The sequence below is a fragment of the Burkholderia sp. ABCPW 14 genome, assembly GCF_001523835.1.
Lineage (GTDB): Bacteria > Pseudomonadota > Gammaproteobacteria > Burkholderiales > Burkholderiaceae > Burkholderia > Burkholderia mayonis.
The window spans coordinates 1-115,343 of sequence record NZ_LOVS01000196.1 but is presented as its reverse complement, the minus strand read 5'-3'; the positions used below and the strand labels follow the sequence as shown (position 1 = coordinate 115,343).

Genomic DNA, 115,343 nt, shown 5'->3' with positions numbered 1-115,343 from the left:
TCCGACGCCGCTCGTCGATCGGATCGGCGTGCAGCAAGGCATCCAGCAATTCATGCTCGCGTTCGTCGTGTCGGGCGGCAACCAGTGCGCGCCGTCGTGGGGCGGCGTGCAGCCGATCGGCAACGGCGCGACGGGCGATCTGCTCAACACGATCGCGACGTCGGTGTCGAACTATCGCGCGAAAGGCGGCGACGTCGCGGTGTCGTTCGGCGGCGCGGCCGGGCTGCCGCTGATGCAGGCGTGCTCGAGCGTGGCCGCGCTGAAGGGCGCGTATCAAACCGTGATCGATACGTACGGCCTGACGCATGTCGACTTCGACGTCGAAGGCGCGTCGCAGCAGGATTCGGCGGCCGTCACGCGCAACTTCCAGGCAGTCGCGCAACTGCAGGCCGATTACGCAGCGAAGGGCAAGCCGCTGCACGTGACGCTGACGCTGCCGGCCATGCCGACGGGTCTGGTTCAGGACGGCCTGAACGTGCTGAACGCGGCGCTCGCGAACAACGTGACGCTCGACGCGGTGAACATCATGACGATGGATTACGGCCCCGCCGGCATCGACATGGGCGCGGCCGCGATCAGCGCCGCGCAGGGACTCTATTCGCAGCTCGACACCGCGTACAAGTCGGTCGGCAAGCCGCAGACCGACGCGCAGCTCAAGCAGCTCGTCGGCGTCACGCCGATGATCGGCGTGAACGACGTGCAAGGCGAAACGTTCACGCTCGCGAACGCGCAGAGCGTGCAGACGACGGCCGCGAACAACGACTACGGCTTCGTCGGCATCTGGTCGATCACGCGCGACAAGGCGTGCGACGGCGGCTCGCAGTACGCATCGCCGATCTGCTCGGGCGTCGCGCAGCAGCCGTACGCGTTTTCGTCGATCTTCAAGCAGCTGGGCGGCCATTGGGGCTCGGGCGTGACGCAGGACCCGAACTACGGCGGCGGCTCGGACGGCGGCGGCAAGCCGCAGCCGGGCGCACCGTGGTCGGCGACGCAGGTCTACACGGCAGGCGCGACAGTCACGTACCAGGGCACGACCTATCAGGCGCAATGGTGGACGCAAGGCGACATTCCGGGCCAGTCGTCGGTGTGGAAGCCGGTCGGCGGCAATGCGCCGGCGTGGTCGTCGACGACCGCGTATCCGGCCGGCGCATGCGTGATGTACCAGGGCGCGAAGTACTGCGCGAAATGGTGGACGCAGGGCGACACGCCGAGCGCGGGCGGCGCGTGGGCGAAGTCGTGAAAGTCGTGATGTAGGCCGCGGCGCGCCGCGAGACGGCACGGGTCCGCGCGGGCGAACGCGCGGGCGCGGACCGCCGCCGGATCGCGGCGCTATCGAAGCGCCGCAGCATGGCGCCCGCCACCGTTTCGAGCGGATCGTGCGGGCGCCGCGACTCGCCGCTCGCGCTTCGCGGCCACGAAACGCAAACGCTCCGTTCCCGCGCTCCGTTCCGCATGCGCGGCGTCCATTGGCGACGAAGGTACGCGCGCCCCTTCTCCAACTCCGATGGCCGTCTCCGAATGTGCATCCGTTCCGGGTCTTCGAGCGTCCTGTCCGGAGCCGAATACCGCCCGACAATTCCCGCCGAATCAACTGAGTCCGCAACCATCGTCGCGGTAGCGCCGACGGTCCGACGGCCCGTCGCGCGTCGTTTCGGGCGCACAAACGCCGGCCGGCAAGCGAGCGGAATATGACGATCGGACGATGGGGCAAAGCCGCGCACGCGCAGTATCCTGTGCGCGTCGATCATTTCGGAGCCCGCCATGAAACGCTTGCTGTCGAGCCTTGCCGCGTTGTGCGTCGCGATGTCCGCCGCGCACGCCCAAACCCAAACCTACCATTTCAACGAGGGCGGCACGGCGCCGACGGGCGCGGCCGCGCAGCCTGCTCCCGCCGCGACTTCCGCTGCTGCGGCTCCCGCGCAGGCGCGCACGCACCACGCGAAGCCGCATCGGGCTCACTCGCATCGAACGCATCACCGGAAGCACCACCGCGCGCGCGGCTTGCGGAACGACAGCTTCTACTCGCACCCCTGATCCGGCGGCGACGGCGCGCGCGTTCTTTGTCGCGAGGTTTCGCCGATCTTTCGGCGACTCGCCGGCTCTCCGCGTCGCAAAGCGCGAGCCCCGGCGTGACGCGCCGCATCGCGGCGTGTCGCCGCCGCACGAAGGCGGCTCGATGTCGCTCGCGGGGCAATGCCGCCGGAACTGCCGGCTCGATTGGACAGAGCGCGCTGCCGGGCGCTCCGCTGCGCCCATCGAAGAGGACGGGCCCATTGAACCAAACTGCGACCATCGGATCATATGGACCGCATAAAAAACGCAAGGAGTTTCGATGCGGCCTTGGGCAATCTCGACTTCGCGAGGAAAGCATTCCGCCAGTCCTACGTCGTTCAATACGTCAATTTCTGGCCGTGCGAGTGGAATAACGACCATCAATACATGTCTCGCCTGTTTTCATTCGCCAGCCAGAATCGGATCGGCCTCGGCGGACCGGACATCGTGCCCTGGAAGAAAGGCCAAATGAAAAACGCATGCCCGTTTTTCAACCAGTACAAAGGTAAGCTCGCTTTGGTCGCCATGGCGGTCCAGGAACCGACGTTGACCTATACGAATCCTCGAACCCGTAAACCCTTCACGCGTGACGCGGTCATCGACTACGCGCAGGACTATCTCGGCGCCAATCTCATCTTCTGGAGCACGAAGTCGCCGTGGTTGAAAGAGAAGTGAGCGTCACACGCCGGAAAGACGCCTTGCCGGTCCGGTCATGACGCCGTGTCTCCCGGTCGGCTGCATTCGAGGACGCTTGCGCCAGCGATAAGATCGGCATCTCGCGCGACCGTTCAGTTGGAGACGTGGCGGGCTCTCGACGAATCCCGGCCGCCCTCGGCTCGATCGGATCAAGCCGCCCACGCGACTGACGTCCAGCCCCGACGAATCCGACGCCGCGCCGGTCTCGGCCGGACGGCAGTCGGTCAACCGTGTGGCGACGAAAAGTCCGGTCTTTCGCCTCTTCCGGACGATTCGGGCGAAGACCGCGGTGGCGGTCTCGTCGGACCTCTTCGATCCACACGCGAATCCGCGCCATGCGGAGCCCCTTCCGTTATGCGAGGCGCGCTGCCGCAAACCGCGCCTCCAGCCACCGGCGCAGCGCATCGACTTCCTCCCCGCAGACCGAATGCGGCATCGGATACGCACTCCAGTCGACGGCGCATCCTCGCGCGCGCGCGAAATCGCGGGCGGCCTCGCCGAGCCCGATCGGCAGGATGTCGTCATCGGTGCCGTGCGCGGCGAAAATCGGCGTGCCGCGATTCGCGTCGGCGTGCCGTTCGTCAATGAAGCGCGGCGACGGAATGTAGCCGGACAGCACGATCAGCCCGGCGAGCGCATCCGGATGCGTGAGGCCCGCCGAATAAGCCATCGCGCCGCCCTGGGAGAAGCCCGCGACAAAGATTCGCGACGTCGGAATGCCGCGCCGGTTCTGCTCGTCGATCAGGCGGCGCACGGTCGCGCACGAGGCGTCGATCCCCGCTTCGTCGACCTGCCGGTTCACGCCCTCGAACGACAGGATGTCGTACCACGCGCGCATCACGTAGCCGTTGTTCGCGGTGACCGCGATCTCGGGCGCGTTCGGGAACACGAAGCGCACCGCCGGGCCGCCCGCGATCCGCAGTTCCGGGACGAGCGGCACGAAGTCGTGCGCGTCGGCGCCGAGGCCGTGCATCAGGATCACCGCGAACGCGGGGTTGGGTCCGGTTTCGATTTCGATCGTCGGCTGGTCGTCGAGCATGCGGGTCGGCTCCGAGAGGTTGGATGGGGAAAACGTGTCGATGATCGCATATCGCGGAGACGGTCGATCGCTCGCTCGCCGAGGCGGTCGATCGCCCGCGCCCGGCATCGGGCGTTGCGTCGATGCCGAGCGGGCCGTCGGTCGACGATGCCACGACGGACATTTGACGTTGCGGAAACAACACGCGGTGCAGGATCGGCGTGCGTATGCGTTCCGCATGTTCCGCAGTCAGGCCAGGCCCTGTCGTGCCACACCATGGCCGCCGTTGCCGCTCGGCGTCGCTTGATATCGCTTGATATCGTTCGATGTCGCCAGCACGCCGCGGTTTCCGATCGTCCGCGAAGGCCGCACGTGCGCGCCATCGCCGAGCCGGCGCGCATCCGTCACGCGCGCGCGAGGTCGTCCGGCGCGACGCGCGCCGCGCCCCATGCATGCGCGAGACGCTCGCAGCGGCCGAGCCTGATGGGCGCATCGTCGAAATCGACGACGACGATTCGATCGACGTGCGCGGGCCGCGCCGGTGCCTCGTTCGTTCGCCCGTCCGACAGCACCCACAACCAGCGCTGCTGCCGCGGACGCCGACGCGCGGCGCGCGCGAGCAGCCGCGCCGCGGCGTCGATTCCCTGCGCGAGCGGCGTGCCGCCGCCTCCGCCGACGGGCGCGAGCCAGCGCTCGTTCCACCAGCGCGGCACGGCTGGACCGAAGCGCACGTCGGCCGAGCCGCCGCCGAAGCAGACGAGCGCCGCATCGGCGCGCTCGCGCGCGATGCGATCGAAGAGCGCGACGACGAGCCCCTTCGCGCGCGCGAGCCGCCCTGCCGTCAGCATCGACGCCGAGCAGTCGAGCACGAAGCAATGCAGCGCGCCGGGCGCACCGGTCTGCGGCCGGTAGCGCAGATGATCGGCGCGCAGTGCGCCGCCGCGCTTCGCCGCGAGCGTCGCGCGCCAAGCGACGCGCGTGCCGGGGCGGCCCCGCGCGTCGCTCGCGTCGTCCGTGCGCATGCCTGCTTCGAGCCATCGAAGTCCGCTGTCCGGCGCGTTCGCGGCGGCAGCGGCGGCATCGGTCCGATGGCTCAGCGTTTTTTTAGCGGCAGCGGAATCACGCCTTTGACGGGCGTCATGCCGGCAGGCTCGGGCGGCAGATAGCCCCAGTCGCTGTCGTCATCGGCCGATGGGCGTCGGATGCCGTCGTTCGGCGTGCTGCGGTTGCCGGCCGCACCGTTCGCACCGTTCGCACCGTCGGGCGACGCGGGCGATCGCGCGCGCGCGGGCCCGGCAGCGCCTGTGTGCCGCGTGTCGCCAGCCGCGGGCGGCGGCGCGTCCCGATGCGCCGGATCGGTCGCGGCATCGCCCGCGGAATTGTCCGTCGGCGCGCGTCGCTCGGGCCCGGCGTCCGCCGACGCCTCGGGCCGCGTGCGCCGATGGCGCAGCACGTCGGCGGCGACGCGCTCGACGTGCGCCGCATCGACGATCGTCGCCCCTTCGAGCGCCGCCAGCGCCCGCGCCGCGCGCAGCATCACGAGGTCGCCGCGCAAGCCGTCGACTTGCGCGTCGATGCAAAGCGCGGAGACGCGCGCGTGTGCGGCGTCGTCGAACGCGAGCGCCGGCAGCGCGGCGCGCGCCGCGCGAATTTGCGCGACGAGCGCCGCCTGCGCGTCGCGGTACTGCGCACGGAACGCATGCGGGTCGAGATCGAACGCGAGCCGCGCCTTGACGATCCGCTGCCGCGTCGCCGCGTCGTAGCAGTTTTCGAGCGCGACCATCAGCCCGAAGCGGTCGAGCAGTTGCGGCCGCAGTTCGCCCTCCTCCGGATTCATCGTGCCGACGAGCGCGAAGCGCGCCGCGTGACTGTGCGAGATGCCGTCGCGCTCGACGGTGTTGACGCCGCTTGCGGCCGCGTCGAGCAGCGCGTCGACGAGCGCGTCCGGCAGCAGGTTGATCTCGTCGACGTACAGCACGCCGAGATGCGCGCGCGCGATGAGGCCGGGCGAGAAGCGCACGGCGTTGTCGGCGAGCGCGCTCGCGAGATCGAGCGAGCCCGTCACCTGCTCGTCGGTCGCCGACAGCGGCAGCGTGACGAAGCGCCCTTCGGGCAGCAGTTCGGCGAGCGCGCGCGCGGCCGTCGACTTCGCGGTGCCGCGCGGGCCGCTGACGAGCACGCCGCCCAGGCCCGGATCGACGGCGATGAGCAGCAGCGCGCGTTGCAGCGCGTCCTGGCCGATCAGCGCGGCAAACGGATACGCGGCCGGCAGCGCGCGGGCGTCGGATGCGGCGCTGCTCGGCGTGTGCGCTTCGTTCGTTTTGTTCACGTGGCTTCCGGTGGGGGTGAAAGTGGCATCGCTTGCGTCATGTGCGGCGTTCGGTTCGGCTGCGCGGTTCGCGCCGCCTGTGCCGCCGGCGCCGTTCTCGCCCGACGGCGATTGCGCCGCGCCCGCGAACGTCGTGCCATTGGCGATGTCGATGTCGATGCCGTTCGGATCGTTCGGATCGTTCGGATCGTTCGGATCGTTCGGATCGTTCGGATCGTTCGGATCGTTCGGATCGTTCGGATCGTTCGGATCGTTCGGATCGTTCGGATCGTTCGGATCGTTCGGATCGTTCGAATCGTTCGAATCGTTCGAATCGTTCGAATCGTTCGAATCGTTCGGATCGTTCGGATCGTTCGGATCGTTCGGGTCCTTCCCGATGAGCGCCGATTGCGCCGCGCATCCGGTACCCTTCGAGCCGTCCGCGCCATTCAGGCCAGCGCCGCCGATCGTTTTTCGTTCGCTCATCGCCATCCTCCTGATGCGCACCCGACGGCCGCCGCATTCCGCCCGCGCGTCGCGCCATGCGCAACGCCTGCTTCGCCCGGACCGCGCATCGATTGCGTCGCGCTCGCGGCATCATGCAATCCGTCCATCCGGCGCGCGGCACGCGCTGCTTTCATCGCCCGATCGCTCATCGCCGCGCCCCTTCCAGATGCTGTTCGCTCGCGAGCAGATAGCCTTCGATCGCGTCGCGGTGCGCGCCCGGCTCCTGCCACAAGCCGCGCTGCATCGCCTCGACGAGCCGCTCGCAGATCCCGTGCAGCGCGTGCGGATTGTGCCGTTCGAGGAACGCGCGGGTGTCGGGGTCGTGCAGGTACGCGTCGGCGACGAGCGCATATTGGTGATCGGCGATCACGCGCGCGGTCGCGTCGTAGCCGTACAGATAGTCGACGGTCGCCGCGATCTCCGCCGCGCCCTTGTAGCCGTGCCGCTTCACGCCGTCGATCCATTTCGGATTGACGACCCGCGAGCGGATCACGCGCGCGATCTCCTCGCGCAGCGTGTTCATCCGCGGCGCGGCCGGGTTGCTGTGGTCGCCGTGATAGAGGCTCGGCTGCCGGCCCGACGCATGGCGGACCGCGGCCGCCATCCCGCCGTGGAACTGGTAGTAGTCGTTCGAATCGAGGATGTCGTGCTCGCGGTTGTCCTGGTTCTGCACGACGGCGTCGATCGTCGCGAGGCGTGCGCCGAACGCGTCGTGCGCGGCTTCGCCCGCGCTGTTCTGCGCGTACGCGTAGCCGCCCCAGGTCCGGTATGCATGCGCGAGATCGGCGTCGGTCTGCCACTGGCGGCCGTCGATCAGCGCCTGCAGCCCCGCGCCGTAGCCGCCCGGCCGTGCGCCGAACACGCGCCAGCCCGCGCGCCGGCGCGCTTCGCCGGCGGGCACGCCGCGCGCGACGAGCGCGTCCGTCTCGCGCCGCACGCGCGCGCGCACGGGGTTCAGGTGCTCGGGCTCGTCGAGCTCGGCGACCGCCTGCACCGCCGCGTCGAACAGATGCATCACGTTCGCGAACGCGTCGCGGAAGAAGCCCGACACGCGCAGCGTCACGTCGATCCGCGGCCGGTCGAAGATCTCGATCGGCAGGATCTCGAAATCGGTCACGCGGTGGCTGCCGGGCGCCCATTTCGGCCGCACGCCGAGGAGCGCGAGCGCTTGCGCGATGTCGTCGCCGCCCGTGCGCATCGTCGCCGTCCCCCAGACCGACAGGCCAATCGCGCGCGGGTAGTCGCCGTGCTCCTGCAGATGGCGCTCGATCAACTGCTGCGCCGATTTGAGGCCGATCGTCCACGCGGCCTGCGTCGGCACCGCGCGCGTGTCGACCGAATAGAAGTTGCGGCCCGTCGGCAGTACGTCCGGCCGGCCGCGCGACGGCGAGCCGCTCGGCCCCGGCGGCACGAAGCGGCCTTCGAGGCCGCGCCGCAGCTGGCGCAGCTCTTCGTCGCCGCTCGCGTCGAGGCGCGGCAGCACGTCGCGCGCGATGCGCTCGAGCACCGCGAGCGCGTGCGGCCAGTGGGCGGCGACGGATGCGGGATCGACGCAGTCCGATGCGTTCGGCCGCGACGCATCCTTTGGCGTCTCCGCCTCGCGTGCCGTGTCGCGTGGGACACACGCGGCACACGCGATGCTTCCGGTGAAACCGTCATGTGCCGCGTGTGCGGACGGCCACGGCTCGGCGCGCGATTCGACGCTTGTCGGCGCTTCGCCGTCCGCCGCCGTCGTGCGCGCCACCGCGTGATCGGGCAATGCGCCGTCGCCGCCCTCCCCGCACACCCGCTCGATCAACCGGCCCGCGAGCAGCTCGAGCCGCTCGCGCGTGTCGCCCGCATGCCGCCACGGCTCGTCGCTGACCGCGCAGAGCGCGTCGGGCCGTGGCCCCGTCCACGGCGCGGCCCAGTCGGACGCGAGCGGATCGAAATCGTCGCCGAGCGCGAGATCGCGCGCGAGCGCGCCGATCAGCCCCGCGTGCCCGCCGCGTCCGTCGCCCGCCGGAAAGCGCGCGAGCGCGACGAGCGTGTCGCGCCGCTGCCGGCCGCGCGGCGAGCTGCCGAACGTGTGCAGCCCGTCGCGGATCTGCGCCTCCTTCAGCTCGCAGAGCCACGCGTCGACGCGCGTGAGCAGCGCATCCTCGGCGTCGCGGCCGTCGGGCCGCGCGATGCTCAGCTCCTCGTGCAGCCGGTGCTCGACGATCGTCGCGAGGATCGTCTCGCGCAGCACCTTCGCACGCCGCGCGTCGACCATCAGCGCGTCGTAGTATTCGTCGACCTGCCGTTCGAGGTCCTGCAACGGCCCGTAATTCTCGGCGCGCGTGAGGGGCGGCATCAGGTGATCGACGATCACCGCCTGCGCACGCCGCTTCGCCTGGCTGCCCTCGCCCGGATCGTTGACGATGAACGGATACAGGTGCGGCATCGGCCCGAGGATCAGGTCCGGCCAGCACGCGTCCGACAGCGCGACGCTCTTGCCCGGCAGCCATTCGAGATTGCCGTGCTTGCCGACGTGGACGATCGCGTCGATGCCGAATGCGTCGCGCAGCCAGAAGTAGAACGCGAGATACGCGTGCGGCGGCACGAGATAGGCGTCGTGATAGTTCGCGTAGTCGTCGCCGCCGCGCGAGCGCGACGGCTGCACGCCGACGAACACGTGGCCCGCACGCCAGCCGGCGATCGTAAAGCGCCGCTGCCGCAGCGTCGGGTCCGCTTCGGGCGGCCCCCAGCGCTCGTTCAGCGCGCTGCGCACCGCGTCCGGCAATCGCGCGAAGCGGCGCAGATAATCGTCGAGCGGATAGCTCTGGAACGCCGGACGCAGCGCGCGCGTCGACGGATCGTTCGTCACGCCTTCGGTGATCCTCGCGAGCAGCGCGTCGCCGTCTTCGGGCAGCGTGGCCACGCGATAGCCTGCGTCGCGCAGCATCGCGAGCACCGCGAGCGCCGACGCCGGCGTATCGAGCCCGACGCCGTTGCCGATCCGCCCTTCGCTCGCCGGGTAGTTCGCGAGCACGAGCGCGACGCGCTTCTCGGCATTGTCGAGCGTGCGCAGCCGGCACCAGCGGCGGCTCAGCTCGGCGACGAATGCGATCCGCTCGTCGTCCGGCTGGTAGCGGACGACGTCGACCTCCGTGTGCGGGCAGCGGTACGCGAGCCCCTTGAAGCTCACCGCGCGCGTGACGATCCGGCCGTCGACTTCCGGCAGCGCGACGTGCATCGCGATGTCGCGCGCGTTGAGGCCGTGCGGATCGGCGAGCCAAGCGTCGCGGTTGCCGCCCGACAGGATCACCTGCAGCACCGGCGCGTCGCCCGCGAGCACCTCCGGCTCGGAAGCGCCCGGCGCGCCCGCGGCGAACGCAGTCGTGTTCAGCACGAGGGCGACATTCGCATCGGCGCACAGCGTGTCGACGACCGCGCGGCTCATCGCGTCCTTGAGCGACGTCACCGCGATCGGCAGCGCATTGAGCCCGACGCGCGCGAGCGCGTCGGCGAGCGCGTCGAACACCGCGGTGTTCGCGGCCTGCCAGTGCGCCTTGTAGAACAGGATCGCGACGACGCTCGCGTTCTCGCGCCAGCGGGCGCGCCAGTCGTCGAGACTCGGGCTCGCCTGCGCCGGATGATAGAGCGCGGCGGCGGGCAGCGGACGCGGCGGCTCGGGCTCGTCGCCGACGCCGAGCGCGTGATGCGCGATGCTGCGCAGCAGCCCCTCGGCGTTCGCGGGCCCGCCCTCGCGCAGATAGCGCCACCAAAGCCGGCACAGCTCGGGCGCGACGGTGCTCTTCGCGATCAGGTTCGGATCTTCCTGCAAGTCGCCCGAGAACATCGCGAGCCTTTGGCCCGCGCGATGCGCGAGCGCGATCGCCTGCTCGATCCCGTACGGCCAGTACGCCTCGCCGCCGAGATGGTCGATCACGACGACGCGCGCGTGGCGCAGCACGTCGTCGACGTAGAAATCGACCGACGCCGGCTGCCGCAGGAACGTCACGTTCGCGAGCCGCACGCTCGGGAAGCCGTCGCCCAACGTCGGCACGACGCTCGCGAGCAGCGACAGCGTCGTGTCGGCCGAACTCAGGATGACGATGTCGGCCGGACGCTGGTCGATGCGGACGACGCCCGCCGTATCGTCGACGAAGCCGCCCGGCGTCGTGCGCAACAGATGCATCGCTCTATGCCGCCTTTCGCAACGTCACGCGGCCTGCGCGCGGGCCGCGAGCGCCGCGTCGAACGCGCGCTGCAGCACGGCCGCGTCGAGGGCCTCGCCGATCAGCACGAAGCGGCTCACGTCCGCCTCGCCGTCGCGCCAGCGGCGGTCGAAATAGCTGTCGAAGCGCCGCCCGACGCCTTGGACGACGAGCCGCATCGGCGCGTCCGGCAGCGCGGCGAAGCCCTTCACGCGATAGATCGCGTGCGCCTCGACGAGCGCCGCGAGCGCGTCGAGCGCGGCCTCGCGCGAGCCCACGCGCGCCTCGACGACGACCGAATCGAACTCGTCGTGCTGATGATCGGGATCATCGGCCGAGCCGTGGTGATCGTGGCGCAGGTGGATCGTCTCCTCGGATGCGGCGTTCAGGCCGAGCAGCGCCGCGAGATCGAGCTCGCCGCGCCGCGCGCGCACGATCTTCACCTGCTGCGGAATCTCTTCGCGGATCGCCGTCTCGACGCGCGCGAGCGCGCCGTCGTCGAGCAGATCGGTCTTGTTGACGATCACGAGGTCGGCGGACGCGAGCTGATCGGCGAACAGCTCGTGCAGCGGCGATTCGTGATCGAGGTTCGGGTCAGCGCGGCGCTGCGCGTCGACGGCGACCGGATTCTCGGCGAACTGGCCGAGCGCCGTGGCCGGCCCGTCGACGACGGTCAGCACCGCATCGACCGTGAAGCTGTTCTTGATCGACGGCCAGTTGAACGCCTGCACGAGCGGCTTCGGCAGCGCGAGGCCGGACGTCTCGATCAGCACGTGGTCGATGTCCGCGCGCCGCTCGACGAGCTTTTCCATCACCGGATAGAACGCTTCCTGCACGGTGCAGCACAGGCACCCGTTCGCCAGCTCGTAGAGCTGGCCGTCGGCTTCGCGGCCCGCGTCGTCGCAGCCGATCCCGCAGCCCTTGAGGATCTCGCCGTCGATGCCGAGCTCGCCGAACTCGTTGACGATCACGACGATCCGGCGGCCGCCCGCGTTCTGGAGGATGTGGCGCAAGAGCGTCGTCTTGCCGCTGCCGAGGAAGCCCGTGACGATCGTCACGGGGATTTTGCGCATGTGCATGGATATTCCGTTGGTCGGTGTCGGGTCAATGGAGAAGCGCTCGCGGATGCGCGCGGCTCACGCGGAGATCGTCACGTCGATGTCGTCGTAGCGCTTGATCCGGTAGATGAGCGCCGACACGGCCCAGCTCGCGACGAACAGGCCGATCACGAAGTAGCCGAGGATGCCGAAATGCTCGGCCGCCATCGCGGCGAAGTCCCACAGGCCGCCCTTGAGCGCGAGCTTGTCGCCGATCAGCGCGAGCGCCTCGATTCCGCCGATCACGACGGCGACGAGCACCGACACGAACGTGATCGTCATGTTGTAGTAGATCTTGCGGATCGGCCGCACGAACGCCCAGCGGTACGCGCCCATCATCATGATGCCGTCCGTCGTGTCGACGAGCGTCATCCCCGCGGTGAAGAGGATCGGCAGCGCCATCACGGACCAGAACGACAGGCCGCCGTGCGCCTGCGTGGCCGAGATGCCGAACAGCGCGATCTCGGTCGCGGTGTCGAAGCCCAGGCCGAACAGGAAGCCGATCGGATACAGGTGCCAGCTGCGCGACACGATCGCGAACAGCGGCCGGAAGATCCGCGCGAAGAAGCCGCGCTGGTTGAGCAGGATGTCGAGATCCTGCTCGACGAGCGGCTCGCCGCGCCGCACCGCGCGGAACGTCCGGTATACGGAGATCAGGATCAGCAGGTTCGCGAACGCGAGCATGAGCAGGAAGAACGCCGACACGCTCGTGCCGATCACGCCGCCCCACGCCTTCATCCCCTCGAAGCGCGCGGCGAGCGTCGCCGCCGTCAGCGCGACCGCGACCGTCATCAGGATCACGACCGTCGAATGGCCGAGCGAGAAGAAGAGCCCCGCGCCGAGCGGATTCTTGCGCTCGTGCATCAGCTTGCGGGTGACGTTGTCGATCGCGGCGATGTGGTCGGCGTCGACCGCGTGGCGCAGCCCGAACGTGTACGCGAGCAGCGCGGTGCCGAGCAGCACCGGCTGGCCATGGAACGCGGCGAACGCCCAGATCCATGCGCCGACGTTGAATGCGATCAGCAGCGCGTAGATGCCGACGATCTTGCCGCGCAGCTCGGCGGGGCTATCGTTGAAGAGACGGAGAAACGATTTGAGCATGGCGCTCCCTTTGCGAACGGTCGACAAACAAGAAGAATGCCAACACGCGCGACATCGCGCGCGATGCTCAGGCTGCCCGCCCGGCCCGTCGTTCGCCCATGCGTGCGGCGCGCCGGCGCGCGCTCGCGACATGCGCGCGACGCGGGCCGAAGCACGCGGCATCGGACGGGGACGAGCCACGCAGCGGCGGCACGCGACGCGATGAAGCCGTGGACGACACGCCACATCCCCGCGGCGCTGAACCCCGGGGCCGCTCGCTGTCGCGCGGTGCATGCGCGCAATCGGCGAACAGACCCTGTGTCTCGGCCGGTATCCGGGCTGACGAAAACGCCGCTTCACCTTCCCGGACGCGATGCGTCCAGTGGTTGGCCCGCACATGCCGGCAGGCATGCGGAGAAGCCGGCGCCGCATCGCTCGCGCGATGCATTCGCTTACCGTTGCGGGGGCAGCGCAGGTTGGCGGGCCGCGACGCGGCGACGCTCCCTGCTTCCCGTTTAACTGCGTGCGACAGAACCCGCACGCGAGCACCAAAACGCGAGCGAGTGTAGGCGCGCGGGCGAAGCGCGTCAAGGCGGACAAAAGGCGGCGCGGCGCGCCTTCCGCACGCAGCGCCCGCGCCGCCGGCGCTGTGCTATCGTATGCGCGCGTTCGGTGCCCGAGCGCGCGATCGCGCGCTCAGTCAAACGGGAAACAGGAAGCGGCCAGCCCGCGCAGCCTGTGCTGTCCTCGCAACGGTACGCCGCCTGCGACGCGCACGCCGCGTTCGCGCATTCCGCCATCGCGCCACTGTCCTCGCCACGGACGGGAAGGCGGCGGGATGGCAAGCGGTCAGCCCGGATACCGGCCGACGCAGGGGGTGAGCCGCGCTCGCCGAACGCCCGGTCCCGCGAGGGACGGAACCGGGCGCGCAACGCATGGCGCACCGGCTGGCAAGCCGGCCGTCGACTGCCGAGACCACATGATTCCATCCGACTCACGCCGCCGGAACCCGCGCGCCTGCCCCTCGCGCGCGGCCGCCCGATGATGCGCGTCGCGCTCGGCATCGGCTGCCGCGCGGGGCGGCCCGCCGATGCGATCGAGGCCGCGATCCGCGCCGCGCTCGCGCATCTGCCGCATGCGTCGCTCGCCGACGTCGGCGTCGTTGCGACGCTCGACGCGAAAGCGCACGAGCCGGGCCTCGTCGAATGCTGCGCGCGCCACGGCTGGCCGCTCGCCGCGTTCTCGCGCGACGAGATCGCCGCGCGGATCGCGCGCACGGCACGCGCGACGCCGTTTGCGGCCGGCACGCCGCCTTCGGCCGCCGCGCGCGGGCGATTCGGCATCGACGGCGTCTGCGAGCCGTGCGCGCTCCTCGCCGCGCCGAACGGCGCGCTCGTCGTGCGCAAGCTCGCGCTCGACGGCGTGACGGCGGCGCTTGCCGGCCCGCTGTGACGCGCGCCGCGCCCCGTCTTCCGATCCACGATCCACGATCCACGATCCACGATCCACGATCCACGATCCACGATCCACGATCCACACGAACCACACGAGCCACACGAGCCACACGAGCCACACGAGCCACACGAACCACAGGACTCCAGTCGATGAAAACCGATTCCGAATCGCATCAACGCATGGCCGAGCGCCGCCGCGCGGGCCACGAGAAGAAACAGGCGGCCGCGACCGTCGAGAAAGGCTTGCTGATCGTCAACACCGGCAACGGCAAGGGCAAGAGCACGGCCGCGTTCGGGATGGCCGTGCGGATGCTCGGCCACGGGATGCGGGTCGGCGTCGTGCAGTTCATCAAGGGCGCGCTGCACACGTCCGAGCGCGATTTCCTCGGCGCGAACGCGCAATGCGACTTCGTTACGATGGGCGACGGCTACACGTGGAACACGCAGAACCGCGACGCCGACGTCGCGACCGCCCGCAAGGGCTGGGACGCGGCGCGCCGGATGATCGAAAGCGGCGACTACCAGATGGTGATTCTCGACGAGCTGAACACGGTGCTCAAATACGAATATCTGCCGCTCGACGAGGTGCTCGCGACGATCGCCGCGCGCGCGCCGATGCTGCACGTCGTCGTGACGGGCCGGCACGCGCCCGACGCGCTCGTCGACGCGGCCGACCTCGTCACCGAGATGCGGATCGTCAAGCATCCGTACAAGGAGCAAGGAGTGAAGGCGCAGCGCGGCGTGGAGTTCTGACGCGATGCCCGCCTGCCCCGCGCTCTTCGTCGCCGCCGCCGCGTCCGGCCAGGGCAAGACATCGGTGACGGCGGCGCTCGCGCGCCATCACCGGCGGCTCGGCCGGCGCGTGCGCGTGTTCAAGACCGGTCCGGATTTCCTGGACCCGATGCTGCTCGCGCGCGCGAGCGGCGCGAGCGTCTATTCGCTCGATCTCGGGATGGTCGGCGAACGCGGCTGCCGCGCGCTCCTCGCGCGCGCCGCGGCCGAAGCGGACGTGATCCTGATCGAAGGCGTGATGGGGCTCTTCGACGGCACGCCGTCGAGCGCCGATCTCGCGCAGGCGTTTCGCGTGCCGGTCGCCGCGGTGATCTCCGCGCAGTCGATGGCGCAAACCTTCGCCGCGCTCGCGTTCGGGCTCGCGCATTTTCGGCCCGGCGTGCCGTTTCACGGCGTGCTCGCGAACCGCGTCGGCTCCGATCGTCACGCGCAGTTGCTGCGCGGCGCGCTGCCCGAATCGATCCGCTGGCTAGGCCATCTGCCGCGCGACGCGCAGATCGCGCTGCCGGAGCGGCATCTCGGGCTCCATCAGCCGGACGACGTCGCCGATCTCGATGCGCGCGTCGACCGCGCGGCCGACGCGATCGCACGCACGGCGCTCGCCGAACTGCCGCCCGTCGTCGAGTTCGCGTTCGTTGACGCCGACGGCCACGGGATGGTTGCGACACCGCGCTCCATGGGCGACCGCCATGACGCGCCGGCGGCGACGAGCGTGGCCGAAGACGACGACGTGACCGCAACGTCGACCGCCGTCGATGGCGACCACGAGACGATTGTCTCTGCGGCTCCCGCCGGCGACCGCGGTCGCGCATCGGTCGCATCGGCTGAATCGGTCGCATCGGTCGCATCGGCTGCTGCGCCAAGCGTCGCCGGCAAGCGGATCGCGATCGCGCGCGACGCGGCGTTCTCGTTCATCTATCCGGCGAATCTCGATCAACTGGAAGCGCTCGGCGCCGAGCTCGCGTTCTTCTCGCCGCTCGCCGATGCGCCGCTGCCCGACGGCTGCGACGCGCTGTACCTGCCGGGCGGCTATCCGGAACTGCATGCGGCGAGGCTCGCGGCGAACGCGACGACGGCGCGCGCGATCGCCGCGCACGTCGCGGCGGGCAAGCCGGTGGTCGCCGAATGCGGCGGGATGCTGTATCTGGGCGATTCGCTGACCGACGTCGACGGCGTGAAGACGCCGATGCTCGGCCTCGTGCCCGGCGACGCGACGATGCAGCGCCGCTTCGCCGCGCTCGGGATGCAGTCGCTCGCGACGCGCTTCGGCGCGATGACGGGCCACACGTTCCACTATTCGCGATTCGCGACGCCGCTTGCGCCCGTCGCGGCCGCGACGCGGCCGGACGACGGCGCAGCGGGCGAAGCGCTCTACCGGCACGGGCCGATCGTCGCGACGTACTTCCACGCGTACTGGCCGTCGAATCCGCGCGCGGCGGCCGCGCTTTTCACGGGCGACGCGCCGTAGCCGTCGCGCGACGCCTGCGGCGCGCGATCACCGCGACGACGGCGGAAAACCCGGCGATCCGCCGCACTCGCGCGCTCAGTGCGTCTTGCGATCATCGCGAGACATCGACGGATCGACAGATGAAATGGACACGGGCGCGATCATCGCCGGCCGTTCGCGTCCCGGCCGGCCGCCGAGGCGGCCGAAGCGACGGCGACCGCGCCCGTGATCGCGCCGACGACGCGCCGCTCGCACTCGCACTCGCACTCGCACTCGCACTCGCACTCGCACTCGCACTCGCCGCACTCGCGCGCGCCGCGCGCCGCCCATCGTCCGCCCCGCCTGCTCATTCCACGCGCGCGTCGAGCCCCGCCATGATCGCAAGCCCTTCGTGCAGCGCCGGAAAGAGGCTGCGGTTGAAGTTGTTCCAGCGCAACTCGAGGATCGTGTCGTGCTCGCCGATCTCCGTGTTCAGCACGTCATGGATCACCTCGCCGGAATCGACGCCGTTGTCGACGTAATGGAACGACGCGCCCGTCATCCGGATCGGCTCGACGGGCACGGTCGCCCTCGTCGTCCAGTCGACGACCTTCTGCCCGCGCGCGCCGTATAGCGCGTCGAGCGTCGCGCATGCGCCGCGCCGCTCGTACGGCGACTCCGCGCGCGTGATGCCCGGATGGATGTTGACGATCCGCCGGCAATACGGCGCGCCCGGCCGTACGAGCTCGTCGAGGATCACGAGCAGCCCGTCGAGCACGACGAGATCGGCTTCGAGTTCGTCGAGCGCTTCGCGCAGGCGGTGCTCGAACACGTGCTTGCCCGCCGTCCGCGCGGGCGAATCGAACGGCTCGCGCCGGTACTCGGACGGAATCGCGAGCAGCAGATCGTTGACGAGCCGGCCCTGCACGCGCAGCTCGGGCGGATAGAACCAGCGCTTGCCGGGCTGGTACGCGAAGCCGTATTCGGCGAGCTTCTCGCGGTCGAGCGGCGAGCCCGCGTCGTCGTCGTAGATCACGCGCTCGAGCGAGTACGCGTCGCCGAGCTCGGTGCCGTTCAGCGCGTCGACAAGCGATTCGAGCACCGACTTCATGTAGCGCGTGCCGCCCTGATAATCGACCTGCTGCCCCGCCTTGTCGGCGGCGGCGTTTCTCAGCGACCAGATGTAGACGAGTTTCTTCTTTGCCATCGCAGTGTTGTCCTCTCGTTCGGGCGGCGCGGCGCGCCGCCGCGCCGCCCTTTGGGGTGATCAGGCGATGAGCCGCGCTCACCAGTTGTATTTCGCCGATGCGATCACGGTGCGCTCATTGCCGTACATGCACACCGCGTCCGACTGGCAGCCGCTCACGTAGCGCCGGTTGAACAGGTTCGTCGCGTTGATCGCGAAGCGCCAGTTGCGCAGCTCGTAGTGCAGCGCCGCGTCGAACAGCGTGTAGCTCGGCACCGTCAGCGAGTTGTCGGCCGCGCCCGCCGCCGCGCTCATGTAGCGCACGCCCGTGCCGACCCCGAAGCCCGTCAGCGGCCCCGTGCGCCACGTCCAGTCGGCCCACAGCGACGCGATCTGGCGCGGACGCGGCACGTCGACGGGCCACCTGCTCAGCGTGTTGTCGTTCGCCTCCACGTTCTTCACGTCCTGGTAGACGTAAGCGGCGATCACCGACAGCTCGCGCGACAGATTGCCGACCGCGCTCAGCTCGATCCCGCGCGAGCGCACCTCGCCCACCTGCACGGACGTGGTGCTCGTCGGGTCGTTCGGGTTGCTCATCGCGACGTTGGTCTGGTTGATCTGATACACCGCCGCATTCAGCATCAGGTTCTTGCCGGGCGGCTGCCAGCGCAGGCCCGCCTCGATCTGGCGCCCCTTGGTCGGCGTCGCGAGCCCGCCGCCCGTCAGCTTCAGGCCGATCTGCGGATTGAACGACGTCGAATAGCTGATGTACGGCGCCAACCCGTAGTCGCCGAGATAGGTGAGGCCGACGCGTCCGCTGAACGCGTGATCGCTCTGCTTGAAGCTCGCCGCGTTCGCGATGTCGTCCTGCGTCGTGTTCGTCCAGTCGTGCCGGCCGCCCAGCGTCAGCACCCAACGCTGCCATTTGATCTGATCCTGCACGTACACGCCGAACGCGTTCAGCGTCGTCTTCGTGTCGGTGCGCGGATACGCGGTGGGCCCGCTGAAGATGTCAGTCGTGATCGGCGCGTAGACCGGGCGGTACATGTTCAGGCTGGGCGCCTTCGCGAGCCACTCGCTGTCCGTCGTCGTCTGGCGGTTGTAGTCGAAGCCGAACAGCAGCGTGTGCGCGAGCGGGCCCGTCGTGAATTTCGCCTGCGCCTGGTTGTCGACGTCGAAACGGCTGTAGTTGAACTGGAACAGGCCCGCGTAGCGGGTCATCGTCGCCATCGACGGATCGGCGTCGTCGAGGCCGCCGCCGTAGACGGACGCGTCGTCGAGCGACAGGTGCATCCAGCGCACGTTCTGCCGGAACGTCCACACCGGGTTCAGCTTGTGCTCGAACTGATAGCCGAGCGACCATTGCTTCTTCCGGTAGTGGTCGAAGTTCGCGTCCGCGGTGTACAGGTCGTTCGAGATCGTGCCGTTCGGATTCGGCAGCACCGTCCCCTGCGCGGGCAGGAAGTTGGTCGACGTGCCGCTCCAGTCCTGCAGGTACGTCGCGGACAGCGTGAGCGACGTGTCCGCGCTCGGCTGCCACTTGACCGACGGCGCGAACGACACGCGCTGATCGGCGAGCGGCCCCGACTGCGAGTTGCCGTCGCGGCCGACGCCGACGATCCGGTACGACAGCGTGCCGTCCTTGTCGATCTTGTCGCCGATATCGAACATCAGCTGCTTGCGCGCGTAGTTGCCGACCTGCACGCCGACCTCGCGAATCCGCTCGCCGTTCGCGAGCTTGCTCTGCACGTCGACGATCGCGCCCGGATCGCCCTGCCCGTACAGCACCGACGTCGGCCCGCGCAGCACGGTGATGCTGTCGATCATGTACGGATCGACGCGCCAGCTCGACAGGTTCAGCGTGTTCGGCACCTGCAGCCCGTCGACGAACACCGTCGGCGTGAAGCCGCGCAGCGCCGCGTACCAGTCCGACCGGTTGTCCGACCCGTAGCTCGAGAAGCCCGGAATGTAGCGGAATGCCTGATTGATGTCGGTCGCGCCCGTCGCCTCGATCTGCTGCGCGGTCACGACGTTGATCGTCTGCGGAATCTCGACGATCGGCGTATCCGTCTTCGTGCCGGTCGTGCTGCGCCGCGCGACGAGACCGACGGTCGCGTCGCGCTCCGCATCCGCCGATACCGAAATCGCGGGCAACGTGCCGCCCGACGCGGTGTCCTGCTTCACCTGACTGCCCGGCGACGTCCCGTCCCCCGCCGGCTGCACCGCCTGTGCCTGCGCATGACTCGCCGCCGCCGCGTAAAACGCCACGCCTGCCGCAGCCGCGATCGCACGCATGCGCGTGCTGGTTGCCCACTCCATCTTCCGTTGCTCCAAGTTGCCAAGCGGCCGAGAGGCCGCACCTCATCAAAGAGCGAAGGCCAGCCGGCCGCCGCTCACCCCGTTGTCGTGTCGTGACCGTGCGCGGCCTTCGGGCCGGACGGTTTCTTCGTGTTCCGCCGCATGCCCGCGCTTGCCGAGCGATGCGGCGATTTCGTCGGCGCGCCGCGCGAGCACCGACAGCAGCGTGTCGGACAGCCCGTGGCTGTCCTCGCAGCAACCTTGCAAATAGATTCGCGGCTTGAAGTGCGCGGGCGTCGCGAGCCGGTAGTCGCGCGCGACGTCGCCCGCCGCGAGCGCGTCGCCGAGATGCGGCGCGAGCCCGTCGAGCAGCGCGAGATGCGTGTCGCGGCGGTAGCCCGTCGCGAGCACGAGCGCGTCGAAGCGCTCGGTGCGCGCATCGCCCGTCAGGCGGTCGCGCAGCGCGAGCTCGACCTGTCCGTTCGCCGTGCGCGCGGCCGATTCGATCGCGGTGTTCGCGAGCAGCCGATGGCCCGGCGTGCCGCCTGTTGCGCCCGATACGCGCTGCAGATAGAGCATTTCGTAGATCTGCTCGATGAGCGGGCGGTCGACGACCGCGTAGTTCGTGTCGCGAAAGCGCTCGATCAGCGTGCGCCGGCCGCTCGCCGGCTGCGCGTAGACGACGTCGGTGAACGCCGGATTGAAGATCTCGTTGACGAACGGGCTGTCGTCCGCGGGCTTCAGCGCGCCCGAGCGGATCACGAGACTCGCGTCGACTTGCGGGAAGCGGCGCGCGAGATCGACGAACACCTCGGCCGCGCTCTGTCCCGCGCCGATTACCGCGACGCGTTTTTTCGCACCGGCGTCGGGCGCGCCGACGATCCGGTCGATCGACGTCAGATAGTTCGACGAGTGGACGACGAGGTCCGGGCCGAGCGAGGCGAACGCATCGGGCACGCTCGGCGCGCCGCCGACGCCGACCGACAGCGCGCGGGCGACGCGCTGACGCTCGCGGCCTTCGCCGTCTTTCGACAACACGCGCAGCGCGTCGATCTCGCCGCTTCCGCCCGGCGCCGCGACGGGCTCGATCGCCGTCACTGTCTCGCCGTAGTGGACGCGCTCGTCGAACGCGTCCGCGACCCAGCTCAGGTAATCATGGAACTCGACGCGCGTCGGATAGAAGTTCTTCAGGTTGACGAATTCGCTCAAGCGCCCGTGCTCGTACAGGTAATTGACGAACGTGAAGCGGCTTTTCGGATCGCGCAGCGTGACGAGATCCTTCAGGAAGGAGATCTGCATCCGGCAATCGTCGAGCAGCATTCCGCGGTGCCAGCCGAACGCCGGCTGGCGCTCGACGTAGCAATGCGCGAACGCGGCCGCGTCGCCCGCTTCCGCGAGGCGCACGGCGAGCGCGAGGTTCGACGGTCCGAAACCGACGCCGATCAGGTCGAATACGGTATCTCTCTGCATGTCTCTGATTCCCTTAACGGTGTGACCGGCGCGCTGAAAGCGCCGGCTGGAGAAAAACGTGACGCGGATCGCGCGCATCGTGGATGCGGCCGATCCGGTCCATCTGTGGCCGATGCGCAAGGCGGCGCTCAATCGGCATCGCGCGCCTCCGTCGCCGGCTGGCCGGCCGCGTGCGCCAGGCGCGCGACGAGCGCGCCGAGCGCCGCGAAGCTCGGCGCGGCGAACACGTCGGCGATCGCGAGCGCGAAGCCGGCCGCCCGCGCCGCATCGACGAAGCGCACGACGTCGAACGACGTCGCGCCTGCTTCGAACAGATCGTCGTCCGACGCGGGCGCGGCGCGATCGAAGCACGCACGCCACACGCCGGCGAGCGCGTGCGCGCAGCGGCCGGCCGCGTGCGCGTGCGCGCGAGCGTTCGGTGCGCGCGACGGCGGCGACATCGCGGCGAGCGCATCGTGCGCGTCATGCGCATCGTGCGCGTCGAGCGGAAAGCGCACGGCGGATGCGCCGAGCGCACGCGCCGGCGCGTCGACGAAGCCGCGCACGACGTCGAGATAGTCAGCCGCGAGCGCGGCGACGAACGCGCCGTCGACGCGTTCCGTCGCATACGAGAACGCGCCCGTCACGCGGCCGTCCCGATGCTCGACGATATCGAGCTCCAGCTCGAACACGACGCGATGCCGGACATCGTTGAATTCGTCGACGGCGAGCCCCGCCCAGTCGCGCGCGGCGGCGCCCGCCGGCCGCAGGTAGTTGAACATCACCTGGAACAGCGGATTGCCGTTGACCGCGCGCGGCGCGCGCAACGCGGCGACGACGTCGGAAAACGGCGCGTCCGCGTGCGCATAGGCGGCGAGCGCCGCGTCGCGCACCGCGGCGACGAGCGTCGCCGGCGTATCGGCGCTCGCGAGCCGCGTGCGCACGACCACCGCGTTGATGAAGAGCCCGAGCGAGCGCTCGGCGGCGTCGCCCGTCAGCTCGCGCGTCGACGCGAGCACGCCGACCGGCTGGTCGGTCGCGCCCGTCGCGCGGTAGAACGCCGCGTTGAGCGCCGCGTGCAGCAGCATCGGCAGCGTCGCGTGCGCGTCGAGCGCCATCGCGCGCGCTCGGCGCACGAGCGCATCGTCGAGCTCGAACGCGAGACGGCCCGCGTCCCAGCGCGGCGCGACGGCGCGGCCCGCGCGCGGCGGCGGCAGCGCGTGCGACGGCGCGCCCGCGAGCGCTTCGCGCCAGAACGACAGGCGCGCGTGCGGCGCGGCGGCCGGCAGCACGAGCGCGTCGGCCGCCGGTGCTTGCGGTGCTTGCGGTGCTTGCGGTGCTTGCGTTGCTTGCGTTGCTTCAGTTGCTTCAGTTGCTTCGGTTGCTTCAGTTGCTTCAGTTGCTTCAGTTGCTTCAGTTGCTTCAGTTGCTTCAGTTGCTTCAGTTGCTTCGGTTGCTTCAGTTGCTTCTGACGGCTCGGCCGCGTGGCCGCCCGCCAGCCGCGCGACGTAGGCCTCGCGGACCGCGTCGAGCCACAGATCGATCGACTGGCCGTCCGACACGATGTGATGAACGACGAGCGACAGCACGTGATCGGTCGCGCCGAGCCGGATCACGCGCACGCGCCACAGCGGCGCGTCGGCGGCGAGATCGAACGGCGCGAGCGCGTCGGCGTCGGCCAGCGCCGCGGCGGCGGCGAGCCGCGCGGGCGCGTCGGCCAGCTCCGGCTTCGCGCCGAGATCGACAATCGGCAATCCGGCGTCCCGCGCCGGCGCGATCCGCTGGCCCGGCGCGCCGTCCGCCCGCGCGACGATCCGCGTGCGCAGCGCCGGATGACGGGCCGCCGCATGCGCGAGCGCGGCGGCGAGCGCGTCGACGTCGAGCGCGCCCCGAAGCCGCAGCGCGACCGGAATGTTGTACGCGGCGCTGTCCGGCTGGGCGCGCCACAGGAACCACAGGCCGCGCTGCGCGGCGGACAGCGGCAGCACGCCGTCGGCGTCCGGCGCGTACGATGTCGCAGGCGCGTCGCCCGCGCCGTGCGCCGCTTCCGCACGCGCGGCGGCGGCGACGCGCTGCGCGTAAGGCGCGAGAATCGGCGCTTCGAACAGCGCGCGCACCGGCACGTCGCGCGCGAGCCGCTCGGCGACGCGAGTCGCGACGCGCACCGCGGCGAGCGAATGGCCGCCCAGCTCGAAGAAATGATCGGCGCGGCCGACTCGCTCGACGCCGAGCACGTCGCGCCAGATGTCCACGAGCGCCGTTTCGACGTCGTCCACGGGCGCTTCGTACGCACGCGCGACGTGCGCGGGCTCGGGGAGCGCCGCGCGGTCGACCTTGCTGTTCGCGTTGCGCGGCAGCGCGTCGAGCACGACGATGTGCGCGGGCACCATGTAGTCGGGCAGCGTGCGGCGCAGGTGCGCGTCGAGCTCGGCCGCGTCGGCGCGCCGTGCGCGCTCGCGCGCATCGCCCGTCAGCTCGACGTACGCGACGAGCCGCGCCTCGCCGCCCTTGCCGAACACGACCGCGACCGCCTCGCGCACGTCGTCGTGCGCGGCGAGCTGCGCCTCGATCTCGCCCAGCTCGATGCGCAGCCCGCGCAGCTTCACCTGATGGTCGATGCGGCCGATGAAGTCGAACACGCCGTCCGCGCGGCGGCGCACGAGGTCGCCCGTGCGATAGAGCCGCGCGCCCGGCGCGCCGTACGGATCGGGCACGAAGCGCTCGGCCGTGAGCGCCGCGCGGCCCAGATAGCCGCGCGCGACGCCGATTCCCTCGCCGCCCAGGTACAGCTCGCCGATCACGCCGACGGGCAGCGGGTTGAGGCGCGCGTCGAGCACGTGCGCGGTGCGCGCGCCGACGAGCGTGCCGATCGGCAGATACGCGGCATCCGCGAGCTTCGCCGGATCGTCGCCCGGCTCGAACATCCACAGCATCGGCGTGATCACGGTCTCGGTCGGCCCGTAGCCATTGACGACGCGCGCATTCGGAAACGCGCGGCGCATCAGCGCGAACGCTTCGCGCGACGTCGCCTCGCCGCCGACCGTGATCGAGCGCAGCGTCGGCGGCGCGCCGTGCTCGAGCGCCCATTCGGCGAGCTGCGTCGCGCAGCCGGGCGGCACGTAGGTCATCGTCACGCCTTCGCGCGCGATCAGCGCGCAGGTCCGCGCGGGCGGCCATAGCGTGTCGGCCGTCACCGCGACCGCCGCGCCCGACAGGTATTGCGAGAACCAGCCTTCGTGCGCGCCGTCGAAATTGACCGACTGGAACAGCATGAACACGTCGCGCTCGGTCGCGCCGTAGCGCGCGGCGATCGCGTCGCAATGGCGCGCGAACGCCCCGTGATCGACGACGACGCCCTTCGGCTTGCCGGTCGAGCCCGACGTGTAGATCACGTACGCGGCCTGATGCGGCGATACGTCCGGCAGCGCGACGCCGTCGATCGCGGCGTCGGGAATCTCAGCGTCGACAAGCCAGGCGTGCGCGACGCCCGTCAGCGGCAGCGCGTCGACGCTGCCTCGCTCGGTGATCACGTGCGCGATCTGTGCGTCGTCGAGCATCTGCGCGAGGCGCTCGCGCGGATGGCTCGGATCGAGCGGCACGAACGCGCCGCCCGACTTGAGCGCGGCGATCAGGCCGACGAGCAGGTCGACGGACCGCGACAGCGCGACGCCGACGCGCATTTCCGCGCGCACGCCCGCCGCGACGAGCCGTTTCGCGAGCCGCGTCGCGCGCTGCTCGACCTCGCCGCGCGTGAGCGCCCGCTCGACGTCGGCGACGCCGCGCGCATCGGGACGGCGGCGCGCGTGCCCGGCGATCCGGTCGTGAACCGAGACGAACGGTTCGCCGAATGGCTTGCCGAACGGCTTGCCGAACGGCTTGCCGGAAAGTTCGCCGGAAAGTTCGCCGGAAAGTTCGCCGGAAAGTCCGCCGGAAAGTCCGCCGGAAAGTTCATCGACAGGCGATCGCCCCGAGAACGCCTCACCGCGCCCGCGATCCGCGAAGTCGTGCGTCTCGCCGTTCCACGCGGCGAGCTCGCGGCGCTCCGAATCCGGCAGCCATTGCAGGTCGCCGATCGCCGTGCCGGGCGCATCGACTGCGTGCGCGAGCAGCTCGACATAGCGTGCGGCAAGCCGCTCGATCGCATCGGCGTCGAAGATGTCGGTCGCATAGACGAAGCGCGCGTCGAGCCCGCCGTCGTCGCGCTCGTCGAAGCTCAGCGTCAGGTCGAATTTCGCGTACGGCATGCCCGACGGCAGCTCGGTCGCGCGCACATCGGCGAACGACGGCAGCGCACGGCGCGCGCCATACGCGGCCATCACCTGAAAGAGCGGATGGTGGCTCGCGCTGCGCGTGACGCCGAGCGCGTCGATCACCTGGTCGAACGGCACGTCCTGATGCGACTGCGCGTCGACGAGGCCGCGCTGCGTCGCGTCGACGAGCGCCTCGAACGCGCGCGTCGCGCCCGTTTGCGCCGCGAGCGTCAGCGTGTTCACGAAAAAGCCGATCAGCCCGACGGTCTCGCCGCGCTCGCGATTCGCCGACGGCACGCCGATCCGGATCTCCGGCTCGCCCGACGCGCGCGCGAGCAGCGTCGCGAGCGCGGCGAGCAGCACCGCGAAAGGCGTCGCCCGGCGCGTCTGCGCGAGCGCGCGCGTGCGCCGCGCGAGCGCGGCCGGCACGTCGAACGTGCGGCGCGCGCCGCTCGGGCTGCGCTGCGCGGGCCGCGTCGCCGCGCCGGGCAGCAGCAGCACGTCGCGGCTCGCATCGAGCGTCGCGCGCCAGTACGCGAGCTGACGCTCGCACTCGCCCGCGTCGAGCCAGCGGCGCTGCCAGAGCGCGTAGTCGGCGTACTGGATCGGCAGCGGCGCGAGCGACACCGCGTCGCCCGTCGCGAACGACCGATAGAACGACGACAGCTCCGCGAGCATCACGTCGGCCGACCAGCCGTCCGACACGATGTGATGCGTCGTCAGCACGAGCCAGTGAACCGACGCGTCGAGCCGGATCAGATGCGCGCGCAGCAGCGGGCCGTGCGCGAGATCGAACGGCTCGGCCTCGTCGCGTGCGGCGACGTCCGCCGCGCGCGCGTCGCGCTCCGAGGCGGGCACGCCGGCGAAATCCGTGAAGCGCCACGGGCAGCGCGTCGGCGCGTGCACCGTCTGCAGCACGCCGTCGGCGCCTTCGGCGAACGTCGTGCGCAGCGCTTCGTGGCGCGCGATCAGCGCGTCGCACGCCAGCCGCAGCGCGTTTGCGTCGAGCGCGCCGTCGAGGCGCAGCCGCTCGGTGATGTGGTAGGCGGCCGATTCGCCGAGCAAGCGCGCATGCAGCCAGAGACGCGTCTGCGCGAACGACGCCGGCACGCTCGCCGCGCGGTTCTCGCGCGGGGGGATCGGCAGCATCCGGAAATCGATCCCCGCGTCGCCGAGCTTGGCGAGGAACAGCTTGCGCTGCGTGTCGGGCAGCCGCGCGAAACGCGCGGCGAGCGACAGCAGATCGGGGGTGGCGGTCATGCGGACTCCTTACTGGGCTTCGAGCTCGCCGAGCAGCGCGTCGATCGCGCTCGCGGCGTCGTGGTCGCGGCCGGCGTCGTGTGCGCGGTCGATCGCCGCCGCGCAGCGCGCGAGCGTGCGTTCGTCGAAGATCGTGCGCAGCGGCAGCGTCAGCGCCCACTGCAGGTTCGCCTGCGCGTTCGCTTGCGCGGCGAGCAGCGAATGGCCGCCGAGCATGAAGAAATCGTCGTCGCGGCCGATTTCCGGCAGCTTCAGCACGCGCTGCCAGATCGCCGCGAGCGCGCGCTCGGTGTCGGTGCGCGGCGTGTCGACGATCCGCTCGTCGAAGGCGGGCGCGGGCAGCGCGCGGCGATCGCACTTGCCGTTCGGCGTGACGGGCAGCGCGTCGAGCGCGACGAGCTGCGCGGGCACCATGTATGCGGGCAGTTGCGCGCGCAGCCGTTCGATCTGCGCGGCGCCGTCGAACTCGGCGGCCGCCGCGCAGGCGACATAGCCGACGAGCCGCTCGTCACGCACGATCACGACGGCGTCATGGACGCCTTCGGCCGCGCGCAGCAGCGCCTCGATCTCGCCCAGCTCGATCCGCTGGCCGCGCAGCTTCACCTGCGTGTCGATCCGCCCGAGATAGTCGAGCGCCCCGTCCGCGCGCCGTCGCGCGAGGTCGCCCGTCCGGTAGAGCCGCGCGCCCGCCGCGAACGGGTCGGGCACGAAACGCTCGGCCGTCAGCGCCGCGCGGCCGATGTAGCCGCGCGCGAGCCCCGCGCCGCCCAGGTACAGCTCGCCCGTCGCGCCGGCCGGCACCGGATGCAGCGCCGCGTCGAGCACGTGCAGTTGCACGTTCGCGATCGGATGGCCGATCGGCACGGCGGCGCCGGCCGCGTCGCCGGCCGTGCAGGTCCAGTGCGACACGTCGATCGCCGCTTCGGTCGGCCCGTACAGGTTGTGGAGCGTCGCGCGCGGCAGCAGCGCGGCGACGCGCGCGACGAGCTCGGGCGCGAGCGCCTCGCCGCTCGCGACGATCGTTTTCACGCTCGCGCAGCGCGCGGCGGCGCCGAAATCGTCCAGATGCGCGACGAACGCGGCGAGCATCGACGGCACGAAATGCAGCGTCGTCACGCGATGCGCGTCGATCGCCGCGACGAGCCGCGCCGGATCGCGATGGTCGCCGGGCGCCGCGATCGCGAGCTTCGCGCCGACGGAAAGCGGCCACACGAACTCCCACACGGACACGTCGAAGCCGAACGGCGTCTTGTGCAGCACGACGTCGTCGGGCGTCAGGCGATACGCGTGCTGCATCCACGCGATCCGGTTCGCGAGCGCGCCGTGCGTGTTGCCCGCGCCCTTCGGCTTGCCGGTCGAGCCCGACGTGTAGATCAGGTACGCGAGCTGGTCGGGTGCCACGGCAGCGGCAGCGGCGGCGGCCGTCCCGGCGGGGAGCGCCGCCGGCGCGCGCTCGAGCAGTTCGTGGACCGTGACGACGACCGCGTCGGCGCCCGCGAGCGCCGCGTCGACGTGCGCACGCAGATGCGCTTGCGTGATCACGACGGGCGGCTTCGCGTCGCCGAGCAGATACGCGATCCGCTCGGCCGGATAGTCCGGATCGACGGGCAGATACGCGGCGCCCGCCTTCATCGCGCCGACGAGCGCGACGACCATGTCGAACGAGCGCTCGACGCACAGCGCGACGACCGAGTCGGGCCGCACGCCGGACGCGGCGAGCGCCGCCGCGACGCGGCCGGCCTTGTCGTCGAGCTCGGCGTAGCGCATCCGCTCGATCGCGCCGTTGCCGCTTGGGTCGGCGAATTCGAGCGCGATCGCGTCGGGCCGCGCGCGCGCGGCCGCCTCGAATTGCGCGACAAGCGGCGCGCGCTGCGCGTCGGGCCAGCTCGTGCCGGTCGCGTTGCAGCGTGCGATCAGCGCGAGATCGTCTGTACCGGCGCACGAGATCGCGCCGAGCGGCGCATCCGGATTCGCGCTCAGGCCGCCGATGCACGCGGCGAACGCGCGGTGCAGCGCTTCGACGCGCGCCTGTCCGATCCGCGCGGGATCGTAGCCGTAGTCGATCGACAGCGTCTCGCCCGCTTCGATCACGAGCGTCACCGCGAAGTCGGTCGCCTCGATGTTGCGCAGATCGCGCTTTTGCAGCGCGCGCGGATCGCGCCCCTGCCACGCTTCGTCGACCGGATAGTTTTCGAACACGACGAGCGTGTCGAAGAGCGCGCCGCCCGCGCCCGCCCATTGCTGGATCTCGTAGAGCGGCGTGTGCGCGTGCTCGAGCGCCGCCGCGTTGTCGCGTTGCAGGCTCGCGAGCCAGTCGCGCGCGGCGAGGCGGGGCTCGGGTGCGGTAATCACCGGCAGCGTGTTGATGAAGAGGCCGAGCACCGTGTCGACGTCGGGCAGCGCGTCCGGGCGACCGGCGACCGTCGCGCCGAACGCGACCGCCGCGTGGTGCGTCATGCGCTGCAGCGCGAGCGCCCATGCGCCCTGCACGATCGTGTTGACGGTCACCTTGAGACCGCGCGCGGCGTCGGCAATGCGCGCGGTGTCGGCGGCGGACAGCGCGGCGCGCCAGTTCGCGCGGCCGGTCGTCTCGTGAGCGGGCGCGCCATTGCCGGATGCGTCGTTCGCGCCGCGCTCGCGTTCGCGTTCGGCGATGTGCGTCGGCTCGTCGAGCCGCGCGAGCCGATCGAGCCAGAACGCGCGGTCGGCGTCGGCGTCGCGCCGCGCGAGCCACGCGATGAAATCGCGATAGCGCGTGCGCGCCGGTGCGGCGAACGGATTCGCGCGCGGCGGCTCGATGTAGTCGCGCAGCACGTCCGCGAAGAGGCGCGCGGTGCTCCAGCCGTCGAGCAGCAAGTGATGGCGGGTCCAGACGAGACGCCACGCGGTCTCGCCCGTCCGGATCAGCGTCACGCGCATCAGCGGCGGCGTCGCGAGATCGAAGCCGCGCGCGCGGTCGTCGGCGAGCCAAGCGTCGAGCGCCGCTTCGAGGTGCGCATCGTCCGGATGCACGCCGCGCCAGTCGACGGTCTCGACCGGCATCCGCGCATGACGATGGACGACCTGCATCGGCGCCGCTTCGTGCGCGGCGAAGCCGGTGCGCAGGATGTCGTGGCGCGGGACGGCCGCATCGAACGCGGCGCGCAGCCGCTCGACGTCCGGATCGACGAGCGTCGCGACGAGCTGGTTCACGTACGTCGCCCGCTCCGGCGCGAACAGCGAATGGAACAGGATGCCCTGCTGCATCGGCGACAGCGGATAGATGTCGTCGATCGCGCGCGCATCGAACGGCAGCCGATCGAGCGCCGCCTGCGTGAGCCCGGCTGCGCGCGCGAGCGGATAGTCGCCCGGCGTGGCGCCCGCGCCGCGCTCGGCGATGCGCGCCGCGCATGCCGCCGCGAGCGCGCGCAGCGCGGCGTCGAATTGCGCGGCGAGCGCGTCGATCGTCGCGCGGTCGAACTGCGTCGCGCCGTACACCCAGTGCACTTTCAGCGCGCGGCCGTCGTTCGCGTCGACGTACGCGTGGATCGCGAGCGCGTTGCCGATCGGCCCCGCCGGGTCGCGCTCGCGGCCCGCGCCGCCGAAACGCGGCACGAGCGCGGCGTCGCGCGGCGCGTCGAACTGGCCGAGGTAGTTGAACGTCACGCGCGGACGCGCGACCGCGGCGAGCGCGGCGCGCGTCGCGTCGTCGCCGTAATGACGCAGCACGCCGAAGCCGAGCCCCTTGTTCGGCACCGCGCGCAGCGCGTCCTTCACGCCGGCGAGCGTCGCGGCGGGCGTCGCCTCGACCGCGAACGCGACCGGATAGTGGCTCGTCAGCCAGCCGAGCGTGCGGCTCGCGTCGATGTCGTCGAACAGCGCCTCGCGGCCGTGCCCTTCGAGCTCGAGCCGGCACGACGCCGCGCCCGCATGACGGCCGAGCGCGGCGACGAGCGCCGCGATCAGCAGTTCGACCGCGTGGGTCCGGTACGCGGCGTTCGCCTCGGTCAGCACGTCGCGCGTGAGCGCCGCATCGAGCGTCTGGATCACGACGTCGGCGTCGGCGTTGGTCGCCGCGGCGTCCGGATGGTCGAGCCGCAGGTCGTCGTGCGGCGCGGCGAGCGTCGCCCAGTACGGCAGCTCGGCGGCGAACGGCCCGGCCGGATCGCGGGCCGCGCGTGCGAGCCGGGCCGCCCATTCGGGCGCGCTCGCGCCCGTCGGCCCGAGCCGCACCGCGCGGCGCTCGCATGCGGCGCGGTATGCGGAATCGAGATCGTCGAGCAGCACGCGCCACGACACGCCGTCGACGATCACGTGATGGATCGCCAGATACAGCTTCGTCGCGCCCGCCGCTGTCCCATTCGGCAGCGCCGCCGCGAACGCGCACGCGAGCGGGCCGCGCGTCACGTCGAGCGTGCTTTGCAGCGCGTCGAACTGTGCGAGCGCGTCCGCCGCGTCGCGCGCGGCGGCGGCCGCGAGCGGCAGCGCGTCGAATGCGCGCGGCGCGTCGGCGAGCCGCCACGCGCCGTTCGCGCCCGTCGGCGCGAAGCGCTGGCGGAACACCGGATGATGCGTCAGCCACGCGTCGAACGCGCGCGCGAACGCGTCGAAGTCGAACACGCCGGCGACGTCGAGCTCGATCGACTGGTTCCAGTGGCCGCGGCGCGGGATGTCGAGGTCGAAGAACCGAAGCTGCGCGGGCGTGAGCCACGTTTCGTCCGATCGCGCGGCGGACGACGGCTGCGCGGCGGCGGCGCTCGCGTTGGCCGCCGCGCCGTCCTTCGGCGCGACGGCTTCGATCGCAACCGCGACGCGCGCGAGTTCGGCGATCGTCGGGCCATCGAACAATTGCCTCGGCGTGAACTTGACGCCGCGCTTGCGCGAGCGCGCGATCACCTGCAGCACGAGGATCGAATCGCCGCCGAGCTCGAAGAAGTTGTCGTGGCGGCCGACGCGCGGCGCTTTCAGCACGTCGCGCCAAACGGTCGCGAGCGTCTCTTCGATCGGGCCTTGCGGCGCGTCCTCGTCGGCGGCCGGCGCGTTCGCGGGCGTCGCCGCGAGCGCGCGCAACGCCGCGCGGTCGATCTTGCCGTTCGCGGTCACGGGCAGGGCGTCGAGCACGACGAGCGCGGCGGGCACCATGTAGTCGGGCAGGCGCGCGGCGAGCGCGTCGCGCAGCGCATCGCCCGAAAGAGACGCGCCGGGATCGGGCGTCGCGAACGCGACGAGGCGCAGCCGGGCGTCCTGCTCGACCGCGAGCGTCTCGGCTTGCGCGACGCCGGACAGCGCGCGCAGCGCGGCGCTCACCTCGCCCGGCTCGACACGATAGCCACGGATCTTCACCTGGTCGTCGAGACGCCCGAGGAAGTCGAACCGGCCGTCCGCGCGCAGCCGCACGCGATCGCCCGTCCGGTAGACGCGCGCGCCCGCTTCGTGCGGATGCGGGACGAAACGCTCGGCGGTCGCGCCCGCGCGGCCCAGATAGCCGCGCGCGACGCCGGGGCCGCCGAGATACAGCTCGCCGATCGCGCCGACGGGCACGCTCGCGCCATGTGCGTCGAGCACGCACGCGTGCGCGTTCGGCAGCGGCCGGCCGAGCGGCACGCCGCGCGCGGCCGCGCCGGCCGCCGCCGCGCGCAGGTCCGCCTGAGCGGGCGCGGACGTGTCGCAGACGAGCGCGCCGACGCTCGCTTCGGTCGGCCCGTAGTGATTGATCACGCGGCAGCCGGGCTTGAGCGCGGCGATCCGCTCGACGAGCGCCCACGGCAGCGCCTCGCCGCCCGTCACCAGCGCGTGCGCGGGCAGCACGTCGGCCGCGCGCTGCGCGTCGAGCAGCGCGTGCAGGTGGCTCGGCACGATCTTCAGCACGCCGACGTCGCGCGCCGCCATCTCGTGCGCGAAGCCGTCCGGATCGAAGGCCGCGTGCGCGGGCAGCAGATGCAGCGTGCGGCCCGAGCACAGCGCGCCGAACAGCGTCGTATGCCCGAGGTCGGCCGCGACCGTCGACACCATCGCCATCGATGCGCCCGGCGCGAACGCGAGCTCGTCGAGCATCCCGGCGACGTAGTCGGCGAGCGCCCGATGCGAGACGACGACGCCCTTCGGCACCCCCGTCGAGCCGGACGTGAAGATCAGATACGCGGCCTGCCCGGGCAGCGGCGGCACGCGCGGCGCAGCGGCGTTCGCGAGCGACGCGTCGTGCGCGCACGCGTCGACGTCCTGCACGGCGACGCCGTCGAAGTCGCCGAGCGCGCCGAGATCGCCCACCGCGAGCATCCGGCGCGCGCCGCACGCGGCGAGCGCGGTCGCGATCCGCTCGCGCGGCGACGCCGGATCGAGCGGCACCGCGACCGCGCCGGACTTCAGCACGCCGACGAACGCGAGCGCGAAGCGCACCGAGCGCTCGACGCAGATCGCGACGGGCGTCTCCGCGCGCACGCCGTCACGGCGCAGCGCGAGCGCGACGCGGTTCGACGCGTCGTCGAGCTCGGCGAACGTGAGCTGCGTGTCCGTGTCCGCGAGCGCGATCCGGTGCGGATGCTCGGCCGCTTCGCGCGCGAACAGCGCGAGGACGTCGGACTCGGTCGCGAGCGGCCGGCCGGCGAGCAGCGCACGCGGCGCGGCGCCCTCCGCGACCGCCAGCTCGGCGATCGCGCGGTGCGGATGGCGCACCGCGTCTTCGACGAGCGCCGCGAAGCTGTCGAGCCACGCTTGCGCGGTCGCTTCGTCGAGCCCGTCGAGCACATATGCGGCGACGAATTCGATGCCGCGCGGGTCGTCGGTGAAATCGAGCGCGAAATCGAAGCGCGCGGCCGGATCGAGCCCCGGCGCCATCCGCACCGACGCGCCCGGCAGCGACGCGGACAATTCGAGATCGAACTGCTGGGCGAACTTGACCCGCAGCCACTCGTCGCCGCGGCGCACGGGCGGCTTCACCGCGTCGACCACCTTGTCGAACGGCACGTCCTGATGCGCGAACGCGCCGAACGCGGCGTCGCGCACCGATGCGACCAGCGATTCGAACGACTGCGCGGGCGACACGCGCGCGCGCAGCGCGAGCGTGTTGAGGAACAGGCCGACGAGCGGCGCGGTCTCCGGACGCGCGCGCTGCGCGATCGGCGCGGCGACGGCGAGGTCGCGCTCGCCCGTCAGCCGGAACAGCCACGCGTCGAACGCGGCGAGCAGCACGGTAAACGGCGACGCGTGCAGCCGGCGCGCGGCATCGCGCACCGCCCCGGACACGGCGGACGAAAGACGCCGCGCGAGCCGGCCGCCGCGATAGTCGCGTTCGGTCGCGCGCGGCCGGTCGAGCGGCAGCGCGAGCGGCGCGGGCGCGTCGGCGAGCGCGGCGCGCCAGTAGGCGAGCTGGCGCGCGGTTTCGCTCGCATCGAGCGCGTCGCGCTGCCATTGCGCGTAATCGGCGTACTGGATCGGCAGCGCCGGCAGCGCGGGCTCGCGGCCTTCGGCGAACGCCGCGTACGCGGTCGTCAGCTCGTCGAACGCGCAGCGCGAGCTCCAGCCGTCGCTGACCGCGTGGTGCGTCGTCAACAGGAAGCGCTGCGCGCCGTCGGCGAGCGTCACGAGCAGCGCGCGCACGAGCGGGCCGTCGGACAGATCGAACGGCGCGCTCGCGTGGCGCTCGGTCAATTCGGCCAGGCGCGCGGCGCGCGACGAATCGAACTCGCCGCGCAGATCGACGGCCGCGATCCGCACCGGCAGCGTCGCGTGGATCCGCTGCACGACGATCCCGTCGTCGTTCTCGACGAGCGTCGTGCGCCATGCCTCGTGACGCGCGATCAGCGCATCGAGCGCGCGCTGCAGCGTGTCGAGGTCGAGCCCGCCGTCGACGTCCCAGTGGAACGACACGTGATAGGCAGCGCCCGCGTCCTGCGTGCGCGCGAGCACCCAGAAGCGCTGCTGCGCGAACGACGCGGGACGCTCGATGGCGCCGCCGGCGGCGTCCGCATCGGCGCGCGCCGCCGCGGCGGCCACGACCGGCCGATCCGCTCCCGGCTGCGCGCCGTCGATCCGCGCGGCGAGCTCGGCAAGCGGCGCGTCGTCGAAAATCGCATCGAGCCGCAGATCGACGCGCCATTCGAGCCGGATCGCGGCCTGCAACTGCATGGCCGCGAGCGAATCGCCGCCGCGCACGAAGAAGCGGTCGACGCGGCCGATCGGCGCCCGATCGTTCAGCAGGCGCTGCCACAGCGCGGCGACGCGGCGCTCCGTGTCGGTGCGCGGCGCGTCGAAATCGGCGGCGGCCTCGACGGGCAGCGCCGCGACCGCGTCGCGCAGCGCGGCGCGGTCGAGCTTGCCGTTCAGCGTGTAAGGCAGCTTGTCGAGGCGCACGAACCGGTGCGGCAACCATGCGGCCGGCAGATGCGCGGCGACGTGGGCGCGCAGCGCATCGTCGTCCGGCTGTCGTTCGAACGCGGGATGATCGGCGAGCGTCCCGGTTCGCGGCTCGGCGAGCGCGACGCACGCGATCAGTTGCGTGCGCCCGCCCGCCGGCTCGGCGAGCACGCCCGCGTCGCGCACGCCGGGATGCGTGAGCAGGCACGCGGCGATCTCGCCCGGCTCGACGCGCACGCCGCGCACCTGGACCTGATCGTCGATCCGGCCCAGATAGTCGAACGAGCCGTCTGCGCGCGCGCGCGCGAGGTCCCCCGTCCGGTAGATCCGCGCGCCGGGCTCGCCCGTCGGGTCCGGCGCGAAGCGCTCGGCGGTCAGCGCCGGGCGGCCGTGATAGCCGCGCGCGAGACACGCGCCGCCGAGCAGCAATTCGCCCGCGTCGCCGTGCGCGACCGATCCGTGCGCCTGCTCCACGCGCGCGACGCGCCGGCCGATCGGCCAGCCGATCGGCAGCGACGCGTAGCCGTTGCCGCCGTCGAGCGCGGGCGTCGTGCCCGGATCGACCGGCCAGAGCATCGGCGAGATCACGGTCTCGGTCGGCCCGTAGCCATTGACGAGACGGATCGAGGGAAATACGCGGCGGATCTCGTCGAACGCGTCCTGCGACATCGCCTCGCCGCCGAACAGCAGCACGCGCAGCGACGGCGGCACGCCTTCGCGCGCGCACACCGCCGCGAACTCGCGCAGGTACGCGGGCGGCAGCGTCGTGTTCGTCACGCGCTCGCGCGCGATCAGCGCGTGCGCGGCGTCAGGCGGGAACGGCGGCGGATCGCTGACGACGACGCTGCCGCCGACCGCGAGCGGCACGAGCCACGCCTCGATCGCGACGTCGAAGTTCACCGACGCGAAATGCAGCACGCGATCGTCGGGCCCGATCGGCAGCGATTCGGCGAGCGCGTCGCCGTGCGCGGCGAGCGGGCCGTGCTCGACGACGACCGCCTTCGGCGTGCCCGTCGAGCCGGACGTATAGATCATGTAGGCGGCCGCGCGCGGATGCACCGCATCGCCCGCGTCGTCGCCGTGCACGCGCGGCGCGGCCGGGTCCGGCTGCGCGACGTTCGCGAGCTCGAAGCACTGCGCGAAGCGCGCGCGCATCGCGGCGTCGGCCGACGCGTCGACGATCCCGTGCGCGAGCCCCGCGTCCTGCGCGACCCAGTCGAGCCGCGCGGCCGGATGGCGCGGATCGAGCGCGACGAACACGCCGCCCGCCTTCATCACCGCGAGGAGCGCGACGAACAGGTCGCACGAGCGTGCGACGCACACGCCGACCCGCACTTCCGTCGTCACGCCCGCCGCGCGCAGTTGCGCGGCGAGGCGCGCCGCGCGGTCGTCGAGTTCGCCGCGCGACAGGCGCACGGTGTCGGGCGTGAACGACGCAAGCGCGGGCGCGTCGGGATCGCGTCGCGCGAGCGCGTGGATTCGTTGATGCAGCGCAGTCGGAAAGCTCGTCATAGGGCGTGAAGTCCGTTGGAACCGGCCGCTTCGGCCGTTTCGTTCATGTCGCCGGCCGCAAAAGGGCCGCTTCAACAATGAGACGAATCACGTCTGAAATTTTTTACCGCGCTGTTTACCCGGCGCGGCGGCGGGCGTGTGGCCGGCGCGCGCCGCGACGGCTCGGCAGGCGCGCCCGGACGCCATCGGCGCCGGCATCGGCACCCGCCAAAGCAAAGTCCGCGGGTAAAGATTCCGCCCGCCCGTTCGTCTAGCAGGCAGAGGGCGCGCACGCGCCTCGCCGTCCGCTTCGCCGCGTCGAAGCGCCGTCCCGATTTTCATTTGACTCGTAACCTGCCGATGACCGCTGCCACCGGGCGCCTCGACGCCCCGCCCCCGACCGATTCCGGACCCGCCGCGAAGTACGCGCGGCGCCTGATCCTCGCGCTTCTGAAGCGCTCACGCGGCGCGTTCGCGATCGCGCTCGCCGCGTGCGTGCTGAACGGGGCGTCGAGCGTGCTGCTCGTCGCGACGTTGAGCCGGGCGCTGTCGCAGCCCGGGGCGGCCGACGCCACGCTCGCGTGGCGCTTCGGGCTGTGCGCGGTGATCGCGCTCGTGACCCGGATCGTCACCGGCGTGCTGTTCGCCCGCCTGTCGCAGGACACGATGGCGCAACTGCGCGAGCACGTCGCGCGGCGCGTCGCGGCGGCCGAGCTGCAGGACGTCGAGCGGATCGGCGCGGCGCCCGTCCAGTCGGTGCTGACCGACGACGCGACCAACGTGTCGATGCTGTTCTTCGCGCTGCCGAACCTCGTGATGCACGGCTCGATCGTGTTCGGCTGCCTGGGCTATCTCGCGTGGCTGTCGTGGCCCGTGTGCCTGCTCGCGGTCGCGGCGATCCTCGTCGGCTCGGTCGGCTACCACGCGGGCGACAAGCGCGCGATCGCCTGGCTCGAGGATGCCGGTCGCTCGCAGGACAAGCTGTTCGGCTATCTCGGCGCGCTTTTTTCGGGCGCGAAGGAGCTGAAGCTGCATCAGGCGCGCTCGCGCCAGTTCGTCGACGGCCAGTTGGGCGCCGCGATCGCCGAAGTGCGCGACCATCGCCGCCGCGCGTTCAGCGCGTACGCGATCGGCGTCGGCTGGATCGTGTTCCTGTTCTATGTGTTCCTCGGCGTCGCGGCGTTCTGGCCCGCGCTCGGCGTGCGCGGCGACGGCCCCGCCGCATCCGGCTACGTGGTCGTGTTCCTGTTCATGCTGCTGCCGCTCGACGGCCTGCTGAACAACGTGCCGACGCTGAACGCGGCGCGCGTGTCGCTCGAGCGGATCGAAAAGCTGATGGCGCAGTTCGGCGCGCTGCGCACGGCGCCGCCGCCCGACGAGCGCGCATCGCACGTGCCGTTCGACACGCTCGCGCTGCGCGACGTCACGCATTCATACTTCCACGAGCGCGACGAGCGGATGTTCCGCGTCGGCCCGATCGACCTGACGCTGAAGCCGGGCGAGCTCGTGTTCATCGTCGGCGGCAACGGCAGCGGCAAGACGACGCTCGCGAAGGTGCTGACGGGCCTCTACGAGCCCGAGAGCGGCGCAATCGAGCTCGACGGCAAGCCGATCGGCCTCGCCGAGCGCGCCGCGTACCGCGAGCGCTTTTCGGCGGTGTTCAACGACTTCCACCTGTTCGACGCGCTGCTCGGCATCGTCGATCCGAGCGACGCGGCGCGCGCGCAGGCCGACGCGCGCGCGAACGCGCTCGTCGCGAAGCTCTCGCTCGATCACAAGGTGCAGGTCGTCGACGGCGCGTTCTCGACGCGCGCGCTGTCGACGGGGCAGCGCAAGCGGCTTGCGCTCGTCGTCGCGTATCTCGAGGATCGGCCGCTGTATCTGTTCGACGAGTGGGCGGCGGATCAGGACCCGGCGTTCAAGGCGGTGTTCTACGAGCAACTGCTGCCGGAGCTGCGCGCGCGCGGCAAGACGGTGATCGTGATCAGCCACGACGATCGGTACTTCCCGATCGCGGATCGGGTGCTCAAGCTCGATAACGGGAAGATCGTCAGCGAGACCTACGGGGCCGAGCGGGCAGTGTTGGCGAATGGGACGGCGGGCTGATTCGGAACGGAATCGTCGTGCGCGGGGCGGTCATGGACGGCCCCGCGGTCGCGTCCGCGCGGACGTGTCGCTCGAACGAGCGGGCGCGGGAGCGCGCGCACGCATTGCCGCTCGTGGGCTTTCTCTTCGCGATCTCGCGGGCATGCGGCTTCCCGACAATCAAGGCGAAACGCGGAATTGCGCCCAGCCGGCGTTAGCCCGCCGCGCTCCTGCAATCTGCCGTCTAGCGCCGAGATAGCGGCGAATGCTGTTTGGGTCCGGCGTCGCCCGGGTAGCCGCGGAGTGGATTCGAATACCATCCTTCTGCTGACGCCGCAGCCGCTTGACCAGCGAAAAACGGCACGACGACCATGACGCTAACGGGGCGTTCTGCGGACCACCCATCGGCGGTAACGCCGTGTCTGGCATGCGGCGGCGAGCTGCTGAAACACTAGGGCCTTGAGCGGCGAGACGTCCGGGTCGGCCGCGCGTCCCTCGCTGAGCCGCTTGAGCTGAAACTTGACGACCGCCATATTGGCCAGCGAGCCCAGCGCCTTGTTCCTCCAGGCAATCGGCCGCAGCGTCGGCGCGTTGTCCTTGCCCTCCTGCCAGTCGCGCGGCAGGTTCGGATCGATCGATAGCGCCGTTGCGATGCCAACCATCGCGATGCCGCTGTCGATCACCTCGTCGGCCACCGCGCGGCGGCGAATGCCGCCCGTGACCATCAAGGGCATGTGCGCAATCGCCACGATATCGCGCGCGAATTCAAGGAAGTACGCTTCGCGCGCAAGCGTGCGGCCATCGCGGGCTTGTCCTTGCATGGCCGGAACCTCATAGCTTCCCCCGGAAAGCTCCACGAGATCGACACCGAGCGGATTGAGCATCTCGACCACGCGCCTCGCATCGTCGGGACTAAAGCCGCCGCGCTGAAAATCCGCCGAATTCAGCTTGACGGCGACCACGAACCCGGGCGCGACCGCGCTTCGCACTGACCGGACGATTTCGACAAGCAGGCGTGCGCGATTCTCGATGCTGCCGCCCCACTGGTCCTGTCGCTTGTTCGTTATCGGAGAAAGGAACTGGCTCAGCAGATAGCCGTGCGCCGCGTGGATCTGTACACCTGTGAAGCCGCTTTGTTCCGCGAGCTGCGCGCTGCGCGTGAAGCGCCGCTGCACATCGGCGATGTCCTGCTCGGTCATTTCTTTCGGCACGGGAAACTGCCTGGACAAAGCGCCCAGCTCCAGCGCAACCGCGGACGGCGCGAGCGTGGCCTGGCCGAGCGCGGCCTGCATCTGACGGCCGGGGTGATTGATCTGCATCCAGACATGCGCGCCATGCGCGCGCGCGATCTGCGCCCAGCGGCGAAAGCGGTCGAGACGAGCGTCGTCCTCCAGGACCACGCCGTTCGGTCCGGTCATTGCACGGCTGTCCACCATGACGTTGCCGGTCAGGATCAGACCGGCCCCGCCCCCGGCCCAGGCATCGTACAGGCGCAAAAGCGCGTCGGACGGCGCATGGTCCGCATCCGCCATGTTCTCTTCCATGGCCGCCTTCGCCAAACGGTTCGAGATCGCGGCGCCATTGGGCAGCGTAAGGGGCGTGAACAGCTTCATCGGCGTATCCTCGATTGACGACAGATCGACGTTAACCTTAAAGTCAACTTCAATGTCAAGCGCCGGGAGACGGAGATGAAGATTGGCGAGCTGGCGAAACTGAGCGGCATTGCCGCCTCGCGAATCCGGTTCTATGAAGCGCACGGTCTGCTTCAGCCCGCGCAGCGGCAAGCCAACGGGTATCGTGAATATGGTCCGGAGACAGTGACCCGGCTGGAAATCATCCATCGTGCGCAGGGCGCGGGTTTTTCTCTGGAAGAAATCCGGGCGATCCTGCCGCCTGATCTGAATACGTGGCCTCACGAAGCGCTGCTTCAGGCATTTCGGCACAAGATCGATGAGATCGAATTGCTGGAGCGGCATTTGGCACAGAGCAAGCGCGACCTGCTCGCACTCATCGACGAGATCGCGAACAAGACAGCGGGCGAGGATTGCAAGGATGCGGCAAAGCGTGTGCTCGACAGGTTGCGTCGAGACGGGGTGGGCCAATCCCCGACGAACGGTCGCTCGCGTCCAGCAAGAACGCGAACGCGCGCTTGATTCACGCAGCCCGAGTGCCGAACGGCACCCGCCATGGCCGGCGCGCTATCTGAAACGTGCGACGGGCATCTATGGCGCAAACGCGAAAGTCCGGTCCAAGCGTCGGGTGACGGCCCGGCCAACTGAGTGGCCCTTGTCACCGCGCAAACAGTCTGGGCGACTGCGCGAATCGGAGTGGCTGAGTTGAAACGAGTCGGCCGCGGCGCGATCGCGTCGTGCGGATGCCGGCCGTTGCAGCCGTCGACCGGAGCCTGGAGCCTGGAGCCTGGAGCCTGGAGCCTGGAATCCGGAATCCGGAATCCGGAATCCGGAATCCGGAATCCGGAACCCGGAACCCGGAATCCGGAATTTGATCGTGGACATTCGAGCGTCGGTCGTACGCTGGCAGCGGACCGTCATGCGCCGATCGTCCACGCGGCCGCCCCACAAGCTGACAACGCCACGTGCGGCCCTCAATTCGCCGCCGAGCGCGAGTGAAGTCCTCGACGACCTAAGTTTGTCAGATGGATACGCGCGACTATACTTTTATCGTCTGATGAGATTGGCCCGATCCATGGGCGCAACCTGACCACGAAGCATGCGCAGCCCGACGCATGGGGCGATCCGGTAAGCCGACGTTGACGCATTGAACCCCAAGTCGCCGCCAGCGCGGAGCAACCCGAAACGTCCAACCCATGCAGCGCAATCGAATGTCTGCGGCCTGATCCGTCGCCGCGAAGTCTGCGAGCGACCGCATGCAGCCGATTGGTTCGGTACGGCTGCGATCGCGATGCGCGAGATCGATGCGCCCTCTTGACGTGTTCGGCGCCCGTTTTTTCCGGCGACGCGCCCAAGGGTCGGTTCGTTGCAGCGGCCACCGATAGCGGGATCGGGCTTGCGGGGAGAACCTGGCATGCGCTTTCAATCGAGGCTTCATCACGAACAGGGCTGGCCCGAGCCTTCCGCCGAACCGCACTGGCCGCCAAGGGGGACACGGCCCGCCAGACGCACGGCAACTGCCTCGGCCGGCGCGTGGCATTTGTCCAGAAACCACCAGGGAGCCGCTGAAAGGCATCGCGCGAGCGAACAGATCGGGACAGTCAATCGCCGTGTGCTGGTGATCGACGGCGATGACGCGACTCACCAGGATTTCCGCAAGATTCTCGTGGGCCGTGAAACCACGCCGGACACCACCCGGCCGCCCTTTGCCGGCGAGGCTCCAGCCGCTCGCGAAGCGTTTCAGGTCGATTCCGCATATCAGGGCCAGGAAGCGCTCGAACGGGTCGTGCGCGCGCTGACGGAAAACAGACCCTATGCGATGGCCTTTATCGACATGCATATGCGGCCCGGCCGGGACAGCCTTCGGACCATCGAACGACTCTGGCAAGTGGACCCGCAGTTGCAATTCGCGCTGTGCAGCTCGCAGTCCGATTACCCGCGGGGGACGTTGACGAGGCGCCTCGGCGCAGACCACCGCGTGCTGATCCTCAAGAAGCCGTTGGACAACATCGAGATCCGCCAGGCGGCGTGCGTGCTGACCACGAAGTGGCAGACGACCCAGGAAGCGGCCTTCAAGACGAGCGGCCAGGAAGAGGCTGTCGAGGAGAGAACCAAAGCGCTTGCCGAAGCCGACATCTTCGTCCGGAACAGTCCGGTCATCCTTTACCGTCTGCGTGGCGAGCCTTCGTTTCCGCTCGTCTACATATCGCATGACATCACCCGATTCGGCCACGACCGCGCCGCCTTGCTGGCCTCGCCGGCGTGGGCCCGCGAGCTCGTCGATCCGGACGATCAGGCTAAGATCGATGAGGCGCTCGCGCGCGTCATGGAAAAGGACGTCGACGGCGTCTCGATCGAGATCCGCTTGCGCACCGGCGACGGCGCTTGCCGTTGTGTCGAGAATCGCTACGTGCCGGTCCGCGACGAGAGTGGACGGCTGATCGAAGTCGAAGGGATCGTCATCGACATCACCGAGCGCAAGGCCGCGGAGGAAAAGATCGCGCAGTTCGCTCGCACCGACGCGCTCACGGGTTTGGCGAATCGGGCCAGCTTCGTCGCGCGGCTGTGGCAGGCTTTTGCCGCGGCCCAGCATGGCGGCACGCCGTTTGCGATTTTCCTCGTCGATCTCGACCGCTTCCAGCTGGTCAACGACAGACTGGGCTCCCCGATCGGCGACCTGCTGCTTCGAGAGGTGGCGGCGCGTCTCGGGAACTGCGCGCGCGCGAGCGGCCTGGTTGCCCGGCTGGGCGGCAACGCCTTCGCCGTGCTGCAAGGCGAGATGGACGAGCCGGCGAACGCCGGGGTACTGGCTGCGAAACTTCAAACGGCGCTGGCATCTCCCTATCGGCTCGACGGCAACGATGTGCGTATCACGGCGAGCATTGGCGTTCGTCCATACGTCGAAGGCGACGAGGGGGCGGACGCCATGCTGGCGCAGGCCGAATTGGCGCTCCTCCGCGCGAAGCACATGGGCGGCGGCCGGCATCGCTTTCATTCCGACGAGCTCGACCGGGCGGTACTCGAACGTGTCGCACTCGCCGAGGACTTGAGGGGGGCGATTGATCGCGGCGAGTTGGAGCTTCAATACCAGCCCGAGGTCGAGTTGTCCTCCGGAAATATTTTGGGAATGGAAGGCCTGGTTCGCTGGCATCATCCGACGCGGGGCCTCGTTTCCCCCGGTGTTTTCATTCCGATCGCCGAGCGGGACGGCACCATGGAGGCGCTCGGGCACTGGGTGCTAGACCAGGCGTGCCGGCAAATGAGGACATGGCGCGACGAGGGGGTGGCCCCGCTGATGATCGCGATCAATCTGTCTCTGTTCGAGCTCAAGAGCGCTCGGGCGTTCGTGCGCGATGTCGCTGAAACCGCCGCGAAATGGCGTCTCGCGCCCTCCGATCTGGAGTTCGACGTGACCGAGACGACGCTCGCCAGGCTCGCGTGGGCGCAGTCCGACGTGCTCGCGCGGCTACATGAACTCGGCGCGAAGATCGCCATCGACGATTTTGGCAGCGAATTCGCGTCGTTCGACTACGTCAAGGCATATCGCGTGAACCATCTCAAGATCGCGCAATCCCTGGTCCGACGGTCCACCATCGATCCCGAAAGTGCGGCGACGATCCGCGCCATCGTCACCTTGGCGCACGATATCGGGACCGGGGTCATTGCCCAGGGCGTGGAGACCGAGCAGCAGCGCGCGTTGCTGGCCGCGACGAATCGGGCGACGAACGCGCAAGGCTTCCGATTCAGCGAAGCGGTGGGGGCCGCTCGAGCCAGCGAACTCCTGCGCCAAGGGCACATCGCGCCATGCGCGGGGGCTTGTTCAGAGGAGTAGGCGCGCGATCTCGATCGTCGCGGCGGCCAGTTCCGCCCGCCCCATGGCGCCGCCTACGCGTTTCGGTGTGCGGTGGACGTCGAACCTGGCGAGCTCGGCCGGGACGAAGGGACGATTGGCCGACGGCCGCCGGCGCGTCCGAGGCTATCGGCGCAAGCGCGGCTCCGGCAGCGCCAGCAACCGCTCGGTCATCTCGTCGGCCAGCCGCAGCGCCGACATCGGCCCGCCGAACCCCCAGATATTGCGCTCGACAAGCGCGACCCGCCCTGCCCGTTGCGCCGGCACGAACCGCCAGATCTTCGAATCGAGCTTCGCGTCGAGCGGCACGCCCGGCTCCGTCGCGCTGACGAACAGCACCGCCACGTCAGGCTGCTTCAGCAGATCCTCCGACGTCACATACGCCGTGCCTTCGCGCGTCGGCTCGCCCGGCCACGGTTCGAGGCCGAGCGCGCGCGCGATGCCCGCCGACGCGCTGTTGCCCGTAAACGCCCAGTAGCGATCCGGCAACCCCAGCTCCTGCAGCCACGCGACGCGCTCGCCCGAGCGCCCCGCCGCCGCGATCCGCCGCGCGTCGCGCGCGAGCCCCGCGTCGACCCGCGCTTGAACCGCACGCGCCTGTTGCTCGCGCCCCGTCAGACAGCCGATCGTGCGCAGGATCGCCCGCGCCCAGTCGAACTGCGTGACCTGCCGCCCGTCCTGCACGTAGTTCGGGCTGTACTTGAACAGCACCGTCGGCGCGATCCGCGACAGCGCATCGAAGATCGGCGCATGCCGCAGCCCGACACCCAGAATCAGATCCGGTTTCGCGGCCGCGATCGCCTCGAGGCTCGGCTCCTGCCGCGTGCCGACGTCCGGCACGCGCGCGAGCCGCGCGTCGTCGTAGCCGATCCAGACCGGGTAGTACGCGGGATCGGCCATGCCGGCCGGCGTGATGCCGAGCGCGGCGAGATCTTCGGCGAACATGAATTCGAGCACGACGATCCGCACCGGTCGCGCGGGCAGCGTGCGGCTGAATTGGGACACGGTCGGATCGTCGGCGAGCGCACGGCAGGCGGCGGGCGGCTCGCCTGCGCGCGCCGGTTGCGCTGCGCACGCGATGCCGGCGACGAACGCCGCGGCTAGGGCGGCCGACGACCGTGCACGCCACGCAAGGCCCGGCGCGTGCGCCGACCGCGTCGCGCATGCGCCGACCGACAACCGCGGCCATCGCGCAAAGCGCGTCGTTCGCATCAACCGCATCCCGACCGTCTCGATCGGCGGCCGCAGGAACCTCGCGAACCACAACCAAGATATCGCTCTCGCCACTGCCGCGACGCCGGCATCGACCGGCATCGACATGAATCGCGGACGGCGCGACACGCGCGCCATCAATGCGCGGCGTCCTGCTTCGCAAGTTCGTCGTCGCACATCGTCAACAACAGCGGACAGCTTCCACACAGTTGGTCTTCCCCAGGAATTTCATTGCGCAGGCAGCACACGCGGCGCGCGCGGAACGGATCAGGCAGCCGTGCCGAGCACGGCTTCACGCGGCGCACCGGCAGCCGCAGCGGATTCGCGTCGCCGTGCGCGTCGACGGGACCGAACAGCCATGCGGCGTCGGCCGCCGCGCGCGGCATGTGCGCGCATTGCTCGAACAGATAGTCGAGCAGATTGCCCGCGTTGGCCCACAGCACGCGCGGCGACAGCTTCGCGAGCGCGGCGAGCGAATCGATCGTCGCGCGCAGATGATCGACGAGCGCCGCGTAACGCGGCGCGGGCTCGGATTGCGCGGGCCGCAGCGCATCGGGCTCGAAGATCAGCGCGATCGGCATCCCGGCGCGCAGCGCGACGCGCATCCGCGACGGCGTCATGTCGAGCGGCCGGCCGAGCAGCAGCGCGGTGGCGAAGCCCGCCGACGCGGCCAGGTTGAAGTAATACTTGCTCCATTGCGACAGCAGCGCGCGCGCATGCGCGCTGGCATCGCCGCCGTACAGCGCGGCCATCGCGCCGACGAGCGCATCGCGCCGGCTCGCGAGCGCCGCGGCCGGGATCACGTCCGGCGGCTCGCCGCCATCGACGGCGAGCGCAGGCTCGTCGTGCGCATCGGGCGCGCCGAGCCACACGTGCTCGAGGTAATGCGCGATCGATGCCGGCGCGAGCGTCGAAAAGCGCGTCGCGCGAACGCACGCCGTCACCGCCCGCCCCGCCGCTCGCGTCGCGCTTCGGCGATCAACAGCGCGAGCAGGTATGGCGCGCCGATCAATGCGGTCAGCACGCCCGCCGGAATCTCGCGCGGCGCGAGCAGCGTGCGCGCGGCGACGTCGGCGGCGGCGAGCACGAGCGCGCCGCACGCGGCGGCGACCCAGAGGCGCGTCGCATGCGTGCGCGCGCCGAGCATCGCCGCGAGATGCGGCGCCATCAGCCCGATGAAGCCGACCGGACCGACCGCCGCGACCGCCGCGCACGCGGCGAGCGTCGCGATCGTCAGCACGAGCGGGCGCAGCGCCGCGATCGGCAGGCCAAGCGCGGCCGCCTGATCGTCGCCGAGCGCGAGCAGATCGAGCGGCTTCGCGAGCAGCACGAGCGTCGGCAGCGCGAGCACGCACCACGGCAGCAGCGCGACGACCTCGCCCCAGCTGCGCCCATACGTGCCGCCGACGAGCCAGACGACGAAGCGCGCGGGCTGCACGCTCTCCTGCGTGATCAGCCATTGCGCGAGCGTCGTCCACAGCGTGCCGATCACGATGCCCGTCAGCGCGACCGCGAGCGGCGCGTAGCGATGCCGGCGATTGAGCAGGAGCGTCAGCGCGAGCGTCGCGCCGCCGCCCGCGAGCGATGCGGCGACGAGCGTCCCGTGCGCGGCGAGCGGCCATGCGACGAGCGTCGCAAGCGTCGCGAATCCCGCGCCTTGCGTGACGCCGAGCACTTCAGGCCCGGCGAGCGGATTGCGTACGATGCTCTGCATCAGCACGCCGGCGGCGCCGAGCAGCGCGCCCGCCAGCAGCGCGCACAGCAGCCGCGGCACGCGCAGATCGAGCACCATCCGCGCGAGGTCGTCGCGCTGCGCGAGCGCGGCGAGCCAGCGTCCGGGGCCGAGCCACGCCGGGCCGAACGATGCGCCGATCACGAGCACCGCGCCCCCCATCAAGAGCAGCAGCGACGCAACAGCCGGCCACGGCAGCGCGGCGAGCGCCCGGACGACGCGAGCGCCGCCGCGCGTGCTCGCCTGCGCATGCGTCGCCTGCTGCGCCGCGCCGGACCACGCGGCGCCGCGACGGATCATCGCGAGCATCAGCGGCGTGCCGACGAACGCGATCGCGACGCCCGTCGACAGCGTCGAATCGAGTCCGAGCGCGAGCACCGCGCTGTCGGTGACGAGCACGAGCGCGCCGCCCGCCAGCGCGGCGAGCGGCACGAGCGCGCCGAGCTTCGACGCTTTCGCGCCGCGCACCTGCCGCATCAGGTTCGGCGCGATCAGCCCGACGTACGACAGCGGCCCCGCGATGCTGAGCGCGACGCTCGCGAAGCCCACCGCGACCGTCGTCGCCGCGAGCCGCGTCGCGTCGACGCGCACGCCCGCCGCGGCCGCGGCATCGTCGCCGAGCGCGAGCGGATCGAGCGGCCGGATCACGAGCGGCAGCGCGACGAGCGGCGCGACGAGCCAAAGGAGCGCATCGCGCAACCCGGCCGCGCCCGGTTGATAGAGGCTGCCGCTCGCCCACAGCGACGCGCCGACGACCGTCTCTTCGAAGAACGCGAGCAGGAGCGTCGTGATCGCCGAGAACAGCAGCATGCAGACGCTGCCCGCGAGAATCAGCCGCAACGGCGTCGCGCGCCAGCCGCCCGCCGCGGCCGACACGCAGCCGGCGGCGGCGAGCCCGCAAACGAACAGGAGCGGCACCGACGCATGGCCGGCGAACGCCGGCACGAGCATCGCGGCGATCAGGCCGAGTTGCGCGCCGCCCGTGATGCCGAGCAGATCGGGCGCGGCGAGCGGATTGCGCGTGAGCGCCTGAAACAGCGCGCCCGCGACCGCGAGGCAGCCGCCCGCGACGAGCGCCGCGGCGACGCGCGGCGCGGCGAGGTCGAACAGCAAGATGTGCGCGAGCTGGGCGGCGTCGCTGCCCGCCGGCGCGGCGAGCCACGTGTGCAATTCGGGCGCGAGCCGCATCGCGGCGACGACGACGATCAGCGCGGCGAGCGCACCGGCGATCGTGCCGACGCGGCTCGTCGCAACCGAACGCGACGCTCCCGATGCGCCTGTGCCGCGACGCAGGCGCTTGCGGACGGCGAGCGTCGTCATGCGGCGAGATCCCGTTGCGCGCCAGCGCCAGCGCGACGCACGGCGGACTCGCCGGACTCGCCGGCTTCGCCACCCACGTCGCCCTCGGCGCCGCCCGCCGTCGATTCGGCATCGAGCACGCCCTCGTACGCGGGCACGCACATCGGCGCGCCGGTGAGCGGATGCGCGGTCTTCAGCATCGCGACGCCGAACGTCGCCCGCAAAGGATCCGGCTCGAGCATCGCGTCGGGTGTGCCCTGCGCGACGATCCGGCCCGCGCGCATCAGCACGATTTCGTCGCTGTACGCGGCCGCCTGGTTGAGGTCGTGCAGCACCCAGACGATCGTCAGGCCGCGCTCGCGGTTGAGCCGCCGCAGTTCGCGCAGGATGTCGAGCTGGTGATGGATGTCGAGATACGTGGTCGGCTCGTCGAGCAGCACGATGGGCGCCTGCTGCGCGAGCGCCATCGCGATCCACGCGCGCTGCCGCTCGCCGCCCGACAGCGCCGCGACGTCGCGCGCCGCGTCGTCGGCCAGGCCCGTCGTTGCAAGCGCTTCGTCGATCGCGTCGCGATCGGCGCGCGACAGCCCGCGCAGCCATCCGCCGTGCGCGTAGCGGCCGTACGCGACGAGCTCGCGCACCGTGAGCCCCGAGGGAATCTGGTTGAACTGCGCGAGCATCGTCAGCGTGCGCGCGAGCGCGCGCCGCCGGTACGAACCGAGCGGCACGCCGTCGATTTCGACGGCGCCCGACAGCGCGGGCTGCAGCCCGGCGAGCGTACGCAACAGCGTGCTCTTGCCGCAGCCGTTCGGACCGCACAGTGCGGTCCCCCGCCCCGCCGCGATCGACAGATCGAGGCCGTCGAGCACCCGATGATCCCGGTAGCCGACGCTCAACGCGCGCGCCGCGAGCGCCGCCACCGTTTCGTTCTTCATCGTTTCTTCATCCGCTAACTGCCCTTCTTTCCTTCTTTTTCGCGATGGCTCTGCGCCATCGCGACCACCACCTTGCGCGGCCCCTCGAACGGATCGCGCGCGTGCGCGGTCAGCATGTTGTCGAGCATCAGCACGTCGCCCGTCCGCCACGGGAACACGATTCGCTGCCGGTCGAGCACGCCGCGGATCTCCGCGAGCGCGTCGGCTTCGAGCGGCGCGCCGTCGCCGTAATAGGCGTTGCGCGGCACGTTCTCGATGCCGACCGCGTCGACGAGCGCTTCCTGCATGTCCGCGTCGAGCGCCGACAGATGAAAGAGATGCGCCTGGTTGAACCACACGAGCTCGCCCGTGCGCGGATGGCGCGCGACCGCCTGGCAGCGTTCGCGCGTACGCAGCAGCGGTTCGTCGTCGTCGCTTTCGCGCCATTCGCAGTCGATCCCGCGCGTCGCGCAGATCCGCTCGACTTCGCGCGGATCGTCGGTGCCGAACGCCTGCTGCCACGGCAGATCGAGTCCCTGCCCGAAGTTGCGCACATACAGCAGCTCGCGCTCGGCGAAGCGCGCGACGAGCGCCGGATCGAGCGCGCGATGGATCGCGCGGCTGTCGGCGATCGGCGTCGCGCCGCCCGTGCGCGCGGCGAGCGCGCAGTGGAACCAGATCCGCAGCGGCCACTCGCGCGTGTACGACTGCTCGTTGTGCAGCGGGATCGAGCGGTGCGGCGGGTACTCGGTCGACGTGTAGACCGCACCCTCGACCTGGCTGCGCGGCGTCGACGCGAACTCGTAGCCGATCAGCGGATCGCCGCAATCGGCCGCGAAGCGCTGGAACGTCTCGATCGACGCGACGTGAAAGCCGGTGAAAAGCACGCCGCCCGCGCGCTCGACGACGTCGTCGGCGATCTCGCGCAACAGCGGCGCGGCGGCGTCGAGCGCGATGTCCGCGCCCTCGCGCGGCGACACGACGCTCGGCAAACCAGGCTCGACGCGCAGGTCGTCGAGCGTCGGGCGGGCCGCAACGGCCGGCATCGAAAGCTGAGTCATCCGGGAATCCTCTTGCGATACGGACGCGATACGCGCCGGATTACGACGCGTTCGCCGCGTCCAGATGGCGGCGCAGGCTCGCGGGACGCATGTCGGTCCATACGGTCTCGATGTGCGCGAGGCAGTCGGCCTTCGGGCCGCGCACGCCGGTTTCGCGCCAGCCGGCCGGCACCGCGCGGAACGTCGGCCAGATCGAATACTGCTCTTCGTCGTTGACGACGACCGTGTAGACAACGTCGTCGGCGTCGGCGTCGGCGGCCGCGCCGGCCGGCGGGTTCGAGGGTTGCTGGGCTTGCGTCATGATCGAAGAAGCTCGCTAGAAAAGTTGGGAAGGCGGCGCACGGCGCGCGCCGCGTCTACTCGATAGACGAATCGCGCAAGCATTTTTTTACCGGCCGCGCGCGCGACCGCCGCAGAACACTGGGCACGCGAGCCCGCGCGCGGCTGCGTCGACGCACGCGACGCAGTGCCGCTCGGCGTCGCGGACCATGAAATGCACGAGCGTCTGCGACACGTTCAGCGCGCGCGCCGCGCTCTGCAGCGTCTCCTCGCGCAGCCGCACCATCTCGAACGCGGCGCGGCTGCGCGCCGGCAGCTGCGCGAGCGCGTCGTAGACGTGGCGCAGCGTGTCGCGCACGACGAGCGCCGCCTCGGGCGACAGTTCCGGCGACGGCACGTCGAGGCCGTCGTCCTCGTCCGCGTGATAGGTGTTCTCGAGCGTCTGGCGGCGGCACGCGTCGATCGACGCGTTGCGCACCATCCGCGTCACGTACGCGACGGGCTGCCTGATCGCATCCTGGTTCGGGAAATCGACGAGCTTGACGAACACGTCGTGCACGACGTCCTCGGCCCGGCTCGCGCAGCCGACGAAGCCGCGCGCGAGCTTCACGAGCATCGGCCGGTTCGCGACGAGCACGTCGACGAGCGCGCCGTGCGCGGGAGCGGACGCCGCGCGCAGGCCGGTGCGCGACGGCGCTCGCGGGCCCGGCGAGCGCGCGGCGTTCGAATCGGGGATCGGTAACGGTTTTGCCGGCGCCGGCCGAGCGAGCACTTCCGCCATGGATTCTCCAGATGTTTTCCCAATGACGGCAATCTAACGTAAACGCGAATCGTTCTCAATCTGATTTATTTATACCCTGATAATCTCGCGGGATTTGCCGTTTTGCGGGATGTCGCCGGTCGATCGTTGTCGACAATGAAACGATGACGCTACGATGCAGCCTTCGCCCATCCACGGCGCTCGTCGCGCCTTTTTCGATGCCGCTCATCGCCTGCCTGCATACCGCCGACAGCAACGTGCCGCTCTTCGAGTGCGCGGCCGCCGCGCTCGGTCTCGCGCCCGGATCGCTCACGCATTGCGTGCGGCCCGAACTGCTCGCCGCCGCGGAGCGCGCGGCAGCGGCCGGTTCCGGGCTGCCCGCCCCGATTGCCGAGCAAACCCGGGCGGCGCTCGTCGTGCTCGCGCGCGATGCCGATGCGGCGCTGCTCAATTGCTCGACGCTCGGACCGAGCGTCGACGCGCTCGCCGCGCATGCGAAGCCGATCGTGCGCGCGGACGCGGCGCTCGCCCGCGCGTGCGCGCAGGTCGGCCGGCGCGTCGCCGTGCTGTGCGCGGCGGCGAGCACCGAGCGGCCGACGCGCCAGTTGTTCGAAGAGCAAGCGCGCGCCGTGGGCGCGCGGGTGGAGGTGCGGATCGTCCCGGGTGCGTGGGCGCGCTTTCACGCGGGCGATGCGGCCGGCTATCGCGCGTTGCTCGCGCAAGCGGCCGACGCCGCGTATGCGCGGGGCTTCGATATCGTTGCGTTCGCGCAGACGTCGATGGCGATCGCCGCGCCGGACGTGACGCCCGGACCGCCGCCTTTGACGGTGCCGGAGGCCGCGCTCGCGAGCGTCGTTGCGCGGTTGCGTTGACCGGCGCGAAGCGCATTCGGCTCGGCGGAGGCGGGCGACGCGCGCGCCGCAGCCGCGCGGCCGATCCTGCTCGATGCGCCCGTCACGAGGATCGATCGGCCGTTGAAATCGAATGCGACGCTCATGATGTCTGCAGTCCGTGCATGAAGGGTTGGAGCGCCGGATAGAGCCCGGCGTAGAGCGAAAAGCGCGCGTCGTGGAGCGCCGCGCGCCGCGCATCGGGACGCGCGCGCTCGGCGAGCGTGACCCAGCCTCGCCGCGCGGCGTCGCGCGACACGAGCCCCGCGCCGACCGCCGCGAGGAGCGCCGCGCCCATCGCGGCTTCGACGTCCTCGGCGATCGTCCATACGGGGTAGCCGGTGATGTCGGCGACGCTCTGCATCCACAGATCCGAATGTGCGGCGCCGCCGACCACGACGAGCCGGTCGTCGAGCGCGAGCGCGCCCGTGCCCGCCGCGCCCGCGGCGATGTTGTGCCGCAGCGCGTAAGTAACGCCCTCGAGCACCGCGCGATACAGATGCGCGCGCGTGTGATAGAGCGACAGACCGACGAACGCGCCGCTCGCCTTCGCGTCCCACACCGGGCTGCGCTCGCCCATCAGATACGGCAGGAACATCACGCCGTCGCTGCCCGCCGGCACTTGCGCAGCGGCCGCCTCCAGCAGGCGATGCGCGTCGCCGTTGGGCGTCGCGCGCGCGGCTTCGACCTCCGCATGGCAGAACTGCTCGCGAAACCACGACACCGACGCGCCCGCCGTGATCGCGCCGCCGAACACGTACAGATCGCGCCGGCCGTCGAACACGTGCGGCATGCTGACGAGCCCGTGCCGCGCGTCGGTCGTCTCCGCGATGTAGCCCCAGCACATGCTCGTGCCGATCATCGCGACGTGCTGGCCGCGCCGCGCCGCGCCCGCCGCGAACGTCGCGACCGCCGCATCGACGCCGCCCGCGATGACGGGCGTGCCGGCCGGCAGGCCGAGCGCGTCCGCCCATTGCGCGAGGAGCCCGCCCACTGCCGCGTCGGAATCGACGAGCCGCTCCGGCATCATCGTCGCCGGGATGCCGAGCATGTCGAGCGCTTCGTCGGACCAGTCGCGGCGATCCAGGTCGTACACGCCGCCGATGTTGCCCGCGGCGCTGTGGTCGACCGCGAGCTCGCCCGTCAGCAGATACGCGACGTACGCGTTCGGCGGCACGAAATAGCGGATGTTCGCCCACACGTCGGGCCGCTTGCCGCGCAGCCACAGCATCTTCGTATAGCCGTAGTAGCTGTCGACGCCGTTGCCCGTGATCGCGGACAGTCGCTCGACGTCGACGTTCGCGCGCACCCAGTCGACTTCGTCGGTCGCGCGCCGGTCCATCCAGATGAGGCACGGATGGAGCGGCCGCATCTCGCGATCGACGGGAATGCCCGAGCCCCCGTACAGGCTGCTCACGCAGAGCGCCTCGATCGACGCGGCGTCCACGCCCGCCGCGCGCGCATCGGCGACGCAACGCGCGATGCACTCGCGCACCGCGTCGAACCACACGGCCGGCCACTGCTCGGCCCATAACGGCTTCGGCGTATCCGGCCGGTACGCCGCCGCGCGCTGCGCGACGATCGCGCCGTTCACGCCGGCCAGGACCGCCTTCGTGCTCTGGGTGCCGATGTCGACACCAATCACGTATCCCATGTCGCCTCCGCGATTCGGTTAGCGGCGCGCGGTCAGCGGCGCGGCTTCATCAGCACCTTGATCGAGTCGAGCGAATTCGCGCCCCGGATCGCGTCGTCCCATTCGTCGAGCGAGAAGCCGTGCGTGACGATTCCCTTCGACCTGACGCGCCCGCGCGCGAGCAGATCGATCGCGACAGGATAGCAATACGGGCCGAGATGCGCGCCGCGCACGTCGAGCGCCTTGCGATCGCCGATAAGCAATGCGAGTTTTATTTTGTTTCCAAATTCCGGAATTAAGCCGACAAATCCGCATTTCCATTTTTCAACAAAGATAAATCGTCCGTTCGAGATAAATTATCGAATTCAAGGATATAAAATTACTTCCATGGAGAAAATAATATTCCGATTGAATTTCTTGAGAAGCGATGCTATAAACCTAACGCCGGGCACCTTACTATCATGAAAGGCATCCGGCGAAATCGATATTTTTTAGGAGATTAAAATGGTTCGACTTTTGGCGAAGCTTCTCCGCATCACGATCCAGGGCTCCAACGGCGTCAGCCTGGACGCGGTTTCCTCGACGCACGGCACGCCGGGTTTCCAAACCCCGGACGCCCGCGTCATTTCGCGCTTCGGATTCAATTAATTAGCGTTTCGTGAAGCCGATGGGGCATTTCGCCCCATCGGAAAACCAACCATGATGCTAGCCCGCCATTGCCATATCGCGGTATTCGATCAGGCGATCGTCGCGCTCGATATGCGGCGGTCACGATATTTCCTTTATGACGAAGCATGCGCGAGTGCTTTTGCCGACCATTATCTGGATTTCAAGCCGGTCGATACATCGCGCGCATTGAAGCCGCTGATTGACGACCGGATCATCGTCGCCGAATCGCCGGAGCCCGCCCGGAGCCGCATCGCCGATTACCGCGCGTGGCGCTTCGACGCGTTCGAGTCGGGCGTATGGGCAAGCCGGGTGCTCGGCGAGCGGAACGCTTCCCGTTTCGAATGGCTGCCGTTCTGGCGCATCGTGCGCAGCGCGGCGTCGCTCAAGATGCGCGGTTTTCACGCACTTTCCGCGCTCGAGCGGCTCGACGCCCGTCCCGCGAACGCCTCGTCCACGGACGGCGACGGCTCGTCGCAAACGGTCGAGCGCTATCTGCGCGCGTCGATCTGGTCGCCCTTTCGCATCACATGCCTGCAAATGTCGCTCGCGCTCGCCGCGCATCTGAGGCGGGAGAACGTGCCTGCTCAACTCGTGATCGGCGTGAGGCCGATGCCGTTCATCGCCCATGCTTGGGTCGAAGTCGACGGGCGCGTGTGCGGCGACGAACCGGACCTGAAAAAGAGCTATGGCGAAATCTATCGAACGCCTCGACCTGACGAACGCGCCGCCCCGGTCGGGCTGGCGGCTTGAACGGCGCGCGTGGACGGACGCGGTCGGATATCGCGGTCTGCTGTCCTGCAACAGCGGACCCGATCGGCCGATCGGCGTGACGTTGCTCGAAGTCGGCGGCCGCGCGTACCTCCGCGACGCGCACTCGAGCCTCGATCGCGCGCTCGCGCGCGCCCGCACGCTGACCGACGCGCGCGACGTCGTCACGCGCGGCGTCTGGGGCGCCTACATCCTCGTGCTCGGCGAAGCGGCGACCGGTCGCCGGCTGTTCCTGCCCGACCCGCTGCATTCGGTCCGGCTCTATTACCGGACGGCCGGAAACGGCCGCGTCGACATCGATCCGCAGGCGGCGAACCTGCTCGACGGCGCGCCGATCGACTGGAACTTCAACTACCTGATCGAATTCGCGTGCACGCAGTTCGGCCCGCTTGACGAAACGCCTTTCGCGTCGGTCCGCGCCGTGCCGCCCGGATGCGCGCTCATCGTCGACGCCGACGGGCAATGCACGATCGAGCGCGCGTGGCTTCCGCGCACGGGCGCCGTCGACGACGTCCGCGCGTCGTGCGCGGCGGCGCTCGACGACGTTTATTCGAGCATTGCACGCAGCCATCCGAACGTATGCGCCGCGCTGTCGGGCGGCGTCGACTCGTCCGCGGGCGCGATCTTCCTGCGCAAGGCGCTCGGCGCAGACGCGCCGCTCGCCGCCGTCCACCTGTTCTCCACGTCGTCGCCCGACTTCTACGAGCGCGACATGGCCGCGCGCGTGGCCGATTCGATCGGCGCGGAACTCATCTGCATCGACATCGATCGTCATTTGCCGTTCTCCGAACGGATCGTGCGGACGCCGCCCGCCAGCCTGAGCCAGGACATGCTGTTTCTCGGCATCGACAAGGCGGTATCGGGCGCGATCGGCCCGTCGTCGGTGCTGCTTGAAGGCCAGGGCGGCGATCTGCTGTTCAAGGCGGTGCCGGACGCGAACGCGGTGCTCGACGCGCTTCACGGCAAAGGATGGTCGTTCGCCCTTCGCACGGCGGAGAAGCTCGCGATGCTTCACAACGACTCGATCCCGCGCATTCTGCTGATGGCGGCGAAGATCGCGCTGAGAAGACGGCTGTTCGGACAGGACACTTCGGTGTCGCAGCAGACGATGTCGAAGCTGTTCGCGTCGCACGCGCCGCGCGCGGCGGCCGGGCAGGCGCGCATCCGCACGCCGCGGGATCTCCGCGCGGACACCCCGTCCGGCGAGTCGATCTCGGTGCTCGACCGGTTCGTGTCGATCATGACGCCCGTCACCGACGCCGCGTATACGAGCCGGCTCAACCCCTATCTCGCGCAACCGGTCGTCGAGGCGACCTTTGGCCTTCGGAGCTACGACAGCTTCGATCACCGGAATGACCGGATCGTGCTGCGCGAGATCGCATCGGCGCACACTCCCGTCGACGTGCTGTGGCGAAGGACCAAGGGATCGTTCGGCATCGGCTTCGTGAAAGGGATCGTGTCGCATTACGACGCATTTCGCGAACTGATCCGCGACGGCGTGCTGATGCGAAGCGGCAAGATCGACGAAACCGAACTCGAGCACGCGCTGAAGGCGGTGCGCGTCGGTCAGAACGCGGCCGCGATCAGCCTCGCGCTCGTCGGGTGCGTGGAGGTTTTTTGCGCATCCTGGCAGAATTTCGTCGCGAACCGGCGCGTTGTGGCATGCTGACGAAGCGTTTTGCCGCGCCCCGCATGACGCTCCCGCCATTGCATCCGTTCCGGCGGCGGATCGCGCCGCCGTGCGCCGAAACGCCGTTTCTCCCGTCCCGAACGCCGGTTTTCCGGCACGATTGCGAATCGACATGAAGCTTGCCGCACTACGCTCGTTGGCGGACGTCGTCCGCCTGATGCTCGACAAGGAAACGAATGCGAGAAAGCTGATCGTCGCCGGCGTGCTGATCGAGGCGCTGACATCGACTTTCATGCTGCTCGGCCCGGTCACGTTGAAGCTCGCGGTCGACGAGATGTCGCATGCGCATTTCGACGCCGTGAAGGCGTCCGTCGACATCGTGCTGTTCGCCGTGCTGTGGTCCGCGTCCGCGATCTCGTCGATCGTCCTGCTCGCGTATACCGGCCGGATCGTCAACGCCGTGTCGAACGCGCTGCTGCGCCGCGCGCTGCACGCGCAGCTCCCGGCGCTCGCCGGCCGCGCATCTTCCGACAGCGGCTATGTGCAGGGTCTGCTCGAACGCTTGCCGTACAGTCTTCAGGTGATCGTCGAAGGCGTGCTGTGGAAGATCACGCCCGTCGTGATCCAGCTCGCCATCGCGCTCGTGCTGATTTCGCTGCTGGTGCCGCTACGCTACGCCGCGATCCTGTTCGCGGTGCTGGCCGCCTATTTCCTGTTCTCCCACTTGTCGGCCGAGCAATACGAGAAGAGCGCGGCGGCGACGAGCGAGGCCGCGGGCGCGCTGTCGACCGCGCTCGGCGACGTGCTCGCGAATGCGCCGCGCGTCGTCTACAACGGCGCGGTGCAGCGGGAGATCGACTACGTCGCGGCGAGAGCCGGCGCGCGGCTCGACGTCGGCTGGCGGCGGTCGTGGCTGCTCACGCGCGCGGCCGTCTACCAGTACGGCATCATCGCGTTCGGCATGGCGGCGATGTTCGTGCTGTGCGTGCGCGACATCGCGGCCGGCCGGATCACGCTCGGCGATTTCATGCTGCTGCAGACCTACGTGCTGCAGTTCGCGCTGCCGCTCGGCGCGTACGGATTCGTGCTCCGCCAGGCTGGCGCGGCGCTCGCGAACGTGCGCGAAGCGCTCGAGATCGCGCCCCCGGCGACCGCAGCCGACGCTGTCCGCCCGCAGCCGGGCGGCTCGGCCGCGCACGTCGCGGTTCGCCGGCTTGCGTTTCGCCGGGCGGACCGCTTCGCGATCGAACCGATGTCGTTCGACCTGCCGGCGGGCAGCTACACGGCGATCGTCGGACACAACGGCTCGGGCAAATCCACGCTCGCGAAGATCGTCGCCGGGCTGCTGCCGCCCGACGGCGGCGTCGTCGCATACGACGGCGTCGACCTGTACGGCGTCGACGACACTGCGCGCAGCGGCTTCGCGCTCTACGTTCCGCAGGACGTCGCGCTCTTCAACCGATCGCTGCGGGACAACGTCCGCTATTACCCGTCGACGCTCACCGACGACGACGCGACGCGACTGCTCGAACGCCTCGCGTTCCACAAGGACGGGCGGCGCATCGACCTCGACGGCGACGTCGGCGAAGGCGGCGCTCGCCTGTCGGGCGGCCAGGTGCAGAAGGTCGAGCTCGTCAGGCTGATGGGCGTCGGCGTCCCCGCAATCGTCCTCGACGAAACGACGTCGGGCCTCGATCCGCAAAGCGACGCGCTCGGCATCGCGATGCTTCGCGAGCGTCTTTGCAGGCGCACGACGCTCGTGCTGATCACCCATCGGCTCGCGAACGTCGAGGCGGCCGACCAGGTGCTGTTCCTGTCCGCCGGGCGGCTCGTCGCGGCGGGCCCGCATCGGCGCCTCATCGATACCTGCGACGAGTACAGGACCTTCTGGCGCCGCCAGCCCGAGCCTGCGGTGTCGAACGCATGACGCCCGGGCATCGGTGCTGCGCGGCGGCCGCCGCCGAATCGGCAAGCGCAAGCCGGTCGAGCGTGCTCAGTAGATGAACAGCCGAATCGTCGCCGTCCCGGTAAACGGCCCGATCTTCGGCGCGCCGAACGACTTCAGCACCGCATCGAACACGACGTTCTGATACGACACGTTCCCCGGCATCTGCGTGAGCACGAACTGCTGGTTGAACGGAATCGCATTGCCGTTCTTGTCCTCGATGCCGATCCCGAAATTGCTGTCGCTCTGCGGCACGAGCAGGCCGTTGCGCACGGTCTGCGAGGTCTCGAAGTAGCCGTCGACGCGCACCGGTATGCTGCATTTCTTCGTCAGCGCGAGGCTGAACGGCTTGCGCGGCACCGCTGGAGAGAAGCCGTTGCCGGACGCCTGGATCTGCCCGAACTTCACGATCCCCGGCTCGGGCGTCACCGTCACGTCGACCATGCACGGCGTCGGCTTCAGGTTCTGCAGGCCGCTCAGCCGGTACTGGAAGCTCGGATTCGTGTTGTTCAGGCCTTTCTCGCCGTCGAACTGGAACACCGTGTAGACATCGCTCGGCGGCTGTACCCACGTGCCCTTCTTGCGCACGACCACCTGGTACGTGATGCTGATCGGAATCTTCGGGCACCGCTTCGCGTTGAAGTCCGTCTGCGAGCACGGCGGCACGGCGAAGCCCGTCGGCACGCCGGTGCCGGGACGGCTGCCCGCGCCGAAGTGGTCGACGCCCTGGTAGCGGATGCCGATCTCGAGCCCCCACGCGGCCGGGTTCTTGCCGTCCGGATTCGCGTAGAAGTAGATGTTGTCGACAATGTTCAGATTGCCCGCGCCGCCGAGATCCTTGTAGCAATAGCCGTCCGTCGTGCGCGGCGACGAAATCCAGATCACGTAGCCGTCGGGCGCGTCGGTCGGATACGACGCGACGTTGCCGATCGGCTCGGTGAGCGATGTCTGGCCGCTGTTCGTCAGGCAGCGCACCGCCCACGCGGGCTGAGCGAGCGCGACGAGGAGCGCCGCGCAGGCCCACGCGAGCCAGCCGGGCATGCGTCGCGGCACGAAGCGAGTGAACGGGCTCATCGCTTCACGCTCCGGCACGCATTGCCGTCGCACGCGTACTCGACCGTCACCTGGCCGCCGTAGTCGTCGACGTGCGTGACGTGAAGACCGCCGCCCGTCGACGCCGAGAACGGCACGCTCGCCGCGCCCTTCGGATTCACCATCACCGGATCGAGCGGCAGCGGCGTCTTGTTCGCGCCCGCCGCGAGCGCGACGACCGTGATGTGGTACGGCGTCGGGTTGTCGAACACGAGCTGGTGCGCGGCCGGATCGACGCGCAACGCCATCGGCAGCGTCGGGTCCTCGTCGCGCGCGGGCTGGACGCCCGCCGGCCGGTAGAACAGCTTCATCTGCGTGTGCAGCGCGATCTGCAGCGCGTTCGGCGTGTCGGTCTTCGGCGGCACCTCGCGGATGTTCAGATAGAACACCGATTCGCGGTCGGCCGGCAGCGCGGCGCCCGGCATCCGCGCGATCCGCAGCACGTTGCGCTCGCTCGGCTCGACGCGCTGCAGCGGCGGCACGACCATCAGCGGCGTCGTGATCTTGTTGCCGTGCTCGTCTTCGAGCCACGACTGCACGAGATACGGATACGCATCGCTCTTGTTCGAGATCGTCACGATCGCGGCCTGCTCGCCTTCGTTGAGGATCACGCGGGTGCGGTCCGGCACGATCGCCGCATGCGCGGCGACCGCGAGCGCGGCGAGGAGCGCGGCGGCCATGCGCCGTGCGTTCGAAGCGGAAAAGCATCGTGTGGTCATGTTCATCATCGGGTCGAGTCGGTCAGGTCAGTCAGGTCGGTCAGCGCGACGCGTGCTGCGTCGCGGATTCGCAGCCGACGGGCACGGGCGTGCCGTCGAGCTGCAACGTGTCGGGGAGCGCGGCGGGCGTGCAGATCGTCTTCGCGCCGGCGCGCACGACGAGCTTCGCGCGCGGCTGCACCTGCGTCAGGTACGCGGCGCCCGCCTCTCCGACGATGCCGAGCTCCTTGCCGGTCTCGGCGTCCTGCACCGACGCGCCGAACGGCACCGGCGCGCCGTCGTCGCCCGTCAGCGTGACGAACACGTTGCGCCCGCGCGCCGCGTTGAACTTGATGTAGCCGATCGCGCCGTCCGTCAGCACGGTGCGCTGGATCGGGTTCGTCACTTCGGTGTCGAGGCCGAGCTTGTCGACGCTCACGGTCGCGTCGTATACGTTGTACGGCGACACGCCGTCGATCACCGCGTAGCCGCGCGAGTCGGTGCGTGCATACGAGCCGGCGAGCGGCACGCCGGGCACGCCGTCGGTCGATACGAGCAGACGCGTGTCGCCCGCGTTGCCGTTCGCGTGCGCGGTCACGCCGTAGCGCGTCGCGACGAACGAGCCGTCGACTTCGAGCGACGCCGCCGCGTACGCGTTCGCGACCGTCGACGCCTGCGCGGTCAACTGGTAAGACGGCGTGCGCTGGCGGAAGCTCGCGTTCGCGGACGCGCGGCCGTCGGTCGTGCCGCCGTACACCTGATAGGTGCGGCCGTTCATGCCGTCGTAGATGTAGCCCGCGTTCACGCTCGTGCCGCCCTGGCCCGTCGACACGCTCGACGTGAGCGTCTGGCGCTCGCCGAGCGGCAGCGTCGCCGTCAGCGACACCTGGTTGCCGCCGCCGCCCACGCCTTGCGTGCGGAACGCGGAGAAGCTCATGTTCACGCTCTTCAGCCCGCCGAGCGAGAACGCGCGCGTGAGCGTCACGCCGATCCGCTGATCGGACGGACGCGACCAGTAGGTCGTCTGGTCGTACGAGAAATAGGTCGACGTATCGCCGAAGCGCTTGGACAGCATCGCCGAATAGCGCTGCTTGCCGTTCGCGAGGCCGGACGCGGTCGGGTCGCCCGAGAACTGCTGGAAATTCGTGTAGTCGCGCTCCGAGAAGCGATAGCCGAAGAAGCGCACGTCGGCGTCGAGCGCGTCGAAGTGCTTCGAATAGTTGATGCGATACGAGTTGCCCTGCTTCGTCTGGCCGTTCCACCAGAGCGTCGCGCGCGCGTGCGTGATGTCCGCCGACAGCGCGCCGAAGCGGCCGAAATCGCGGCCGATGCCGAACGCGACCGACGTATAGCCGGACGCCGCGATGAGGCCGCCGTACACGGTCACGTCGAACGGCAGCCCGTACGCGGCCTCGGCGAAGCCGAACCACGGCGTGATGCCCGCGCCGCCGAACGTGCGCGGCTTGCCGATCGCGGTCTTGTAGCGCAACTGGCCTTCGCGCGCGAGAAACGGCACCGATGCGGTCGCGACCTGGAAGCGCTGGACGGAGCCGTCCTCTTCCTCGACGACGACATCGAGCGTGCCCTGCACGCTCGTGTTGAGATTCGACAGCGCGAACGCGCCGGGCGACACCTTCGTCATGTACAGCACGCGGCCGTCCTGCATCACCTTGACGACTGCGTTCGTGCGCGCGACGCCCGCGACGAGCGGCGCGTAGCCGCGCATCGACGGCGGCAGCATCCGGTCGTCGCTCTTGAGCGCGACGCCCGACATCGAGAACGTGCTGAAGATGTCCGAATCGACGTAGATCTCGCCGAACGACAGCGTCGACTGCAGCGACGGCAGCGCGCGATACGCATAGAGCTGGTTGAAGCGGAACGTGCGATCCGCGTAGGCGGGGCCGCCCGCGTTCGTCTGCGCCTGATAGTCGCCGCGAAAGCGCCACGCGCCCCAGTTCGCGCCGATCGTGCCGTACGCCTGCACCGAGTTGTTCTGCTGCGCGCCGCCGCCGAACGCGTGATTCGCGTTCGCGAGCACGCGATAGTCGAGCATCGCGCCGTCGACGCCTTCGCTCCAGCGCTCGGGCGGCAGGTACGACGCGTCGGTGAATTCGAGCGCGGCTTGCGGAATCGTGATCTTCAGGCGCCCTTCGCCCTTCTGATAGCGGATCGTCACGCCTTCGATCGCGGCGAGATCCGCGCAGCGGCCGCCCATGAAACGCGGCATGCCGGCGACGAGCGACTTCTTCAGGCCGAACTGCGCGACGAGTTCGGGCGTGATGCACGCGCGCGCGCCTTGCCCTTCGTGCTGCGCGACGAATTCGACCTGCTGGAGACCGTAGAACACGTCGTTGACCTGCACGTCGAGCAGATACGTGCCCGGCAGCGTGAAGTCCGCCTGCGAGAACTGCGACAGGTCGACGTCGTTCGCGCCGTCGATGCTCAGGAACGACGAATTGAACTCCGTCGCCTGGGCATGGCTGCCGGCGACCAGCATGGACACGCAGAAGAAGGAAAGTCTGATTCGCACGCCGACTGACTGAAACGGAATAGGGATCGCGGAAAAAACGGGAAAGCGAAAGGAATCGCGCGAAGAAAGGGCGCGCGCCCTTCCCTCGCGATGCGGCTCGACGCGCCGCGCCGGCTTACTGGTAGCGGACCGTGAAGTTCGCGACGCCGTCGGCCGTGCCCGGCGTGACGCCCGCGGCGGTCGATTCGTACATCGCGGCGAAGCGCGCGACGCTCGTGCCGCTGCTCAGCACGACCGGGCCCTTCTGCTCCGCGCCGTTGTCGAGGTATTCGCCCGACGCCGATTGCAGGCGGATGCCGACGTTCTTCGCCGAGCCGACCGTCGCGATCAGCTTCGGCTGCGTTGCGTTCGACGTGCCCGTGAACGTGAAGTACGCGTTCTGCGCGACGCTCGTGTCGCAATCGACCAGCTTGATGTCGAAGTTCTGCGGGGTCGACTTGTCGCCGGCGGCCTTGAACGCGTTCGCCGGGACGAAGCCGAGACGCACGGTCTGGTCCACCGAACCCGCGTCGATGCCGCATGCGCCCGCGACGATCTCGCCCGTGAAGTTGATGGTGCCGGTGCCGGCGGCGAACGCCGACGTGGACAATGCGGCGCAGGCGACGACGGCGGCGGACAGGAGTGCTTTTTTCATGGCTAATTCCGTAACGTGACAATGGAGTTTTGACGATTTGTCGGACGTATTCGCAATGCGTGGAAATGCATCGCAATGCGTTGGTCTTGGTTCGTCGCGACGGACCGCATTATCAAGATGAATCGGAAAGCATTTTGTAAAGCATTGTCAGATAATTGCTTTACATTTTATTTTCCATCCGCTTCCGAACAGTTCGCCGACAGAGCGGTTTTCCGCATTTTGCGGCGCACAATGCATTTGCCGGATTGAATTCAATCCATTGTTTTTATTAAAAAAATCTTTCATATCGGCCTGCCTCGCCTGCTGCGGCAAGCAGTTCACGATGTCCCCGCGAAGTGTCGAAAAATATGACTTTTTCCTGACATTTCAGCAATGGTTGTCAAATTGCAACATCGAATATTCCTTTCATATCATTTTGAGATATCAATCTCATTATTGACTTATGGCGCAATCGTTTGCGATCCCATGCAATCGTTCAATTCACACATTTCCATCTCATGCAATCGTGCGAATACTAATGAATTTGAATTTATTTGACAATTTGAATGCAAACTCATATTTATGGGATAAGGAAATTCTCGATTTTATGTACACGCAATCGTTTGCTGAATGGAAATGAGCGCGGGGAAACGTTTGCAGATGGACATCGATCAAAAAGGCCGGCGGATTCGGTCGGGCACTGCCCTCGCCTGCTGTTCGAACCGAGCAGCCTCGATGGCCGGCGAATGTGATTGGTCGGCGCGGCGTCGGCGGTCGTCGAATCGACTCGATCGCTACGCTTGTCTGTGAGATGGCTGCTTGCCGGCACGATCACGCTCGACGGCGCCGGGCGGTCTGCTTGCGTGCATTGGAGCATTCGAGCGACGTCGCGAGTGCCGCAGGAAACGATGTGGGCGGATCGATCTCCACGAGAATGCGTCGGGCGCTTTCCGTCGATGCCGGGCGGCGGAGATGCGACTCGTTCGCGTGTGCGTGTGTCGCGCGATTTATTGATGATTTGCGCCGCGCAACCCGCGGCGGCTCGCGAGCGCGGGTCCAGCGGGCACTATGGAGAGGTCGGGGCCGCTGGACGACGGGCATCGCACCTCGGGGATCGTCATCGGCGCAATGGAAATCGGCGCAATGGAAATCGGCGCAACGGAAATCGGCGCAACGGAAATCGGCGCAACGGAAATCGGCGCAACGGAAATCGGCGCAACGGAACCGTGGCGCGGACGCGAAGCGATGCGCGCCGCGTTGCGGCGACGCTTCACGGCCGGTTCGGCGAACGCGACGCGCTCGCGTCCATTGCGCATCGGCGCATGACACATCGAATCGGCGAATCGCCCAATCGAATCCGTTCTTCCGGGCGGCCCGACCGGCCGCAGTTGAAGCGGCGTCGGCCGGCCGATTCGTCATTGCGCGTGGACGACGACGCGCGCGCCGCCCTACCGGCCCCGGCAATAATGCGTATCGAAGCGAACAGGCGTGCGCCGCCCGCTCACGCTCACGCTCACGCTCACGCGCAGGCGCAGGCGCAGGCGTCGCCGCCGCCGCACGCGGCCCGCGACCACCCTCCGCCGAGCGCGCGATACAGCGTGATCGCGTTCGTGAGCCGCAACTGCTTCAGGCGAATCAGTTCCTGCCCGGACTCGAATGTGCTGCGCTGCGCGTCGAGCAGTTCGAGATAGCTCGCGACGCCGCTGCCGTAGCGCCGCTCCGCGAGCCTCAACCGTTCGGCGTCCGCGCCGTAGACCGCCTGCTGCGCGTCGAGTTGCGCGTCGATCTGATCGCGGGCCGCGAGCGCGTCGGCGACTTCGCGGAACGCGGTCTGGATCGTTTTCTCGTATTCGGCGACCGCGATGTGCTTGCGCGCGGCGGCGACGTCGAGGTTCGCGCGATTGCGCCCGCCCGCGAAGATCGGCAGCGTGAGCCGCGGCGCGAACGTCCACACGCTCGCGCCGCCCGAGAAGAGTCCCGAGAACGCGTCGCTGACCGAACCGATCTCCGTCGTGAGCGCGATGCGCGGAAAGAACGCGGCGCGCGCGGCGCCGATGTTCGCATTCGCCGCGACGAGCCGCTGCTCGGCCTGCCGGATGTCCGGCCGCTGCTCGAGCAGAGCCGACGACAACCCCGGCGACACCGCCGCGACCGCGAGTTCGTCGAGCGCGGGCGCATCGGCGGGCAGCGTCGTCCCGAAGTCGCCCGCGAGCAGTTTCAGCGCGCTCGTCGCCTGCGTGTGCTCGCGTTCGAGCGCCGCCTTCGACGCGCGCGCCGACGCGACGAGCATCTCGGCCGTGCGCAGTTCGATCGCCGTGCTGGTGCCGGCCGCATAGCGGCGCTGCGTCAGCGCATACGTCGCGTCGCGTGCGGCGAGCGTGCGCTCGGCGAGCTTCAACTGATCGACGAGCGCGCGTTCGGTCACGTACGCGGATGCGACTTCGGCAATCAGGCTGATGCGCGCCGCGCGCTGCCCTTCGGCCGTCGCGAAGTATTCGGCGAGCGCCGCGTCGGACAGGCTCTTCACGCGGCCGAACAGATCGATCTCGAACGCGCTCACGCCGACGCCCGCGCGATACAGCGTGCTCGTCGCGCTCTCGCGCAGCACCGGGTCGTACTGGCGCGTGCGCTCGTAGCCGAGATTGCCGTCGATCGACGGCAGCCGGTCCGCGCGCGCGACGCCGTAAAGGCCGCGTGCTTCCTGAATGCGCAACGTCGCGATCCGCAGATCGCGGTTGTTCGCGAGCGCCGCGTCGATCAGCGCGCGCAGCGACGGATCGGTGAAGTACACACGCCAGTCGTCGAGGCGCGTGTCGTGCGTGTCGGCCGCTTCGCGCGCATCGCCGACATCGCGCGTAGCCCGCACGCCGCGGTCGGCTGCAGCGGCATCCGACGCCACGGCAGCCGAAGCTGCGGCATCCGATGCCGCGGCGGCCGAAGCCGTCGCGTCCGCGCCCCGCGACGCGCCCGCCGCAGTGTGCGCGTAGCTCGCGGGCACGGGCGCCGCCGGCCGCTCGTAGCGCGGCGCGAGCGTGCAGCCCGCGACGAGCGCCGCCGCGAGCGCGATCGGCCACGCCCGCCGCGCATCCGGCTGTCGCAGGCGGCATCGCTCGCCCTGCAAGGACAGGCGTTTCATCATCACTTGGTCTCCAGTGCCGCGTGCGCGCTGCCGCGCTGGCGCGAGCCGACGTCGAACACGCGGCCGACGCACACGAAAAAGAGCGGGACGAGGAAGATCGCGAACAGCGTCGCGCTGATCACGCCGCCGAGCACGCCCGTGCCGATCGCGACCTGCGCGCCGGACGCGGCGCCCGTCGCGAACGCGAGCGGCAGCACGCCGACGCCGAACGCGAGCGACGTCATCACGATCGGCCGCAGCCGCAGCCGCGCGGCTTCGAGCGCCGCGTCGGCAAGCGACATCCGTTGCGCAACCAGATCCTTCGCGACCTCGACGATCAGGATCGCGTTCTTCGCCGACAACCCGATCGTCGCGATCAGTCCCACCTTGAAGTAAATATCGTTGGGCATCCCGCGCAGCGTGACGCCCGCCACCGCGCCGATCACGCCGAGCGGCACGACGAGCATCACCGCGAACGGAATCGACCAGCTCTCGTACAGCGCCGCGAGCGCGAGAAACACGACGAGCACCGACAGCGCGAACAGCATCGGCGCCTGCGCGCCCGACAGCCGTTCTTCGTACGACTGCCCGGACCACGCATAGCCGACGCCCGCCGGCAGCGTCGAGGCGATCCGCTCGATCGCCGCCATCGCCTCGCCGCTGCTGTGTCCCGCCGCGGCCGAGCCGTTGATCGTGAACGACGGGAAGCCGTTGTAGCGCGTCAACTGCGGCGGGCCCATCGTCCAGTGCAGCGTCGCGAACGCGGACAGCGGCACCATCTCGCCCTTCGAATTGCGCACGCGCAGCTTCGTCACGTCATCGGGATCGAGCCGGTGCCGCCCGTCCGCCTGCACGATCACGCGGCGCACCTGCGCGCCGTGCATGAAGTCGCCGATGTACTCGGAGCCGAACATCACCGCGAGCGTCGCGTTGATCTCGTCCATCGACACGCCGAGCGCCGACGCCTTCGCGCGATCGATGTCGAGCTTGAGCTGCGGCGCGTCCTGCGTGCCGGCGAACATCAGATCGGTCAGCACGGCGTTCCCGTGCCCCTCGGCGAGCAGCTTCTCGCGCGCGGCGACGAGCGCCGCGTAGCCGAGCCCGCCGCGATCCTGCAGACGGAAGTCGAAGCCGCCCGTCGAGCCGAGATCGGGCAACGCGGGCGAATTCATCGCGAACACCGTCGTGTTCGGCGTGCCCGCGAAGTGCTCGTTGATCCGCGCGACGATCGCCTGCACCTGGTCGTGCGCGCGCTTGCGCTCCTTCCAGTCCTTCAGCGTGACGAAGATCATCCCGCCGTTCGGCCCTTCGCCGTACAGGTTGAAGCCGCCGAGCGCGAACGTGTACGCGCTCGGCTCCTTCTTGCGCACGTATTCCTCGACGCGCCGCACGCTCTGCATCGTCTCCGCGAGCGGCGTGCCCTGCGGGCGGATCACCATCACCATGAAGTTGCCCTGGTCCTCGTCCGGCAGGAACGCGGTCGGCAGCTTCATGAGCAGCAGCACGGCGCCCGCCGTCAGCGCGCCGTACACGGCGAGCCAGCGCAGCGGACGCTTCAGCACCTGGCCGACGCGCGCTGCGTAGCGGTTCGTCGCACGCGCGACGAACCGGTTGAACCAGCCGAAGAAGCCGCCCTTCTCGTGATGGTCGCCGGCGACGGGTTTCAGCAGCGTCGCGCAGAGCGCCGGCGTGAGCGACAGCGCGAGGAACGCCGAGAAGCCGATCGACACCGCGAGCGCGAGCGCGAACTGCCGGTAGATGTTGCCGACCGCGCCGCCGAAGAACGCCATCGGCACGAACACCGACGTCAGCACGACGGTGATCCCGACGATCGCGCCGCTGATCTGCTTCATCGCCTTCACGGTCGCCTCGTACGGCGGCAGCTTCTCCTCGACCATCAGCCGCTCGACGTTCTCGACGACGACGATCGCATCATCGACGAGGATGCCGATCGCGAGCACCATCCCGAACATCGTCAGCACGTTGATCGAGAAGCCCGCGGCGAGCATCGCGCCGAACGTGCCGAGCAGCGCGACGGGCACGACGAGCGTCGGGATCAGCGTCGCGCGGAAGTTCTGCATGAAGAGGAACATCACCGCGAACACGAGCACGCCCGCCTCGACGAGCGTCGTCACGACCTTGCTCATCGACACGCGCACGAACGACGACGTCTCGTACGGAATCTGGTACGTGACGCCCGCCGGGAAGAACTTCGACAGCGCGTCCATCGTCGCGCGCACGCGCTTTTCGGTCGCGACCGCGTTCGATCCCGCCGCGAGCTTGATGCCCATGCCGGTCGCCGTCTTGCCGTTCACGAACGACGGATAGTTGTAGTCGTTGCCGCCGAACTCGATTTTCGCGACGTCGCGCAGATAGAGCGTCGAGCCGTCGGCGCGCGCGCGCAGCGCGATCGCGCCGAACGCGTCGGGCGTCGACAGCGGTGCGTCGGCGAGCACGGTCGCCGCGATCGGCGCGCTGTCCGGCACCGCGCTGCGGCCGATGTCGCCGATCGTCACGCGCGCGTTGTGCGCGCGCACGGCCGTCGCGATGTCGGATGCCGTCAGATTGAGCGCCGCCATCTTGACCGGGTCCGGCCAGATCCGCATCGCGTATTCGGCGCCCCAGAACTGCACCTTGCCGACGCCTTCGACGCGCCGCAGCGCCTGCACGACGTTCGCCGACGCGTATTCGCCGAGCTGCACGGCCGACATCCGTCCGTCTTCCGACGTGAGCGACACGACGAGCTGGATGTTGTCGGCCGCCTTCTCGACCGAAATGCCGTCGCGCCGCACGGATTCGGGCAGCCGCGCCTCGACGGTCTTCAGCCGGTTCTGCACGTCGACGGCCGCGAGATCGGCGCTCACGCCCTGCTTGAACGTCAGGTACAGCGACGCCTGGCCGGCGCTGCTCGTCGCCGACGTATACAGGAGGCCGGGCACGCCGTTCATCTCGCGCTCGATCACGGCCGTGACCGATTCCTCGACGACCTGCGCGGACGCGCCCGGATACGTCGCGTAGATGCTGACGACGGGCGGCGCGATGTCCGGATACTGCGCGACGGGCAGCGCGCGAATCGCGAAGATGCCGCCCAGCATGATGAATAACGAGATCACCCAGGCGAACACCGGGCGATCGATGAAGAAACGAGCCATGATCGAGTTGTGCTTGTCAGGTTTGGCGCTTCGCGGGCGCGGCGGCCGCGGCCGGCCCGGCGGCCGGTTGCGCGGGCGCGCCGCGCTCGAGCGCCTTCACGGTCGCGCCTGCTTCGAATTGCGCGGCGTCGACGACGACGATGCGCTCGCCGCCGTGAAGCCCGCGCGTGACGATCCAGTCGCGGCCTTTCATCTGCGAGGCCTCGACCGTCACGTCGCGAATCTTGCCGTGCTTGTCGACGACCTTGACGGTCGCGCTGTCGGCGGTGCGCAGGAGCGCGTCGCGCGGCACGAGGAACGCGTCGCGCGCGATCGCGCGATCGAGCGTGATCCGCACGTACGCGCCCGGCAGCAGCTCGCGCTCCGGATTCGGAAAGAGCGCGCGCATCGCGACCGTGTCGGTCGACGGATCGACCGCGAGATCCGCGAACAGCAGCTTGCCCTTGCGCGCATACGTGCTGCCGTCCGGGCGCACGAGCGTCACCTCGACGTCCTGCTGCGCGATGCCCGCCGCGCGGCCGCTCTTCACCGCGCGCCGCAGCGACTCGACGTCGGCGGCCGGCTGCGAGAAGTTCACGTAGATCGGATCGAGCTGCTCGACGGTCGTGAGCGGCGTCGCCTGGTCCTGGCCGACGAGCGCGCCTTCGGTGACGAGCGCGCGGCGCGCGCGGCCGTCGATCGGCGCGGTGACGGTCGCGTAGTCGAGCTGCAGTTGCGCCCGCGCGAGCTCTGCGCGCGCCGTCGCGACGGCCGCCCGGGCCTGCCGCTCGTCGGCGAGCGCCTCGGTGTGGTCGCGCTCGCTGACCGCCCGGTCGCGCACGAGCTCGTCATAGCGGCGTCGCTTGTCGAGCGCCGCGAGATACGCGGCCTGCGCCTTCTCGAGCGCGCCCGCGGCCGCATCGCGCGCCGCCTTGAACGGCGCGGGATCGATCTTGAACAGCACCGCGCCGCGCTTCACTTCCTGTCCTTCTTCGTACGTGCGCGCGGTCACGATGCCCGCGACCCGCGCGCGCACCTCGGCTTGGCGGTAGGCGTCGAGCCGGCCCGGCAATTCGACCGAGAGCGGCACCGACGCCTTCTTCGCCGTGACGACGGTCGCCTGGCGCGGCGCGGCCGCCTCGTCGCCGCCGTCGCGCTTGCCGCAGCCGGCGGCGGCGAACGCCGCGACGGCGAGCGCCGCCCACACGCGGCGCATGCGTGCCCATTCGTAGTTCATTGTTTTCCTCGCGATTCGTTCGGCCCAGGACGAACTTGGGCCGGTCAGGGCGATCGATTATAATCAGTCACGACTGATTAAATAGTGTCGCTTGATAACATGTCGTAATAAAGCGACAAGCAAACGAAAGGGAGAATCGACCCACATGGCCCGCAAGACGCGCGAAGAATCGTTGAACACGAAGAACCGGATCCTCGACGCCGCCGAGCTCGTGCTGCTCGAAAAAGGCGTCGGACAGACCGCGATGGCCGATATCGCGGAAGCGGCCGGCATGTCGCGCGGCGCGGTCTACGGACATTTCAAGGGCAAGATCGAAGTGTGCGTCGCGATGTGCGACCGCGCGTTCTCGCGCGCGGTCGAGGGGTTCGAGCTGTCCGGCGAGCGCCCCGCGCTCGCGACGCTGCGCCTCGCCGCGTCGCATTACCTGCATCAATGCGGCGAGCCCGGCTCGATGCAGCGCGTGCTCGAAATCCTCTACATGAAATGTGAGCAGAGCGAAGAAAACGCGCCGCTGCTGCGCCGCCGCGCGCTCTACGAATTGCAGGCGCTGCGGATCACGAAGGCGCTGCTGCGCCGCGCGGTCCTCGCGGGCGAACTCGACGCGTCGCTCGACGTGCATCTCGCGGGCGTCCATTTCCTGTCCCTGCTCGAAGGCATCTTCGGCTCGATGATCTGGACGACGCGGCTGCGCGGCGACCGCTGGGGCGATGCCGAAGCGATGCTCGACGCGGGCGTCGATGCGCTGCGCGCGTCGCCCGCGCTGCGGCGCGCCCAAGATTGCACGTCACGCGCGCCGGCGCGCGCAATCGCGCACTGAACGCGCCAACCATCCGCCCCTACATAAAATCGTCAAACGTGCGGAACAATTGCGCGCGCCACGCGGTCACTTAAGTTGGCGTCGATTCATCATATGGGTTTGAACCCTCGAGAGCCGAATCGCCGTTCGGAGCGGACATCGTCCGCGTCGTTGGGCCGAGCGGTGCGCAGCGGGGCGCGGTCCGGTCGTGATCGCGCCCCGCTGCGTTGAACGCCCAGGCGCTGCCGCCCGCTCCGACGCGAGCCTTTCCGCAGCCGCCCGCCCACACCCTTTTGTTTCGAACCGCCTTTTTCAAGGATGTGGACACCGTTGGCCAAGCCATTCGCGCATACCGTTTCCGTTTCTTCCGGCGATCCCGCGTCCGTCGCCGGATCGCCGGCTCAAGCCGCCTCCGCCCGGTCGTTCAAACGCAAGCTGCCCGCGGCGAGCACGCTCGCCGCGCTGATCGCATTCGGCCTCGCGGCGCTGCCCGCCGTGTCGAAATCGCCTGATGCGTCGAGCGCGAACGCGGCACGCACGCCGCAGCGCGTGCTCGCCGACGCGCCGTTTCCGAGCGCGCAACGCTTCGTCACAAACGAACTCGAGCGCATGATCGCCGAGCAGGCGCCGCACGCCGATCCGCTGCAGGCACACGCCGATCGAACCGATCCGGCGGGCGCCGACGCGACGCCGGGCCTGACGCGGCCCGGCCTGTTCGCCTCGCTCGCCGAGCATCGCAACGAACTGCTCGGCTACGACGGCCGCGCGTTCTCGCTCGCGGATTCGGTGCTCGCGCCGACCGACAGCGGCGTGCGCTCGGGAGCGATCGAGCAGACGCTTGCCGACACGCTCAATCAGATCGACATCCCGCCCGAAGTGCGAATCCAGATCGGCGACCTGATCTCCGACCGCGTGCATTCGCACGCGGACGCGCAGCCGGGCGATCGCTACCGGATCGCATTCGACTCTGCATCGGGCAAGCCGCGCGTGACCGCGCTCGAGCTGCGCGTCGCGGGCCGCAAGTTCGGCGCGATCTGGTTCAAGCCGCCGGGCGCGGCGGGCGGCGCGTACTACGCCTTCAACGGCCAGCCGCTCGACGCGCCCGCGCTCACGATGCCCGTCGTCAGCACGCGAATCAGCTCGTATTTCGGCGAGCGCATCCATCCGCTGTCGCACATCCTGCAAATGCACACGGGCGTCGACCTCGCCGCGCCGACCGGCACGCGCGTCGGCGCAGCGGCGGCAGGCGTCGTGTCGTTCGTCGGCTACGATCCCGACGGCTACGGCAAGTACGTCGTGGTCGATCATCCGGACCGCACGTCGACCTACTACGCGCACCTGTCGGCGTTCGCGCCGGGGCTCGAAACCGGGATGAGCGTCGCGCAGGGACAGCGGATCGGCGCGGTCGGCTCGACGGGCGCGGCGACGGGCCCGCATCTGCATTTCGAGGTCCGCGTCGACGATCAGCCGGTCGATCCGCTCGTCGCGCTTGCCAACGCGCAGAACACGCTGTCGGCGATGCAGCTCGACACGTTCCGGCGCATCGCGAGCGAAGCGTGCTTCCGGCTCGCGTCGAGCGGCGCGCGGCCGCTCGGCTTCGCGCAGATCGACGCGCCGCTGTGGGCCGAGTTCGCGACCGATACGTCGACGCTGCGCGCGATCTTCAACACGCACTACGCGTCGTCGTGACGATGCGGTAACGCACGAGCCGCGCGCGTCGGCGCGCTAGGCTTCGGTTCGTCGGAGATTCGAACGGCCGCGTCGTCTTCGGCAGATGCGTGCGCCGTCGCGCAATCCGCCGCGCGCATCGCTCTCGATACGGCGATGCGCCGAGACGCCCGTGCAGACGCTGCCCGCGGCACGAACACGTCCTGCACCCGCACGACTTCCGCCGGACGACGCTATCGCGCTATCGCTGCCCGCTCGACGCCGTCTGCGCGGCCGCCGCGCTCGGCGTCTCGCCGCCTTGCGGCGATCCGCGCCGATGGCGCGCGAGCAGCCACGTCGCCGCGACGTCGAGCGCGGTGCAGAGAATCAGATAGATCACGCCGACGAACAGAAAAACCTGCGCGGGATACACCATCAGCCGATTGTTGACCTGCGTCGCGACGAACGACAGCTCCGGCACGCCGACGATATACGCGAGCGACGTGTCCTTCACGAGCGACACCCACTGGTTGACGAACGACGGCGTCATGATCTTCACCGCCTGCGGCAGCAGCACGCAGCGCACCGTCTGCCAGCGCGTGAGCCCGAGCGACAGGCCCGCCTGCCACTGCCCCGCGCCCGCCGCGCGAATTCCCGCGTGCACCGAATGCGCGAGATACGCGCCGCCGACGAGCGACAGCGCGCACACGACGGCCGCGAGCCCCGGCACGTCGGCGTGCAGCAGCACGGGCAGCAGGAAGTACGTCCAGAAGATCAGCATCAGCACCGGGATCGCACGGAAAAAACCGATCACGACGATGAGCGCGCCGCGCAGCGCGCCCGTGGCGAGCGCGAGCGCGACGCCGCCCGCGACGCCCAGCGCCGCCGACGCGAGCGCCGATGCGATCGCGAGCGCGAGCGACAGCGCGGCGCCGCCGAGCGGGCCGTCCGGAAACGCGCCGACGAGCAGGTACGGCAGGTTGTTCGCGAGTATCGACAGATCCATCGTCAACGCCCCGCGAACGTGCGATCGCGACGCCGAACCGTCCACTGCGCGAGCGCCTCGACGACCGCGACTGCCGCGATGTACAGCACGGTCGACACGCCGAACGCGGCGAAGGTCCTGAAGGTCTCGGTCTCGACCTGGCGCGACGCGTACGACAGCTCGGCGACGCCGATCGCCATCGTCAGCGACGAGTTCTTGATCAGGTTCATGTATTGGCCGAACAGCGGCGGCAACGCGATCCGCACCGCCTGCGGCAGCACGACGAAGCGGAACGTCTGCAGCGGCGCGAGGCCGAGCGCGCTCGCCGCGTGATACTGGCCGGCCGGCACGCCGCGCAGCCCCGCATGGAACTCCTCGGCGACGAACGCGCTCGTGTAGCAGCTCAAGCCGACCCAGCCGGCAACGAATTCGAACGACGGCCAACGCAGCTCGACGCCGCCCACCGCGATCGCGTGACGCGCGTTGAGCCACGCCATCACGGGCTCCGGCAGCAGCGACGCGACGCCGAAATACCAGAACAGGAGCTGCACGATGAGCGGCGTGTTGCGAAACGCGACGACGTAGGCGGCGGCCGCGCGCCTCGGCCACGCGCGATTCGCATGACGCGCGATCGCGAGCGCGAAGCCCGCGAACGTCGCCGCGACGGCCGCCGCGAGCGACAGGCCGAGCGTCAGCAGGAAGCCCTGCCATAACCACATCAGGTACTTGGGAGCGAGCCAGGCGTCCATCTTGTCTGCTTGGGGCCGCCCGTGCGGCGGCCGCGTTTGCGTCTCGGGGTTGCGTCGGCCTGCGCGCCCGCATGCGGCACACGTCCGGAGCGAGTGCGGGCCACATGCGGCTGCATGCGGCCCGTGCCGACCTCTGCGCGACATCGAATGCGTGCGTCGTACGCACGCCCGACCTCGCACGCATGGGCGCCGAGCGCGGATCGCGCGCCCGACGCCCGCGCATCGCCGCGCGTCTTCAGCGCTTGTTCAACGCTCGTTCAACGCTTGTCGCCGATCTTGAAGATCCGCGTGAGCGGCGTCTTCGTGCCCGGCCCGAACCACGCGTCGTAGATCCTGCCCGCGCGGCCGTCCGCCTCGAGGCCCTTCAGCGTGTCGTCGACGAACGCGACGAGCCGCGCCTCGCCCTTCGGCACGCCGACGCCCATGTAGTCGTTCGAGATCGTGAACGCCGGGATCTCGTAGTTCTGCTTGTCCGGCACGTTCGCGAGCAGGCCGATCAGCTTCGGGCCGTCCTGCGTGATCGCCTGCACGTTGCCCGCGCGCAGCGCGGCAAACGCGAACGGCGTGTCGTCGTATGCGACGATCGTCGCCTTCGGATACTTGTCGCGCAGCGTGACCTCGTTCGTCGTGCCCTTGTCCGCGCCGATGCGCATGCCGTTCAACTGGTCGGCCGATTTCAGGATGCCCTTCTTCGCGAGGAACTGCTGGCCCGACGCGAAGTACGGCGTGCTGAAGTCGACCTGCTTCGCACGCTCGTCGGTGATCGTGAAGTTCGCGAGCACGAGGTCGACCTTGCCCGACGTCAGGAACGGAATGCGGTTCGCGGGATTGGTCGGCTGCAGCTTCAGCTTGACGCCGAGCTTGTCGGCGAGCGCCTGCGCGTAGTCGACGTCGAGGCCGACGATGCGGTTCGTCTTCGGATCGACGAAGCCGAACGGCGGATTGCTGTCGAACGTCGCGACGCGCAGCACGCCCGCTTTCTTGATGTCGTCGAGGCGGTCCGCGTGCGCGGCCGCATGCGCGGCGACGAGCGAAAAACCGATGAGCCAGGTAGCGAGAGGCTTGAGTTTCATTGGCGATCTCTTGATCTCATGTTTTGTCGTGAAGCCGGCGCGCGACGCGTCCGGCCGGATGAGCGACGCAGCGTGCAGCGCTGCGAGTCCGTCACCGTATCAGTGCATGCACCGTTTTCGAACCAAGAAATGCTGCTGACATCAGCAGTTTTCTTGCTATTGCGTGCGGATGCGCGAAGCAAATGCGCGCGGCGCTCAATGTTGCGCGCCCCAGCGCTTGACGCTCACGCGCTCAAGCGCGTCGAACACGCCGTGCTCGACGATCAGTCCGATCACGATCACCGCGGCGAGCCCCGCGAACACGCGGTCCGTATAGAGCTCGTTGCGATTCTGGAAGATGTACCAGCCGAGCCCGCCGCCGCCCGCGCTCGCGCCGAACACGAGCTCGGCCGCGATCAGCGTGCGCCACGCGAACGCCCAGCCGACTCGCAAGCCCGCGAGGATCGACGGCAGCGCGGCCGGAATCAGGATCGCGACGACGTGACGCAAGCCCGTCAGCCCGTAATTGCGGCCGACCATCCTGAGCGTCGCGGGCACCGCCTGAAAACCCGAGAACGTGTTCAGCGCGAGCGGCCAGAGCACCGCGTGCACGAGCACGAACAGCAGGCTGCCCGTGCCGAGGCCGAACCACAGCAAGGCGAGCGGCAGCAGCGCGATCGACGGCAGCGGATTGAACATCGCGGTCAGCATCGTCAGCAGATCGCGGCCGACGCGCGTCGTCGCCGCCAGGGTGGTCAGCGCGAACGCGCAAGCAACGCCGAGCGCATAGCCGCGCAGCAGCACCGACAGCGACACCGCGATCTTCGCCGGCAGTTCGCCGTTCGCGATGCCCTGCGCGAAGGCAAGCGCGGTCGCGCTGAAGGTCGGCAGCAGCAGATCGTTGTCGATCGCGCGCGCGGCGAATTCCCATCCGGCGATCAGCACGAGCGCGATCAGCGTCTTGCGCAGCCATTCCGCGTCGCGCAGACGAGCGAACGCCGACGGCCGCGCGAGCGGCGCGGAGCCGATGTCACGCTCGGCGACGGCGGACGGATAGACCGCCGACACGGCGCCAGCCGGCGCAGTCGGCGCGAGCGCGATCTCATACTCGTCGCGCACGGGCGGCGCGATCCGCACGCCCGTATTCGTGCTCATGCGTGCGCTCCATGCTCGTCGAACAACAGCCGATGGATTCGGTCCGCCGTCCGCTGAAAATCCGCGCGCCCGACGCTGCCTTCGTCGAAATGATGACTGTTGAGCTCCGCGCGCACGCGTCCAGGATGAGGAGACAGCAGCAGAATCCGGTTGCCGATCACGAGCGCCTCTTCGATCGAATGCGTGACGAACAGCAGCGTGAAGCGCGCGTCGTCCCACAGCCGCAGCAGTTCGTGCTGCATCCGCCGGCGCGTAAGCGCGTCGAGCGCGGCGAACGGCTCGTCCATCAGCAGCACGCGCGGCTCCATCGCGAGCGCGCGTGCGATCGCGACGCGCTGCTTCATCCCGCCCGACAGCGTGTGCGGATACGCATCGGCGAACGCGCTCAGGCCCACCTTGCCGAGCGCCGAACGTGCGCGCGCCGCGGCCTCGGCGCGCGGCAGCTTCTTCGCCGCGCGCAGCGGAAACGCGACGTTCTCGAGCACCGTCTTCCACGGCGGCAATTGATCGAACTCCTGGAACACGACGATGCGGTCGGCGCCCGGGCCGCGCACCGGTTCGCCCGCGAGCGTGATCGCGCCCTCGACGGGCGCGACGAAGCCCGCGATCGCCTTCAGCAACGTCGACTTGCCGCAACCGGACGGCCCCAGCAGCACGAAGCGATCCGCGCCGTAGACGTCGAAGCTCACCTGCTGCGTCGCGCGCACGACGCGCTCGCGGCTGCGGTATTCGAGCGTCACACGATCGACGGCGAGCAGCTTGCCGCTCGTCGCCCGCCCGCTCGCCGCGTCGGCCGGATTCGCAAACAGGGTTGACGGTTCTGCCGCCATGCGTCGCACTCCATCGAGTCCCGCCGGGACGATCAAAAAAAATGCCCGCTGCGAAGCGGGCGAGAATCCCAGTCAAGGAGGTGTCACACGAACTACACGTTCAGATTAAGGCTCGTGGGCGCTGCGCACAACGAAGCATTTTCGATATCGATATCGCGTGCGTCGCATTGACGCGCTTCGCCGGCTGCACGAGCGCGCGCCGTGTCGCGCGCGCCCTCTCGCGCGACACGCTCGAGCTGCGGCGTCCGCCGCTAACTGCCCTGCGCGGTCGCGGGATCGTCGAAGAAATAATCGCGCCAGGTCTTCGGCTCGTTGCGGATCGCGCCGACGCGATGCATAAACTGCGCGAGGGCGAACGTGTTCTGCGGCGCGATCTTGAACTGCACCTGCGGATCCCTGACGATCTTCAGCAGCAGCGTGCGATCGGCCTTCGAGCGGTTCACGCGCAGATATGCGTCGACCGCACCGTCCGGATTCGCGTGCACGTAGCGCGCGGCCTGCTCGAGCGCGGCCACGAACGCGCGGTATGTCTTCGGATTGTCGCGGCGGAATTTCTCGGTCGAATACAGCACCGTCGACGAACTCGGCCCGCCGAGCACGTCGTACGAGCTCAGCACGACGTGCGCGTTCGGATTGCCTGCAAGCTCCAGCTCCTGGAACGGCGGATTGCCGAAGTGCGCGGTGAGCTCGGTGCCGCCCGCGATGACCGCGGCCGCCGCGTCCGGATGCGGGACTGCCTGCGTGAGCTTGTCGAGCCGATCGTACGCGCGATCGCCCCAGCGCCGCGCGGCCGCGAACTGCAGCACGCGCGACTGCACCGACACGGTCACCGCGGGCACCGCGATGCGGTCGCGCTCGGTGAAATCGGCGATCGTCTTCACGCGCGGATTGTTGCTGACGAGGTAGTACGGCAGGTTGCCGAGCGACGCGACGCCCTTCACGTTCTGCCGGCCGCGCGTGCGGTCCCAGATCGTCAGGAGCGGCCCGACGCCCGCCCCCGCGACGTCGATCGAGCCGGACAGGAGCGCGTCGTTGATCGCCGCGCCGCCCGACAGCTTCACCCAGTCGACGTCGATCGCGACGCCTTCGGCGCGCCCCGCCTGCTCGATCAGGTGCTGGTCGCGCGCGACGTTCAACAGCAGATAGACGATGCCGAATTGCTCGGCGATCCGGATGCGCCCTTCGGCGCGGGCCGCGGGCGCGGCGAAAACCGAGGCGGCGGCGAGCGCGGCGGCCAGCAAGGCCGCGAGCGAATGCCGGCCGAAAAACGATGCGCGTGTCATGACGACTCCATGAATTCCGTCGAGACAGCAAATCTAGGGGCGCTCGCGCGCACGGGTCAACGAAGCAAATCCGCTACGCTTATCGGCCGCGGCGATAACGGCGCGCGCATGAAAAAACGGCGCTTCGCGATGACGCGAAACGCCGTTTGCACGCACGCGGCACGGGCGCCCCGACGCGCCGCCGCTCGCGCTCGGATCGAATCGCGCGGCGAGCGCCGAACCGGGCGGCCCCGCCCGCGCGGCCGAGCCGCGATCAGGGCTCGTGGCGCAGATACCCTTCCTTGCTCGGATCGCGCATCCGCCACGACACGATGAGCGAGATCGCGCACAGCGCGGTCACGTACCAGTAGAAGCTCGACTCGCTGCCGACCGACTTGAACCACAGCGCGACGTACTCGGCCGAGCCGCCGAAGATCGCGTTCGCGACCGCATACGACAGGCCGACGCCCATCGCGCGCACTTCAGGCGGGAACATCTCGGCCTTGATGAGACCGCTGATCGACGTATAGAAGCTGACGATCGCGAGCGCGACGACGATGAGGACGAACGCCGCATACGGGCTCGTCACGCCGCCCAGCGCGTGCATCAGCGGCACCGTGCCGATCACGGCGCCCGTGCCGAACAGGATCATCGACATCCGGCGGCCGATCTTGTCCGACAGCGCGCCGAACACCGGCTGCATCAGCATGTAGACGAAGAGCGCGGCCGTCATCACGCTGCTCGCCGTCTTCGCGTGCATGCCCGCCGTGTTGACGAGGTACTTCTGCATGTACGTCGTGAACGTGTAGAAGATCAGCGAGCCGCCGGCGGTAAAGCCGACCACCGTCAGGAACGCGCCCTTGTGCTGCCACACGCCGCGGATCGTGCCGGCGTCCTTCGCCTTGCGCGATTCGCTCGTCGACGTCTCGTCGAGCGACTTGCGCAGATACAGCGAAATCAGCGCGGCCGCCGCGCCGACGACGAACGGAATCCGCCAGCCCCATGCCTTCAGTTCGGCGGTCGACAGCGTCTGCTGCAGGATCACGAGCACGAGGAGCGCGCAGAGCTGGCCGCCGATCAGCGTCACGTACTGGAACGACGCGAAGAACCCGCGGCGGCCCTTGAGCGCGACCTCGCTCATGTAGGTCGCGCTCGTGCCGTATTCGCCACCGACGGACAGCCCCTGGAACAGCCGCGCGACGAGCAGCAGGAACGGCGCGAGCGCGCCGATTTGCGCGTAGGTCGGCAGCACCGCGATCACGAGCGAGCCGCCGCACATCATCAGCACCGAGATCATCATCGCGGCGCGGCGGCCGTGCTTGTCGGCGATCCGGCCGAACAGCCAGCCGCCGATCGGGCGCATCAGGAAGCCCGCCGCGAACACGCCAGCCGTGTTGAGCAGTTGCGTCGTCGTGTTGCCGCTCGGGAAGAACGCCGGCGCGAAGTACAGCGCGCAGAACGAGTAGATGTAGAAGTCGAACCACTCGACGAGGTTGCCCGACGATGCGCCCACGATCGCGAGTACGCGGCGCCGGACGTCTTGCCGCGTGACGGCGGCGACGGCGGTCTGATCATTCATGGATGGTCTTTTCCTTGAGGTTCTCTTGGATGGCCTGGCGGTGATGAGTTGCCGCCTTCTTGTTCGACGCACGCGGTGATACCGGTTCCACCTCGGCGTGGCCGCGATTCTAGCGAAATGTAATGTAACTGGCTGCCCGGGATCGCCCGGATGTCGAAAAATAATTTCCGGTCGCCCGCGCATTCAGCGAAAACGCGAGCCGGATGGCTCGCGTTTCGTGCAAGGCTGGGGGCAGCGTGCGCAGCGGCGACGGCGGGCGGATCGTCAACGGCGTCAACGGCGCCGCCGACGGCAACGTGCGCGCACCGCGCCGTCAGAGCCGGATTTCCGGCGCCGTGTAGCGGCACTCGTAGCGCTTGCGGACCGTCCCCGTCTCGTCGACGCTTTCGATAAACACGTCGAACTGCCAGAGCCGCGCCATGTGCTTGAGCACCTCGTCGCTGTCGTTCGACAGATGGCGGTTGTCGGTCATGAAATGGCGCAGCGTGAGACTGCGGTCGCCGCGCGTATTGACCGACCACACCTGGATGTTCGGCTCGCGGTGATGAATGTCGTACTGCCGCGACAGCGCCTGGCGCACGTACTGGTAGCCGCTGTCGTCGTGGATCGCCGACACCTCGAGCGCGTCGCGCATGTCGTCGTCGAGCACCGAGAACAAGCGCATCTCGCGGATCAGGTGCGGCGACAGATACTGCGCGATGAAGCTCTCGTCCTTGAAGTTGCGCATCGCGTAGTGCATCGCCGGCAGCCACGGGCTGCCCGCGAGCTCCGGAAACCACTTGCTGTCTTCCTCGGTCGGCGACTCGCAGATCCGGCGGATATCGCTCATCATCGAAAAACCGAGCGCGTATGGATTGATCCCGCTGTAGTACGGCTTCGTCACGGGCGGCTGGTAGATCACGTTGCTGTGCGAATGGAGAAACTCCATCATGAAGCCGTCCGCGAGCTTGCCCTGGTTGTACATCGTGTTGAGCAGCGTGTAATGCCAGAACGTCGCCCAGCCTTCATTCATTACCTGCGTCTGCCGCTGCGGATAGAAGTACTGGCCGATTTTGCGGACGATCCGGATCACCTCGCGCTCCCACGGCTCGAGGAACGGCGCGTTCTTCTCCGCGAAGTACAGCAGGTTCTCCTGCGGCTCCGACGGATAGCGCTCCTCCTGCTCCTCGGCGAGCTCGGGCTTCTTGCCGGGCAACGTGCGCCACAGCTCGTTGACCTGCGACTGCAGATACGCCTCACGCTCGCGCCGCAGCTCCGATTCCTTCGCGAGCGACGGCTTCTGCGGCCGCTTGTAGCGGTCGACGCCATAGTTCATCAGCGCATGGCACGAGTCGAGCAGTTCCTCGACGCGGTCGAGCCCGTAGCGCTCTTCGCATTCGGCGACGTAGTTCTTCGCATAGACGAGATAGTCGACGATCGCATGCGCGTCCGTCCACAAGCGGAACAGGTAGTTGCCCTTGAAGAACGAGTTGTGCCCGTACGCCGCGTGCGCGATGACGAGCGCCTGCATCGTCATCGTGTTCTCTTCCATCAGATACGCGATGCAGGGGTTCGAATTGATGACGATCTCGTACGCGAGCCCCATCTGCCCGCGACGGTAGCTCTTCTCGGTCGACAGGAAGTGCTTGCCGAACGACCAGTGACGGTAGTTGACGGGCATGCCGACCGACGCGTACGCGTCCATCATCTGCTCGGCGCTGATCAACTCGAGCTGGATCGGATAGATGTCGAGCTCGTACTGCTCCGCGACCTGCGAGATATGGGTGTCGTACTCCTCGATCAGCTCGAAGGTCCAATCGGACGGACACGGCAGCGGTTTGCGGTCGGCAACGTTCATACGCGCTTCCTTGAGCCCGCTCGCGGGCGCTCCTGCTCCTGGGTGCTGCTCCGCCGCGTCGGGCGACGCGCCGCGCTCGTTTGCGGCGGGTTCCGATGCGTCGTCGCGCTTGCGGCGCGGCTCGTAGCCGCGCGCTTCGTTATGCGGATGGCGTGTCGTCATCAGGTTTCCACGTGCTTTTCAAAGAGTTCGCGAAACACCGGATAAATGTCGGCCGCCGATTCCACTTTCTTCATCGCGAGATGCGGTTGCGACAATGCCAGTTGCGCGTACTCGAGCCACAGGTTCTGCTCTTCGGGCGTCACCTGGATGTATGCGAAGTAACGCACCTTCGAGAGGATGTCCTCGTCGAGGATCTTGCGGCACTTCGGCGAATCGTCTGTCCAGTTGTCGCCGTCCGACGCCTGCGCGCCATAGATGTTCCACTCGGTCGGCGAATAGCGCTCGTCCATCACCTTGCGCATCAGCTCGAGCGCGCTCGACACGACCGTGCCGCCGCTTTCGGTCGAATGGAAGAACGTGTCCTCGTCGACCTCCTCCGCGCGCGTGTGATGGCGGATGAACACGACTTCGATCCGCTCGTAGTTGCGCTTCAGGAACAGGTACAGCAGGATGAAGAAGCGTTTCGCGAGATCCTTGCGCTGCTCGTCCATCGAGCCCGACACGTCCATCAGGCAGAACATCACCGCCTGGCTCGACGGCTGCGGCATCTTCACGCGGTTCACGTAGCGCAGGTCGAACGGATCGATGAACGGAATGCGCCAGATGCGGCCCTTCAGGTGATGGATCGCATCCTCGAGCTGCGCGATCTCGACGCGATGATCGCCCAGTTCCTCCTTCAGCGCGGCGAGCTTTTCCTCGAGCTCGCGCAGCTCGTTGACGAGCGGCGAGCCGAGCGCGATGCGCCGGCCGAGCGCGCTTCGCAGCGAACGCACGACGTCGATGTTGTTCGGCGTGCCCTCGGCCGCCCAGCCCGCGCGGACGTTCTTCCAGCTCGGCACGGTCAGCAGATGAGTCTTGACGAGGCGCGGCAGTTCGAGATCGTCGAAGAAGTACTGCATGAACTCCTCGCGCGACAGCTCGAACACGAAGTCGTCCTGACCTTCGCCTTCGTTGCTCGCCTGGCTGCCGCCGCCTCCGGCGCCGCCCGGCGGACGCGGAATCTTGTCGCCGCGCACGTAGTCGGCGTTGCCCGGATGCACGATCTCGCGCCGCCCGCCCGGCCCGTGCCGGAACGTCGGCTCCGCGATGTCCTTGCGGGGAATCGTGATGCTCTGCGTGCTCTGGATGTCCTTGATGCTGCGATCGCGCACCGCATCGGACACCGCGCGGCGAATGTAGTTCTTGACGCGGCGCAGGAAGCGCTCACGGTTTGCAATGCTCTTGTTCTTGCCGGCCAGTCTGCGGTCGATGATTTGATGAAGCACGCCCTGTCTCCCGCTCGAATGTCGATACGCCGGGACGCACGCCGCGCACGCGGGGCTGCCGCGATGCGGGCGGCGTCTCTCAAGGTGCCCGCGCGCGGCCGCGCGGGCGTCGCGTTGCGCGCGTCATGACGACTTGCGCACGCGCAGATACCAGTCGCACAGGAGCCGCACCTGCTTCGGCGTATAGCCCTTCGCGACCATCCGGTTGACAAAGTCTTCGTGTTTGCGCTGTTCCTCCGCCGAGCCCTTCGCGTTGAACGAAATGACCGGCAACAATTCCTCCGTGTTCGAGAACATCTTCTTTTCGATCACGACGCGCAGCTTTTCGTAGCTGACCCACGCCGGATTCTTGCCGCCGTTCGCGGCCCGCGCGCGCAATACGAAGTTCACGATCTCGTTGCGGAAATCTTTCGGATTGCTGATGCCCGCCGGCTTCTCGATCTTCTCGAGCTCGGCATTGAGCGAGGCGCGGTCGAAGCTCTCGCCCGTGTCGTGATCGCGGAATTCCTGATCCTGGATCCAGAAATCCGCATACGTGACGTAGCGATCGAAGATGTTCTGACCGTATTCCGAATACGACTCGAGGTACGCGGTCTGGATCTCCTTGCCGATGAACTCCGCATAGCGCGACGCGAGCACGTCCTTCACGTACGACAGATACTTTTGCTCGGTTTCCGGCGGGAACTGCTCGCGCTCGATCTGCTGTTCGAGCACATACATCAGATGCACCGGGTTCGCGGCGACTTCGGTCGAATCGAAGTTGAACACGCGCGACATGATCTTGAACGCAAAGCGCGTCGACACGCCCGTCATCCCTTCGTCGACGCCCGCGTAGTCGCGATACTCCTGATACGACTTCGCCTTCGGATCGGTGTCCTTCAGATTCTCGCCGTCGTACACCTGCATCTTCGAGAAGAGGCTTGAATTCTCCGGTTCGTGCAGACGCGTGAGCACCGAGAACTGCGCCATCATCTTCAGCGTGCCGGGCGCGCACACGGCCTCGGCGAGCGACGAGTTGCGGATCAGCTTCTCGTAGATCTTGATCTCTTCCGAAACGCGCAGGCAGTACGGCACCTTGACGACGAAGATCCGGTCGAGCAGCGCCTCGTTGTTCCGGTTGTTGCGAAACGCCTTCCATTCGGACTCGTTCGAGTGCGCGAGGATGATGCCGTCGAACGGGATCGCGCCGAATCCTTCGGTGCCCTTGAAGTTGCCTTCCTGCGTGGCGGTCAAGAGCGGATGCAGCACCTTGATCGGCGCCTTGAACATTTCGACGAATTCCAGAAGGCCCTGGTTCGCGAGGCACAGGCCGCCGGAATAGCTGTACGCGTCGGCGTCGTCCTGCGCGTATTGCTCGAGCTTGCGGATGTCGACCTTGCCCACGAGCGACGAGATGTCCTGATTGTTCTCGTCGCCGGGCTCGGTCTTCGCGATGCCGATCTGCCGCAGGATCGACGGATAGCGGCGCACGATGCGGAAGCGCCGGATGTCGCCGTTGTACTCGTGCAGGCGCTTGACCGCCCACGGACTCAGGATGCTCTTCAGGTAGCGGCGCGGAATGCCGTACTGCTCTTCGAGAATCGGGCCGTCTTCGTCGTAGTCGAACAAGCCGAGCGGCGATTCGTTGACGGGCGAGCCCTTGAGCGAATAGAACGGCACACGCTCCATCAGCTGCTTCAGGCGCTCGGCGATCGACGACTTGCCGCCGCCCACCGGACCGAGCAGGTAGAGAATCTGCTTCTTTTCCTCGAGCCCTTGCGCCGCATGGCGGAAGTAGGCGACGACCTGCTCGATCACCTCCTCCATGCCGTAGAACTCGCGAAACGCGGGGTATACCTTGATCACCTTATTCGCGAAAATCCGCGACAAGCGCGGATCGTTGCGCGTGTCGACCTGTTCCGGCTCCCCGATGGCCGCCAGCATGCGTTCGCCGGCAGTTGCGTACGCCGATGGATCGTTTTTGCAGAGCGCGAGATACTCCTCCAGCGAGAACTCTTCCTCTCGCGTTTTTTCGAAGCGGTTCGCGAAGCTGCTGTAAATATCCATGCTACCTCCTCGCCTGAGTCTGAAGACGATCTTGCCTTCGTATAGATCATGTCGAAGCAGGACCGTTCGATTTCATCCTAAACCCATTTACTTTTTTTTTCACGAACTACTTCAACGGCCTCGCGGCGGTTTCAACATTGCGGAAAACGCTGCTTGGAAAGCACTTTTTGCTGCTCTAGAATGGTTCTCCCGCTTCGCGCCAACGCTGCATCGGCGCTCTTCCATTCAGGCAGCGGATCGTCTCGTCCGTTGACGCTCGCACGCTCGCCGAACCGCCCTCCCGCTTCTTTTCATATACGCGCGACGCGTCGTTTGCGTCGACAGCGCAAATGCGCCGTTACAATTTTTTTGCGGCGCGCGCAACAGTACGATGCCCCTGACGCCGACGCGGACGATCGCGCGAGTCACGACGCAGTCGAACGCGCGTCGGTCATGCGCTTGTCATCGGGATGCACGTTCGCTCCATGCCCATCTTCGACAGGCGCGTTTCGACGGCGAATACCCGCACATGCCGGCACGCCGATGCCGCCCTCGATGCACATCGCGAGCCCGCGCATCGGAAAACGCGTGCCGCCCGCGCACGCGCGACGCATGCACGAATGCACGAATACACGAACGATCGCTTTCGATGCGAAAACGCCCGCTGGCGGCGGGCGTCGTCGTTTCGTCAAATTGGGGATAGATCGTTGTCCGATGCGATTCCTATCTCGAATTAGAAGGTCTCCCAATCGGCATCGCTCGCGGCAGGTGTGGCGGCGGCGGACGTTGCGCGCGGCGCGGGCTTGGGCTTCGCCGCCGCAATCGCGTGCGCGGGCTTCGCGGGAGATACGGACGGCGCGGGCTTGAGCGCCGCTGCCGCCACGCTCGGCGCACCGGACGACGCGACGGGCCGAGTCGGCGCGGCGACGCTCGCCGCCTTGTGCGCGACGCCTGCCGCCGGCCGCATCGGCACGTGCGCGGCGACGTCGCGCGCGTCGCCGTCGTCGACCCGGAACACCGAGACGGTCGTGCGCAGCCGTGCCGCCTGCTCGTCGAGCGATTGCGCGGCGGCCGCGGCTTCTTCGACGAGCGCCGCATTCTGCTGCGTGACTTCGTCCATCTGCGACACCGCGCGCGACACCTGGTCGATCCCGCTGCTCTGCTCCTGCGACGCGGCCGCGATCTCGCCCATGATGTCGGTCACGCGCTGCACCGCACCGATCACTTCGCTCATCGTGCGGCCCGCCTCGTCGACGAGCGTCGAGCCCGTGCGCACGCGCTCGACCGACGTGTCGATCAGTTCCTTGATCTCCTTCGCGGCCGCCGACGAGCGCTGCGCGAGGCTGCGCACCTCGCCCGCGACGACCGCGAAGCCGCGCCCTTGCTCGCCCGCGCGCGCCGCCTCGACGGCCGCATTCAGCGCGAGGATGTTGGTCTGGAACGCGATTCCCTCGATGATCGAGATGATGTCGGCGATCTTCGCGGAGCTCTGGTTGATGTCGCCCATCGTGCCGACCACCTGGCCGACGACGGCGTTGCCCTTGTTCGCGATCTCCGACGCGCTCGCCGCGAGCGCGCTCGCCTGCCGCGCGCTGTCTGCGTTGCGCCGCACCGTGCCCGTCAGTTCCTCCATGCTCGACGCCGTCTCTTCGAGCGCCGCCGCCTGCTCCTCGGTCCGCGAGGACAGATCGATGTTGCCCGCGGCAATCTGCTTGGCCGCGGTTGCAATCGATTCGCCGCCGACGCGCACCGAGCGCACCGTATCCGCGAGGCTCGTCTGCATCTTCGCGAGCCCTTCGAGCAGAAGCCCCATCTCGTCGCGCCGCTCGACGACGATCGAATGACGCAGCTCGCCCGCGGCGATCGCGTCGAAATGGCCGAGCGCGTCGGCGAGCGGCCGCGCGATCGCCGCGCGCAGGTTCAGGAAGCAATAGAACGCGATCGCGAGGCCGGCCACGAGCGACACGATGCTCGCGATCCGGCTCGCCGCGTATACGCTTTGCGCATCGTTGAAATTGATGCTCGCCTGCTTGAGCTGGAACGTGCGCAGCGTCTCGCCCGCGACGGCGAAGTCGTTGAAGACCGCCTGCATCCGTTTCGCGGCGGCGACGATCTTGTCGTGGTCGTTCGCGTTGATGAGGTCGACGAATGCGTCGAGCTCGCGCTGCAGCACCTGCCGCTTCGCCGCGACGTCCTGCGCGAGGCGATCCTCTTCCGCGCTGCGCGGCAGCTCGAGGTATTTCTTCCACCACGAATCGGAAATCCCGCGCATCTTGCGCGCGCGCTCGATCGTCGGCGTCGCGTCAGGCGTGCCCGCGAGCATCGCCGCGCGATCGAGCACGAGCCGCTCGCGCGCGGCGAACAGCTCGGCGCTCGCGACATCGATCGCGCTCGGCATCTGGTTCGAGAAGGTTTCGTAATTGGCGTCGTTGGCCCGGCTCATGCCGAACAGGCCGAGCGCGCCGACGGCGCACAGCAGGACGGAAAGGAGCGCCATCGTGACGGCGAGGCGCGTCCTGATCGTGAGGTTCTTCAGCAGCATGGTTCTTCCTGTGACGCATCGTGAACACGACGGGGCCGCCCGACGCAGCCCGCGGCAGCGAAACGTTTGCTCCGCCTGGCTTGTTTACGGCGTTCGACAGGAAGTCTTGATCCGCGCAGCAATCGATCTGAGGAAGATCTTGTTCGCCACGCGCACCGGCTCGATATTTTCTTTCTTTTTGCTTACGAGACCCGGCGCGGCGTGGCCTGCGTCACGCCGGGTCCGGCGCGAATGCGTCGAGCTCGGCGAGCGTCGGAATCGACGGCTGCGCACCCGCGCGCGTGACCGACAGCGCCGCCGCGCGCTGCGCGAACAGGATCGCGTCGTGCGGCGCGGCGCCCGCGGCGAGCCGCGCGGCGAAGCCGCCGATGAACGTGTCGCCCGCCGCCGTCGTGTCGACGGGGGTCACACGCGGCGCCGGATAGTGGCGCGCCGCGCCGTCGGCCGTCAGCGCGACCGCGCCCTGCCCGCCAAGCGTGACGATCACGTTGCGCGCGCCCGCCGCCGCGAGCGCACGCGCGGCCGCCTCGGCGCTCGCCGGATCGCGCACCGGCAGCCCGGTCAGCGCGGCGGCTTCGACTTCGTTCGGGATCAGGTAATCGACGAGCGGCAGCCAGCCGGCGGGGAGCGGACGGGCGGCGGGCGCCGGATTCAGCACGACCGTCTTGCCGAGTCGGCGGCCTGCGGCCAGCGCCGCGCGGACCGCATCCTCGGGCGTCTCCAGCTGGCAGATCAGCACGTCCGCGGCCGCGAGCGCCGCCTCGTGCTCGGCGATCGAGTCGGGCGTCACTTCGCCGTTGCTGCCCGCGACGATCACGATCGCGTTCTGGCTCGCGTCGTCGACGACGATGAGCGCGACGCCCGTCGTCGCCGTCGCGCTGACCGACAGCGCGCCGCAATCGATCCCTTCGGCGACGAGCCCCGCGCGCAGCGCGGCGCCGTGCTCGTCGGCGCCGACGCGGCCGAGCATCGCGACCTGCGCGCCGAGCCGCGCGGCCGCGACCGCCTGGTTGCCGCCCTTGCCGCCCGCCGCCTGCGCGAACGAGCGGCCGGCGAGCGTCTCGCCCGGCCGCGGCAGCCGCGGCGAGCGCACGACGAGATCCATGTTGAGACTGCCGACGACCATCACCCTGCCGCCGCGTGCGGGCGCGGCGCGTTCCGCCGCACGTTCGAGCGCCGCCGTCATCCGCGATACGCGGCGTCGGCCGGCTCCACGTAGACGGTCGTCGATTCGCGCAGCACGAGGCGCGGCGACACGACGCGCCGGCGCTGCGGCGCGCCCGACGCGCCGCCGCCGATCCGCTCGATCAGCGTCTGCGCGGCCATTTCGCCCAATGCGCGCACCGACTGGCCGACCGTCGACAGCGCCGGGTACGTGTAGCGCGACAGTTCGATGTCGTCGAAGCCGATGATCGAGCAGTCGGCCGGCACGCGGATTCCGCGCTCGGCGGCCGCGCGCAGCGCGCCGAGCCCCATCAGGTCGTTGCCCGCGAAGATCGCGCTCGGGCGCACGGTGTCGAAGAGGCGCACGGCCGCGTGATAGCCGCCGATGCACGAAAAGTCGCTTTCGGCAATCGCGCCCGGCACGATGTCGACACCGCGCTCGGCCATCGCGCGGATGAAGCCGTGCACGCGCATCGCGCTCACCGCGGTCGACACGGCGCCCGTGATGCAGCCGATCTTCGCGTGACCGAGCTCGAGCAGATGCCGCGTTGCGAGATACGCGCCGCGCTCGTGGTCGATCTGCACGAGATCGGCGGCGAGCCCCTCGATGTTCCGATCGACCACGACGAGCGGCTCGCGCGTGTCGGCGAGCGTCTGCGCGAGCACCGCGTCGTCGCCCGCCGACGCGATGATGAGCCCGTCGATGCGTTTTTCCTGCAGCACGCGCAGGTAGTTGCGCTGCTTTTCCGGATCGTCGTCCGAGTTGCACAGGAACACGCAGTAGCCGGACAGCGCGCATTGATCCTCGATGCCGCGCGAGAGCTCGGCAAAATACGGGTTCGTGCTGTTCGGCACCACGAGGCCGATGGTGGCCGTCGAGCGCGCCTTCAGCGAGCGCGCGACGGCCGAGGGCACGTAGTTGAGCTCGCGGATCGCCCGCTCGACCTTGGCCCGCACGTCGGCCGACACGGGCCGCGAATTGTTGACCACGTGCGACACCGTCGTAAACGACACGCCGGCGATGGCCGCCACATCCTTGATCGTCGCCATTCCGTTTCTCTCTGGTTCGTTGTTCTTGCTATCCCCGCGCGCGCCGGCTGCGATACGTGTCGAGCACGACGGCCACGACGATCACGGCGCCGGTGATGATGCGCTTGGTCGGCTCGTTCGCGCCGATCTGCGCGAGACCCGCCGCGAGCACCGAGATGATCAACACGCCGAAGAACGTGCTGACGACCGAGCCGCGACCGCCCATCAGGCTCGTGCCGCCGATCACGACGGCCGCAATGACCTGCAGCTCGAGGCCCGCGCCCGCGTTCGGATCGGCGGCTTCGAGCCGGGAAATCTGGAACAGCGCGGCGAGCCCCGCAAGCGCGCCCATCAGCGCAAAAACGATGATTTTATACGGGCGCGGGTTAACCCCGGCCAGTCGCACCGCTTCCTCGTTCGTGCCGATGCCGACGAGATAACGGCCGAACACCGTGCGCGCGAGCACGAATTGCGCGGCGATCATCACCGCGACCGCGATCAGGAACGCGGGCGAGATGCCGAGCGCGATCGGGTTCGACAGGAAGTCGAACGCATCGCCGATGTACGCGGTGCGCGAATTCGTCAGTTGGTACGCGACGCCGCGCGCCGCCTCCAGCACGCCGAGCGACACGATGAACGACGGGATTCGCCAGCCGACCGTGACGGCGCCCGTCAACGTGCCCGTCGCGGCGGCCGCCGCGACGCCGGCGAGCGCGGCGGCAAGCGGCGGCCACTGCCAGCGCAGCGCGGCGACGCTCACGACCGACGCCGCGAGCGCGAGCACGGAGCCGACCGACAGGTCGATCCCCGCGATGATGAGGACGAAGGTCATGCCGACCGACAGCACGACGAGATCGGGAATCTGGTTCGCGATCGTGCTGAACGTGTCGTACGTGAGGAAGTGCGCGCTGAGCATCGAGAAAAGCGCGATCAGCGCAAGGAGCGCGAGCGCGAGTCCGACGTAGTTCGACAGGCCGAGCCGCACGCCGGCCGGCTTCGCCGCGACGGCGGCCGCCTGCCTGGACGGGGCGTCGGCGTTTCGGTCGATGGATCGGTCGTTCATCGTGGAAGTCCTGTGCTGTGTGTTGCTGTCTCGGTGGATTGATTGAGTGGTGAGCCGGCCGCGAACCGGGTTTGCCGCGCCGGGCGCCCGGTCACGCGGCGGGCCGGCTGTCGTCGAACGGATGCAATACCGCGTCGCGGCGCGCATAGCCGGCGAATGCCGCGGCGAGGAGCGCGTCCTGCGTCCACTCGCCGCGCGCGAACACGGCGGCCATGCGCCCCGCCGACATCACGCCGATCCGGTCGCAGATCAGCATCAGCTCGCGCAAGTCGCTCGACACGACGACGATCGCGCGGCCTTCGCGCGCGAGCGCGTCGAGCAGCGCATAGATGTCGAACTTCGCGCCGACGTCGATCCCGCGAGTCGGCTCGTCGAACAGCAGCACGCGCATGTCGCGTCCGAGCCAGCGGCCGATCGCGACTTTCTGCTGGTTGCCGCCCGACAGCTCCGACACGGCCTGCGCCGGGCCGCGCGCGCGAATCCGCAGTGCGTCGATCCGCCGCACCGCGAGCGCGTTTTCGCGCTGCGCGTCGACGACCCCGCCGCGCGCGACGCGCGTGAGCTGCCCGAGCGACAGATTCACCGCGATCGACTGTGGCAGCAGCAGCCCTTCGCCCTTGCGGTCCTCGCTGACGAGCGCGATCCCGTGACGCACCGCGTCGGCGGGCGAGCGGATCGCCGCGGGCCGCGGCGGATCGCCGATCGACACGGTGCCGCCGTCGGCCGCATCCGCGCCGTAGATGAGCCGCAAGAGCTCGGTGCGTCCGGCGCCGATCAGCCCGGAAATGCCGAAGATCTCGCCCGCGCGCACGTCGAACGACACGTCGCGCACCGCGTCGCCGCGCGACAGGCGCTCGACCTTCAGGCGCGGCGCGCCCGGCATGCGCGCGCCGTGCACCGCCTGCTCGGCGAGCTCGCGCCCGGCCATCAGCGCGACGAGCCGCTCGGTCGGCTGTGCGTCGATCCGGTCGACGTGCACGAGCCGGCCGTCGCGCAGCACGGCGACCCGCTCCGCGACCCGCGCGAGTTCCTCGAGCCGGTGCGAGATATAGACGAGCGCGACGCCTTCGGCCTTCAGCCGCGCGATCTGATCGAACAGCAGCGCGACTTCGCGCGCGGTCAGCATCGCGGTCGGCTCGTCGAGGATCAGCACGCGGCAGTCGCCCGCGAGGCTGCGCGCGATCTCGACCATCTGCTGATGGCCGATCCCGAGCGCGCCGACGGGCGTGTCCGGATCGAGCGCGTCGAGCCCGACGCGCGCCATCGCCGCGCGCGCGTCGTCGGCGAGCCGCCGGCGGTCGATCACGCCGAAGCGGTGCGGCAGGCGGTCGAGAAACAGGTTTTCAGCAACGGTGAGCGTGGGCACGAGGTTGAGCTCCTGCATCACCATCCGCACGCCGAGCGCCTCCGCGTGCGCGCGGCTCTGAGGCGCATACGGCGCGCCCGCGAGCCGCATCGCGCCGGCCGTCGGCGCGACGAGCCCGGCGACGATCTTCGACAGCGTGCTCTTGCCCGCGCCGTTCTCGCCCGTCAGCGCAAGCGTATCGCCCGGATGCAGCGACAGCGACACATCGGCGAGCACGGGCTCGGCGTAAGTCTTGCCGATGCCGGTCACGACGAGCGTCGGCGCATCCGGCGTCGAATCTGGGTCGGTCGAATCCATCGCGGTCCTGAAGAAATGCGGTTCACGCGATCCGCGCAGCCGCGCGGACGAGGACGCGAGGCGGCCTGGGTCACGCTCCGACGTGATAACGGCCGCCTCGCGGCGATCTTGAGCGGCGCGCCGGACGCCGCCGCGCCGGGTTACGGCTTCGTCACGAGGTCGACCGGGGTCGCGACGACGCCCGTCATGTCGGCCTGCTTGCGGTGCTCGGCGATCGCCTTCAACGCCGTATCGATGCCGAACACGGCCTGCTTCGCCGCGTACTGGTCGGCGGTCGCGAGCACGCGGCCGTCCTTCAGCATCGGCCTGATCGCGTTGATGTTGTCGTAGCCGACGACGTACACCTTGCCCTGGCGGCCCGCCGCGCGCACCGCGGACACGGCGCCGATCGCCATGTTGTCGTTGCCGCACAGGAGCGCCTTCAGGTTCGGATATTCGTTGAGCATCGCGGACGCGACCGCATTGCCCTTGTCGATCTCCCATTCGCCCGACTGGACCGACACGACCTTCGCGCCGCCCGCCTTCATCGCGTCCTGAAAGCCCGCGGTGCGCTGCTGCGCGTTGGTCGTCGTCGGCACGCCCTCGACGATGCCGACCGCGTCGCCCGCCTTCAGCCGCTTCGCCAGATAGTCGCCGGCCATCCGCGCGCCCTTGCGGTTGTCCGGGCCGACGAACGGCACATTCAGGTGCTTCGACTTGAGCACGTCCGGATCGAGCCGGTTGTCGATGTTGACGACGATGATCCCCGCGTCGACGGCCTTCTTCACGACGGGCACGAGCGCCTTCGAATCGGCGGGCGCGAGCACGATCGCGTCGACCTTCGACACGATCATCTGCTCGACGATGCGGATCTGGCTCGCGGTGTCGGTTTCGTCCTTGATGCCGTTCGTGACGAGATCGAACTGGCTCGCGTTGTGTTTCTGATACTCCTTCGCGCCGTTTTCCATCGTGAGGAAGAACTCGTTCGCGAGCGACTTCATCACGAGGGCGACCTTCGGCTTGTGCGCGGTCTCGGCCCGTGCGACCGAGAACGGCCCGGCAGCGGCGACGGCGACGCAAACGGCCGCGGCGGCTAGCACGCGGCGGCGGAGGCTGACATCCATGCGACTCTCCTGGCAGTGGTTGTTGTCCCGGGCGGACCGTGTGTCGTTTTGGCGACGAGCAAACGTTTGCGCAAACCAAACCAACTGAGGCGTTTCGAACCTCTGCGCCACGAAGGGAATACGTCGGAAGAGACTGCCTGCGTACGGTTGGCCGCGCAAACTGCGCATCCCGGTCCTTTTTCTTCATATCGGGAGCGCCTATCGTCAGCTTTTTCTTCGTATTACGCAACGCCGATTCGGACGTTTAAGGGTTTGTTCGGAGAACGTGCGGACAGGAAAACGACAGGCGGTGCGACCGTGGCGGCCCATGCGATGGGCGGGCCGCAGCGCGATGACGGAAGGAATCGGAGCCTCGAATGGGCGGGTCTGCGATGGCGGCTCGATGACGGCATCCGGCAAATGGCCGGCAGCGGCGACGCGTTTGACTTGCGCTCGACTTGCGCTCGACTTGCGCTGGCCGACGCGCGGCCAGCGCCAAGGCCAAGGGCCCGGATCACGCGGTGCGCGATCGGGGCATGGCCGTCGGAAAATCGGGCGGCTGGGCGGCGCCGCGCGACGACATCGCGCGGCGCGAATCGCCGCCGCGCATCCCGCGGCCGCAACCGCCCGCTTCCGGGCGCCCGCCCAAGCTCAGGCCGCTTCCCGCAATTGCCCGGCGATCTCGCCTTCGGACAGATGCGGCGCGAACATCTCGATCAGCCGGTACGCATAGGCGCGCAGGAACGCGCCGCGGCGCAACCCGACGCGCGTCGTGCTCGCCTCGAACAGGTGCTGCGTGTCGAGCGCGACGAGCCCCGTGTCGCGCTGCGCATCGTACGCCATCGCGGCGACGACGCCGATTCCCATCCCGAGCTCGACGTAGGTCTTGATCACGTCCGCATCGATCGCCGTCAACACGACGTCCGGCACCGCGCCCGCGTTCGCGAACGCCTGGTCGATGTGCGAGCGGCCGGTGAAATCCTGGTCGTACGTGATGATCGGATACTCGGCGATGTCGTCGAGCGTCACGTTCTCGCGGCCGACGAGCGGATGCGCCTTCGGCACGACAACGACGTGATGCCACGAATAGCACGGGAACGTGACGATGTCCGGATAGCGGTCGAGCGCCTCGGTCGAGATGCCGATGTCCGCCTCGCCGCTCAGGATCATCTGCGCGATCTGCTGCGGGCTGCCCTGGCGCAGCGCGAGATGCACCTTCGGATAGACGTCGGTGAACTGGCGGATCACCTTCGGCAGCGCGTAGCGCGCCTGCGTGTGGGTCGTCGCGACGACGAGGTGGCCGCTATCCTGATCCGCATACTGGCGCGCGACGCGGCGCAGGTTCTCCGCGTCGAGCAGCATCCGCTCGATCAGCTGATGGACGGCTTTGCCGGGCTCCGTGAGGCCCGTGAGGCGCTTGCCGCGGCGAATGAAGATGTCGACGCCGAGCTCGTCCTCCAGATCCTTGATCTGCTTCGAAACCCCCGACTGCGACGTATACAGCACGTTCGCGACTTCCGTCAGGTTCATGTTCTGCCGCACCGCCTCGCGCACGAAGCGTAATTGTTGAAAGTTCATGGGTAGCCTCCCAGGCGTTGTCTTTGTTGGTTTGAAATCGTCCGTGATCGATCCGCGCGCGGGCGCTCAGCGCGCCGGGAACACGCGCACCGCGCGCGGAACGGCCGTCAGCGCGTCGCCGACGTCGAGCGCGAGCGCGCGCCATGCGTTGCGATCGAGCTCCGCTTCGAGCACGCCGCCCGCGCGCGCGGCGAGTTCGACGCGCACCGAGCCGCCGAGCGGCACGACGCGCCGCACGTCGGCCGCGATGCCGTCCGCGCGCGCGTCCGATGCTACGAGCTCCAGGTCGTGCGGGCGCACATACGCGCGCGCCGGGCCCGCGAAATCCGCGTCGACGGCGATCGCCCCGGCCGCGCCGTGCGCGACGAAGCCCTTGCCGCTCACGGTGCCGTCGAGCCGGTTCGCCGCGCCGAGGAACTCGTAGACGAATGCGCTTTGCGGATGGTCGTAGACGTCCTGCGGGCTGCCGACCTGCTCGACGCGGCCGTGATCGAGCACGACGATCCGGTCGGCCACCTCGAGCGCCTCTTCCTGATCGTGCGTGACGAAGATCGTCGAGATATGCAAGTCGTCGTGCAGCCGGCGCAGCCAGCTACGCAGCTCCTTGCGCACCTTCGCGTCGAGCGCGCCGAACGGCTCGTCGAGCAGCAGCACCTTCGGCTCGACGGCGAGCGCGCGCGCAAGCGCGATCCGCTGCCGCTGGCCGCCCGACAGCTCGGACGGAAAGCGCTGCGCGAGCCAGTCGAGCTGCACGAGCGACAGCAATTCGTGCACCTTCTCGCGGATCGCGGCCTCGCTCGGCCGCTCGCGGCGCGGCTTCACGCGCAGCCCGAACGCGACGTTCTCGAACACCGTCATGTGCCGGAACAGCGCGTAATGCTGGAACACGAAGCCGACCTGCCGCTCGCGCGCGCCGACCGACGCGACGTCGAGCCCTTGCAGCACGACCTGCCCCGAATCCGCGTGCTCGAGGCCCGCGATCACGCGCAAGAGCGTCGTCTTGCCGCAGCCGGACGGCCCGAGGAGCGCGACGAGCTCGCCCGCCGGGAAGTCGAGCGTGACGTCGTCGAGCGCGGTGAAGTCGCCGAAACGCTTGTGCAGGTTACGAACGGTGATGCCCATCTGGTTTGCCTCTTTACGAAATCGACGAAGTGACGGCGGCGCTCGGATGCGCGGCGGGCGCGGCGTCACGGCCGTCCGCGAGGTCGGCGGACAGCCGCCGCTCGGCGAAGAGCTTGAGCGCGAGCGTGACGAGCGCGAGGAGCGCGAGCACCGACGCCACCGCGAACGCGGCCGCGAAGTTGTACTCGTTGTAGAGAATCTCGACGTGCAGCGGCATCGTATCGGTCTGGCCGCGGATGTGGCCGGACACCACCGACACCGCGCCGAACTCGCCCATCGCGCGCGCGTTGCAGAGAATCACGCCGTACAGCAGGCCCCACTTCACGTTCGGCAGCGTCACGCGGCGCAAGATCTGCCAGCCGGACGCGCCGAGCACGCGCGCGGCCTCCTCCTCGTCGGAGCCCTGCGCCTGCATCAGCGGGATCAGCTCGCGCGCGACGAACGGGAACGTGACGAAGATCGTCGCGAGCACGATGCCCGGCACCGCGAAGATGATCTGCACGTCATGCGCCTGCAGCCAGGGCCCGAGCCAGCCCTGCGCGCCGAACAGCAGCACGTAGACGAGGCCCGAGATCACGGGCGACACCGAGAACGGCAGGTCGATGAGCGTCGTCAGGAGCGCACGGCCCTTGAATTCGAACTTCGCGATCGCCCACGACGCGCACACGCCGAACACGAGATTGAGCGGCACCGCGATCGCGGCGACGGTCAGCGTCAGCTTGATCGCCGACCACGCATCCGGGTCGGCGAGCGATTCGAGATAGAAATCGAGGCCCTTGCGCAGCGCCTCGAAGAACACGGCGGCGAGCGGCACGACGAGAAAGAGCGCAAGGAACACGAGCGCCGTGCCCGTGAGCAGCCAGCGCACCGCGCGCGGCTCGCTGACGGGGTCGAGACGGCGCGCGCGCGCACTCGCGTCGGCGGCGGCGCGGCGCGGATCGGCGGGCGCGGCGGCGGCGCGGGTCTGAACGACGTCGTGGCTCATTGCGCGCCTCCGAGGGCGGTCGCCGCGTGCGCCGTCGGCGCCGGGCCGCTTGCGCCGCGGCTGGTGCGGCGCTGCAGATACCACTGCAGCGTATTGATGAGGAGCAGCATCACGAACGACACGACGAGCATCACGACGGCGAGCGCCGTCGCGCCCGCATAGTCGTACTGCTCGAGCTTCGTGATGATGAGGAGCGACGTGATCTCCGACTTCATCGGCACGTTGCCCGCGATGAAGATCACCGAGCCGTATTCGCCGAGCGCGCGCGCGAACGCGAGCGCGAAGCCCGTCAGGAGCGCGGGCGTCACGGCGGGCAGCACGACACGCCGGAACGTGAGCCAGCGCGACGCGCCGAGGCACGCGGCCGCTTCCTCCTGCTCGCGCTCGAAGTCCTCGAGCACCGGCTGCACGGTGCGCACGACGAACGGCAGGCCGATGAACGTCAGCGCGACGAGCACACCGAACGGCGTGAACGCGATCTTGATGCCGAGCGGCGCGAGATAGCTGCCGATCCAGCCGTTCTGTGCGTAGACGGCCGCGAGCGAGATGCCCGCGACCGACGTCGGCAGCGCGAACGGCAGATCGACGATCGCGTCGACGAGCCGCTTGAACGGAAACGCGTAGCGCACGAGCACCCACGCGACGAGAAAGCCGAACACCGCGTTGACGAGCGCGCCGCCCAACGCGGCCAAGAACGTCAGCCGGTACGACGCGAGCACGCGCGGCGACGTCGTCGCGGCGACGAACTGATCCCAGGTGAGCGTCGCCGTCTTCAGAAAAGTGGCGGCGAGCGGAATCAGCACCACGAGGCTCAGGTAGGCCAGCGTGATGCCGAGCGTCACGCCGAATCCGGGCAGCGCGCTCGGCTTGCGGAAGGTGAACGTCGTCATGCGGAATGCTCTTCCAGGGTAATGCACATGGGTTCAACAGCTTGACGGACGCGCCGCGTTGCCCGCGCGTCCGTCAGCCCGATGTCGTTGTATCGCGGAACGGCGCGCCGGATCGCGGCGCGCCGCCCGTCGTCGCTCATTGCGGCGTGTAGATCGAATCGAACACGCCGCCGTCGGCGAAATGCGTCTTCTGCGCATGGGTCCAGCCGCCGAACGTGTCGTCGACCGTGTACAGCTTCAGCTTCGGGAACTGCTTCGTGAGCGCGGCCGGCACGTCCTTCGAGCGCGGCCGGTAGTAATTGCGCGCGGCGATCTCCTGCCCTTCCTTGCTGTACAGGAAGTTCAGGTACGCGTCCGCGAGCTTGCGCGTGCCCTTCTTGTCGACCACCTTGTCGACGACCGCGACGGGCGGCTCCGCGAGAATGCTCGCCGACGGCACGACGATCTCGAACTTGTCGGCGCCGAACTCCTTGATCGACAGGAACGCCTCGTTCTCCCACGCGATCAGCACGTCGCCGATCCCGCGCTGCACGAAGCTCGTCGTCGCGCCGCGCGCGCCCGAATCGAGCACGCCCGCGTTCTTGTACAGCTTCGAGACGAAATCCTTCGCCGTCTGCGCATTGCCGCCCGGCTTGTGCTGCGCGTACGCCCAGGCGGCGAGGTAGTTCCAGCGCGCGCCGCCCGACGTCTTCGGGTTCGGCGTGACGATCGACACGCCCGGCTTCGTAAGGTCGTCCCAGTCCTTGATCCCCTTCGGATTGCCCTTGCGCACGAGGAACACGATCGTCGACGTGTACGGCGACGCGTTATCCGGCAAGCGCTTCTGCCAATCCTTGTTGATGAGGCCCTTGTTCGCGAGCGCGTCGATGTCGTACGCGAGCGCGAGCGTCACGACGTCGGCCTGCAGGCCGTCGAGCACCGAGCGCGCCTGCGCGCCCGAGCCGCCGTGCGACTGCTTGAAGTTCACCGTTTCGCCCGTCTTCGCCTTCCACTCCTTGCCGAACGCCTGATTGACATCCTGATAGAGCTCGCGCGTCGGATCGTACGAGACGTTCAGGAACGTCGTGTCCGCGAGCGCCGGCGTGAGCGCGCCGAGCGCCGCCGTCGCGCCGAGCGCGAGTGATGCGATGAGACGACGTACGCCGCCCGCCAGCCCCGTGTTCCGCTTGACCATCCGTTGTTCTCCGTGTGGGTCATTGGTTGTGATGTCGGGCCAGTCTAACGAACAGGTTTCATCATTAAAAATAATCGTTCCTCATTTTTTAATACTCAAAAGTGGTAACGACCGCCCGATCGACGGCTATCGCGGCCGAAGCGGCGCTGTGACGCAGCCGGATCGCGGCGGAATCGCCGTGATAGCACCGAACTTCAAGTAACGCTTGAATTTCCGCGGACACTGTATAAAAATACAGCTCACTGTCTATCCATACAGTCATGCCATGATCAAACTCACCGCCCGTCAGCAGCAAGTATTCGACTTGATTCGTCGCGCGATCGAGCGCGACGGCTTTCCGCCCACTCGCGCGGAAATCGCCGCCGAGCTCGGCTTCAGCTCGCCGAACGCAGCCGAGGAGCACTTGCGGGCGCTCGCGCGCAAGGGCGTGATCGAACTGGCGGCGGGTGCGTCGCGCGGCATTCGCCTGATCGGCATCGAGGATTCGCCGCACCAGCTGACGCTGCCGCACGCGGCGCTGATGCAACTGTCGCTGCCGCTCGTCGGCCGCGTTGCGGCCGGTAGCCCGATCCTCGCGCAGGAGCACATCTCGCAGCACTACGCATGCGATTCCGCGCTCTTCTCGAGCAAGCCCGACTACCTGCTGAAGGTGCGCGGCCTGTCGATGCGCGACGCCGGCATCCTCGACGGCGATCTGCTCGCCGTGCAGAAGCGGACCGAGGCGAAGAACGGCCAGATCATCGTCGCGCGGCTCGGCGACGACGTCACGGTCAAGCGCCTGATGCGCCGGCCCGGCGGCGTCGAGCTGATCGCCGAGAACCCCGATTACGAGAACATCTTCGTGAAGGCCGGCAGCGCGGAATTCGCGCTCGAAGGCGTCGCCGTCGGGCTGATCCGCCCGGGCGAATTCTGACCGCCCCGCAGCCCGCCCGCGGCACCGCCCGTCTTTCCCGCCATTCGACTGGATCTGGAGAACCCTATGGAACGCCTCGCCCGCTTGCTGCCCTTCCGCCAATTCGGCCGCCTGCGCCATCTGCGCGGACGCACGCCGTGTGCGCCGCTCGTCGCCGCCCAGCCGCGCAGCGAGGGCGACGCGCAGCCGTCGCTGCTGCCGTCCGCACTGCCGGCATTCGCGCGCGTGTCGCTGAACGGTTCGCTCCATCACGCGGAACCCGAGCGGCGCGCGCCGGTGCGTGTCTATCACGGGCCGTCGCGCTTCATCATGGTCGGCACGGTCGATGCGATCTGCCGGATGATCGATCGCTGCATCGCCGAGGAACGTTCATTGACGCAACAAGGTCTCTGATCTTCGGAGCCCGTTCGTCCGTCTCGTCGTGGAGGCCGTTTGAATTCTGCCGTGCGCCCGCAAAGGCGATTCCTGAAGCCGGTTTCGATCGTCGTCGCGCTTGTCGTCGCCGCGGCGGTGATCGTCTATGCGTATGCGTCGCCCTATCTCGCGCTCAGGCAGATGAAGCAGGCGATCGATGCGCGCGATGCGCGGGCAATCAGCACCTACGTCGATTTCCCCGCTTTGCGGATCAGCCTGAAGCAGCAGCTCACCGACGAATTGATGCGGCGCATCGATACGCAAAAGCGCGACAATCCGCTCGCGATCATCGGCGCGCTGATCGGCTCGGCGCTTGTCGGCCCGCTCGTCGATGCTTATGCGACGCCCGACGGCGTCGCCGCGCTGATGAACGGCTTGCCGCCGCGCGCGCAGTCCGGACAACGGCCGCCCGAGCTGAAGCGGCCCGCCGATCAAGCGGCGGGCCAGGCAGCGACGGTCGCGCCAGCAGCGAGCACGTCGTCGGGCGGCCCCAGCAATCCAGTTGCCGCGTCAAGCGACGCGACGCCTGCCGCAAGCAACACGGCGGCGCGAGCCGCGCCGTCGCCCGCATCCGGTACGCCGTCCGCCGCCGCGAGTTCGCCATCCGGCGCGTCGCCGCAGACGAGCGCCGCCTACCGGAGCTTCGACGAATTCGTCGTCACGTATCGCCGCGACGACGGCAGCGTGCGCTATGCCGCGATCTTTCGTCGCAGCGGAATCTTCGGTTGGAAATTGTCGGCAGTCGATTTGCACGACGAGTGAATTAGAACCGCCCGTCGGCTGTACGCCAAGTGAAGCAAGCGTCAATGCCGGGCCTAGCGCATGCGCGCGGAAACGACAGCGGTTCAGCGATCATTTCAAACGATACGAAACGAACCAGCGGAACCAGTCAGCCTTGCTGCTCAATAAATCGGCTGGAACCGGTTCGATTCGTTCACCCGTTTAACTGATGGCGAAATAACCCGATGGCGGACATCGGCGATCAGGTTAAGCGGCGAATATCGACCGCGCGCCCGCGCGGCCGATTCAGACTCCGTAGCGCCACGCGCCGATGTATGTCGGTGGCGCAATCAGCGTCCGGCCGTCGCCGCCGTTGCTTCCTTCGCGCTTTCGGCCTTCTGCTCCGCCGGCGACGAGCACGCGACCAGAATGCTGCACGACACGCGATCGAGCAGTTGCGTGTTGCCCGACCCCATCCACCACCGCGACAAACCGCTGCGGCAGCGATGGCCGACCACGACGAGATCGACGTTGAGCTTCGTCGCGAGATTCGCGATCTCGTCGATCGGGTAGCCGAACGCGAAATGCCCCTGCGCCTGCACGCCATGCTCGGTCAGCCAGTCGACACCCTCTTGCAGGATCTCGCGTGCGGTTTCCTCGAAGCGGCTGCACGCGACGTCGGTCAGCAGGCCAGCGCTTTGCGCGATGCTCGAGCGCATGTCGACGACCGACAGCAAGTGTGTTTCGGCTTTCAGTTCGAGCGCCAGATCGGCGCCGCATCGCAATGCCTTGCGGCCCTCGAGCGTGCCGTCGTAGCAGAGCAGAATTTTTTTATAGCTAGCCATCTTGGCCTCCCTAATGCGCGACCGGCGCAGGGACCCATCATGCTGCGCCGCAATTCCAGATGCAAGCGCTGGAAAACGCTGATTCGCCTCGCACCCCGAACGCGCGATGATGCGGTGCACGAAGCCGAGCAATGTGCGCCGTGACGAGGCAAGCGCGCTGAAGCGATGCGATCGATGCACTAGAATGGCCCGTTCGTGTTGCACGATTCCAATCGATATTCACTTGCCCATGTCCGTCGCACCGATCGATTTTCAGGCAGTCGAGAAACGCTACGACGGCAAGCTCGTCGTCAACGGCTTGTCCTTTCACGTGCAGCCCGGCGAATGCTTCGGCCTGCTCGGCCCGAACGGCGCCGGCAAGACCACGACGCTCAAGATGCTGCTCGGCATCACGTATCCGGACGCAGGCTCGATCAGCCTGTGCGGCGAACCCGTGCCGTCTCGCGCGCGGCATGCACGGCGTCGCGTCGGTGTGGTGCCGCAGTTCGACAACCTCGATCCCGACTTCACCGTCCGCGAGAACCTGGTGGTATTCGCCCACTACTTCGGGCTCGCCGCACACGAGGCGCGCTCGCTCGTGCCGTCGCTGCTCGAGTTCGCGAAGCTCGAAAACAAGGCCGACGCGCGGGTGAGCGAGCTGTCGGGCGGGATGAAGCGGCGGCTCACGCTGGCGCGCGCGCTCGTCAACGATCCCGACGTGCTCGTGCTCGACGAGCCGACGACGGGCCTCGATCCGCAGGCCCGGCATCTGATGTGGGAACGGCTGCGCTCGCTCCTCGCGCGCGGCAAGACGATTCTGCTGACCACGCACTTCATGGAAGAGGCGGAGCGCCTGTGCCACCGCCTATGCGTGATCGAGGAAGGCCGCAAGATCGCGGAAGGCGCGCCGCGCGCGCTGATCGAAACGGAAATCGGCTGCGATGTGATCGAGATCTACGGGCCCGATCCCGTGCAGTTGCGCGACGAGCTCGCGCCGCTCGCGGAGCGCACCGAGATCAGTGGCGAAACGCTCTTTTGCTACGTCGACGATCCGGAGCCGATCAACGCGCGCCTGAAGGGCCGCACGGGCCTGCGCTATCTGCACCGCCCCGCGAATCTCGAAGACGTATTCCTGCGGCTGACCGGCCGCGAGATGCAGGACTGAAACAATGGACACTCGCCACTACACATCGCAGCCGGCCGTCGCGCTTCGCGAGCGCGAATCCGCGTTCGCGCTCGCGCTGCCTGCGAACGCAACCAACTGGATCGCCGTCTGGCGGCGCAACTATCTCGTCTGGCAAAAGCTCGCGATCGCGTCGATGTTCGGCAATCTCGCCGATCCGATGATCTACCTGTTCGGCCTCGGGCTCGGCCTCGGGTTGATGGTCGGGCACGTCGAAGGCGTGTCGTACATCGCGTTCCTTGCGGCCGGCACCGTCGGCTCGAGCGTGATGATGTCGGCGAGCTTCGAATCGATGTACTCGGGCTTTTCGCGGATGCACGTGCAGCGCACCTGGGAAGCGATCATGCACACGCCGCTGTCGCTCGGCGACATCGTGCTCGGCGAGATCGCCTGGGCGGCGAGCAAGGCGATACTGTCGGGCGCGGCGATCATGCTCGTCGCCGGCGTGCTCGGCTATGCGAAGCTTCCGTCGATGCTGGTCGCCCTGCCGGTGATCGCGCTCGCCGGCCTCGCGTTCGCGAGCCTCGCGATGATCGTCACCGCGCTCGCGCCGTCCTACGATTTTTTCATGTTCTATCAGACGCTCGCGCTGACGCCGATGCTGCTCTTGTCCGGCGTGTTCTTCCCGCTCACGCAGTTGCCCGAGTTCGCGCAGCACGTCGCGCGCGCGCTGCCGCTCGCGAATGCGGTCGATTTGATCCGCCCGGCGATGCTCGGCCGTCCGGCGACCGACGTCGCGATCCACGTCGCCATACTCGCCGCGTACGCGGTGGGCGGATTCTTCGTCTGCGCGCGCCTGTTCAGGCGGCGGATGATGCGCTGACGAAGCCGGCAGGCCGGCCGGCTCGCGACGCCGGGCGCGCGAGCCAAACGCCGAACGTGCGGCCCTTCGGCCGCGCCGCGGGTCACGCGCCGCGCGGCCGCAAGTGCGACGATCACTCGTCGTCGTCGCTCCAAGGCATCTCGACATCGGTCAGGAACGCGACAGTCGCGAGCGGCCCGCCCTCCTGCCGGCCGAGCTTGCCGTCCGCGCGGTGCCATTCGACGCGGAACACCGTGCCCGGATCGTCGGCGAGCAGATACACGGTGCGCAATTCCTCCGGATCGGCATCCTCGACGGGGCCGTCGAACGACACGAGCATCTTCTGCGGCCACAGTCCGTTGACCGGATCGTAGACGCGCTCGCCCTGCGGAATGTCGATGCTCGCGTCGACGCCGATCGTCGCCGACGCCTCGACGATCATCTTGCCGAGCGCGTTCAGCACGGCGGTCGCCCGTGTGGAGTTGGCCTGGCGAATCGCGAGATCGCCGCGCGTCAGTGCCTGTTCGAGGCGAGGATGTACCTTGTGTTTCGTCATGCGTTTTCCTGATTGCTTCTGCTTCTGAAAATGACGGCCGGCCTCGATTCCGAGACCGGCCCGATTACGTGCGTGCGGACGGCCGGCGTGTCGGCGATGTGGCGATGCGATCGAATCCGTTGTGCAGGAATCGCCGGGCGGTTGCCGCCCGGCGCTGCCGATCGTGCGCTAATGGAGATCGCCAATCGCCGCGACTGCCGATCCCCGATCTCCGAGCGCCGATCTCCGATCGCGTGATCCGACCCGGCACGCCACAGGCGCGCCTGCGGCCGAGGCGCGTCGACCGAGCGCCCTAATCGAATTTTCCGACCGATCGCCTCCGGATTCGCCACCCTCAAAACCCGAGCGCGACCGCAGCCAACCCGCCGATCACCCCGAACGCAACGACGAGCGCCGCGACAAGCGCAAGCGTCGTCGGCTTGAACGAACGCGCGAGCATCGCGAGCGACGGCACGCTGACGGGCGGCAGCGTCATCAGCAGCGCGCCCGCCGGCCCGACGCCCATGCCGAGAGACAGCATCGCCTGGATGATCGGCACCTCGCCCGCGGTCGGAATCACGAACAGCATGCCCACCATCGCGAACGCGACGATCCAGCCGATTCCGTTGCCGATGTCCGGCCCGATATGCGGGAACAACCACGCTCGCGCGGCGCCGAGCAGCAGGACGAGCACCAGATATTCGGGCACGAGGCGCACCGTCATCCGCACGAATATCTTCACCCAGCGCGCGAACGCGTTGCCGGCCGCCGCCTGCTCGGCGACGAGCTTCGCGCGCAGCGTGTCGTCGACGACGCGCGTCTGCTCCCCCGCGAGACGGTTGAGCAGATAGCCGACGCCGAACACCATCGCGACGCCGAGCACGAGCCGCAGCGCGCTCCAGTGCCAGCCGAGCACGAAGCCCATGAACACGAGCGCGGCGGGATTGAGCACCGTGTTGCCGAGCCAGAACGCGACCGCGCCGCCCGGCGACGCGTCGCGCTCGCGCAGGCCCGCGACAACGGGCGCCGCGCAGCACGTGCACATCATGCCGGGCAGCGCGAGCAGACCGCCTGCCGCGACGCTGCCGAAGCCCGTGCCGCCGAGCGCACGCGCGACCCAGTGCGCGGGCAGGAGCGCCTGCACCGCCGAGCCGAGCAGGAGGCCGAGCACCATCGCCTGCCAGATCGCCTTGCCATACGCCCACGCGTAGTCGAGCGCCGCCTGCAGCGACGGCTCGGGCGCGCGCGCCGCCGCGCCCATCAGGATCGACTGGCCGATCGAATGATGCTCGGCCGCGACGAACGCCTTGTGATAGTACGGAAACCACTTCACATAGAAGAGGCCCGCGACGGCCAGCAGGACGAACGTCGCGAGGCCAAGCGCCGGGTGGGGGGTATAGGAACGGGAACTGTTCATGCTGGTCGCCGTGAATGCGTGTGATTGAGCGTTGTTGCGCATCGAAGCGAAACGTCGGAAACGGACGTATGCCGCATCGCGGCACGGCGCGGCGAATGGCGGCTCGTCAACGCCTCGATTTCGGATGCGGAATCAAACGCCCGGTTCGGACGAACCGGACCGATAACGGAAAGGCGGGATTATCGCACGCGGCGCGCGATTCTCCGATCAGGGCATATGCGGCGGCGGACGCCGCACGCCCGGCGGAACAAGGCCCGGCGACGCGCGACGCGTCGGCCGGGTTGCATCGCGGCAGCCGTTATGGCGCGGGGTTCGGCTGCCGCTCGTGAAGCGCGTCGATTTCGGCGAGGATCTCCGGCGGCAGCTTCACGTCGACGCTCGCGATGTTTTCGCGCAGTTGCTCGAGCGACGTCGCGCCGATCAGGTTGCTCGTCACGAACGGACGGCTGTTGACGAATGCGAGCGCGAGCTGCGCGGGCGACAGGCCATGCCGCTTCGCGAGCGCGACGTAGCGCGACGTCGCCTGCACCGCGTGCGGCCTGCTGTAGCGCTGGAAGCGCTCGAACAGCGTAATGCGCGCGCCGGCGGGACGCGCGCCCTCTTCGTACTTGCCGGACAGCCAGCCGAACGCGAGCGGCGAATACGCGAGGAGCCCGATGCGCTCGCGATGGCTGAACTCCGACAAGCCGTTCTCGAACGTGCGATTCAGCAGGCTGTACGGATTCTGGATGCTGACGATGCGCGGCAGGCCGAGCTTCTCGGCCACCCGCAGGAATTGCGCGACGCCCCACGGCGTCTCGTTCGACACGCCGACATGCCGCACCTTGCCCGCCTTCACGAAGTCGCCGAGAACGGCGAGCGTCTCTTCGATCGGCACCGTGTACGGATCGTCGATCCACGGATACGCGGGGCGGCCGAACGTCGTCGTGCTGCGGTCCGGCCAGTGCAACTGATACAGGTCGACGTAGTCGGTGCGCAGGCGCTTCAGGCTGCCGTCGAGCGCCTCGGTCAGGTTCTTGCGATCGAACTGGTTGCCCGCGCCGCGGATGTGCGTCGGGTTGTGCGGCTGGCGCGCGGGGCCGGCGATCTTCGTCGCGATCGTCAGCTTGTCGCGCAGCGTCGGGCGCTTCGCGAGCCAGGTGCCGAGATACGCTTCGGTGCGACCCTGCGTCTGCGCCTTCGGCGGCACCGGATACATCTCGGCGGTGTCGATCAGCGTGACGCCCTGATCGATCGCGTAATCGAGTTGCGCGTGCGCGTCGCTTTCGGTGTTCTGCTCGCCCCAGGTCATCGTGCCAAGACCGATCAAGCTGACTTCAACGCCTGAATCGCCGAGTGTGCGGTATTCCATGCTGCGGTTCCTGTCGCTTCGGATGCAAAGACCCGAAGCTAACACATCGAAACGATTGCTTCAGAACGCGCGCCGCCGAGCGTCGCTGGAGCGTCGATCGCGGCGCCGGCGCGCCGGCGATGCACTCGCATCCGGCACCACATCCGCGGTGGCTCGCTGCTCGCCCGATGTCTGATGCCGAGCGCCGGCCACCGCTGCGCCGCTCACGCCGGCCGCTGGATGAAGCACGTCGCCGACGCGTGCGCGACCACTTTGTCGTCCAGCGTCTTCAGGGTCCCTTCGGCGACGCCGAGGCTCTTCGACAGATGGATCACGCGCCCCTCGGCAACGAGATCGACATCACGCGGTACCGGGCGCAGCATCTTCACGTGCAGATCGACGGTGCCGTAGCCGACGCCCGGATCGAGCATCGTATGCACCGCGCAGCCCGTCACGGAATCGAGCACCGTCGCGGCGAAGCCGCCATGCACGCCGCCGAGCGGATTCAGATGGCGTCCGTCGGCGCGCGCGGTCATCTTCACGTAGCCGAGCTCGACGCTCTCGGGCCGCATCGGGATCGTCTCGGCAATCGACGCCGCGGGTATTTCACCCGCCGCTGCGGCGCGCAGCAGTTCGAGACCGGACATGGACATCGGATTCATCGACATACTCCTCGCAGTGATGCGGAACATGGCGCGTCGCGCGCCCATCAGTTCCAAAAAAGAACTTATGACGACGCCCATTATTCGCACGCGCTCACCGGCTGTCAACACGCGGGCGACGCGCCGTTTCGAGCGTGCGTTCTATAATCGAACGCACTTCCCCTGTTTTCACGGAAAACGATCATGAAATGGGACGACATCGGCTCGATGCCGTGTTCGGTCGCACGCACGCTCGCCGTGCTCGGCGATCGCTGGACGATGCTGATCCTGCGCAACGCGTTTCTCGGCCATCGCCGCTTCGAAGCGTTCCAGACCCAACTGGGGCTCACGCGCCACGTGCTCGCGGAGCGCCTCGCGCGGCTCGTCGACGAAGGAATCTTCACGAAGCGCGCGTATCAGGACCGGCCGCCGCGCTTCGAGTACCGTCTGTCACAGAAAGGTCGCGATCTCTATCCGGTGCTGCTCGCGCTCGCCGCGTGGGGCGATCGTTGGAAGGACGACGGCAACGGGCCGCCCGTCGTGCTGCGACACCGGACATGCGGGCACCTGATGCATCCGGTGATGGTGTGCTCCGAATGCGGAGAATCGATCGATCCGCTGGACGTCGAGCCGCTGCCGGGACCCGGCTGGATCGAGCGGCAAGTGGACGAGGTCGGATGACGACGGGCGGCGCACGCTCGATGAAGCACGGCGATGGGACTGCCGTGCCGGGCCGAGCGCATGCGAGCAAGCGCGGCGCGGTCGGTTGCATTGCGTCACCGGATGCCTGCCGCCTCGGGATCGCGCTCGCGGAACCCAGCATACGGCCCGGTTCGTCACGCCGCTTCGTGGCACGCGTCAATCCGAATTCGACCACCGTCGTTCCGGCCTCGACAGCGGGCGTCTTGGACAACAGACCGCCCTCTCGCCTCCGAAGCGCGGACGATCCCGACCGCGCACGCCCATTGCATCGGCCTCCGTCGATCGAGATCCGCAACGTCCACGATGATCGACGCGCATCACGCAAAACGCATCGGTTCGGCCGCAGATCATGACCGAGCATGCGAAGGATATCCGCGCAATCAATCGAATCCCCTTTCGCTCGGCAACCTGATGGATTCGACGGCCGGTCGCCATGATCGTCTACATGCGCGCGGCAACTGCCGCTCGAACATCAAGCGATATATTCGACCGCTGAAATTCGACCGCTGAAGACACTGCCCTACAACGCCGCCGCGCCTGTCGACGGCGTCCCACAAAGTCTGCCCAGAAGGCATATCGAATGTCACAAAAGACGAGCGCCGCGATCGAAACGGCGCGATTGCTCCTCGACACGCTCGATCAACGCGATGCCGAAGGTTTGTTCGACTATCGCGGCAATCCCGAAGTCTGGAGATATCAGGGCTGGCGTCCGGCCAGCGTCGCGGATTCCAGCGATTTCATCGCGCGTCAATCGGACGTCGCATTCGGCGAGGCCGGCGCGTGGTGCCAACTCGCGATTCGCAGCAAGCCGACGCGCGAATTGATCGGCGACCTCGGCTTACATTTTCCCGCAACCGACACGGAGCCAGTCGAATTCGGCATCTCGCTGAGTCCCGCGCACCAGCGCAAAGGGTACGCACGCGAAGTCATGACGGCTTGCATCGACCTCGCTTTTCGACAATGGGGCCATCGCAGACTCGTCGCGTCCGTCGATCCTCGCAACACCGCGAGCATGGCGCTATTTCGGGCGCTTGGCTTCCGACAAGAAGCGCATCACGTCGAAAGCTACTATCTGCGCGGCGAGTGGGTCGACGACGTGATCTTCGCGATGCTCGCGCGCGAGTGGTCCGCGCATTGCGACAGCGAATCGGATCGGTAAACGTGCCGCTGTCGCAGACAGGCAATGCGCATGCGATCTCGCATCGTGACCGCCGCCGATGCGCGGATTGTCTGCCGCTACGGTCGACGCGATTCGAACTCGGCGCGGCTTCTGGCGTCGCCGACGCACATCGTCGCTCCGTCATGGGCGCACATGCCTCGATCGCGTTTGAGTCCGGATTCAGGCAACGCGAGCTTCCCCTCTTCCCGGCGTCAGAAGCAAGAAAGTCCGTTCGTCACCCGGCGTCAAGCAGCGCATTCGCAAGATGTCCGGCTTCACGCCGACGATCGAAGAGGCGCGGCGCGCAATCCGCGCGAGCGCGGCGCAATCCCGAAGTACGGCAATCGATTCCAGGGATTGGGGCGCCGCGGCGGCCGCTCCGGTAGGCCCAAGTCCGACACGCAAGCGCCGCTCGCCCGCCCCAGGGGGCAAAGGAAAATTGGAGGGGCCGCCTGGATTGTTGGGAGGCTGCGCCGCCTGCTCCGTGATAACCGAATGCCACGCGCCGAAACGACTTGGCGATAGGCAGACGCGCGCTACCGCCCATGCCGCAGACTCCGCCGGGGCGCATTCGGCTTGCGCCGCAAACTGCCAAAACGAAGGCCCCGGCGCTGCCGTCGCCAATCCACGCGACGTAACCCGTTGGACGATTGCTGCGTCCGCTTATCGAGGGGAAACGACGCCTCTATTCTTTCAATTTTGAAAGCAATCTAGCCAATTGGAGTAACATATCGCCTCTTGCATCGAGCGATCGCGCCCTGTCAAGCGCATCCAGCAAGAATTGCCTGGTGCGCGCCGTACCGTAAGGCGCGCGAACAGATCAGGTTCCAGGTCCACTGCTTGCACGCCGGCGACCGCGCCGTCATTCGCAACACCCGCCGTGCAATTTGGACTCCTCATGAAGAAAAGACGCAACATCACCTCGTACATCGTGATCGCGATGATCCTCGGCATCGCCGTCGGCTATGGCTGCCATAGCGCGTTCCCGGATCCGCACGTCGCGAAGGAAATCGCCGGCTACGTATCGCTGCTGTCCGACGTGTTCCTGCGTCTCATCAAGATGATCATCGCGCCGCTGGTGTTCGCGACGCTGACGGTCGGCATCGCGCACATGGGCGATACTGGTGCGGTCGGCCGGGTCGGCGTGAAGGCGCTCGGCTGGTTCTTCATCGCATCGTTCACGTCGCTGCTGCTAGGCCTGCTGGCCGCGACGGTATTGCAGCCGGGCAGCCATCTGAGCCTGCCGCTGCCCGCCACCGATGCCGCCCTCGACCTGACGACCGGCTCGTTCACGCTGAAGGACTTCGTGATCCACCTGGTGCCGAAGTCGATCGCCGAGGCGATGGCGAACAACGAGATCCTGCAGATCGTCGTGTTCTCGATCTTCTTCGGCACCGCGCTGTCCGCGCTCGGCGACGCAGGCAAGCGCCTGACCGGCGTGATCGAGGATCTCGCGCAAGTGATGTTGAAGGTCACAGGCGCGGTCATGTGGTTCGCGCCCGTTGCGGTGTTCGCGGCGCTCGCATCGACGATCACGACGGAAGGACTCGGCATCCTGCTCACGTTCGCGAAGTTCATGGGCAGCTTCTATCTCGCACTCGCGCTGCTGTGGGGCGTATTGACGCTCGCGGGCCTCGTGTTCCTCGGCAAGCGCACGTTCTCACTGATCCGCCTGATCCGCGAACCATTCCTGTTGTCGTTCGCGACCGCGAGTTCGGAAGCCGCGTATCCGAAGCTGCTCGACGCGCTCGACCGTTTCGGCGTGAACCGCAAGATTTCGAGCTTTGTGTTGCCGATCGGCTATTCGTTCAACCTCGACGGCTCGATGATGTACTGTACGTTCGCCGTACTGTTCATCGCGCAGGTATATGGCATCGATCTGCCGCTCGGCACGCAAATCACGATGCTGCTTTTGCTGATGCTGACGTCGAAGGGCATGGCCGGCGTGCCGCGGGCATCGCTCGTCGTGATCGCGGCGACGCTCAACCAGTTCAACCTGCCGGAGGCGGGCCTGCTGCTGATCATGGGCGTCGACATGTTCCTCGATATGGGCCGCTCGGCGACCAATGCGGTCGGCAACTCGATTGCCGCCGCCGTGGTCGCGAAGTGGGAAGGCCAGCTCGACGACCCGCGCGACGATGCCGACTCCAACGGCGGCGGCACGGCGTCGGTCGAGCCGCAGCAGATAACGGAGCGGGTGTAGCGGCGACGGCCATGTGGGACCGGTTGGCTCGGGACCGTCATGGCCCGCTTCCGAGAGAAATCTGCCGCCCCGGTCGGCGGCAGCCGGGCGCGCCCAGCCGCACAGCGCATAGGTGCGCCTGCGCCGCTGCCGGCTTGCCGGACTCGTGCCGATCATTTTCGGCCATCCTGATAAGGCACGTCACCATCGCCGCGTCGGAGTCGAAGTTGGTGGCAACACCGGCGTTTACGCAGACCGAGCCGGATGCTGAGTGCATAAACATCGGCACTCGCCGAACAGTCGCAGACGGCTGCAATACGCGGCCGCTCAACTTCGCGGCACACGCGAACCCGGGCGCAGCGCATCGGCGATCCGAAAGACGGAACGCGAAAACGGCAAACGCAATGGCGCGAATCCGGAAAACTGGGACTGTGCCCCGAAATTCAGATCGCAGAAAGCAAAACAGGCGCCGAAGCGCCTGTTTTGCAATGAAATCTCTGGGGTGGCTGATGGGACTCGAACCCACGACGACAGGAATCACAATCCTAACCGCCAACCCAATTGCAGGGCGGATGTGAGGCACATAAATGGGAACAGAAAACAGAATCGAGGGCTTGATTCTATTATGTTTTTCTCGCTTCATTCCCATGAATTCTAGGGTCGAATAGCCTCGCGAACGCGCGGATTCACTGGCAGCCGGGCGTCGCCGGCCGCACCGCACACACCCACCCCTGCACCGCCTTCAGTTTGTCGATTTCGCGCTGGTCGTCGCCGGCGACAGCGAAAGCGCGCTCCGCAACCGCTGGGTCGAGGTCTGCGACAGTGGCGGCACCATCGCCCACGCCGGCGGTGCCGGCGGCTCCGGGCAGACCGCCGGCACCGACTGCAGTGCAGTTCCGGACGGCGACGCGCAGCCGGTCAGTGCCAGTAGCGAGAGCAGCGCGCACGCTGCGATTTTCGGTTTCATGGTCGATTCGCTCCTTCGTGAATTGTGCGTCGATGGCGGCCACCCACGAGGCGGCCGCGTCGTGCGCGGCAATTGCACGCTTCTCGGCGTCGAGCGCCGCCTGCGAGATCGCGGCCAGATCGCCGGCATGCCGCTGAGCGTCCGCCGCGCGCGCGGCCTGCTCGTCGGCAAGCTCGCGCGCGCCGATCAGGTGCTCGATGCCGGCGCCAGTGGCCGCGCCGAGCAGCGCAGCAAGCAGATACGGCCACGCAAATTTCAGGAAGAT

The 115,343-nt window shown here is 68.8% G+C and carries 81 protein-coding genes, 3 pseudogenes and 2 riboswitches (1 of these 86 running past the window's edge); of the genes and pseudogenes, 25 read left to right on the top strand and 59 right to left on the bottom strand.

Going from position 1 to position 115,343, the window contains the following annotated elements:
- The 3 genes from WS62_RS29420 to WS62_RS29410 all read left to right on the top strand — a co-directional run.
- A protein-coding gene (locus tag WS62_RS29420; RefSeq protein ID WP_066578497.1) for a chitinase crosses the window boundary here: on the top strand, nt 1-1,240 show its 3' portion. Its footprint begins 122 nt before the window's first position; 1,240 of the gene's 1,362 nt are visible here — the last part of the coding sequence; its start codon lies beyond the left edge, outside the window; its stop codon occupies nt 1,238-1,240.
- A gap of 521 nt (nt 1,241-1,761) precedes the next feature.
- The gene (locus WS62_RS29415) at nt 1,762-2,034 is read left to right on the top strand and encodes a hypothetical protein (RefSeq protein WP_066578494.1); all 273 of its coding nucleotides are present in this window, start codon (nt 1,762-1,764) and stop codon (nt 2,032-2,034) included.
- 306 nt (nt 2,035-2,340) lie between these two features.
- Nucleotides 2,341-2,727 (top strand): hypothetical protein, encoded by a 387-nt coding sequence (locus WS62_RS29410; protein WP_231748445.1) that lies wholly within the window; start codon nt 2,341-2,343, stop codon nt 2,725-2,727.
- 373 nt (nt 2,728-3,100) lie between these two features.
- On the opposite strand, the gene WS62_RS29405 is transcribed toward WS62_RS29410, so the two are convergent.
- The 6 genes from WS62_RS29405 to WS62_RS29380 form a co-directional block, all read right to left on the bottom strand.
- Nucleotides 3,101-3,787: an alpha/beta hydrolase gene (locus tag WS62_RS29405; RefSeq protein WP_066578491.1), complete on the bottom strand. Its 687-nt coding sequence runs from the start codon at nt 3,785-3,787 to the stop codon at nt 3,101-3,103.
- Between the two features lie 383 nt (nt 3,788-4,170).
- Nucleotides 4,171-4,788: a vWA domain-containing protein gene (locus WS62_RS29400; RefSeq protein WP_066578488.1), complete on the bottom strand. Its 618-nt coding sequence runs from the start codon at nt 4,786-4,788 to the stop codon at nt 4,171-4,173.
- 71 nt (nt 4,789-4,859) lie between these two features.
- Entirely contained in the window at nt 4,860-6,095 is a 1,236-nt protein-coding gene (locus tag WS62_RS29395; RefSeq protein ID WP_066578589.1) for an ATP-binding protein, read from the bottom strand.
- 631 nt (nt 6,096-6,726) lie between these two features.
- Nucleotides 6,727-10,743, bottom strand: a complete 4,017-nt coding sequence (gene cobN, locus WS62_RS29390; RefSeq protein ID WP_066578485.1) for a cobaltochelatase subunit CobN — start codon at nt 10,741-10,743, stop codon at nt 6,727-6,729.
- A 24-nt stretch (nt 10,744-10,767) separates the two neighbouring features.
- Nucleotides 10,768-11,841, bottom strand: coding sequence for a cobalamin biosynthesis protein CobW (gene cobW, locus WS62_RS29385; RefSeq protein ID WP_066578483.1), 1,074 nt, complete (start codon nt 11,839-11,841; stop codon nt 10,768-10,770).
- A 57-nt stretch (nt 11,842-11,898) separates the two neighbouring features.
- Entirely contained in the window at nt 11,899-12,960 is a 1,062-nt protein-coding gene (locus tag WS62_RS29380) for a HoxN/HupN/NixA family nickel/cobalt transporter (protein ID WP_066578482.1), read from the bottom strand.
- 287 nt (nt 12,961-13,247) lie between these two features.
- A riboswitch (cobalamin riboswitch) is annotated at nt 13,248-13,507 on the bottom strand.
- Between the two features lie 84 nt (nt 13,508-13,591).
- Nucleotides 13,592-13,823: riboswitch (cobalamin riboswitch) on the top strand.
- 157 nt (nt 13,824-13,980) lie between these two features.
- Between WS62_RS29380 and WS62_RS29375 the strand changes: the two genes are divergently transcribed.
- The 3 genes from WS62_RS29375 (at nt 13,981) to WS62_RS29365 (ending at nt 16,653) form a co-directional block, all read left to right on the top strand.
- Nucleotides 13,981-14,391 carry a cobalamin biosynthesis protein gene (locus WS62_RS29375; protein ID WP_066578481.1) on the top strand — a complete coding sequence of 137 codons (411 nt, stop codon included), beginning with the start codon at nt 13,981-13,983 and terminating at the stop codon, nt 14,389-14,391.
- 152 nt (nt 14,392-14,543) lie between these two features.
- Complete coding sequence (cobO, locus tag WS62_RS29370; protein ID WP_066578480.1) at nt 14,544-15,146, top strand: cob(I)yrinic acid a,c-diamide adenosyltransferase; 603 nt, start codon at nt 14,544-14,546, stop codon at nt 15,144-15,146.
- 4 nt (nt 15,147-15,150) lie between these two features.
- Nucleotides 15,151-16,653: a cobyrinate a,c-diamide synthase gene (locus WS62_RS29365; RefSeq protein ID WP_066578478.1), complete on the top strand. Its 1,503-nt coding sequence runs from the start codon at nt 15,151-15,153 to the stop codon at nt 16,651-16,653.
- Nucleotides 16,654-16,978: 325 nt separating this feature from the next.
- On the opposite strand, the gene WS62_RS29355 is transcribed toward WS62_RS29365, so the two are convergent.
- The 6 genes and pseudogenes from WS62_RS29355 to WS62_RS29335 form a co-directional block, all read right to left on the bottom strand.
- Complete coding sequence (locus WS62_RS29355) at nt 16,979-17,818, bottom strand: formyltransferase family protein (RefSeq protein WP_066578473.1); 840 nt, start codon at nt 17,816-17,818, stop codon at nt 16,979-16,981.
- A gap of 78 nt (nt 17,819-17,896) precedes the next feature.
- Nucleotides 17,897-20,116: a TonB-dependent siderophore receptor gene (locus WS62_RS29350; protein ID WP_066578587.1), complete on the bottom strand. Its 2,220-nt coding sequence runs from the start codon at nt 20,114-20,116 to the stop codon at nt 17,897-17,899.
- A gap of 45 nt (nt 20,117-20,161) precedes the next feature.
- Nucleotides 20,162-21,565: a lysine N(6)-hydroxylase/L-ornithine N(5)-oxygenase family protein gene (locus WS62_RS29345; RefSeq protein WP_066578471.1), complete on the bottom strand. Its 1,404-nt coding sequence runs from the start codon at nt 21,563-21,565 to the stop codon at nt 20,162-20,164.
- Between the two features lie 128 nt (nt 21,566-21,693).
- Nucleotides 21,694-22,005, bottom strand: a complete 312-nt coding sequence (locus tag WS62_RS39110) for a phosphopantetheine-binding protein (RefSeq protein WP_442855113.1) — start codon at nt 22,003-22,005, stop codon at nt 21,694-21,696.
- A gap of 41 nt (nt 22,006-22,046) precedes the next feature.
- Nucleotides 22,047-27,054: pseudogene (locus WS62_RS29340) on the bottom strand (amino acid adenylation domain-containing protein); the annotation flags it as partial.
- Nucleotides 27,055-27,063: 9 nt separating this feature from the next.
- Nucleotides 27,064-36,897, bottom strand: coding sequence for a non-ribosomal peptide synthetase (locus WS62_RS29335; RefSeq protein ID WP_066578467.1), 9,834 nt, complete (start codon nt 36,895-36,897; stop codon nt 27,064-27,066).
- Nucleotides 36,898-37,236: 339 nt separating this feature from the next.
- Here WS62_RS29335 and WS62_RS29330 point away from each other — a divergent pair, with 339 nt between their 5' ends.
- Complete coding sequence (locus WS62_RS29330) at nt 37,237-38,982, top strand: cyclic peptide export ABC transporter (protein WP_066489933.1); 1,746 nt, start codon at nt 37,237-37,239, stop codon at nt 38,980-38,982.
- 356 nt (nt 38,983-39,338) lie between these two features.
- Here the strand turns inward: WS62_RS29330 and WS62_RS29325 are convergent, their stop codons facing one another.
- Complete coding sequence (locus WS62_RS29325; protein ID WP_066578586.1) at nt 39,339-40,574, bottom strand: NADH:flavin oxidoreductase/NADH oxidase family protein; 1,236 nt, start codon at nt 40,572-40,574, stop codon at nt 39,339-39,341.
- Nucleotides 40,575-40,649: 75 nt separating this feature from the next.
- Here WS62_RS29325 and WS62_RS35385 point away from each other — a divergent pair, with 75 nt between their 5' ends.
- Together WS62_RS35385 and WS62_RS29320 are read left to right on the top strand one after the other, a co-directional pair.
- On the top strand, nt 40,650-41,114 hold the full coding sequence (locus WS62_RS35385; protein WP_082721388.1) for a MerR family transcriptional regulator: 465 nt from the start codon (nt 40,650-40,652) through the stop codon (nt 41,112-41,114).
- 1,090 nt (nt 41,115-42,204) lie between these two features.
- Nucleotides 42,205-44,424 carry a putative bifunctional diguanylate cyclase/phosphodiesterase gene (locus WS62_RS29320; protein WP_231748444.1) on the top strand — a complete coding sequence of 740 codons (2,220 nt, stop codon included), beginning with the start codon at nt 42,205-42,207 and terminating at the stop codon, nt 44,422-44,424.
- 144 nt (nt 44,425-44,568) lie between these two features.
- On the opposite strand, the gene WS62_RS29315 is transcribed toward WS62_RS29320, so the two are convergent.
- The 7 genes from WS62_RS29315 to WS62_RS29285 all read right to left on the bottom strand — a co-directional run bounded on the left by WS62_RS29315 (nt 44,569) and on the right by WS62_RS29285 (nt 51,720).
- Nucleotides 44,569-45,654, bottom strand: a complete 1,086-nt coding sequence (locus WS62_RS29315; RefSeq protein WP_082721395.1) for an iron-siderophore ABC transporter substrate-binding protein — start codon at nt 45,652-45,654, stop codon at nt 44,569-44,571.
- Nucleotides 45,655-45,791: 137 nt separating this feature from the next.
- Nucleotides 45,792-46,598 carry a siderophore-iron reductase FhuF gene (fhuF, locus tag WS62_RS29310; protein ID WP_066578464.1) on the bottom strand — a complete coding sequence of 269 codons (807 nt, stop codon included), beginning with the start codon at nt 46,596-46,598 and terminating at the stop codon, nt 45,792-45,794.
- Nucleotides 46,595-48,706, bottom strand: coding sequence for a Fe(3+)-hydroxamate ABC transporter permease FhuB (gene fhuB, locus WS62_RS29305; protein ID WP_066578459.1), 2,112 nt, complete (start codon nt 48,704-48,706; stop codon nt 46,595-46,597). The genes fhuF and fhuB overlap by 4 nt, the downstream gene beginning before the upstream one ends.
- Complete coding sequence (locus tag WS62_RS29300) at nt 48,703-49,620, bottom strand: ABC transporter ATP-binding protein (protein ID WP_066578457.1); 918 nt, start codon at nt 49,618-49,620, stop codon at nt 48,703-48,705. Before WS62_RS29300 ends, fhuB begins: the two co-directional genes overlap by 4 nt.
- Nucleotides 49,621-49,634: 14 nt before the next feature.
- Nucleotides 49,635-50,660: a TauD/TfdA family dioxygenase gene (locus WS62_RS29295; RefSeq protein WP_066578456.1), complete on the bottom strand. Its 1,026-nt coding sequence runs from the start codon at nt 50,658-50,660 to the stop codon at nt 49,635-49,637.
- Nucleotides 50,661-50,700: 40 nt separating this feature from the next.
- Nucleotides 50,701-50,961 carry an MbtH family protein gene (locus tag WS62_RS29290; RefSeq protein ID WP_066578455.1) on the bottom strand — a complete coding sequence of 87 codons (261 nt, stop codon included), beginning with the start codon at nt 50,959-50,961 and terminating at the stop codon, nt 50,701-50,703.
- Nucleotides 50,962-51,048: 87 nt separating this feature from the next.
- Complete coding sequence (locus tag WS62_RS29285) at nt 51,049-51,720, bottom strand: RNA polymerase factor sigma-70 (protein WP_066489902.1); 672 nt, start codon at nt 51,718-51,720, stop codon at nt 51,049-51,051.
- Between the two features lie 197 nt (nt 51,721-51,917).
- On the opposite strand from WS62_RS29285, the gene WS62_RS29280 reads away from it, so the two are divergent.
- Entirely contained in the window at nt 51,918-52,571 is a 654-nt protein-coding gene (locus WS62_RS29280; protein ID WP_066578453.1) for an aspartate/glutamate racemase family protein, read from the top strand.
- 47 nt (nt 52,572-52,618) lie between these two features.
- Here the strand turns inward: WS62_RS29280 and WS62_RS39105 are convergent.
- The 3 genes and pseudogenes from WS62_RS39105 to WS62_RS29270 form a co-directional block, all read right to left on the bottom strand.
- A pseudogene (locus tag WS62_RS39105) lies at nt 52,619-52,696 on the bottom strand (SDR family oxidoreductase); the annotation flags it as partial.
- Nucleotides 52,693-54,243 carry an FGGY-family carbohydrate kinase gene (locus tag WS62_RS29275; RefSeq protein ID WP_066578450.1) on the bottom strand — a complete coding sequence of 517 codons (1,551 nt, stop codon included), beginning with the start codon at nt 54,241-54,243 and terminating at the stop codon, nt 52,693-52,695. The pseudogene WS62_RS39105 and the gene WS62_RS29275, both read right to left, overlap by 4 nt.
- A gap of 32 nt (nt 54,244-54,275) precedes the next feature.
- Nucleotides 54,276-54,482, bottom strand: a pseudogene (locus WS62_RS29270) (erythritol/L-threitol dehydrogenase); the annotation flags it as partial.
- 244 nt (nt 54,483-54,726) lie between these two features.
- Here WS62_RS29270 and capA point away from each other — a divergent pair.
- The 4 genes from capA to WS62_RS29255 all read left to right on the top strand — a co-directional run bounded on the left by capA (nt 54,727) and on the right by WS62_RS29255 (nt 59,216).
- Nucleotides 54,727-54,870 carry a capistruin family lasso peptide gene (gene capA, locus WS62_RS37080; protein WP_108027033.1) on the top strand — a complete coding sequence of 48 codons (144 nt, stop codon included), beginning with the start codon at nt 54,727-54,729 and terminating at the stop codon, nt 54,868-54,870.
- Nucleotides 54,871-54,921: 51 nt separating this feature from the next.
- On the top strand, nt 54,922-55,641 hold the full coding sequence (locus WS62_RS29265; protein WP_066578446.1) for a lasso peptide biosynthesis B2 protein: 720 nt from the start codon (nt 54,922-54,924) through the stop codon (nt 55,639-55,641).
- Complete coding sequence (locus WS62_RS29260) at nt 55,577-57,328, top strand: lasso peptide isopeptide bond-forming cyclase (protein WP_156441180.1); 1,752 nt, start codon at nt 55,577-55,579, stop codon at nt 57,326-57,328. The genes WS62_RS29265 and WS62_RS29260 overlap by 65 nt, the downstream gene beginning before the upstream one ends.
- Before the next feature lie 133 nt (nt 57,329-57,461).
- Entirely contained in the window at nt 57,462-59,216 is a 1,755-nt protein-coding gene (locus WS62_RS29255; RefSeq protein ID WP_066578441.1) for an ATP-binding cassette domain-containing protein, read from the top strand.
- Nucleotides 59,217-59,282: 66 nt separating this feature from the next.
- Here the strand turns inward: WS62_RS29255 and WS62_RS29250 are convergent, their stop codons facing one another.
- The 9 genes from WS62_RS29250 to WS62_RS29215 all read right to left on the bottom strand — a co-directional run bounded on the left by WS62_RS29250 (nt 59,283) and on the right by WS62_RS29215 (nt 71,653).
- The gene (locus WS62_RS29250; protein ID WP_066578572.1) at nt 59,283-60,308 is read right to left on the bottom strand and encodes a fimbrial protein; all 1,026 of its coding nucleotides are present in this window, start codon (nt 60,306-60,308) and stop codon (nt 59,283-59,285) included.
- Nucleotides 60,305-61,054: a fimbrial biogenesis chaperone gene (locus WS62_RS29245; RefSeq protein ID WP_066578438.1), complete on the bottom strand. Its 750-nt coding sequence runs from the start codon at nt 61,052-61,054 to the stop codon at nt 60,305-60,307. The genes WS62_RS29250 and WS62_RS29245 overlap by 4 nt, the downstream gene beginning before the upstream one ends.
- A gap of 31 nt (nt 61,055-61,085) precedes the next feature.
- Nucleotides 61,086-63,527 (bottom strand): fimbria/pilus outer membrane usher protein, encoded by a 2,442-nt coding sequence (locus WS62_RS29240; protein WP_197422947.1) that lies wholly within the window; start codon nt 63,525-63,527, stop codon nt 61,086-61,088.
- A 142-nt stretch (nt 63,528-63,669) separates the two neighbouring features.
- Nucleotides 63,670-64,188 carry a fimbrial protein gene (locus WS62_RS29235; protein WP_066578433.1) on the bottom strand — a complete coding sequence of 173 codons (519 nt, stop codon included), beginning with the start codon at nt 64,186-64,188 and terminating at the stop codon, nt 63,670-63,672.
- A gap of 147 nt (nt 64,189-64,335) precedes the next feature.
- Nucleotides 64,336-64,509, bottom strand: coding sequence for a hypothetical protein (locus WS62_RS37700; RefSeq protein WP_197422945.1), 174 nt, complete (start codon nt 64,507-64,509; stop codon nt 64,336-64,338).
- A 665-nt stretch (nt 64,510-65,174) separates the two neighbouring features.
- Complete coding sequence (locus tag WS62_RS38535) at nt 65,175-65,483, bottom strand: hypothetical protein (RefSeq protein ID WP_231748443.1); 309 nt, start codon at nt 65,481-65,483, stop codon at nt 65,175-65,177.
- A 203-nt stretch (nt 65,484-65,686) separates the two neighbouring features.
- Complete coding sequence (locus tag WS62_RS29225) at nt 65,687-67,306, bottom strand: efflux transporter outer membrane subunit (RefSeq protein WP_066578422.1); 1,620 nt, start codon at nt 67,304-67,306, stop codon at nt 65,687-65,689.
- Nucleotides 67,306-70,437, bottom strand: coding sequence for a multidrug efflux RND transporter permease subunit (locus WS62_RS29220; RefSeq protein WP_066578417.1), 3,132 nt, complete (start codon nt 70,435-70,437; stop codon nt 67,306-67,308). Before WS62_RS29220 ends, WS62_RS29225 begins: the two co-directional genes overlap by 1 nt.
- 16 nt (nt 70,438-70,453) lie before the next feature.
- A complete protein-coding gene (locus WS62_RS29215) occupies nt 70,454-71,653 on the bottom strand; it encodes a MexX/AxyX family multidrug efflux RND transporter periplasmic adaptor subunit (protein WP_066578415.1) in 1,200 nt (399 codons plus the stop codon).
- Nucleotides 71,654-71,798: 145 nt separating this feature from the next.
- Between WS62_RS29215 and WS62_RS29210 the strand changes: the two genes are divergently transcribed.
- Both WS62_RS29210 and WS62_RS29205 read left to right on the top strand, forming a co-directional pair.
- Entirely contained in the window at nt 71,799-72,470 is a 672-nt protein-coding gene (locus WS62_RS29210; protein ID WP_066489878.1) for a TetR family transcriptional regulator, read from the top strand.
- Between the two features lie 309 nt (nt 72,471-72,779).
- Nucleotides 72,780-74,138: a peptidoglycan DD-metalloendopeptidase family protein gene (locus tag WS62_RS29205; RefSeq protein ID WP_066578406.1), complete on the top strand. Its 1,359-nt coding sequence runs from the start codon at nt 72,780-72,782 to the stop codon at nt 74,136-74,138.
- Between the two features lie 220 nt (nt 74,139-74,358).
- On the opposite strand, the gene WS62_RS29200 is transcribed toward WS62_RS29205, so the two are convergent.
- The 21 genes from WS62_RS29200 to WS62_RS29095 form a co-directional block, all read right to left on the bottom strand.
- On the bottom strand, nt 74,359-75,102 hold the full coding sequence (locus WS62_RS29200; RefSeq protein WP_066578404.1) for an amino acid ABC transporter permease: 744 nt from the start codon (nt 75,100-75,102) through the stop codon (nt 74,359-74,361).
- 2 nt (nt 75,103-75,104) lie between these two features.
- Nucleotides 75,105-75,830: an amino acid ABC transporter permease gene (locus tag WS62_RS29195; protein ID WP_066578399.1), complete on the bottom strand. Its 726-nt coding sequence runs from the start codon at nt 75,828-75,830 to the stop codon at nt 75,105-75,107.
- Nucleotides 75,831-76,087: 257 nt separating this feature from the next.
- Nucleotides 76,088-76,903 (bottom strand): ABC transporter substrate-binding protein, encoded by an 816-nt coding sequence (locus tag WS62_RS29190; protein WP_066578396.1) that lies wholly within the window; start codon nt 76,901-76,903, stop codon nt 76,088-76,090.
- 195 nt (nt 76,904-77,098) lie between these two features.
- Nucleotides 77,099-78,037: an ABC transporter permease gene (locus tag WS62_RS29185; protein WP_066578390.1), complete on the bottom strand. Its 939-nt coding sequence runs from the start codon at nt 78,035-78,037 to the stop codon at nt 77,099-77,101.
- Nucleotides 78,034-78,867: an ABC transporter ATP-binding protein gene (locus WS62_RS29180; RefSeq protein ID WP_066578388.1), complete on the bottom strand. Its 834-nt coding sequence runs from the start codon at nt 78,865-78,867 to the stop codon at nt 78,034-78,036. The genes WS62_RS29185 and WS62_RS29180 overlap by 4 nt, the downstream gene beginning before the upstream one ends.
- A 251-nt stretch (nt 78,868-79,118) precedes the next feature.
- A complete protein-coding gene (locus WS62_RS29175; protein WP_066578387.1) occupies nt 79,119-80,150 on the bottom strand; it encodes an ABC transporter substrate-binding protein in 1,032 nt (343 codons plus the stop codon).
- A 253-nt stretch (nt 80,151-80,403) separates the two neighbouring features.
- Entirely contained in the window at nt 80,404-81,708 is a 1,305-nt protein-coding gene (locus WS62_RS29170) for an MFS family transporter (RefSeq protein WP_066578386.1), read from the bottom strand.
- Between the two features lie 313 nt (nt 81,709-82,021).
- Nucleotides 82,022-83,707 carry a SpoVR family protein gene (locus tag WS62_RS29165; RefSeq protein ID WP_066578385.1) on the bottom strand — a complete coding sequence of 562 codons (1,686 nt, stop codon included), beginning with the start codon at nt 83,705-83,707 and terminating at the stop codon, nt 82,022-82,024.
- A complete protein-coding gene (locus WS62_RS29160) occupies nt 83,707-84,972 on the bottom strand; it encodes a YeaH/YhbH family protein (RefSeq protein WP_066578383.1) in 1,266 nt (421 codons plus the stop codon). The genes WS62_RS29165 and WS62_RS29160 overlap by 1 nt, the downstream gene beginning before the upstream one ends.
- Before the next feature lie 123 nt (nt 84,973-85,095).
- The gene (locus WS62_RS29155; protein WP_066489853.1) at nt 85,096-87,018 is read right to left on the bottom strand and encodes a PrkA family serine protein kinase; all 1,923 of its coding nucleotides are present in this window, start codon (nt 87,016-87,018) and stop codon (nt 85,096-85,098) included.
- A gap of 712 nt (nt 87,019-87,730) precedes the next feature.
- Nucleotides 87,731-89,539 carry a methyl-accepting chemotaxis protein gene (locus WS62_RS29145; protein WP_066578380.1) on the bottom strand — a complete coding sequence of 603 codons (1,809 nt, stop codon included), beginning with the start codon at nt 89,537-89,539 and terminating at the stop codon, nt 87,731-87,733.
- A 211-nt stretch (nt 89,540-89,750) separates the two neighbouring features.
- Entirely contained in the window at nt 89,751-90,725 is a 975-nt protein-coding gene (gene rbsK, locus WS62_RS29140; protein ID WP_066578376.1) for a ribokinase, read from the bottom strand.
- The gene (locus WS62_RS29135) at nt 90,722-91,753 is read right to left on the bottom strand and encodes a LacI family DNA-binding transcriptional regulator (RefSeq protein ID WP_066578373.1); all 1,032 of its coding nucleotides are present in this window, start codon (nt 91,751-91,753) and stop codon (nt 90,722-90,724) included. The genes rbsK and WS62_RS29135 overlap by 4 nt, the downstream gene beginning before the upstream one ends.
- Nucleotides 91,754-91,781: 28 nt before the next feature.
- Nucleotides 91,782-92,795: an ABC transporter permease gene (locus tag WS62_RS29130; protein ID WP_066578370.1), complete on the bottom strand. Its 1,014-nt coding sequence runs from the start codon at nt 92,793-92,795 to the stop codon at nt 91,782-91,784.
- A gap of 91 nt (nt 92,796-92,886) precedes the next feature.
- Complete coding sequence (locus WS62_RS29125; protein ID WP_066578367.1) at nt 92,887-94,458, bottom strand: sugar ABC transporter ATP-binding protein; 1,572 nt, start codon at nt 94,456-94,458, stop codon at nt 92,887-92,889.
- Between the two features lie 140 nt (nt 94,459-94,598).
- Entirely contained in the window at nt 94,599-95,561 is a 963-nt protein-coding gene (locus WS62_RS29120) for a sugar ABC transporter substrate-binding protein (protein WP_066578365.1), read from the bottom strand.
- Between the two features lie 630 nt (nt 95,562-96,191).
- Nucleotides 96,192-97,118 (bottom strand): CysB family HTH-type transcriptional regulator, encoded by a 927-nt coding sequence (locus WS62_RS29115; protein WP_066489830.1) that lies wholly within the window; start codon nt 97,116-97,118, stop codon nt 96,192-96,194.
- A gap of 66 nt (nt 97,119-97,184) precedes the next feature.
- On the bottom strand, nt 97,185-98,240 hold the full coding sequence (locus WS62_RS29110) for a sulfate/molybdate ABC transporter ATP-binding protein (RefSeq protein WP_066578364.1): 1,056 nt from the start codon (nt 98,238-98,240) through the stop codon (nt 97,185-97,187).
- 13 nt (nt 98,241-98,253) lie between these two features.
- Nucleotides 98,254-99,225 (bottom strand): sulfate ABC transporter permease subunit CysW, encoded by a 972-nt coding sequence (gene cysW / locus WS62_RS29105; protein ID WP_066578363.1) that lies wholly within the window; start codon nt 99,223-99,225, stop codon nt 98,254-98,256.
- Nucleotides 99,222-100,115: a sulfate ABC transporter permease subunit CysT gene (gene cysT, locus WS62_RS29100; protein ID WP_066578360.1), complete on the bottom strand. Its 894-nt coding sequence runs from the start codon at nt 100,113-100,115 to the stop codon at nt 99,222-99,224. The genes cysW and cysT overlap by 4 nt, the downstream gene beginning before the upstream one ends.
- A 136-nt stretch (nt 100,116-100,251) precedes the next feature.
- Nucleotides 100,252-101,289, bottom strand: a complete 1,038-nt coding sequence (locus tag WS62_RS29095) for a sulfate ABC transporter substrate-binding protein (protein WP_066578357.1) — start codon at nt 101,287-101,289, stop codon at nt 100,252-100,254.
- 265 nt (nt 101,290-101,554) lie between these two features.
- On the opposite strand from WS62_RS29095, the gene lexA reads away from it, so the two are divergent.
- The 3 genes from lexA to WS62_RS29075 all read left to right on the top strand — a co-directional run bounded on the left by lexA (nt 101,555) and on the right by WS62_RS29075 (nt 103,378).
- Nucleotides 101,555-102,202 (top strand): transcriptional repressor LexA, encoded by a 648-nt coding sequence (gene lexA, locus WS62_RS29085; protein WP_066578353.1) that lies wholly within the window; start codon nt 101,555-101,557, stop codon nt 102,200-102,202.
- 66 nt (nt 102,203-102,268) lie between these two features.
- Entirely contained in the window at nt 102,269-102,595 is a 327-nt protein-coding gene (locus tag WS62_RS29080; RefSeq protein WP_066578351.1) for a hypothetical protein, read from the top strand.
- 39 nt (nt 102,596-102,634) lie between these two features.
- On the top strand, nt 102,635-103,378 hold the full coding sequence (locus WS62_RS29075) for a DUF2939 domain-containing protein (protein WP_066578350.1): 744 nt from the start codon (nt 102,635-102,637) through the stop codon (nt 103,376-103,378).
- A 308-nt stretch (nt 103,379-103,686) separates the two neighbouring features.
- Here WS62_RS29075 and WS62_RS29070 read toward each other — a convergent pair whose 3' ends face one another.
- Nucleotides 103,687-104,181, bottom strand: a complete 495-nt coding sequence (locus WS62_RS29070) for a universal stress protein (RefSeq protein ID WP_066578348.1) — start codon at nt 104,179-104,181, stop codon at nt 103,687-103,689.
- Nucleotides 104,182-104,365: 184 nt separating this feature from the next.
- Between WS62_RS29070 and nodI the strand changes: the two genes are divergently transcribed.
- A complete protein-coding gene (gene nodI / locus WS62_RS29065) occupies nt 104,366-105,325 on the top strand; it encodes a nodulation factor ABC transporter ATP-binding protein NodI (protein ID WP_269435312.1) in 960 nt (319 codons plus the stop codon).
- A 4-nt stretch (nt 105,326-105,329) separates the two neighbouring features.
- Nucleotides 105,330-106,166: an ABC transporter permease gene (locus WS62_RS29060; RefSeq protein ID WP_066578345.1), complete on the top strand. Its 837-nt coding sequence runs from the start codon at nt 105,330-105,332 to the stop codon at nt 106,164-106,166.
- Between the two features lie 112 nt (nt 106,167-106,278).
- Here the strand turns inward: WS62_RS29060 and WS62_RS29055 are convergent, their stop codons facing one another.
- The 4 genes from WS62_RS29055 to WS62_RS29040 all read right to left on the bottom strand — a co-directional run bounded on the left by WS62_RS29055 (nt 106,279) and on the right by WS62_RS29040 (nt 110,089).
- Nucleotides 106,279-106,701, bottom strand: a complete 423-nt coding sequence (locus tag WS62_RS29055; RefSeq protein WP_010103912.1) for a hypothetical protein — start codon at nt 106,699-106,701, stop codon at nt 106,279-106,281.
- 334 nt (nt 106,702-107,035) lie between these two features.
- Nucleotides 107,036-108,097 (bottom strand): permease, encoded by a 1,062-nt coding sequence (locus WS62_RS29050; protein ID WP_066578565.1) that lies wholly within the window; start codon nt 108,095-108,097, stop codon nt 107,036-107,038.
- A 298-nt stretch (nt 108,098-108,395) separates the two neighbouring features.
- Nucleotides 108,396-109,448 carry an NADP(H)-dependent aldo-keto reductase gene (locus WS62_RS29045; protein ID WP_066578340.1) on the bottom strand — a complete coding sequence of 351 codons (1,053 nt, stop codon included), beginning with the start codon at nt 109,446-109,448 and terminating at the stop codon, nt 108,396-108,398.
- Between the two features lie 203 nt (nt 109,449-109,651).
- The gene (locus WS62_RS29040) at nt 109,652-110,089 is read right to left on the bottom strand and encodes a PaaI family thioesterase (RefSeq protein ID WP_066578564.1); all 438 of its coding nucleotides are present in this window, start codon (nt 110,087-110,089) and stop codon (nt 109,652-109,654) included.
- Nucleotides 110,090-110,272: 183 nt separating this feature from the next.
- Between WS62_RS29040 and WS62_RS29035 the strand changes: the two genes are divergently transcribed.
- The 4 genes from WS62_RS29035 to WS62_RS29020 all read left to right on the top strand — a co-directional run bounded on the left by WS62_RS29035 (nt 110,273) and on the right by WS62_RS29020 (nt 114,132).
- On the top strand, nt 110,273-110,749 hold the full coding sequence (locus WS62_RS29035) for a winged helix-turn-helix transcriptional regulator (protein WP_066578336.1): 477 nt from the start codon (nt 110,273-110,275) through the stop codon (nt 110,747-110,749).
- Between the two features lie 324 nt (nt 110,750-111,073).
- Nucleotides 111,074-111,280 carry a hypothetical protein gene (locus tag WS62_RS29030; protein ID WP_066489800.1) on the top strand — a complete coding sequence of 69 codons (207 nt, stop codon included), beginning with the start codon at nt 111,074-111,076 and terminating at the stop codon, nt 111,278-111,280.
- Between the two features lie 70 nt (nt 111,281-111,350).
- Nucleotides 111,351-111,929 carry a GNAT family N-acetyltransferase gene (locus WS62_RS29025; protein ID WP_066578333.1) on the top strand — a complete coding sequence of 193 codons (579 nt, stop codon included), beginning with the start codon at nt 111,351-111,353 and terminating at the stop codon, nt 111,927-111,929.
- A gap of 898 nt (nt 111,930-112,827) precedes the next feature.
- Nucleotides 112,828-114,132, top strand: coding sequence for a dicarboxylate/amino acid:cation symporter (locus WS62_RS29020; protein ID WP_066578330.1), 1,305 nt, complete (start codon nt 112,828-112,830; stop codon nt 114,130-114,132).
- A gap of 665 nt (nt 114,133-114,797) precedes the next feature.
- Here the strand turns inward: WS62_RS29020 and WS62_RS29015 are convergent.
- Nucleotides 114,798-115,337, bottom strand: coding sequence for a lysis system i-spanin subunit Rz (locus WS62_RS29015; RefSeq protein WP_066578562.1), 540 nt, complete (start codon nt 115,335-115,337; stop codon nt 114,798-114,800).
- Nucleotides 115,338-115,343: the final 6 nt, after the last annotated feature.

What these genes read in the sequence shown, in the direction of transcription:
- WS62_RS29405 (WP_066578491.1), bottom strand. Translation starts at nt 3,787, where the DNA reads ATGCTCGACGACCAGCCGACGATCGAAATCGAAACCGGACCCAACCCC.
- WS62_RS35385 (WP_082721388.1), top strand. Translation starts at nt 40,650, where the DNA reads ATGAAGATTGGCGAGCTGGCGAAACTGAGCGGCATTGCCGCCTCGCGA.
- WS62_RS29220 (WP_066578417.1), bottom strand. Translation starts at nt 70,437, where the DNA reads ATGGCTCGTTTCTTCATCGATCGCCCGGTGTTCGCCTGGGTGATCTCG.
- WS62_RS29380 (WP_066578482.1), bottom strand. Translation starts at nt 12,960, where the DNA reads ATGCTCAAATCGTTTCTCCGTCTCTTCAACGATAGCCCCGCCGAGCTG.
- WS62_RS29060 (WP_066578345.1), top strand. Translation starts at nt 105,330, where the DNA reads ATGGACACTCGCCACTACACATCGCAGCCGGCCGTCGCGCTTCGCGAG.
- WS62_RS29185 (WP_066578390.1), bottom strand. Translation starts at nt 78,037, where the DNA reads ATGAGCACGAATACGGGCGTGCGGATCGCGCCGCCCGTGCGCGACGAG.
- WS62_RS29355 (WP_066578473.1), bottom strand. Translation starts at nt 17,818, where the DNA reads ATGGCAAAGAAGAAACTCGTCTACATCTGGTCGCTGAGAAACGCCGCC.
- nodI (WP_269435312.1), top strand. Translation starts at nt 104,366, where the DNA reads ATGGCCCGTTCGTGTTGCACGATTCCAATCGATATTCACTTGCCCATG.
- WS62_RS29115 (WP_066489830.1), bottom strand. Translation starts at nt 97,118, where the DNA reads ATGAACTTTCAACAATTACGCTTCGTGCGCGAGGCGGTGCGGCAGAAC.
- WS62_RS29300 (WP_066578457.1), bottom strand. Translation starts at nt 49,620, where the DNA reads ATGAAGAACGAAACGGTGGCGGCGCTCGCGGCGCGCGCGTTGAGCGTC.
- WS62_RS29225 (WP_066578422.1), bottom strand. Translation starts at nt 67,306, where the DNA reads ATGATGAAACGCCTGTCCTTGCAGGGCGAGCGATGCCGCCTGCGACAG.
- cysW (WP_066578363.1), bottom strand. Translation starts at nt 99,225, where the DNA reads ATGAGCCACGACGTCGTTCAGACCCGCGCCGCCGCCGCGCCCGCCGAT.
- WS62_RS29325 (WP_066578586.1), bottom strand. Translation starts at nt 40,574, where the DNA reads ATGAAGCTGTTCACGCCCCTTACGCTGCCCAATGGCGCCGCGATCTCG.
- rbsK (WP_066578376.1), bottom strand. Translation starts at nt 90,725, where the DNA reads ATGACGGCGGCGCTCGAACGTGCGGCGGAACGCGCCGCGCCCGCACGC.
- WS62_RS29365 (WP_066578478.1), top strand. Translation starts at nt 15,151, where the DNA reads ATGCCCGCCTGCCCCGCGCTCTTCGTCGCCGCCGCCGCGTCCGGCCAG.
- cobW (WP_066578483.1), bottom strand. Translation starts at nt 11,841, where the DNA reads ATGCACATGCGCAAAATCCCCGTGACGATCGTCACGGGCTTCCTCGGC.
- WS62_RS29400 (WP_066578488.1), bottom strand. Translation starts at nt 4,788, where the DNA reads ATGCGCACGGACGACGCGAGCGACGCGCGGGGCCGCCCCGGCACGCGC.
- WS62_RS29200 (WP_066578404.1), bottom strand. Translation starts at nt 75,102, where the DNA reads ATGGATCTGTCGATACTCGCGAACAACCTGCCGTACCTGCTCGTCGGC.
- WS62_RS29330 (WP_066489933.1), top strand. Translation starts at nt 37,237, where the DNA reads ATGACCGCTGCCACCGGGCGCCTCGACGCCCCGCCCCCGACCGATTCC.
- WS62_RS29195 (WP_066578399.1), bottom strand. Translation starts at nt 75,830, where the DNA reads ATGGACGCCTGGCTCGCTCCCAAGTACCTGATGTGGTTATGGCAGGGC.
- WS62_RS29250 (WP_066578572.1), bottom strand. Translation starts at nt 60,308, where the DNA reads ATGAGCCCGTTCACTCGCTTCGTGCCGCGACGCATGCCCGGCTGGCTC.
- WS62_RS29315 (WP_082721395.1), bottom strand. Translation starts at nt 45,654, where the DNA reads ATGCGAACGACGCGCTTTGCGCGATGGCCGCGGTTGTCGGTCGGCGCA.
- WS62_RS29235 (WP_066578433.1), bottom strand. Translation starts at nt 64,188, where the DNA reads ATGAAAAAAGCACTCCTGTCCGCCGCCGTCGTCGCCTGCGCCGCATTG.
- WS62_RS29265 (WP_066578446.1), top strand. Translation starts at nt 54,922, where the DNA reads ATGATGCTAGCCCGCCATTGCCATATCGCGGTATTCGATCAGGCGATC.
- WS62_RS29095 (WP_066578357.1), bottom strand. Translation starts at nt 101,289, where the DNA reads ATGGTCAAGCGGAACACGGGGCTGGCGGGCGGCGTACGTCGTCTCATC.
- cobN (WP_066578485.1), bottom strand. Translation starts at nt 10,743, where the DNA reads ATGCATCTGTTGCGCACGACGCCGGGCGGCTTCGTCGACGATACGGCG.
- WS62_RS29055 (WP_010103912.1), bottom strand. Translation starts at nt 106,701, where the DNA reads ATGACGAAACACAAGGTACATCCTCGCCTCGAACAGGCACTGACGCGC.
- WS62_RS29025 (WP_066578333.1), top strand. Translation starts at nt 111,351, where the DNA reads ATGTCACAAAAGACGAGCGCCGCGATCGAAACGGCGCGATTGCTCCTC.
- WS62_RS29080 (WP_066578351.1), top strand. Translation starts at nt 102,269, where the DNA reads ATGGAACGCCTCGCCCGCTTGCTGCCCTTCCGCCAATTCGGCCGCCTG.
- WS62_RS29045 (WP_066578340.1), bottom strand. Translation starts at nt 109,448, where the DNA reads ATGGAATACCGCACACTCGGCGATTCAGGCGTTGAAGTCAGCTTGATC.
- WS62_RS29050 (WP_066578565.1), bottom strand. Translation starts at nt 108,097, where the DNA reads ATGAACAGTTCCCGTTCCTATACCCCCCACCCGGCGCTTGGCCTCGCG.
- WS62_RS29285 (WP_066489902.1), bottom strand. Translation starts at nt 51,720, where the DNA reads ATGGCGGAAGTGCTCGCTCGGCCGGCGCCGGCAAAACCGTTACCGATC.
- WS62_RS39110 (WP_442855113.1), bottom strand. Translation starts at nt 22,005, where the DNA reads ATGTCGCCGCCGTCGCGCGCACCGAACGCTCGCGCGCACGCGCACGCG.
- WS62_RS29145 (WP_066578380.1), bottom strand. Translation starts at nt 89,539, where the DNA reads ATGCTGCTGAAGAACCTCACGATCAGGACGCGCCTCGCCGTCACGATG.
- WS62_RS29180 (WP_066578388.1), bottom strand. Translation starts at nt 78,867, where the DNA reads ATGGCGGCAGAACCGTCAACCCTGTTTGCGAATCCGGCCGACGCGGCG.
- WS62_RS29375 (WP_066578481.1), top strand. Translation starts at nt 13,981, where the DNA reads ATGATGCGCGTCGCGCTCGGCATCGGCTGCCGCGCGGGGCGGCCCGCC.
- lexA (WP_066578353.1), top strand. Translation starts at nt 101,555, where the DNA reads ATGATCAAACTCACCGCCCGTCAGCAGCAAGTATTCGACTTGATTCGT.
- WS62_RS29275 (WP_066578450.1), bottom strand. Translation starts at nt 54,243, where the DNA reads ATGGGATACGTGATTGGTGTCGACATCGGCACCCAGAGCACGAAGGCG.
- WS62_RS29215 (WP_066578415.1), bottom strand. Translation starts at nt 71,653, where the DNA reads ATGAACTACGAATGGGCACGCATGCGCCGCGTGTGGGCGGCGCTCGCC.
- WS62_RS29335 (WP_066578467.1), bottom strand. Translation starts at nt 36,897, where the DNA reads ATGACGAGCTTTCCGACTGCGCTGCATCAACGAATCCACGCGCTCGCG.
- WS62_RS29345 (WP_066578471.1), bottom strand. Translation starts at nt 21,565, where the DNA reads ATGCAGAGAGATACCGTATTCGACCTGATCGGCGTCGGTTTCGGACCG.
- WS62_RS29415 (WP_066578494.1), top strand. Translation starts at nt 1,762, where the DNA reads ATGAAACGCTTGCTGTCGAGCCTTGCCGCGTTGTGCGTCGCGATGTCC.
- WS62_RS29170 (WP_066578386.1), bottom strand. Translation starts at nt 81,708, where the DNA reads ATGAATGATCAGACCGCCGTCGCCGCCGTCACGCGGCAAGACGTCCGG.
- WS62_RS29350 (WP_066578587.1), bottom strand. Translation starts at nt 20,116, where the DNA reads ATGGAGTGGGCAACCAGCACGCGCATGCGTGCGATCGCGGCTGCGGCA.
- WS62_RS29255 (WP_066578441.1), top strand. Translation starts at nt 57,462, where the DNA reads ATGAAGCTTGCCGCACTACGCTCGTTGGCGGACGTCGTCCGCCTGATG.
- WS62_RS29135 (WP_066578373.1), bottom strand. Translation starts at nt 91,753, where the DNA reads ATGGCGACGATCAAGGATGTGGCGGCCATCGCCGGCGTGTCGTTTACG.
- fhuB (WP_066578459.1), bottom strand. Translation starts at nt 48,706, where the DNA reads ATGACGACGCTCGCCGTCCGCAAGCGCCTGCGTCGCGGCACAGGCGCA.
- WS62_RS38535 (WP_231748443.1), bottom strand. Translation starts at nt 65,483, where the DNA reads ATGCGCAATGGACGCGAGCGCGTCGCGTTCGCCGAACCGGCCGTGAAG.
- WS62_RS29245 (WP_066578438.1), bottom strand. Translation starts at nt 61,054, where the DNA reads ATGATGAACATGACCACACGATGCTTTTCCGCTTCGAACGCACGGCGC.
- cobO (WP_066578480.1), top strand. Translation starts at nt 14,544, where the DNA reads ATGAAAACCGATTCCGAATCGCATCAACGCATGGCCGAGCGCCGCCGC.
- WS62_RS29260 (WP_156441180.1), top strand. Translation starts at nt 55,577, where the DNA reads ATGGCGAAATCTATCGAACGCCTCGACCTGACGAACGCGCCGCCCCGG.
- WS62_RS29295 (WP_066578456.1), bottom strand. Translation starts at nt 50,660, where the DNA reads ATGACTCAGCTTTCGATGCCGGCCGTTGCGGCCCGCCCGACGCTCGAC.
- WS62_RS29030 (WP_066489800.1), top strand. Translation starts at nt 111,074, where the DNA reads ATGATCGACGCGCATCACGCAAAACGCATCGGTTCGGCCGCAGATCAT.
- WS62_RS29020 (WP_066578330.1), top strand. Translation starts at nt 112,828, where the DNA reads ATGAAGAAAAGACGCAACATCACCTCGTACATCGTGATCGCGATGATC.
- WS62_RS29070 (WP_066578348.1), bottom strand. Translation starts at nt 104,181, where the DNA reads ATGGCTAGCTATAAAAAAATTCTGCTCTGCTACGACGGCACGCTCGAG.
- WS62_RS29120 (WP_066578365.1), bottom strand. Translation starts at nt 95,561, where the DNA reads ATGGATGTCAGCCTCCGCCGCCGCGTGCTAGCCGCCGCGGCCGTTTGC.
- WS62_RS29210 (WP_066489878.1), top strand. Translation starts at nt 71,799, where the DNA reads ATGGCCCGCAAGACGCGCGAAGAATCGTTGAACACGAAGAACCGGATC.
- WS62_RS29190 (WP_066578396.1), bottom strand. Translation starts at nt 76,903, where the DNA reads ATGAAACTCAAGCCTCTCGCTACCTGGCTCATCGGTTTTTCGCTCGTC.
- cysT (WP_066578360.1), bottom strand. Translation starts at nt 100,115, where the DNA reads ATGACGACGTTCACCTTCCGCAAGCCGAGCGCGCTGCCCGGATTCGGC.
- WS62_RS29175 (WP_066578387.1), bottom strand. Translation starts at nt 80,150, where the DNA reads ATGACACGCGCATCGTTTTTCGGCCGGCATTCGCTCGCGGCCTTGCTG.
- capA (WP_108027033.1), top strand. Translation starts at nt 54,727, where the DNA reads ATGGTTCGACTTTTGGCGAAGCTTCTCCGCATCACGATCCAGGGCTCC.
- WS62_RS29110 (WP_066578364.1), bottom strand. Translation starts at nt 98,240, where the DNA reads ATGGGCATCACCGTTCGTAACCTGCACAAGCGTTTCGGCGACTTCACC.
- WS62_RS29125 (WP_066578367.1), bottom strand. Translation starts at nt 94,458, where the DNA reads ATGGATTCGACCGACCCAGATTCGACGCCGGATGCGCCGACGCTCGTC.
- WS62_RS29290 (WP_066578455.1), bottom strand. Translation starts at nt 50,961, where the DNA reads ATGACGCAAGCCCAGCAACCCTCGAACCCGCCGGCCGGCGCGGCCGCC.
- WS62_RS29040 (WP_066578564.1), bottom strand. Translation starts at nt 110,089, where the DNA reads ATGAATCCGATGTCCATGTCCGGTCTCGAACTGCTGCGCGCCGCAGCG.
- WS62_RS29035 (WP_066578336.1), top strand. Translation starts at nt 110,273, where the DNA reads ATGAAATGGGACGACATCGGCTCGATGCCGTGTTCGGTCGCACGCACG.
- WS62_RS29155 (WP_066489853.1), bottom strand. Translation starts at nt 87,018, where the DNA reads ATGGATATTTACAGCAGCTTCGCGAACCGCTTCGAAAAAACGCGAGAG.
- WS62_RS29280 (WP_066578453.1), top strand. Translation starts at nt 51,918, where the DNA reads ATGCCGCTCATCGCCTGCCTGCATACCGCCGACAGCAACGTGCCGCTC.
- WS62_RS29165 (WP_066578385.1), bottom strand. Translation starts at nt 83,707, where the DNA reads ATGACGACACGCCATCCGCATAACGAAGCGCGCGGCTACGAGCCGCGC.
- WS62_RS29130 (WP_066578370.1), bottom strand. Translation starts at nt 92,795, where the DNA reads ATGAACGACCGATCCATCGACCGAAACGCCGACGCCCCGTCCAGGCAG.